Annotated in this window: 106 protein-coding genes and 3 tRNA genes; 62 read left to right on the top strand and 47 right to left on the bottom strand. The window is 70.0% G+C overall.

Translation table 11 applies throughout. The annotated features are described in order from the left end of the window. Positions 1 to 31 precede the first annotated feature (31 nt). The 3 genes from E7T09_RS10395 to E7T09_RS10385 all read right to left on the bottom strand — a co-directional run bounded on the left by E7T09_RS10395 (position 32) and on the right by E7T09_RS10385 (position 1,895). Complete coding sequence (locus tag E7T09_RS10395; protein ID WP_136389117.1) at positions 32 to 433, bottom strand: methylglyoxal synthase; 402 nt, start codon at positions 431 to 433, stop codon at positions 32 to 34. A 27-nt stretch (positions 434 to 460) separates the two neighbouring features. Continuing rightward, positions 461 to 1,330 carry a DUF1206 domain-containing protein gene (locus E7T09_RS10390; RefSeq protein WP_136389116.1) on the bottom strand — a complete coding sequence of 290 codons (870 nt, stop codon included), beginning with the start codon at positions 1,328 to 1,330 and terminating at the stop codon, positions 461 to 463. Between the two features lie 73 nt (positions 1,331 to 1,403). Beyond that, positions 1,404 to 1,895: a YbjN domain-containing protein gene (locus tag E7T09_RS10385; RefSeq protein ID WP_136389115.1), complete on the bottom strand. Its 492-nt coding sequence runs from the start codon at positions 1,893 to 1,895 to the stop codon at positions 1,404 to 1,406. 98 nt (positions 1,896 to 1,993) lie between these two features. Here E7T09_RS10385 and E7T09_RS10380 point away from each other — a divergent pair, with 98 nt between their 5' ends. From E7T09_RS10380 to E7T09_RS10360, 5 genes are all read left to right on the top strand, one after another. Next, entirely contained in the window at positions 1,994 to 3,025 is a 1,032-nt protein-coding gene (locus E7T09_RS10380) for a bifunctional nicotinamide-nucleotide adenylyltransferase/Nudix hydroxylase (RefSeq protein WP_136389114.1), read from the top strand. A gap of 42 nt (positions 3,026 to 3,067) precedes the next feature. After that, positions 3,068 to 3,538: a GIY-YIG nuclease family protein gene (locus E7T09_RS10375; protein ID WP_205746990.1), complete on the top strand. Its 471-nt coding sequence runs from the start codon at positions 3,068 to 3,070 to the stop codon at positions 3,536 to 3,538. A gap of 171 nt (positions 3,539 to 3,709) precedes the next feature. Beyond that, positions 3,710 to 6,349, top strand: coding sequence for a DEAD/DEAH box helicase (locus E7T09_RS10370; RefSeq protein WP_136389113.1), 2,640 nt, complete (start codon positions 3,710 to 3,712; stop codon positions 6,347 to 6,349). A 70-nt stretch (positions 6,350 to 6,419) separates the two neighbouring features. Further along, a tRNA-Gln gene (locus tag E7T09_RS10365) sits at positions 6,420 to 6,493 on the top strand. Positions 6,494 to 6,630: 137 nt separating this feature from the next. Further along, positions 6,631 to 7,218 carry a DUF4384 domain-containing protein gene (locus tag E7T09_RS10360; RefSeq protein WP_136389112.1) on the top strand — a complete coding sequence of 196 codons (588 nt, stop codon included), beginning with the start codon at positions 6,631 to 6,633 and terminating at the stop codon, positions 7,216 to 7,218. Between the two features lie 66 nt (positions 7,219 to 7,284). On the opposite strand, the gene E7T09_RS10355 is transcribed toward E7T09_RS10360, so the two are convergent. Continuing rightward, a complete protein-coding gene (locus tag E7T09_RS10355; RefSeq protein WP_240741743.1) occupies positions 7,285 to 8,181 on the bottom strand; it encodes a DMT family transporter in 897 nt (298 codons plus the stop codon). A gap of 86 nt (positions 8,182 to 8,267) precedes the next feature. Between E7T09_RS10355 and priA the strand changes: the two genes are divergently transcribed. Next, positions 8,268 to 10,784 carry a primosomal protein N' gene (priA, locus tag E7T09_RS10350; protein ID WP_240741742.1) on the top strand — a complete coding sequence of 839 codons (2,517 nt, stop codon included), beginning with the start codon at positions 8,268 to 8,270 and terminating at the stop codon, positions 10,782 to 10,784. Positions 10,785 to 11,059: 275 nt separating this feature from the next. Here the strand turns inward: priA and E7T09_RS10345 are convergent, their stop codons facing one another. After that, positions 11,060 to 12,820, bottom strand: coding sequence for an ABC transporter ATP-binding protein (locus tag E7T09_RS10345; protein WP_240741741.1), 1,761 nt, complete (start codon positions 12,818 to 12,820; stop codon positions 11,060 to 11,062). Positions 12,821 to 12,881: 61 nt separating this feature from the next. On the opposite strand from E7T09_RS10345, the gene E7T09_RS10340 reads away from it, so the two are divergent. Beyond that, the gene (locus E7T09_RS10340; RefSeq protein ID WP_136389111.1) at positions 12,882 to 13,853 is read left to right on the top strand and encodes a GTP-binding protein; all 972 of its coding nucleotides are present in this window, start codon (positions 12,882 to 12,884) and stop codon (positions 13,851 to 13,853) included. 81 nt (positions 13,854 to 13,934) lie between these two features. Then, on the top strand, positions 13,935 to 14,513 hold the full coding sequence (locus tag E7T09_RS10335) for a DUF2231 domain-containing protein (protein ID WP_136389110.1): 579 nt from the start codon (positions 13,935 to 13,937) through the stop codon (positions 14,511 to 14,513). Positions 14,514 to 14,524: 11 nt separating this feature from the next. Here the strand turns inward: E7T09_RS10335 and csaB are convergent, their stop codons facing one another. The 4 genes from csaB to E7T09_RS10315 all read right to left on the bottom strand — a co-directional run bounded on the left by csaB (position 14,525) and on the right by E7T09_RS10315 (position 19,142). Continuing rightward, a complete protein-coding gene (gene csaB, locus E7T09_RS10330; RefSeq protein ID WP_136389109.1) occupies positions 14,525 to 15,496 on the bottom strand; it encodes a polysaccharide pyruvyl transferase CsaB in 972 nt (323 codons plus the stop codon). Further along, positions 15,493 to 17,361, bottom strand: a complete 1,869-nt coding sequence (locus E7T09_RS10325; RefSeq protein WP_370293851.1) for a DUF5693 family protein — start codon at positions 17,359 to 17,361, stop codon at positions 15,493 to 15,495. Before E7T09_RS10325 ends, csaB begins: the two co-directional genes overlap by 4 nt. Positions 17,362 to 17,466: 105 nt before the next feature. Continuing rightward, positions 17,467 to 18,093 (bottom strand): uridine kinase, encoded by a 627-nt coding sequence (gene udk, locus E7T09_RS10320; RefSeq protein ID WP_136389468.1) that lies wholly within the window; start codon positions 18,091 to 18,093, stop codon positions 17,467 to 17,469. A 17-nt stretch (positions 18,094 to 18,110) separates the two neighbouring features. Next, the gene (locus tag E7T09_RS10315) at positions 18,111 to 19,142 is read right to left on the bottom strand and encodes a Glu/Leu/Phe/Val dehydrogenase dimerization domain-containing protein (protein ID WP_136389467.1); all 1,032 of its coding nucleotides are present in this window, start codon (positions 19,140 to 19,142) and stop codon (positions 18,111 to 18,113) included. Positions 19,143 to 19,377: 235 nt separating this feature from the next. Between E7T09_RS10315 and E7T09_RS22520 the strand changes: the two genes are divergently transcribed. Then, positions 19,378 to 20,925 carry an E3 binding domain-containing protein gene (locus tag E7T09_RS22520; protein ID WP_136389108.1) on the top strand — a complete coding sequence of 516 codons (1,548 nt, stop codon included), beginning with the start codon at positions 19,378 to 19,380 and terminating at the stop codon, positions 20,923 to 20,925. Positions 20,926 to 20,989: 64 nt separating this feature from the next. On the opposite strand, the gene E7T09_RS10305 is transcribed toward E7T09_RS22520, so the two are convergent. Then, positions 20,990 to 22,051: an Lrp/AsnC family transcriptional regulator gene (locus E7T09_RS10305; RefSeq protein WP_136389107.1), complete on the bottom strand. Its 1,062-nt coding sequence runs from the start codon at positions 22,049 to 22,051 to the stop codon at positions 20,990 to 20,992. 100 nt (positions 22,052 to 22,151) lie between these two features. On the opposite strand from E7T09_RS10305, the gene E7T09_RS10300 reads away from it, so the two are divergent. The 6 genes from E7T09_RS10300 to nth all read left to right on the top strand — a co-directional run bounded on the left by E7T09_RS10300 (position 22,152) and on the right by nth (position 25,764). Further along, on the top strand, positions 22,152 to 22,445 hold the full coding sequence (locus E7T09_RS10300) for an Lrp/AsnC ligand binding domain-containing protein (RefSeq protein ID WP_168734800.1): 294 nt from the start codon (positions 22,152 to 22,154) through the stop codon (positions 22,443 to 22,445). Between the two features lie 470 nt (positions 22,446 to 22,915). Next, entirely contained in the window at positions 22,916 to 23,359 is a 444-nt protein-coding gene (locus E7T09_RS10295) for a hypothetical protein (RefSeq protein ID WP_136389106.1), read from the top strand. An 81-nt stretch (positions 23,360 to 23,440) separates the two neighbouring features. Beyond that, positions 23,441 to 24,154: a guanylate kinase gene (gmk, locus tag E7T09_RS10290; protein ID WP_370293849.1), complete on the top strand. Its 714-nt coding sequence runs from the start codon at positions 23,441 to 23,443 to the stop codon at positions 24,152 to 24,154. A gap of 9 nt (positions 24,155 to 24,163) precedes the next feature. After that, positions 24,164 to 24,694 (top strand): macro domain-containing protein, encoded by a 531-nt coding sequence (locus tag E7T09_RS10285; RefSeq protein ID WP_136389105.1) that lies wholly within the window; start codon positions 24,164 to 24,166, stop codon positions 24,692 to 24,694. A gap of 158 nt (positions 24,695 to 24,852) precedes the next feature. Beyond that, complete coding sequence (locus E7T09_RS10280) at positions 24,853 to 25,035, top strand: hypothetical protein (RefSeq protein ID WP_136389104.1); 183 nt, start codon at positions 24,853 to 24,855, stop codon at positions 25,033 to 25,035. Positions 25,036 to 25,104: 69 nt separating this feature from the next. Continuing rightward, entirely contained in the window at positions 25,105 to 25,764 is a 660-nt protein-coding gene (gene nth / locus E7T09_RS10275; RefSeq protein WP_136389464.1) for an endonuclease III, read from the top strand. 54 nt (positions 25,765 to 25,818) lie between these two features. On the opposite strand, the gene E7T09_RS10270 is transcribed toward nth, so the two are convergent. Genes E7T09_RS10270 through def form a run of 3 tightly spaced genes read right to left on the bottom strand, consistent with a single transcriptional unit; the run spans position 25,819 to position 28,053 of the window. After that, positions 25,819 to 26,433 (bottom strand): hypothetical protein, encoded by a 615-nt coding sequence (locus E7T09_RS10270; protein ID WP_136389103.1) that lies wholly within the window; start codon positions 26,431 to 26,433, stop codon positions 25,819 to 25,821. 16 nt (positions 26,434 to 26,449) lie between these two features. After that, positions 26,450 to 27,397, bottom strand: a complete 948-nt coding sequence (fmt, locus tag E7T09_RS10265; protein ID WP_136389102.1) for a methionyl-tRNA formyltransferase — start codon at positions 27,395 to 27,397, stop codon at positions 26,450 to 26,452. After that, entirely contained in the window at positions 27,394 to 28,053 is a 660-nt protein-coding gene (def, locus tag E7T09_RS10260) for a peptide deformylase (protein ID WP_136389101.1), read from the bottom strand. The genes fmt and def overlap by 4 nt, the downstream gene beginning before the upstream one ends. 109 nt (positions 28,054 to 28,162) lie before the next feature. Here def and E7T09_RS10255 point away from each other — a divergent pair, with 109 nt between their 5' ends. Further along, entirely contained in the window at positions 28,163 to 29,332 is a 1,170-nt protein-coding gene (locus tag E7T09_RS10255; protein ID WP_136389100.1) for a tetratricopeptide repeat protein, read from the top strand. 327 nt (positions 29,333 to 29,659) lie between these two features. Here the strand turns inward: E7T09_RS10255 and E7T09_RS10250 are convergent, their stop codons facing one another. After that, positions 29,660 to 31,366, bottom strand: a complete 1,707-nt coding sequence (locus E7T09_RS10250; RefSeq protein ID WP_136389099.1) for an NPCBM/NEW2 domain-containing protein — start codon at positions 31,364 to 31,366, stop codon at positions 29,660 to 29,662. Between the two features lie 270 nt (positions 31,367 to 31,636). Between E7T09_RS10250 and surE the strand changes: the two genes are divergently transcribed. After that, complete coding sequence (gene surE / locus E7T09_RS10245) at positions 31,637 to 32,416, top strand: 5'/3'-nucleotidase SurE (protein WP_136389098.1); 780 nt, start codon at positions 31,637 to 31,639, stop codon at positions 32,414 to 32,416. A gap of 52 nt (positions 32,417 to 32,468) precedes the next feature. Here the strand turns inward: surE and E7T09_RS10240 are convergent, their stop codons facing one another. Together E7T09_RS10240 and E7T09_RS10235 are read right to left on the bottom strand one after the other, a co-directional pair. After that, positions 32,469 to 32,702: an antibiotic biosynthesis monooxygenase gene (locus tag E7T09_RS10240; RefSeq protein ID WP_136389097.1), complete on the bottom strand. Its 234-nt coding sequence runs from the start codon at positions 32,700 to 32,702 to the stop codon at positions 32,469 to 32,471. A gap of 24 nt (positions 32,703 to 32,726) precedes the next feature. After that, positions 32,727 to 33,575, bottom strand: a complete 849-nt coding sequence (locus tag E7T09_RS10235; protein WP_240741739.1) for a M23 family metallopeptidase — start codon at positions 33,573 to 33,575, stop codon at positions 32,727 to 32,729. A gap of 74 nt (positions 33,576 to 33,649) precedes the next feature. Here E7T09_RS10235 and truA point away from each other — a divergent pair, with 74 nt between their 5' ends. Further along, a complete protein-coding gene (gene truA, locus E7T09_RS10230; RefSeq protein ID WP_136389096.1) occupies positions 33,650 to 34,501 on the top strand; it encodes a tRNA pseudouridine(38-40) synthase TruA in 852 nt (283 codons plus the stop codon). Here the strand turns inward: truA and E7T09_RS10225 are convergent. After that, positions 34,476 to 35,618, bottom strand: coding sequence for an acyl-CoA dehydrogenase family protein (locus E7T09_RS10225; protein WP_136389095.1), 1,143 nt, complete (start codon positions 35,616 to 35,618; stop codon positions 34,476 to 34,478). The two genes, truA and E7T09_RS10225, sit on opposite strands and share 26 nt — an antisense overlap. A 123-nt stretch (positions 35,619 to 35,741) precedes the next feature. On the opposite strand from E7T09_RS10225, the gene E7T09_RS10220 reads away from it, so the two are divergent. The 8 genes from E7T09_RS10220 (at position 35,742) to E7T09_RS10185 (ending at position 40,200) form a co-directional block, all read left to right on the top strand. Further along, the gene (locus tag E7T09_RS10220) at positions 35,742 to 36,575 is read left to right on the top strand and encodes a BTAD domain-containing putative transcriptional regulator (RefSeq protein WP_136389094.1); all 834 of its coding nucleotides are present in this window, start codon (positions 35,742 to 35,744) and stop codon (positions 36,573 to 36,575) included. Positions 36,576 to 36,665: 90 nt separating this feature from the next. Beyond that, positions 36,666 to 37,085 (top strand): CBS domain-containing protein, encoded by a 420-nt coding sequence (locus E7T09_RS10215; RefSeq protein ID WP_168734799.1) that lies wholly within the window; start codon positions 36,666 to 36,668, stop codon positions 37,083 to 37,085. Beyond that, complete coding sequence (locus E7T09_RS10210; protein ID WP_136389092.1) at positions 37,082 to 37,216, top strand: cytochrome c oxidase subunit 2A; 135 nt, start codon at positions 37,082 to 37,084, stop codon at positions 37,214 to 37,216. The genes E7T09_RS10215 and E7T09_RS10210 overlap by 4 nt, the downstream gene beginning before the upstream one ends. Before the next feature lie 2 nt (positions 37,217 to 37,218). Continuing rightward, on the top strand, positions 37,219 to 37,752 hold the full coding sequence (locus E7T09_RS10205; protein ID WP_136389091.1) for a cytochrome c oxidase subunit II: 534 nt from the start codon (positions 37,219 to 37,221) through the stop codon (positions 37,750 to 37,752). Between the two features lie 3 nt (positions 37,753 to 37,755). Further along, the gene (locus tag E7T09_RS10200; protein ID WP_136389090.1) at positions 37,756 to 39,492 is read left to right on the top strand and encodes a b(o/a)3-type cytochrome-c oxidase subunit 1; all 1,737 of its coding nucleotides are present in this window, start codon (positions 37,756 to 37,758) and stop codon (positions 39,490 to 39,492) included. Positions 39,493 to 39,494: 2 nt separating this feature from the next. After that, a complete protein-coding gene (locus tag E7T09_RS10195; RefSeq protein ID WP_136389462.1) occupies positions 39,495 to 39,920 on the top strand; it encodes a cytochrome c in 426 nt (141 codons plus the stop codon). A 70-nt stretch (positions 39,921 to 39,990) separates the two neighbouring features. After that, positions 39,991 to 40,067, top strand: a tRNA-His gene (locus tag E7T09_RS10190). A 47-nt stretch (positions 40,068 to 40,114) separates the two neighbouring features. Next, positions 40,115 to 40,200, top strand: a tRNA-Leu gene (locus E7T09_RS10185). Positions 40,201 to 40,245: 45 nt separating this feature from the next. Here E7T09_RS10185 and E7T09_RS21885 read toward each other — a convergent pair. The 4 genes from E7T09_RS21885 to E7T09_RS10165 all read right to left on the bottom strand — a co-directional run bounded on the left by E7T09_RS21885 (position 40,246) and on the right by E7T09_RS10165 (position 44,271). Then, complete coding sequence (locus E7T09_RS21885; protein WP_240741738.1) at positions 40,246 to 41,904, bottom strand: polymer-forming cytoskeletal protein; 1,659 nt, start codon at positions 41,902 to 41,904, stop codon at positions 40,246 to 40,248. A gap of 135 nt (positions 41,905 to 42,039) precedes the next feature. Next, positions 42,040 to 42,549, bottom strand: a complete 510-nt coding sequence (gene moaC / locus E7T09_RS10175) for a cyclic pyranopterin monophosphate synthase MoaC (RefSeq protein WP_136389089.1) — start codon at positions 42,547 to 42,549, stop codon at positions 42,040 to 42,042. Further along, positions 42,546 to 43,151 carry a DUF177 domain-containing protein gene (locus E7T09_RS10170; protein WP_136389088.1) on the bottom strand — a complete coding sequence of 202 codons (606 nt, stop codon included), beginning with the start codon at positions 43,149 to 43,151 and terminating at the stop codon, positions 42,546 to 42,548. Before E7T09_RS10170 ends, moaC begins: the two co-directional genes overlap by 4 nt. 61 nt (positions 43,152 to 43,212) lie before the next feature. Further along, positions 43,213 to 44,271 carry a glucose-1-phosphate thymidylyltransferase gene (locus E7T09_RS10165; RefSeq protein WP_136389087.1) on the bottom strand — a complete coding sequence of 353 codons (1,059 nt, stop codon included), beginning with the start codon at positions 44,269 to 44,271 and terminating at the stop codon, positions 43,213 to 43,215. 132 nt (positions 44,272 to 44,403) lie between these two features. Here E7T09_RS10165 and E7T09_RS10160 point away from each other — a divergent pair, with 132 nt between their 5' ends. Next, positions 44,404 to 44,730: a hypothetical protein gene (locus E7T09_RS10160; protein WP_136389086.1), complete on the top strand. Its 327-nt coding sequence runs from the start codon at positions 44,404 to 44,406 to the stop codon at positions 44,728 to 44,730. Positions 44,731 to 45,112: 382 nt separating this feature from the next. Next, positions 45,113 to 45,442, top strand: coding sequence for a four-helix bundle copper-binding protein (locus E7T09_RS10155; protein ID WP_136389085.1), 330 nt, complete (start codon positions 45,113 to 45,115; stop codon positions 45,440 to 45,442). Between the two features lies 1 nt (position 45,443). Here E7T09_RS10155 and E7T09_RS10150 read toward each other — a convergent pair whose 3' ends face one another. The 6 genes from E7T09_RS10150 to E7T09_RS10120 all read right to left on the bottom strand — a co-directional run bounded on the left by E7T09_RS10150 (position 45,444) and on the right by E7T09_RS10120 (position 51,422). Next, positions 45,444 to 46,103, bottom strand: coding sequence for a response regulator transcription factor (locus tag E7T09_RS10150; protein ID WP_240741737.1), 660 nt, complete (start codon positions 46,101 to 46,103; stop codon positions 45,444 to 45,446). Next, positions 46,100 to 47,326: a sensor histidine kinase gene (locus E7T09_RS10145; protein ID WP_136389084.1), complete on the bottom strand. Its 1,227-nt coding sequence runs from the start codon at positions 47,324 to 47,326 to the stop codon at positions 46,100 to 46,102. Before E7T09_RS10145 ends, E7T09_RS10150 begins: the two co-directional genes overlap by 4 nt. Before the next feature lie 167 nt (positions 47,327 to 47,493). Beyond that, positions 47,494 to 48,576 carry a DUF3103 family protein gene (locus E7T09_RS10140; RefSeq protein WP_168734798.1) on the bottom strand — a complete coding sequence of 361 codons (1,083 nt, stop codon included), beginning with the start codon at positions 48,574 to 48,576 and terminating at the stop codon, positions 47,494 to 47,496. Positions 48,577 to 48,636: 60 nt separating this feature from the next. Continuing rightward, a complete protein-coding gene (locus tag E7T09_RS10130) occupies positions 48,637 to 49,353 on the bottom strand; it encodes a phospholipase A2 (protein WP_136389082.1) in 717 nt (238 codons plus the stop codon). A 309-nt stretch (positions 49,354 to 49,662) separates the two neighbouring features. Then, complete coding sequence (locus E7T09_RS10125; protein WP_136389081.1) at positions 49,663 to 50,346, bottom strand: hypothetical protein; 684 nt, start codon at positions 50,344 to 50,346, stop codon at positions 49,663 to 49,665. Beyond that, a complete protein-coding gene (locus E7T09_RS10120) occupies positions 50,343 to 51,422 on the bottom strand; it encodes a hypothetical protein (protein WP_168734797.1) in 1,080 nt (359 codons plus the stop codon). Before E7T09_RS10120 ends, E7T09_RS10125 begins: the two co-directional genes overlap by 4 nt. A gap of 43 nt (positions 51,423 to 51,465) precedes the next feature. On the opposite strand from E7T09_RS10120, the gene E7T09_RS10115 reads away from it, so the two are divergent. The 8 genes from E7T09_RS10115 to E7T09_RS10080 all read left to right on the top strand — a co-directional run bounded on the left by E7T09_RS10115 (position 51,466) and on the right by E7T09_RS10080 (position 59,681). Continuing rightward, on the top strand, positions 51,466 to 52,494 hold the full coding sequence (locus E7T09_RS10115) for an SRPBCC family protein (RefSeq protein WP_136389080.1): 1,029 nt from the start codon (positions 51,466 to 51,468) through the stop codon (positions 52,492 to 52,494). 102 nt (positions 52,495 to 52,596) lie between these two features. Next, the gene (locus tag E7T09_RS10110; protein WP_136389079.1) at positions 52,597 to 53,802 is read left to right on the top strand and encodes a CinA family nicotinamide mononucleotide deamidase-related protein; all 1,206 of its coding nucleotides are present in this window, start codon (positions 52,597 to 52,599) and stop codon (positions 53,800 to 53,802) included. 98 nt (positions 53,803 to 53,900) lie between these two features. Next, positions 53,901 to 54,695: an RNA 2',3'-cyclic phosphodiesterase gene (gene thpR, locus E7T09_RS10105; RefSeq protein ID WP_240741736.1), complete on the top strand. Its 795-nt coding sequence runs from the start codon at positions 53,901 to 53,903 to the stop codon at positions 54,693 to 54,695. Beyond that, positions 54,692 to 55,765, top strand: coding sequence for a recombinase RecA (gene recA / locus E7T09_RS10100; RefSeq protein WP_136389077.1), 1,074 nt, complete (start codon positions 54,692 to 54,694; stop codon positions 55,763 to 55,765). The genes thpR and recA overlap by 4 nt, the downstream gene beginning before the upstream one ends. 321 nt (positions 55,766 to 56,086) lie before the next feature. Beyond that, positions 56,087 to 56,608 (top strand): Tfp pilus assembly protein FimT/FimU, encoded by a 522-nt coding sequence (locus tag E7T09_RS10095; RefSeq protein WP_370293836.1) that lies wholly within the window; start codon positions 56,087 to 56,089, stop codon positions 56,606 to 56,608. Continuing rightward, a complete protein-coding gene (locus E7T09_RS10090) occupies positions 56,605 to 57,078 on the top strand; it encodes a prepilin-type N-terminal cleavage/methylation domain-containing protein (protein ID WP_136389075.1) in 474 nt (157 codons plus the stop codon). The genes E7T09_RS10095 and E7T09_RS10090 overlap by 4 nt, the downstream gene beginning before the upstream one ends. Before the next feature lie 37 nt (positions 57,079 to 57,115). Further along, positions 57,116 to 57,940 (top strand): type II secretion system protein J, encoded by an 825-nt coding sequence (locus E7T09_RS10085; protein WP_136389074.1) that lies wholly within the window; start codon positions 57,116 to 57,118, stop codon positions 57,938 to 57,940. A 7-nt stretch (positions 57,941 to 57,947) separates the two neighbouring features. Then, the gene (locus tag E7T09_RS10080; protein WP_136389073.1) at positions 57,948 to 59,681 is read left to right on the top strand and encodes a DUF4900 domain-containing protein; all 1,734 of its coding nucleotides are present in this window, start codon (positions 57,948 to 57,950) and stop codon (positions 59,679 to 59,681) included. Between the two features lie 193 nt (positions 59,682 to 59,874). Here the strand turns inward: E7T09_RS10080 and E7T09_RS10075 are convergent, their stop codons facing one another. Next, positions 59,875 to 60,453 carry a biotin transporter BioY gene (locus E7T09_RS10075; RefSeq protein ID WP_136389072.1) on the bottom strand — a complete coding sequence of 193 codons (579 nt, stop codon included), beginning with the start codon at positions 60,451 to 60,453 and terminating at the stop codon, positions 59,875 to 59,877. 47 nt (positions 60,454 to 60,500) lie between these two features. After that, entirely contained in the window at positions 60,501 to 61,433 is a 933-nt protein-coding gene (locus tag E7T09_RS10070; protein WP_136389071.1) for a biotin--[acetyl-CoA-carboxylase] ligase, read from the bottom strand. 121 nt (positions 61,434 to 61,554) lie between these two features. Here E7T09_RS10070 and E7T09_RS10065 point away from each other — a divergent pair, with 121 nt between their 5' ends. Together E7T09_RS10065 and E7T09_RS10060 are read left to right on the top strand one after the other, a co-directional pair. After that, complete coding sequence (locus tag E7T09_RS10065; protein ID WP_136389070.1) at positions 61,555 to 61,956, top strand: Fur family transcriptional regulator; 402 nt, start codon at positions 61,555 to 61,557, stop codon at positions 61,954 to 61,956. A gap of 87 nt (positions 61,957 to 62,043) precedes the next feature. Further along, positions 62,044 to 64,785, top strand: a complete 2,742-nt coding sequence (locus tag E7T09_RS10060; protein ID WP_136389069.1) for a hypothetical protein — start codon at positions 62,044 to 62,046, stop codon at positions 64,783 to 64,785. Here the strand turns inward: E7T09_RS10060 and prmC are convergent. From prmC to E7T09_RS10030, 6 genes are all read right to left on the bottom strand, one after another. After that, entirely contained in the window at positions 64,782 to 65,618 is an 837-nt protein-coding gene (gene prmC / locus E7T09_RS10055; RefSeq protein WP_136389068.1) for a peptide chain release factor N(5)-glutamine methyltransferase, read from the bottom strand. The two genes, E7T09_RS10060 and prmC, sit on opposite strands and share 4 nt — an antisense overlap. Further along, entirely contained in the window at positions 65,619 to 66,206 is a 588-nt protein-coding gene (locus E7T09_RS10050; protein WP_136389067.1) for a protein jag, read from the bottom strand. Between the two features lie 159 nt (positions 66,207 to 66,365). After that, positions 66,366 to 66,854 carry a low molecular weight phosphotyrosine protein phosphatase gene (locus E7T09_RS10045; protein ID WP_240741735.1) on the bottom strand — a complete coding sequence of 163 codons (489 nt, stop codon included), beginning with the start codon at positions 66,852 to 66,854 and terminating at the stop codon, positions 66,366 to 66,368. Beyond that, on the bottom strand, positions 66,851 to 67,708 hold the full coding sequence (locus E7T09_RS10040) for a metallophosphoesterase family protein (RefSeq protein ID WP_168734794.1): 858 nt from the start codon (positions 67,706 to 67,708) through the stop codon (positions 66,851 to 66,853). Before E7T09_RS10040 ends, E7T09_RS10045 begins: the two co-directional genes overlap by 4 nt. Beyond that, positions 67,705 to 68,901 (bottom strand): DUF418 domain-containing protein, encoded by a 1,197-nt coding sequence (locus E7T09_RS10035; protein WP_136389065.1) that lies wholly within the window; start codon positions 68,899 to 68,901, stop codon positions 67,705 to 67,707. Before E7T09_RS10035 ends, E7T09_RS10040 begins: the two co-directional genes overlap by 4 nt. Before the next feature lie 9 nt (positions 68,902 to 68,910). Continuing rightward, positions 68,911 to 70,449: an MFS transporter gene (locus E7T09_RS10030; RefSeq protein WP_136389064.1), complete on the bottom strand. Its 1,539-nt coding sequence runs from the start codon at positions 70,447 to 70,449 to the stop codon at positions 68,911 to 68,913. Positions 70,450 to 70,609: 160 nt separating this feature from the next. Here E7T09_RS10030 and E7T09_RS10025 point away from each other — a divergent pair, with 160 nt between their 5' ends. Continuing rightward, on the top strand, positions 70,610 to 70,936 hold the full coding sequence (locus E7T09_RS10025; RefSeq protein WP_136389063.1) for a PadR family transcriptional regulator: 327 nt from the start codon (positions 70,610 to 70,612) through the stop codon (positions 70,934 to 70,936). A gap of 35 nt (positions 70,937 to 70,971) precedes the next feature. Continuing rightward, positions 70,972 to 72,120: a permease prefix domain 1-containing protein gene (locus E7T09_RS10020; protein WP_136389062.1), complete on the top strand. Its 1,149-nt coding sequence runs from the start codon at positions 70,972 to 70,974 to the stop codon at positions 72,118 to 72,120. A gap of 3 nt (positions 72,121 to 72,123) precedes the next feature. Here the strand turns inward: E7T09_RS10020 and E7T09_RS10015 are convergent, their stop codons facing one another. The 7 genes from E7T09_RS10015 to E7T09_RS09985 form a co-directional block, all read right to left on the bottom strand. Beyond that, positions 72,124 to 73,266: a cytochrome P450 gene (locus E7T09_RS10015; protein ID WP_136389457.1), complete on the bottom strand. Its 1,143-nt coding sequence runs from the start codon at positions 73,264 to 73,266 to the stop codon at positions 72,124 to 72,126. Continuing rightward, positions 73,263 to 74,684, bottom strand: a complete 1,422-nt coding sequence (locus E7T09_RS10010) for an NAD(P)/FAD-dependent oxidoreductase (RefSeq protein ID WP_240741734.1) — start codon at positions 74,682 to 74,684, stop codon at positions 73,263 to 73,265. Before E7T09_RS10010 ends, E7T09_RS10015 begins: the two co-directional genes overlap by 4 nt. Positions 74,685 to 74,750: 66 nt before the next feature. Then, entirely contained in the window at positions 74,751 to 75,479 is a 729-nt protein-coding gene (locus E7T09_RS10005) for a hypothetical protein (protein WP_136389060.1), read from the bottom strand. Positions 75,480 to 75,501: 22 nt separating this feature from the next. Further along, positions 75,502 to 76,590 (bottom strand): glycosyltransferase family 2 protein, encoded by a 1,089-nt coding sequence (locus E7T09_RS10000; RefSeq protein ID WP_136389059.1) that lies wholly within the window; start codon positions 76,588 to 76,590, stop codon positions 75,502 to 75,504. A 193-nt stretch (positions 76,591 to 76,783) separates the two neighbouring features. Continuing rightward, positions 76,784 to 77,458, bottom strand: coding sequence for a 1-acyl-sn-glycerol-3-phosphate acyltransferase (locus E7T09_RS09995; RefSeq protein ID WP_240741733.1), 675 nt, complete (start codon positions 77,456 to 77,458; stop codon positions 76,784 to 76,786). After that, positions 77,448 to 78,467 carry a carotenoid biosynthesis protein gene (locus tag E7T09_RS09990; RefSeq protein WP_136389058.1) on the bottom strand — a complete coding sequence of 340 codons (1,020 nt, stop codon included), beginning with the start codon at positions 78,465 to 78,467 and terminating at the stop codon, positions 77,448 to 77,450. Before E7T09_RS09990 ends, E7T09_RS09995 begins: the two co-directional genes overlap by 11 nt. A gap of 3 nt (positions 78,468 to 78,470) precedes the next feature. Then, on the bottom strand, positions 78,471 to 80,006 hold the full coding sequence (locus E7T09_RS09985) for an NAD(P)/FAD-dependent oxidoreductase (protein ID WP_136389057.1): 1,536 nt from the start codon (positions 80,004 to 80,006) through the stop codon (positions 78,471 to 78,473). Positions 80,007 to 80,124: 118 nt separating this feature from the next. Here E7T09_RS09985 and E7T09_RS09980 point away from each other — a divergent pair, with 118 nt between their 5' ends. Further along, positions 80,125 to 80,574, top strand: coding sequence for a GNAT family N-acetyltransferase (locus E7T09_RS09980; RefSeq protein ID WP_136389056.1), 450 nt, complete (start codon positions 80,125 to 80,127; stop codon positions 80,572 to 80,574). 43 nt (positions 80,575 to 80,617) lie between these two features. After that, positions 80,618 to 80,860: a hypothetical protein gene (locus E7T09_RS09975; RefSeq protein ID WP_136389055.1), complete on the top strand. Its 243-nt coding sequence runs from the start codon at positions 80,618 to 80,620 to the stop codon at positions 80,858 to 80,860. 154 nt (positions 80,861 to 81,014) lie between these two features. Here the strand turns inward: E7T09_RS09975 and E7T09_RS09970 are convergent, their stop codons facing one another. Together E7T09_RS09970 and E7T09_RS09965 are read right to left on the bottom strand one after the other, a co-directional pair. Continuing rightward, positions 81,015 to 81,602, bottom strand: a complete 588-nt coding sequence (locus E7T09_RS09970) for a GNAT family N-acetyltransferase (RefSeq protein WP_136389054.1) — start codon at positions 81,600 to 81,602, stop codon at positions 81,015 to 81,017. Beyond that, on the bottom strand, positions 81,599 to 82,021 hold the full coding sequence (locus E7T09_RS09965) for a ketosteroid isomerase-related protein (protein WP_136389053.1): 423 nt from the start codon (positions 82,019 to 82,021) through the stop codon (positions 81,599 to 81,601). Before E7T09_RS09965 ends, E7T09_RS09970 begins: the two co-directional genes overlap by 4 nt. A gap of 228 nt (positions 82,022 to 82,249) precedes the next feature. Between E7T09_RS09965 and E7T09_RS09960 the strand changes: the two genes are divergently transcribed. The 9 genes from E7T09_RS09960 (at position 82,250) to E7T09_RS09920 (ending at position 102,935) form a co-directional block, all read left to right on the top strand. Further along, entirely contained in the window at positions 82,250 to 83,581 is a 1,332-nt protein-coding gene (locus tag E7T09_RS09960; RefSeq protein ID WP_240741732.1) for a hypothetical protein, read from the top strand. 66 nt (positions 83,582 to 83,647) lie between these two features. Next, on the top strand, positions 83,648 to 84,694 hold the full coding sequence (locus E7T09_RS09955) for an A/G-specific adenine glycosylase (RefSeq protein WP_136389052.1): 1,047 nt from the start codon (positions 83,648 to 83,650) through the stop codon (positions 84,692 to 84,694). 102 nt (positions 84,695 to 84,796) lie between these two features. Continuing rightward, positions 84,797 to 85,627 carry an isoprenyl transferase gene (locus E7T09_RS09950; protein WP_136389051.1) on the top strand — a complete coding sequence of 277 codons (831 nt, stop codon included), beginning with the start codon at positions 84,797 to 84,799 and terminating at the stop codon, positions 85,625 to 85,627. A 360-nt stretch (positions 85,628 to 85,987) separates the two neighbouring features. Then, on the top strand, positions 85,988 to 86,479 hold the full coding sequence (locus tag E7T09_RS09945) for a hypothetical protein (protein WP_136389050.1): 492 nt from the start codon (positions 85,988 to 85,990) through the stop codon (positions 86,477 to 86,479). Between the two features lie 79 nt (positions 86,480 to 86,558). Then, on the top strand, positions 86,559 to 88,877 hold the full coding sequence (locus tag E7T09_RS22440) for a hypothetical protein (RefSeq protein ID WP_136389049.1): 2,319 nt from the start codon (positions 86,559 to 86,561) through the stop codon (positions 88,875 to 88,877). Between the two features lie 152 nt (positions 88,878 to 89,029). Beyond that, positions 89,030 to 91,810 (top strand): DUF11 domain-containing protein, encoded by a 2,781-nt coding sequence (locus tag E7T09_RS09935; RefSeq protein WP_240741731.1) that lies wholly within the window; start codon positions 89,030 to 89,032, stop codon positions 91,808 to 91,810. Positions 91,811 to 91,817: 7 nt separating this feature from the next. Continuing rightward, the gene (locus E7T09_RS09930; RefSeq protein ID WP_136389048.1) at positions 91,818 to 96,710 is read left to right on the top strand and encodes a DUF11 domain-containing protein; all 4,893 of its coding nucleotides are present in this window, start codon (positions 91,818 to 91,820) and stop codon (positions 96,708 to 96,710) included. 142 nt (positions 96,711 to 96,852) lie between these two features. Then, positions 96,853 to 101,943, top strand: a complete 5,091-nt coding sequence (locus E7T09_RS09925; RefSeq protein ID WP_136389047.1) for an S-layer family protein — start codon at positions 96,853 to 96,855, stop codon at positions 101,941 to 101,943. A 104-nt stretch (positions 101,944 to 102,047) separates the two neighbouring features. Next, positions 102,048 to 102,935: a DMT family transporter gene (locus E7T09_RS09920; protein ID WP_136389453.1), complete on the top strand. Its 888-nt coding sequence runs from the start codon at positions 102,048 to 102,050 to the stop codon at positions 102,933 to 102,935. Between the two features lie 23 nt (positions 102,936 to 102,958). On the opposite strand, the gene E7T09_RS09915 is transcribed toward E7T09_RS09920, so the two are convergent. Beyond that, positions 102,959 to 103,444 carry a hypothetical protein gene (locus E7T09_RS09915; RefSeq protein ID WP_240741730.1) on the bottom strand — a complete coding sequence of 162 codons (486 nt, stop codon included), beginning with the start codon at positions 103,442 to 103,444 and terminating at the stop codon, positions 102,959 to 102,961. An 81-nt stretch (positions 103,445 to 103,525) separates the two neighbouring features. Between E7T09_RS09915 and E7T09_RS09910 the strand changes: the two genes are divergently transcribed. The 7 genes from E7T09_RS09910 to E7T09_RS09880 all read left to right on the top strand — a co-directional run bounded on the left by E7T09_RS09910 (position 103,526) and on the right by E7T09_RS09880 (position 108,594). Further along, the gene (locus E7T09_RS09910; RefSeq protein WP_136389046.1) at positions 103,526 to 104,170 is read left to right on the top strand and encodes a response regulator transcription factor; all 645 of its coding nucleotides are present in this window, start codon (positions 103,526 to 103,528) and stop codon (positions 104,168 to 104,170) included. 37 nt (positions 104,171 to 104,207) lie between these two features. Continuing rightward, complete coding sequence (locus E7T09_RS09905) at positions 104,208 to 104,411, top strand: hypothetical protein (RefSeq protein WP_240741729.1); 204 nt, start codon at positions 104,208 to 104,210, stop codon at positions 104,409 to 104,411. Between the two features lie 4 nt (positions 104,412 to 104,415). Continuing rightward, entirely contained in the window at positions 104,416 to 105,249 is an 834-nt protein-coding gene (locus E7T09_RS09900) for a serine hydrolase (protein ID WP_136389044.1), read from the top strand. 185 nt (positions 105,250 to 105,434) lie between these two features. After that, positions 105,435 to 106,298 carry a cytochrome c gene (locus E7T09_RS09895; RefSeq protein WP_240741728.1) on the top strand — a complete coding sequence of 288 codons (864 nt, stop codon included), beginning with the start codon at positions 105,435 to 105,437 and terminating at the stop codon, positions 106,296 to 106,298. Positions 106,299 to 106,337: 39 nt separating this feature from the next. Further along, positions 106,338 to 107,003 (top strand): Rieske 2Fe-2S domain-containing protein, encoded by a 666-nt coding sequence (locus tag E7T09_RS09890; RefSeq protein ID WP_136389043.1) that lies wholly within the window; start codon positions 106,338 to 106,340, stop codon positions 107,001 to 107,003. After that, positions 107,000 to 108,331 carry a cytochrome bc complex cytochrome b subunit gene (locus tag E7T09_RS09885; RefSeq protein ID WP_136389042.1) on the top strand — a complete coding sequence of 444 codons (1,332 nt, stop codon included), beginning with the start codon at positions 107,000 to 107,002 and terminating at the stop codon, positions 108,329 to 108,331. The genes E7T09_RS09890 and E7T09_RS09885 overlap by 4 nt, the downstream gene beginning before the upstream one ends. 68 nt (positions 108,332 to 108,399) lie before the next feature. Beyond that, positions 108,400 to 108,594, top strand: coding sequence for a hypothetical protein (locus E7T09_RS09880; protein ID WP_136389041.1), 195 nt, complete (start codon positions 108,400 to 108,402; stop codon positions 108,592 to 108,594). A 76-nt stretch (positions 108,595 to 108,670) separates the two neighbouring features. Here E7T09_RS09880 and E7T09_RS09875 read toward each other — a convergent pair whose 3' ends face one another. Then, complete coding sequence (locus tag E7T09_RS09875) at positions 108,671 to 108,937, bottom strand: DdrH (protein WP_136389040.1); 267 nt, start codon at positions 108,935 to 108,937, stop codon at positions 108,671 to 108,673. Between the two features lie 136 nt (positions 108,938 to 109,073). Between E7T09_RS09875 and E7T09_RS09870 the strand changes: the two genes are divergently transcribed. The 4 genes from E7T09_RS09870 (at position 109,074) to E7T09_RS09860 (ending at position 111,513) form a co-directional block, all read left to right on the top strand. Continuing rightward, a complete protein-coding gene (locus E7T09_RS09870; protein WP_136389039.1) occupies positions 109,074 to 109,496 on the top strand; it encodes an iron-sulfur cluster assembly accessory protein in 423 nt (140 codons plus the stop codon). Positions 109,497 to 109,754: 258 nt separating this feature from the next. Further along, positions 109,755 to 109,895 carry a hypothetical protein gene (locus E7T09_RS21880; protein WP_168734793.1) on the top strand — a complete coding sequence of 47 codons (141 nt, stop codon included), beginning with the start codon at positions 109,755 to 109,757 and terminating at the stop codon, positions 109,893 to 109,895. Positions 109,896 to 110,294: 399 nt separating this feature from the next. After that, positions 110,295 to 110,792, top strand: a complete 498-nt coding sequence (gene ruvC / locus E7T09_RS09865) for a crossover junction endodeoxyribonuclease RuvC (protein ID WP_136389038.1) — start codon at positions 110,295 to 110,297, stop codon at positions 110,790 to 110,792. A 4-nt stretch (positions 110,793 to 110,796) separates the two neighbouring features. Then, positions 110,797 to 111,513, top strand: a complete 717-nt coding sequence (locus E7T09_RS09860; protein WP_136389037.1) for a PrsW family intramembrane metalloprotease — start codon at positions 110,797 to 110,799, stop codon at positions 111,511 to 111,513. A gap of 179 nt (positions 111,514 to 111,692) precedes the next feature. Here the strand turns inward: E7T09_RS09860 and moaD are convergent, their stop codons facing one another. Further along, entirely contained in the window at positions 111,693 to 112,373 is a 681-nt protein-coding gene (gene moaD / locus E7T09_RS09855) for a molybdopterin converting factor subunit 1 (protein WP_136389036.1), read from the bottom strand. Positions 112,374 to 112,459 lie beyond the last annotated feature (86 nt).

The raw sequence follows: 112,459 nt of genomic DNA, 5'->3' as shown, positions 1-112,459 counted from the left end.
CGGTTCGATCCAAGTGTACCCCCACCGGGGGTCAGTTCACCCCCTGCTGGCGTAGCCACAACATCAGCGCCTCGGCGCTCGCGGGATTGGTCGCCAGGGGGATGTCGTGCACGTCGCACAGCCGAACCAGGGCGCTCACGTCGGGCTCGTGCGGCTGCGCGGTCAGCGGATCGCGGAAGAAGAACACGGCCAGCACGCGCTCCTCGGCCAGCCGGGCGCCGATCTGCTGGTCGCCGCCCATCGGGCCGGACAGCACCCGCTCGACCTCCAGGCCGGTCTGCTTGGCCAGAATGCCGCCGGTGGTGCCGGTGGCGACCAGATGGAACTGCCGCAGCACGTCGCGGTGCCCGAGGGCGAACATGGCGAGTTCCAGTTTTTTCTTGTCGTGCGCGATCAGCGCCACCTGCCGCTTGCTGTCAGACCCGGACGTCATGCCCGCATTGTTCCACGCGGGTCGAGTTCAGCCCTCCACGCGGATGCGGCGGTACACGGCCTGAACGATGCACCACGCGCCGTAGCACAGCGTGCCCACCGCCACGGCCGCCAGCAGGACGTTGCCCTGCGGCTGACTGTGGAGCCACGTCAGCGCGCCGGACACGCCCACGACCTGCCCGGCCGAATCCTGCCATGCGGCGACCAGCAGGAACCCGCCGATGATCGCGCTCAGCACCCCACGCGACGCGATGCCCAGCTGCCCCACGCGCTTCAGCGTTCCCTGGTACCGCGCGCCGATGTCCCGGAAGGCCATGCGCTTCATGAACTTCGCGCCGTACGCCGTGTACAGCTGACTGCCCGCCAGGGCGAACAGTGCCACTGCCCCCAGCCCCAGCAGAACCTGCCCGCCCGGAACGTGCAGAACGGTATTCGCCGCGCTGGCCGTGCCGTTCTGCGTGTGGCTGGCTGTGCCGTGGGAGGCGACCCGCGCGGCGAAGATGGCCAGCGCGATGTTCGCGCCGCCGCTCAGCAGGTACCCGGTGCGCTTGACCATGGCGCCCGGTTTCGTGCCCTGGTGCTCCGGGTCAAGAAACGCTCGCAGCACCTGCCACAGCGCGTACCCGATGAGGCCCAGTACCAGCAGCCACATCAGTACCTGACCGCCGGGCAGATCCTCCAGGCGCAGCAGGCTGCCCTTGGTGTCGGTCGTCTGGCCGCCCCGCCCGAGGGCCACACTCAGGGCCAGAAACCCCAGCATGCCGTACACCACGCCCTTGCTGGCGTACCCGAACCGCGCCAGCGCCTCCAGGCCCGGCGCGGCGTGGTGGGTGGCGGTGCGGGCGGCCTCCTGCACCTGGCCCTGAACCTGCTTCCCGACCTGCTTGATATCGGTCATTTGCCCCAGTGTGCGGCGCGTGGAGTCGCGCCAGATGACGGCGCCTTTGCGGTCTCTTGAGGCGTCCCCAGGATCAGGGGAGTTTCGCTCCGTAGTCGCGCACGTCACTCAGGTAATCGGTCATCCAGGCCTTCAGGGCGGCGGCCGTGTACCCGCCGCGCAGGGGCATGGTGGAATCCAGGTAGTAGCCGCCCTCGTAGGTGTAGGCCTGCGTGTAGTAGTTCGCGTTCCAGTCGTTCACGACGCCCGTATCCAGATCGCCCTGGTCGGAGTAGTCCCAGCTGCTGCTGGCCGTGACGCGCGCGCAGGTGCCGGCCTTGCAGCCGCTGAGCCAGACGTCCATCTGGTCGTCCCCCAGGCGGATGGTCATGCTGGGATCCTTGTCCGGATCGGCGGGGTTCATGGTGACCGTGTACCCGGCGGCGCGCAGGATGGCGGCCACGGCGGCAGGGGTCGCCGCCTGTACCTGTCCACTGCCGGTCGCAGGCGCGCCCGCACCACCGGCCAGGGCGGCGCCAGTGAGAAACAGGGCGGTGGTGAGGGCCGACAGGGCAGACAGGCGCATGTCACCACCTTAATCATTTCCGGGCACCCGCGTGAGGCATCTGCGCGCCAGAGCGATTCTCATGTAACTCAGGCTGCGGGCACCAGAAAATGAGAGACATGACGGCCCCTCTCCCCGGCTCCCGCCGCCGCCGCACCTTCGGCGTTTACATCGGCCGCTTCGAGCCGCCCCACACCGCCCACCTGGAGGTCATGCTCGAGGCGCTGAGAAGCGTGCAGAAACTCATCATCGTGATCGGCTCGGCCCGCGCCGCCCGCACCCCCAAGAACCCGTTCACCGCCGAGGAACGCCAGGACATCATCGCCGCCATGCTCCAGGAAGCCGGAATTGCCCGCCCCCGCATCCTGTTCGTCCACGTACGCGATTACTTCTACAACGAGACCCTGTGGCTCAGCGAAGTCCAGCGCGGCGTGCAGGCCCACACGCGCGGCAGCAGCGACGTCGCCCTGATCGGCCACATCAAGGACGAGAGCAGCTACTATCTGCGCTCCTTCCCCGCCTGGGAATTCATTCCCACCCACGTCGTCAGCGACCTGTCGGCCACCACCGTCCGCCGGGCGTACTTCGAGGATCGTCTGGGCGACGTCGCCGACATGGTTCCACCCGCCGTGAACGCCTTCCTGAACACCTTTCACCGCGCCGCCGAGTACGCCGACCTGCGCGCCGAATACGACTACCTGCGCGAGTACCGCGAGTCCTGGAAGGACGCGCCCTTCCCCCCGGTGTTTCTCACCGCCGACGGCGTCGTCACGCGCAGCGGCCACGTCCTGCTGGTCCGCCGCGACGGCCTGCCCGGCCGCAACCGCCTCGCCATGCCCGGCGGCTTCGTCGGTCAACAGGAAACGCTGCTGGAATGCGCCATGCGCAAGGTGCGCGGCGAGAGTGGCCTGAACACCGCCATTCCCCTGGACACCCAACTGCGCAGCCAGAAGGTCTTCGACTACCCGGACCGCAGCCTGCGCGGCCGCACCGTCACGCACGCCTTCCACTTCGACCTCGGCATCGGGCAGCTCCCGGTGCTCAGCGAACCCCACGCCCTGTGGATGCCGCTGGGCGACGCCATGGAACGCCCTGAGCTGTTCTTCGAGGACCATCACGCGATCATCGAACACTTCCTGATGCGGGGATGAGGCAGTGCAGAGCGTGTCAGTGCGTCACACTGTCGTCATTCGATGACTCAGGACACCTCGTACTACGTGTACGCCCTGAAGGATCCGCGCACGTCGCCTGCGGTGCCCATTTATATTGGCAAGGGCACGGGTGTCCGCTCGCATGACCACGATGCCCGACCCGACGGCACGCTTAAGGGCCAGCGCATCCGGGAGATTCAGGAGGCTGGTCATCAGGTCTTGATCGCACGGCTGGTTGAGGGACTCACTGAGGCTCAGGCGTTACGGATCGAGGCGGAATTGATCGCCGCGTTCGGCACCGTGGCGAGTGGCGGCCTGCTCATGAACACGGTCATGCCTGCTGGGCTGGGCGCTAAAGCCCGCCTGCAACTGGTCGTACCGTCCGGTGTGAAGGAGAAAGCGCAGGTTGGCCTGGGTCTGGTGAAAGACGCTGTGCTGGAGCTCGCGCAGGCGAACCCGGCGGGCATCACCAACTCCGAGACGGCCAGCCTGCTCGGGCTGCGCAGCGACTAAGGGGGCGGCTCCAAGGATTACCTGTCCTACTCCGTGCTGGGGCTCCTGATGCGCGAGGGCAAACTGGTCCGCAAGGCCGGCGGCAAGAAGCACATGGCACAGGTGCGCTGATTCCCTCAACGTGACGCATCTTCCCCGCGTTCCCGTGCCTGCGCGCCTACACTGAAGCCCATGCTGCTGGCCCGCTCCCCCACCGCCCATCTGGAGGGGTTCCTGCGGGACACGCTGGGCGGCGGCGCGGCACGGCTGCATGTCGAGGACGCGGCCCCGGCCCAGACGCTGGGCGTGGGAGAACTGGGCTGGTCGCCGGCGGTGGCACGCGGCTTCGGCTTCGACCGGGTGTACGCCCATCAGGCCGAGGTGTACCGCCTGATGCGGGACGGGCAGCACGTGATCGTGACCACCCCGACCGCGAGCGGCAAGACCGGCGCGTTCTTTCCCGGCGTGTTCGAGCGGCTGGAGACCGACCCGGATGCCACGGCCCTGTTCGTGTACCCGCTGGTGGCCCTCGGGCAGGATCAGCGGGACAAGCTGCTGGCCTTCCGGGAGCGCGGCGGCTTTCCGTGGGGGATCGGGACGTTCCACGGGGCGGCGCAGGTGCCGGAGGTGTTCGCCGATGGCGTGCGGATGGTCACGGCCACGCCCGACAAGCTGCACTGGTCGCTGACGCAGCCCCGCGTGCGCGGGTTCCTGTCGAAGCTGGCGTTCATCGTGCTGGACGAGGCGCACACCTACCGGGGCGGGTTCGGGTCGGAGGTCGCGGGGATGCTGCGGCGGCTGCTGGAGCTTGCGCGGGCACTGGGCGCGACCCCACAGGTGGTGCTGAGCACCGCGACCATCGGCAACCCGGCCGAGTTCGCGCGGGAATTGGCCGGCGTGGACGCCGTGGAGGTCAGCGAGTCCGGTGCGGCGAAACCGGGGAAGCTGTACTACCTCGCGGATCACCGAGGGCAGCCCCGGCGGTTCTGGAACGCCGTCATGGACGCCAGCGCCCGGCATGGCCTGAAGGTGCTGGCCTTCTTCCGGGGGCGCTCGCGGGCGGCGCGGCTGTACTCCACGTACCGGGCGCAGCCGCAGTACGCGGGCTGCGCGCACCTGTACATGGCGGGCACCAGCGACCGCGAGGGCCGTCTCAGCGAGTTCCGCCGCGCGAAAAGTGGGGTGATGTTTGCCACGAACGCCCTGGAGGCCGGCGTGGACATCGGTGACCTGGAGGTCGTGATCATCGACGGGTATCCGGGCTCGCGCATGGCCTTCCGGCAGATGGCGGGCCGCGCTGGGCGGGTCGCGCCGGGACTGGTGCTGTACCTTCCCTCTCTGAACGAGCAGGGCGTGCCGCAGCCCGCCGACGCCTTTTACAGCAACGCCGGAAACTTCCTCGACCTGCTCACCGGTCCCATCGAAAAGGCCGTGGTGGAGGCGCAGAACCCGTACCTGTCGCCCAAACACCAGGCCCGCGCAAACGAGGAATTCCGCTCGGCGGGCCTGCCGGAGCCACACCTTCCGGAAGTGACCGTCCAGAAGTACTGGAACCTGCGCGGCGAGGGCAGCCAGAAGTTCGTGGTGATCGAGGCCGCCGACTGGGAGAAACACGGTGTGAAGGCGCTGGAACTGCCGCTCGAATCGCCCAGCCAGCACTACGCGTACACCGAGAAGCACGAGGGCGCGGTCTTCACGCTGGACGGGCAGGGCTACAAGGTGATCCGCTGGGAGCGGCACCGCGACGGCACCGCGATCCTGGTCGAGCGCTTCGACGCCGCGAACCTGTTCACGCGCGGGCTGTACGCCACGACAGTCACGCCGCGCGGTATGGGCGAGTGGCAGCGGCGCGGCCCGCTGGCCTTCCGGCACGGCGAGGTCGTCATCCGCCGCCGGTACACCGGGTACCAGATGCTGCGGCAGGTGTTCGAGCGCGTGTGCGTGGGCTGCGACCGTGAGCCCGGCGAGACCGAGCGCGTCTGCGCGAAGTGCGGCGGGCGCATCCAGGACCGCATGCAGGATCACAAGCTGTCCGAGCACCTGTACGACGACCCCATCGAGCTGCCGCCCTTCCGCACCAGTGCCCTGGAGATCGGCATCGACGCGCGCAGCACCGAGCGCCCCACGGCGGTGGCGCATACCCTCAAGCACCTGCTCCAGAAGGTCACGCCCGAACGCGTCGCCTGCGACGAGAACGATCTCGCGGGCGCGTTCCGGGACGGCCACGACACCTACTTCTACGTGTACGACGACTGGCTGGGCGGCCTGGGCGTGTCGCGGCGCGCGTACGAGCACCTGGACGACCTGCTGCACCGGGCCCTGCACCTGACCTCCAAGACCTGCTGCAAGGCCCCGGAGGGCTGTTACGCGTGCATTGCGGTCAGCCGCTGTTCCGCACCGTTTCTGCCCAGCGGTGAGCGTCGGCCCACCGACAAGCACGCCACCCGCGCGTTCCTGGAGGCCGTGCTGGGCGTCACCGCCGTGCCAGACGAGGGCAGTTCAGCCGATCTCATTCCGGACACCCTGCCGGACCTGCCGCCCTCGTGGCCGCTCCAGGCGCGGGAACTGCTCGACCTGCACGGCCTGTCGCTGCCGGAAGTCAGCGCCCGCCTGGGCATTCCCAGCCGCGAGATCCAGCGCATGGTCGATACCACCACCCCGCTGCGTCTGAAGCACCCGAAGTTCGGCGAGGGCGTGTTCCTGTCGGGCTTTCACCAGGGCGAACGGCGCGAGGTGCTGGTGTACTTTCCCGGCGTGGGCCAGAAGCGGCTGCTGCTCGTGCATGCCAGCCTCAGCGTGACCGAGGGGCCACCCGCTCCAGCCGGTGCGTGACCCATCAGCAAGTTGACCCTCCTCGCGGGGCACGGCTATACTCCCGATGCGCTGAACGCGGGCGCAGCACAGGGATATGGTGTAATGGCAGCACAACAGATTTTGGATCTGTTTGTCTAGGTTCGAATCCTAGTATCCCTGCCACAGTGGCGGCCTCCTTCACGGGGGCCGTTTTGCTGTGGGCGCGTCAGAAAGCAGTCATGAGGGAAAACGTCGCCGGACTCACGTTCCGTCAGCTCCCATTCACCGGGCGTCAGGTGGCGGGGACTACCGTGAAAGGTATGAAAAAGCCCTTCGTCCTGCTCGCCCTGACCGCCTCCCTGCTGGGCCTGGGGGCCCCCGCCCTCGCCGCGCCCAGGATCAGCGCGCAGAGCATCATCGTGAACCCGGTGCCCACCAGCCTGAGCGTGCAGGTCTGGGTGAACCGCGATCCGTACGGCAACGGCACGCCCAGCTACCGCATCGGCGAGAACATCAGCGTCTCGGCCCGCGTCAGCGAGGACGCCTACGTGTACCTGTTCAACATCAACCCCGACGGCACCACCGATCAGATCCTGCCCAACCGCCTGGGCGGTGGCAACTACGTGCGCGCCGGACAGGTCCGCACCTTCCCCAGCGCCGGGGACAACTTCCAGTTCAACATTGCCGGGCCGTACGGCCTGAACAAGGTGCTGGTCATCGCCAGCCGCCACCAGCTGAACCTCAGCGAACTCAGCTCCTACAGCGGCGGCGGGGCCTTCGCCACCGTGAAACCCCAGGATCCAGGCCGGCTCGCGCAGGCGCTGAGCATCGTGGTCGATCCGGTCAGCCAGCCCGTGCCACAGCAGGACTGGACGAGCGACGCCGTGCAGTACAACGTCGCGTACTGAGCACAGGGCTGTACAGGAGGGCGTCCGGACACTCGACAGTCCGGACGCCGCTACTGTGCCGGACGCTCAGGGGTGTGGGACAGCGGGTACGCGCCGCGCGGGCCACTGGGCCAGTCCGGCCCCGGCGAGGATCAGCACGCCGCCCAGCAGCGCGCCGCTGCCCAGGTGCTCGCGCAGCAGCAGCGTGGCCAGCAGCACCGTGAACAGCGGTTCCAGGGTGCCCAGCAGACTGGCGCGCGTGGCCCCCAGGCGGGCGATGGCGCCGTACAGGGCGGGGACCGCCACGATGGTCGGGATGAGGGCCATGCCCAGGATCACGCCCCAGGAAGGAAGGTCATGGGGAACGTGCAGCGTGCCCCTCACGCCTGCCAGGATGCCGAAGGTCACGCCGGCCACGAGCGCCATGTGCGCCGTCGCCGCGACCGGCGTGACGCCGCCCAGGAAGCGCTCCGAGGCGCTGAGATACAGGGCGTACAGGACTCCGGCCGCCGCGCCGCACAGCAGGCCCACCGCGTCGCGGTCGGCACCCCCGGGCAGGCCGATGACCAGCCCCAGTCCCAGCCCGGCCAGCGCCACCGCGCCCAGCTGCGTCCGGCGGGGGGCCTGTCCCTGCAGCCAGCCCAGCAGCACCACGTAGGCGGGGGCCGAGTACAGCAGCAGGCTCGTGGTGCCGGCCGTCACGCGGTCCAGCGCCAGGAAGTACGCGAGGGTGGCCACCGTGTACAGCGCGCCCACGCCGATCAGGCGGGCACGCACGGCCCACCCGAGCCGTCCGGACAGGGGAAGCAGGATCAGTGCCACCACGGCGAAGCGCCACCCCAGGGCCGCGTGGCTGTCCAGGCCCAGCCCCGCCGCCAGCTTGCCGAAGATGCCCAGCGTGCTGAAGGCCAGGGCCGCCAGCACGCCCAGGCCCACCCCGCTGCGCGTGTCGGACATCGGCGGGTGGATGGCAGGTGAGGTCACGCGCGCCAGTGTAGGGGAGGGCCGCGCCCGTCCGTTCGTGACGTCCGGACATCGCGGATTGGGCCCGCCGCGCTAGCCTGCGGGTTGTGACGCCGCCCGCCGCCCCACTTCCCGGACCGTGGCAGGTGGTGGTGAACCTTCCCGTGCCCGCCTACGATTTCGGCGTGCCTCACGGCTTTACGGGGCCGGTGCCGCTGGGCTGCCGGGTGCTGGTGCCGTGGCGCGGTGAACTGGCCGTGGGCCTGGTGGTGGGCGAGGGAGACCCGCGCGGAGGCCACCGGCTGCGGGAAGCCGTGCACGTCCTGGATGACCCCGCCCGCCCCTGGGTGCCGCCCGCCACGGTGCAGGGCCTCACCGGCTGGGCGTTCGATGCCCGTATTCCCGCCGGACTGATCTGGGGTGACCTGCTCGGCACCGGCTGGGACGCCGCGTACACGCACATGATCCGTGCCGTCGAGGGAGCCGACCTGAGCGCCTTTTCCCGCAAGGCCCCCACCGAACGCTGGACGGACGCCGGAGCCTTCTCGCCCTCCCTGCTGGACGCCATCCGCGCGCAGGGCCTGCTGGAGGAACGCTTCACGCCCCGGCCCCGCCTGAAGACCGTGGTGGAGGCCAGGGCGTTGGAGGACGTGCCCCCGGCCGCCCGCCTGGGCACCGTGATCCGGGCGGTTCCCGAGTCCACCGCCCGCCTGACGCCCAAGCAGACGCAGGCCGTGGCATGGCTCGCGGAGTCCGGCCCCGCCGAGACCCTCAGCGCCTGGGCGAAGGGGGCGGGGGTGAGCAATGCGGTGGTCACGGCGGCCCTCAACGCCGGCGGGGCCGAGTACGTCCGGATCGAGACGCCGTCGCCGACCGCGTGGGAGTGGCTCCGCGAGAACGGCCCGCTGGACTCCTACGCGGCCTGGGCGAACGGGGCGAGCGCCGAGGGGATTCCCCTCTCGCCCACGCAGGCGGGCACGCTGGCGCTGCGCGGCTGGGCGGACACCGTGGACGTGCCCGCGCCGCCCCCTGCCCTGCCCGAAGCGGAGGCGCTGAGCGTCGATCCGGAGCTGTCAGACCGGCTGCCCGAAGGCCCCGTGTGGCGGCTGCATGGAGGCCGCGCCGCCACGCGCGCCGGGATTCTCGCGCCGCGGGTGGCCCGCCTGCTGCGGCGAGGGTGCGGCGTGCTGGTGCTCGCCCCGGACGCCGCCACCCTGCGCCGCGCGTGGGAAGGACTGTCGGGCCTCGCGGCCGCCTGCGGCACGCGCGCCGTGCAGGTCAGCGGACAGCTCGGCGAGGCGCAGCGCGAGCACACCTGGAGCCTGCTGCGGGAGGGCGAGGCCCGGCTCGTGATCGGCAGCGGCCACGCCCTGACCGCCCCACTGACCGACCCGGCCCTGCTGATCGTGCTGGAGGAGGCCAGCGACGCGCACAAGCTCCTCTCGGGCAGCCGCGCCTTCCTGCCCGACGTGGCCGCCCGGATTGCCGCCGCCCATGACGCGTCCCTCGCCTACGTCGGTGCGGCCCCGGCCGCCGAGAGTGTTCCGCACCCCGGCGCGGTGCTGCCGCCCCCGCGCACGCGCCTTCACGTCGTGGATTACGCGAACCCGCCCGAACAACCGGAACTCGGGCCGCTGTCCGGCGTGCAGCACCGGCAGGGTGACCTGGGCTATCCCCTCAGCCACGACCTCGCGCGCGTGCTGCGGCAGGTACGGGAACGTGGGCGGCAGGCCGTGCTGCTTGCGCCCAGGCGCGGGTACAGCGCCCTGCTGCGCTGCCCCACCTGCGAGCACACCCCGCATTGCCGCAACTGCGACGTGCCCCTGCGTTTTCACCAGGAAACCCGTCAGCTCACCTGCCACCAGTGCGGTTACCACGAGGTCATCCCGGACCGCTGCGACAACTGCGGCGACCGCATGTGGAAAGCGCGCGGCCCCGGCACCGAATGGATCGCGCAGGAGGTGCAGAAACTGCTCCCCGGCTTTCCCGTGTTCCGGCTGGACAAAGACAGTCAGGATGACCTGAGTGCCCTGATGGACGGTCAGCCGGGCATCGTCGTCGGCACACAGCTCCTACTCTCGATGGAACCTCCGCCGAACCTCGCCCTGATCGGCGTGACCCTGGCCGACACCTGGCTGAACGTGTCCGACTTCCGCGCCAGCGAGCGCTACCACCGCCTGCTGCGGCAACTGGCCGAGTGGCACCCCACCCGCGCGCCCATGCTGCTCGTGCAGACCTTCCAGGCCGACCATCCCGCCCTGAAGGTCATGGTCGAGGGCCGCGACGCCCTGGCCTACCCCGCCGCCGAGGAACGCGCCCGCAAGGCCCTGGGGTACCCGCCGCATGCCCGCCTCGCGCAGATCGAGGTCACGGCCCGCGAGGCGAACAAAGCCCAGGCGGCCGCGCAGGAACTCGCCGACGCCCTGCACGGCGCCGGGGCCACCGCCCAGGAAGTCCTCGGCCCGGCCCCCAGCCCGGTCGCCCGGCTGCGCGGCGTGTACCCCTACCACCTGTTCCTCCGGGCCCGCCACGATGCCCGCCTGGGGGAACTGCTCCGCGTGCTGGACACCCGGACGTGGAAGGCGCGGGTACGGGTGGACGTGAACCCGCGGGGGGGGCTGTGAACACCCTCCCGAAGGGTGCACAGCCCTGCGTTCACGCCTCCGTGCGCTTCGCGGCCAGCTTCCATTGAGAGGTCGAGGGGCCAGGGAATCGCCTTGCCTCACGTTCAAGGGGAGGTGACACAGAGCGCCGCAGGAGTCTACTAATAGCGGCTAAAGTCCGTATCGGTGTTCCGGATCATATGACCTCTGATACCCGGCCAGGAGCGACTCCCAGTTTTTGAGTGCTGTACGAACTTATGCCGTTATCAATAAACAGCGGCAGACTCCCGCTCTTCTCAGTCCACCGCTTCCCCGACCTCGATCCCGGCTGCCGCGCGTTCCAGCGCTGCGTACGCGCCATCCCCGGCCCGCAGGCGATCCGGTGGCCCGTCGTCCACGATCTGCCCACCGGCCAGGACGATTACGCGGTCGGCGGTGCGGGCCAGGCTGAGGCGGTGCGTGACGATCAATGCCGTGCGGCCCCGCATGAGTTCGCCCAGCGCGGCCACCACCTGGGTCTCGCTCTCGGCGTCGACGGCGCTGGTGGGCTCGTCGAGCAGCAGCACCGTGGGCCGCGCGAGCAGCGTGCGGGCAATCGAGAGCCGCTGGCGTTGCCCGCCGGAGAGTTTCACGCCACGTTCCCCGACCACGGTGTCCAGGCCCTCCGGCAGGGCGTCCACGAAGGCCAGGGCGTGGGCGGCGGTCAGGGCGGCGCGCACCTCGTCGTCGCCAGCCTCCGGGCGGGCGTAGCGGACGTTGCCCCCCACCGTGTCGTGGAACAGGAAGGTGTCCTGCGCCATGCTCACGGCATTCGCGCGCAGGCTGTGCAGAGTCAGGTCACGCACGTCCATGCCGTCGATCCGTACGGTGCCCTCTTGCGGATCGAAGGTGCGGGTCACGAGACCCAGCAGGGTGCTCTTGCCGGCGCCAGACTCGCCCAGCAGGGCCACACGCTGCCCGGCGGGAATGTGCAGCGTGACGCCGCGCAGGATGGGCCGCGCCGGGTCGTAGCCGAAGGTGACGCCGTCGAAGTCGATCTGGCCCCGCGCGGGCTGCGGCAGGGGGTGGGCAGCGGGGCGTTCCTGCACGCCAACGGGCGCGTCCAGCACCTCGAACACGCGCCGCCCGCTCGCCTCGGCGCGTTGCAGCAGGTCCCCGATGTTCACGAGGTCGTCGATGGGGCCGTAGAAGTACCGCCCGTATCCCCGGTACGCGAGCAGGCCGCCCAGCGTGAACTGCCCCGCCAGGATCAGCCACGCGCCGCCGCCCAGCATGATCACGTTCCCGAAGTTCCCCACGAAGCGCGCCAGCGGAAAGGCCCGGTTGCGGATCATGACCGCCTCCACGCCCACGTCGTACAGCGCCCGGCCCAGCGCCTCGATCCGCGCCGTCTCGGCGGCCTCGCGCGCGAACCCCTGCACCACCCGGATGCCGCTCAGGCGATCCGAGATCAGCGCGCTCAGGTCACCCAGGCGGTTCCGGGCCGCGCGGTACGCGGGCTGCACCGTTCGCCCGTAGCGGCGCAGCATGAGCCCCACCGCGATCATCGGCAAGGTGGTCAGCACACCCAGCAGCGGTTGCAGCCAGATGAAGATGCCCACCACGCCCACCAGCCGCAGCGCGTTCGCCAGCACGGCGTCCGTGCCGCGTACCAGCACGTCCTGGAGCGCGTCCACGTCCCCCGTCACGCGGGAGATCAGGTCGCCCGTGCGCTGCGACTCGAAGTACGCTGCCGACTGGCCCTGAAGCGTGCGGTACAGCGCCAGCCGGATGTCGAGCGTGAACGCCTGCCCCGCGCGCTCCAGCAGCACTCCGCGCCACGCCGACAGGAGTTGCTGCACGGCGAACACGCCCACCAGCAGCGCCAGTTGCCACCCGATGAACGCCCAGTCCTTGTGCGCGATGCCGTGATCCACGACCTTGATCCACACCAGCGGCGGGTACAGCTCGGCCACCACGCTGCCCAGCAGCAGCGCCAGCCCCAGCGTCACCGTGCGCCGGTAGGGTGTGAGCAGCCCGTACAGGCGGCGCAGCACGGTGGGCGAAGAAGCGGTCACGCTGCCGAGGGTAGAGCGTCCCTTACGGTGAAGCGTGGGGAACACCCACTATCCTTCCCTCATGACCATGCCCGAGTCCCGCCCCGACGACCGCGTTCCCGTCATCGTCGTGGGCGGCTTCCTGGGGGCGGGCAAGACCACGCTGGTGAACCACCTGATCCGCTCGCTGCCACACCGGCTGGGAATCATCGTGAACGAGTTCGGGCAAGCCGGTGTGGACGGCAGCCTCATCGAGCGCCTTCAGGACGACGTGACGGAACTGACCGCCGGGTGCCTGTGCTGCACGGGCCGGGACGACCTGCTGCGGGCGCTGGTCACGATTGCCATGCGCGACCAGAAGCCGGACGCGGTGGTGGTGGAACTCTCGGGCGTGGCCGACCCGACCCCGGTGCTCACCACCCTGCTGGAACGCTCGGTGCGCGCGGCCTTCCGCGTGACGACCCTGGTGGCCGTGGTCGATGCCCGTCACGTCCTCCAGACGCTGCGGGAACACCCGGAAGCGGCGCGGCAGCTCGCGTACGCGAACGTGGTGGTCTTGAACAAGACCGATCTGGCCGACCCGATCCTGCTAGACCATGCCGAAGACGTGCTGCGTGGCGTGAATCCTCTGGCCGAGATCAAGCGCGTGGAACGGGGGCAGCTCGATGCGGACGCCCTGCTCGCCCGTGACGACTTCGATCCCCGCGTGCTGGACGGTGTGGACGACCGCGCCCAGCACACGCCGGGCCTGAAGTCCTTCACGCTGCGGGCGGCGCGACCGCTCGACCCCTACCTGTGGCAGCGGTTCATGACCGGCTTCCTGCTGTCGCGGCCTTCGGAGGTGCTGCGGGCCAAGGGCTTCCTCGACCTGCACGGCTACCCGCAGCGCATCCTGTTCCAGGCGGTACGCGACCTGTTCACGGCAGATGCCTGGGACGCGGGCGACGGCAGCTCGGAACTCGTGGTGATCGGGCGCGGCCTTGACCGGGCCGAGTTCCAGGCGGGCTGGGACGCCTGCGTGGTGCCCGATCCGGCCGACCTCATCCCGGACTGAGGGTCTAAATGCGCCTCAACCCCCTTCCCATGCCGGGCGGAGGTGGGGCGTCTAGGGTGACTCCAGTACAGGAGGTTCGCCATGGTCAGCCTGCTCCACCGCCCACCGCCGGCCCACATCGTCGAGGACGCCGTCAGCAACCACGACACGGTCGAAAGCGTGGCCGACACCCTCCAGACGCTGCTGAAAGGCGCGGAGGCCATTATTCCGGCAGGTGTCCTCGACCTGCTGCACGGCGAGCCAGTCGGCCACCCGATCCACCCGCTGCTGGTGCACGTGCCACTGGGCGGCTGGGTGATCGCGGCGGCGCTCGACCACCTGCCTGCGAAGGCACCGGGCGGCAACGACCACGCCGCCGATCTCGCCCTGACGCTGGGCACGCTGGGCGCGGTGCCCACCATTGCCACCGGGTGGCTGGACTGGAGCAACACGCGCGGCGAGGCCCGGCGCAGCGGCCTGATCCACGGCGCGCTGAACGAGACGGCCTTCCTGCTGAATGTCGGCTCCCTGCTGGCACGCCGCCGGGGCCAGCGGGGGTTGGGCAAGGCGCTGTCGGGCGCGGCGCTGGGCCTCGCCGTGGCGGGCGGCTTCCTGGGTGGAGAGCTGGTGTACCGGCACGGCCTGGGCGTGGGACGCACGCTCGCGCACCGGCAGGGCTGACACGGCCGGAGCTACCAGCGTAGGGCGCGGGCAAAGCTTTCGGAGGCGCGGAGTTTCATGTCCTCGATGGCGCTCCAGTCGGGCGCGGCGCGGCGCAGGGCTTCCTCTGTAAGCGCCGCCGGGTCGGGCTCGGTGGAATGTGTGGGGGCGCCGGCATCGTCCGCGAAGCCCTGCACCTTAGGGTCGTAGGCCACGGCGCTGAAGGAAACGCCGGCGGCGGCGGCCAGGATGATGGCATGCAGCCGCACGCCGATCACGTGCCCGCTCTGCGCGATGGTGTCCAGCGCAAGCTGGGGGTCGCGGGTGCTGATCACCTCGTCGGCCCTCAGGGCGTGCGCGGCCACGTCGTCGTGATCCGGCATGAAGCTCAGGGCGGTCACCCTGCGCCCACTGGCCTGGAGGCGGCGGGTGACGTCCCGGAGGCGATCGGTGGCGTCGGTCACGTCGCCGCGCGGAGCGATGACCACGCGGTGCGCGTCCTGCGTGAGGCCGGGCGTGGGTTCCAGCAGCAGCGCCGGGTCACCGCCGATCTCGGCCCGGACGTTCAGGGCATTCAGGGTGTCCAGGCTGCCGTGGTCGCGCACGATCACCCGCAGGCCGCGCAGCGCGCCCGCCACCTGCTGCCCGCCGGCAGCGCTGAGGGGCCCGACGCTCTGGTTGAACACCACCACGCGCTTGCCCATCGTGCGCGCGGCGCGGATCACGCCCAGGTAGTACGCCAGGGTGCGGCTGCTGGTCTTGTCCTGCAGCAGGCCACCCCCGCCGGACAGCACCACGCGCGACCGCAGCAGCCCCCACAGCAGCGCCCCCGGTTTCATGCGCGCCGCGCTCTCGCAGCCGTACAGTGCGGCGCTCTCGGCGGGCGTGTTCGATAGCAGCAAGGGCGTGTGCCCCAGTTTCTTCAGTTCCCGCGTGATCGCCAGCGCGATCGCCTCGTCGCCGGTGTTTCCAAAGCCGTAATATCCGCTGACGGCGACCCTCATGCGCGGGCGAGGTCCCGCCGGGGCGCCGCCCAGGCGCGCAGCACGAAGCGCAGCAGGGCGGTCATGGCCACGCCGAGTGCCAGGCCCAGGCCCAGGCCGATGAAGACGCGCGCGGCGCTGATCAGGAACGGCGTGTGGAAGTGGCTGAAGGTGTTCAGGATGCTCGACTGCCCGACCACCCCCGCCAGGATCAGCAGGCCGCTGAAGTAGCCGGGCAGGGTGCCGGTCAGGCCCAGCAGGCCCAGCGGGTGCGCGAATACTTCCTTGAAGCGCGGTCTGATGATCGAATCCTGCACGTCGCGGCGCAGGGAATACTCGAAATCACTCACGCTGCCGCCGGTGGCGTTGCCCCGGCGCTCGTAGACCAGTGCCACCAGCGCCAGCCCCAATGCCATGACGGCCACGTCGCCCAGGCGGATCGGCGCGGCGTAGATGTCGCCCAGCGTCTTGCGGATGTCCTGGCGGGGCAGGAAGCTCAGTGCGACCAGGGTCAGCGGCAGCAGCAGCGTCAGGCCCACGCCCCGGAAGGGTTCCAGGCCCAGCGTGCTCTCGCGGCTCGCGCCCAGCGCCGAGACGAACAGCACGCCCACCAGGCTCAGGCCGGTCGCGAGGAACCAGTCGGTGACCTTGCTGCGCCGCAGGATCAGGCCCAGCGCGGGGAAGGTCACGGCCGCGACCAGCGCCGCGCTCTCGAAGGGGTGCAGGGTGTTCAGGCCGAAGGCGATCAGCACAGTCACGCCGGCCGCGATCATGCCCAGGCGGGCCAGCGGGAAGCTCAGGCCCAGCAGCAGCAGCGCCGCCAGTGGCCCGATCATGCTCAGCGCCTTCAGGACCGGGCTGGGCGTGAAGAACTGCACCGTGGGCGTGCCGATCTTCACGCCGGAGCTCTTCAGCAGGCTCTGGGTGCGCGTCAGCATGTCCACGGTCTCGTTGATGGTCGGGTAGGGCCGCAGGTACATCAGGCGCATGCCGCGCTCGCGGCCCGCCAGGTTGTACTTGCTGGCCACGTCGAGCGGATCGAGCTGGTTCTGCCAGCTGGGCGCGAGCGCGAACAGCCGCGCTCCACCGTGATCGATGACCAGCTCTTCCAGGCCCTTCTGGATGTTGCCCTCGATGATGGCGGGCATGCGCGTTCCGATCGCCTTGTCGACCTGCGCGAGCAGCTCCGGCGTGCGCGCCCCGATCACCTCGTCGCCGGTAAACGCGATGAACGGCACGTCCGGCCAGTCCGTGCCGACCTTCGCCGTGGGCACCGCCTCGTCCTGGTACGGGCGGTAGACCAGCACCAGGCCCTGGGCCTTGAAGGCGTTCACCTTCTGCGTGTCCGGCCCGGCCGGCAGGTAGCGCGGATCGCTGGGCCATTCCACCCAGGTCTTGCCGTCCACCGTGACGTCCCGCGTGGGAATGGTGTAGCGCTGGCGCAGCGCCTCGGCGATCGCGGGCGTGGCGGCGCGCATGTACACGGCGTTGGTCTTCACGCCCTGGTTCGGGAAGTCGGCGGCCAGATCCGAACCGTTTTTCAGGTACACCTCGCCGCGCTGTTCCAGGCTGGCGATGGTGTCCTCGTACAGCGCCACGCCATTCACGCCGAGGGCCCGGTACTTGTCCAGCAGCGCCTGCGGATCCAGCCCGAAGCGCCGGGCCTGCGTGACCAGCGCCGGGTAGTCCATGACCAGCGCGGTCGTCTTCTGGGCCTGCTCGTACGCCACGCGCTGAACCGCCAGGATCAGCGCCGGGATCAGCGACAGGGCGATCACGATCAGCAGCGCGGACGTCCAGGGATGGCGGGTGGCGCGCGGCAGGCCCGCGGGCGTCAGGGCTCCCGGCGGGCGGGCGGACGGGGTGGAATCAGTCACAGGGCACATCCTAAAGGGGGAACGTGGAGCGTGGGCCGGGCGCGGCCACGGGCGGCCAGCCGGTCATGCTACTCGGTGGCCGTGCGGGCCACGTCCGTCCAAAGGTGGGGAGGATCAGACGGTCGCGCGGATCCGGGCGGCCAGCATGTCCAGCGCGGGCTCGTTCATGCCGCCGTGGGGAATGATCACGTCGGCGTAGCGTTTGGTGGGTTCCACGAAACTCAGGTGCATGGGCCGCACGAACTCCAGGTACTGCGCGATCACGCTCTCGGGGGTGCGCCCGCGTTCCTGCGTGTCGCGCTGGAGCCGCCGGATGAAGCGCACGTCGGCGTCGGCATCCACGAACACCCTCAGGTGCATCCGCTCCCGCAGGGCCTCGTCGTACAGTGCGAAGAACCCCTCCAGCACGACCACGCTGCCCGGCAGCACGGTGGTCGTCTGCGGTGATCGCGTATGGTGCGTGAAGTCGTACTCCGGCATGTCGATCGGCACGCCGGCCAGCAGCGCGTCCAGGTGGGCGCGCAGCAGCGTCCAGTCGAAGGCCGCCGGATGGTCGTAGTTCGTCTTCAGGCGCGTCTCGAAGGGAATATCCGACTGGTCGCGGTAGTAGTTGTCCTGGTTCAGCACCGCCACGCCCGCATCGCCTACCGCCTCGATCACGCGCCGGGTCACGGTCGTCTTGCCGCTGCCGGAACCGCCCGCCACGCCGATCACGAAGGGCTGGCCGTGCGCGCCCGTCAGGAGGGGCAGGGTGTCGCTCACACGCGCCCCAGGCTGCCGATCAGGTCGATGCGCCGCTCCGCCATACGCCGCGCCACCAGATGCGGCGGCTTGTCGTACTGCTCGGCCACCTGCGTGATCCGCGTGACCGTCTGGTACACCCGTTCGGCCGCTTGGTTCATGTCCGCGCCCGTGGCCGCCGAGATGAGTCCGGCCGCGTTGATCGCGAAGTCGGGCATGTACACGATTCCCGCTTCCTTCACGGCCGCCTCGCCCCGCCGGGTCAGGGGATGGTGCTCGCCGCCCGCGATCAGGCGGCATTGCAGCCGGGGCACGTCTACCGAGCGGATCGAGTGCCCGTACGCGCAGGGAGCGACAATGTCGCAGGGTACGTCCAGCAGCGCGTCGCAGCCCACCGCCTGCGTGCCGTCCAGATCGTGCGCCAGGGCCTCGGCCTTTTCCAGGCGGGCGTCCGCGACTGTCAGTTTCGCGCCCTCACGGTGCAGATACTGGGCCAGCGTGCGCCCCACCGCTCCCACGCCCAGGATCGCCACGCGCACGCCGCGCAGGCTCTCCGCGCCCAGGGCGTGGCGGGCGGCGGCCTTCATGCCCCGGTACACGCCGTAGCCGGTCACGGCGCTGGTGTCGGTGTTCATCCCCAGCGTGGCCGGCGTTTCCTGCGCCACGAACGAGATGTCGGCGGGCGTCACACCGATGTCCTCGGTGAGCACCACCCGCGACGCCAGGGGCCGCATCTGCCGGCCCAATGCGCGGAACAGCGCCTCACGGGCGTGCGGGTCGTCCACGCCGGCCTCGGGCATCATCAGCACGCAGGCCCCGCCGCCGTAATTCAGGCCCGCCAGAGCGGCCTTCAGGGTCAGGCTCTCCGACAGGGCCAGCGCGCCCCGCACGGCCAGCGCCTCGTCCTGCTCCCGCAGGCGCACGCCCGCGATGGCCGGGCCCAGCACCGTGGAATGCACCGCCAGCGCCGCCCGTAGGCCGCTGGGCGCGTGGTTCAGCAGTGAGAGGGATTCATGCCCCCGTGACTGCATCTCCTCAAGTATCAGCATCATGACTCCTGTCGCCCACGCCGCAGCGGGGGACGCTGTGCCGCAGGCTACCACCGCCCGTCAGCAACGTCACAAAGAAGTGCGTTTCTGAAAGAACGCTGTCAGAGCTGGCCCGTCAGGCTGACCGTGGACACGGCCACATCCGGTGCCTCACCGGTGCTCGGCGCCCACGCCATCCACACCATGAGTACAATGACGTCACACTTGACATTGGGCGCTGAAAAGGGGAGAAGGAATGGAACGGATTGCTCCGCTGGCCAAGATTCTGGCAGAAGCGAACGGGATTGACTGGCAGCAGCTCAGAGGGACTGGCGACGGCGGCATGGTCGTCGAGCAGGACATCCTCAATTACCTGTCGCGCATCATGAGCGGCGAGGAAGAGCCGCCCTCTACGCCGGTCGACGTACCGCCCCCCAACTGGAACGGCGACGTGAACGCCATGCCGGACCTGAGCGGCATCAGCGCCGACCAGATGGCCCGCGCGGGCGTGGAATCCGACATCACCGCCCTGCTGGGACAGGCCGCACCCGCACCCTCGCCGGAGGTGCCCGCCACCGCGCCCGCCGATCTGGACGATGACCTGGAATTCGAGCTAGACGACGCGGAACCCGAGCCTGTCGCGGCGGCCCCCATCCTGCCCCCTGCACCCGCCACGCCCTCGCTGGGTGGCTGGGAATGGAGTGCGGCCAGCACCCCCTCGCCCGCCAGCGTGTCGGCGCCGGCGGTACCTGAACTCGAACTGCCGAACGTGGATCTGCCCGCCGTGACCGACGACAGGCCCGCGGCCAGCGCCCCGGCCTTCCAGTTCGGTCAGCCCGCCGAGGCGATCCCGGCCCAGCCGGAACCCGCGCCCGTCATCCCGGCTCCTGCCGCCGAGGTGGCCACGGCGGTCGGCCTGGGCAGTCTGCTCTCCAGGCTCTACCAGTCGCCCGCCCCGGCTTCCAGCGAGCCGGCCCCGGTCGAGGCCACGCCCCAGCCGGCCCTGGACACCCCGGCCTTCCAGGCACCCATGGACACCGATGCCGGCGACGTGAACTCCGGCCCGGTGCTCGACACGGGAACGTCCTGGCCCGCGCCCAGCGCCGTGGAGGCCCACGCCCCCGAAGCGAGTGCGCCGGAAGCCTCAGAAGCGGAGGTGCCCGAAGCCACCAGCCCCGCCGTCGCCGCGCCCGAGCCTGCGCCTGTGGTGGCCGAGGAACCCGCGCCGGTGGCCGAACCCGAAGTTCAGGCAGCCGCGCCTGCTCCTCAGGAGGAGCCTGCGGCCCCGGCTCCGGCCCCCGCTCCTGAGCAGCCCGAAGCCGTGACGGCCCCCGCCGCTCCCGCCCCGGACGCCGTGTGGTTCGGCACATACCTGCGCCGGGACACGGACTTCGGGGCGCTGAGCGCCCTGCACGGCCAGCTGGTTGCGGCCCTGGGCCGAGAGGTGCCGCTGGCCCTGCTGGTCGCCCGCGCCGCGCAGCGTCACGCCGCCGACCTTGGCGTGGCCAGCGTCGCTCTGCAGGGTGCGGGCGGGGCCCGCAGCGTCGCCGGTGACACCCTGCGCGCCGCCGCTGACGCCGTCAATTACGACTACCAGGGCACCCCGGATCTGCTGGTCGTGGACGCTGGCGCGCATGGTTTGGACGACCTGCACTACCCGCACACCGCCACCCTGTCGGTCGGCCGCATGCAGGATGGCCGCGCCGCCCTGAGCCTCAACGGCACCATGGACGCCGCGCAGGGCGCCGCATTCCTGGCGGCTGTGGCCCAGACGCTGGGACAGCCCGTGCTGCTGCTGCTGTAGCCCGGAGAGTCGATGCGAGCGGGGCACCCGATCCGGGTGCCCCGCTCGTCTTCACCAGTTGCTCTCAGGCCTCGGTGCCGAGGTGCTCCTTGGCCCAGCCATAGAATTCCGGTTTGTAGAACTCCAGCCGGATCTTCTTGTACTCCTTGGTGGAGTACAGGATGGCGTGGTCGGTGCCGGGCGCGACTTCCTCCTCGATGGCCTTGATCTTCCCGAAGGCCTCGTCCTTGCTGCGTCCGTGCACCATGGTGAAGATCGTGTACGGCCACTCCGGGTAGGTGGGCCGCAGGTAGCAGTGCGAGACCGCCTTGAATTCCGCCATCTTCCGCCCGACCGCCGCCACATCGTCCTGCGGCACGGCCCACACGCCCATGGCGTTGAAGGTGAACCCTGCTTTCTGGTGCCGGAATACAGCCGACACGCGCCGGAGCGCGCCAGCCGCCTTCATCTTCTCGGCGTGGGCAGCAACCTCGTCGATGCTCAGGCCCAGCGCGGCGCAGGCGTCCGCGTAGGGTTCCTCGGTGATCGGCAGGTCCTTCTGGAATTCCACCACGAAGGCTCGGTCAAGGTCCGTCACGGCGTACCCGATGTTGCGCTGCTCGCTGGTGTACTGCGGCGTGGCCTTGGCGTTCCAGTCCTCCTGGCCGGTCATGTCGAATTCCACCCCGATCTTGAACAGGTGCAGGGTCGGCATCAGGCGCGTGAGTGTCGCGCCGCTCAGCTCATGGAGCTTCTGCACGTGCGCTTCCAGGTCGCTTTCGGGCGGCACGGCGATCGTGTACCACAGGTTGAAGTCATGGTTGCGGCGGTAGTTGTGGCTCACGCCGGGGTGGCCGTTCACGATTTCCGCACCGGCATCCAGTTCGTCCTTGTTGTACACGGCCGCCACCAGTGAACTCTGGTAGCCCAGCGTGCGCGTGTCGAAGATGGCGCTCACCTGCCGCAGCACGCCCTCGGCCTTGACCTCACGCAGGATCTCCAGGGCCTGGGCCTCCGTCAGCCCCACATCGAGCGCGATGACCTGGTAAGGGCGCTGCACGATGGGAATATCACGCTGGATGCGGTTCAGGAGCTGTTCGCGCGGCGTGGGCGGCACGGCGGGCGTCGGCGGAACGGTGGCGGTCATGGCCGCACCATACGCCCTGAACGCACGGCAGAACGTCCCCGAACGAACGGTCAGGATGGCCGCGATCTGCGCGCCCGGCCCACGGCGCACAATGGCCGGTATGGTGACCGCAATTGTGATGGTTCAGGCCGAGCGCCACAGCATCCAGGAGACCGCCGAGGCTCTCGCGGGGCTGAGCAGCGTGCGCGAGGTGTACTCCGTGACGGGCGAGTGGGACATCGTCGCCATCCTGAAGCTCAGCCGCTACGAGGATCTCGACGATGTCGTCACGGGGGGACTGCGCAAGGTGCCGGGCATCGCGCGCACCCAGACCATGCTCGCCTTCCGCACGTATAGTGAGAACCTGCTCGACCAGGGCTTCGGTGTGGGCCTCGACGAGGGCCAGAACAGCTGAGGTTTCCCCAACCCTTTTTGAGGAACGTGATGCGGGTTGATGTAACAGACCTCCCGGTAGTGCGAATCGTTCTTTGATTTGCCCGGTTGGCGAACATCGGCGGATCCGCCGACTGCACCCATTCAATGGGCTACGCCGCCCGAGATGTATCCGTGAATCCACTCGAAACGGCGGAGTTAGAGGAAGCTCTGTCTTCGTGCCATGTCCTGACGGCCGATCAGCAGGGGAGAGTGTCATGGGCCTGCCAGAAGTCAAGGGTGGCGTGGCGGTTCAGATGACATCGTCCGTCGATAGATAGACGGCCCACATGCAGATGCGAAGGCCCGACGCAAAGGTCAGGTGGCAGGCGTGTCCAGTAGTTGGAATAATTCCCAGTGGCTCTAAGGCACTGCTCATTTCAGGTAGGCGGAGGCCCTCTCTTTACAGCGGGACTGGTTTGTGCTCATACTCATTCTCGGAGGATTGACAACATGGCTTACCGGAAATTGAGTGAACAGGTTCATAAATTGAGCAACGCACAACGCAGTGATTCCTTCGTGAAGGCCTTCCGTGACGCGGTGCGCGACGGTCAGTTCGAGGCGGCGTACATGCCCGAGCGCTTCACGCTGCCCAAGCAGTTCAGCCGTCGGGGTGCGGAGGGCACGTACCAGCGCGACGCGAAGGAAATGCTGTTCGACGCGACGCCGGCGTTCGAGACGTGGTTCGAGCAGACGAACCGCGACCTGGCCTCGGCGCGCAAGGGCGGCACCATCAAGCCGACGCTGGAAGCGGTGGAGGCGGGACTGGTGGACTTCAAGGTGATGGCGGCGGAGACCCGGAAGAAGATGCAGGCCAGCTACACCAAGGGCCAGGCCCTCGGGAAGAGCCGCGCCAAAGGCAGCACCAAGAAAGCGGTCACGTCCAAGCGCAAGTAAAGTTCGGCTTCAGGCGGAATGGTGCTCCTCGGGCCATTCCGCCTGTTCTCATTTGTGCCCCCGGCGGGTATTGTCCCTTGCATGATGCCCGACTCGCCCGCCACTCCGCTCCACCATTCCGCCCGCCGGGGCCTGTTGATCGTCATGACGGGCGCGTCCGGAGTGGGTAAGGGAACGCTGCGGGAACAGTGGCTGGCCGGTCAGGACGTGTTCTTCTCGACCTCTTGGACAACCCGTGAGGCTCGGCCTGGCGAGCGCGACGGCATCGACTACGTGTTCGTGACGCCGGAGGCGTTCGAGGCGAAGGTCATGGCGGACGGGTTCTTGGAGCACGCGTCGTTTGTGGGCAACCGGTACGGTACGCCCATCGAGCCGATCGAGGCGGCGCTCAGCCGGGGGCAGGACGTGGTGCTGGAGATTGAGGTCGAGGGGGCCATGCAGGTCAAGGCCCGCATGGGCGACGAAGCGATCCTGGTGTTCATCATGCCGCCCAGCCTGACGGAACTGCGTCGCCGCCTGGAGGGCCGCGCGACCGAGACGCCGGAACGCATCGAGAAACGCCTCGCGCGGGCCCGTGAGGAGATCCGCGAGGCGCACGAGTTCCGCTTCGTGGTCACGAACGACGACCTGAACCGGGCGGTGGAGGGCCTGCATGCCATCCAGACCGCCGAGCGCGCCCGGCAGATCCCGGAGAACGAGTGGACGCCTGAAGACCGTGCCGCCCGCCTGAGGGCCGACATGCTGCGTTCGTACGCCCTGAGCGACGCGGACCTGCGACGCGTCATCGAGTCGTAGGTTCGGAGCATGCCGCTGATCCTGGTGCAGGGCGACATTGCCGCGCAGACCACCGACGTGATCGTGACGGCCGCCAACAAGGAACTCGCGGGCGGCGGCGGCGTGGACGGCGTGATCCACCGCGCGGCCGGCCCAGAACTGCTGCGTGCCATCCGCGCGATCGGCGGCACGCCCACGGGCACGGCCGTGATGACGCCCGCCTTTGGGCTGGAGCGCCAGGGCGTGAAGGCCGTCCTTCACGCGGTCGGCCCCATCTGGCGTGGTGGGCATGCGGGTGAGGCCGACCTGCTGGCCGGAGCGTACCGTCACAGCCTCGAACTCGCCGTGCAGGCTGGATATCACTCCGTTGCCTTCCCGGCCATCAGCACGGGCGTCTACGGGTATCCGCTGGATCAGGCAGCGGCCGTGACCCTGAGGACGATCCGCACTGTCCTGATCGACCATCCAGATCTGGAGATCCGCGTGGTGCTGTATGACTCCGTAAGCCTGAACGTGTTCAGACGCGCGCTGGCACGCCTGGACTCGGAGTCGCATGCATGAATTGACAGGACGTGCATACCGCGCTATCCTTCTTCCATCACCGCCTGAGAAGGGCGGATTTTTTATGGCAACACCTGATCCACCTTCGCCCGGGCTGCGTTAAGGTGCCCTGAGGCGCCCAGCATCCTTCCCCCTCCACCCACGCGCAAGCTGTGGACATGAGCGACGAGCAGAAGACCGGCTATGACCCTGCCAATACGTCCCCCGCCGAGGGGCAGAGCCACCCCATTCCCGAGGCGGATCGCGGCAAGGATCCAGACATCGACCCCGCCGCGAAACCGGAACCCGCGGAGGGTGGCCGGGACGAGGTCGAGGACACAGATACCCCCGCCGGTCAGTGAGGCGTGACCACTGAACCCCTCCTCAACGTGGCCCGCCCGGAACCGGAGCGGGCCGAACTGCTCGTCTGGATGAAGACAATCCTGCGCGGCGAGTACGGCGAGCGGGCTCTGGATCCACGCCGCGAGCCCATGCACGAGCTGATCAGCACAATTCTGTCGCAGCGCACCACGCACGCCGACGAGGAAGCCGCGTACCACGAACTGCGCGGGCTGGGCGACTGGGACGCCATCATCGCCGCGCCCACCGCGCAGGTCGCCCACGCCATCCGCCGCAGCAACTACCCGGACAGCAAGGCCCCGCGGATCCAGCAGACGCTCATGGCCATCCGGGATTCCCCCAGCGGTTACGACCTGGACTTCCTGCGCGACCTGCCTGTAAAGGACGCCGTGAAGTGGCTGACGGATCTGCCCGGCGTGGGCATCAAGACCGCGAGCCTGGTGCTGCTGTTCAACTACCACCGGCCCGTGTTCCCGGTAGACACGCACGTTCACCGCGTCACGACCCGCGTGGGCGCCATCCCGAAGATGGGCGAGCAGGCCGCGCACAGGGCCCTCCTGAAGGTGTTGCCCTCCGACCCGCCGTTCCTATACGAACTGCACGTGAACCTGCTGCGACACGGCCAGAGGGTCTGTTCGTGGACGTCCCCGAAATGCAGCGTGTGCGTGTTGCGGGAGCGTTGCGACGCCTACGCACTGTTCGATGGCAAGGTGCCCAGCTGGAAGGAATGAGGCGACGGGCCAGAACCGTCTGACCAGTGCGGGGCTATTCCACGAGGTTCAGGTTCAACCCCGTTCGCGTTCGCGCAGCACGAGCTGGATCAGGCCGAGCAGCACGAGTTCCTCGTCGGCTTCCCGGCGCGGCTGGAGTTCCTCGATGGTGAAGCGGCGCGAGAGGAAGGATCGTTTCTTGTGCACCCGGTACGCCGCCGCTCCGGCGGTGTCCGTGACGGTATACGTGGGATTCACGAGGTAATTGAAGGCCGCGCCGATCAGATCGCCCACGAGCGGGATGACGTCGAGCAGCCCCTCGACGACGCCCAGCCATGGTTGATCGTCGCGCAGCGTGAAACGCGGGGCGCCGCCAGGGCCGACCAGATCGTAGGTGGCGGCCCACAGGGTTCGCAGGCCCTGGGCCTGGAGCGAACCGACCTCGGAGCCGTCCGCGCGGGTGATGAAGCGGCGCGCCTTGAAGTCGAGCGCACCGGCCAGGAAGCCCTGGGCTTTCATGGTGTGCGTCTGGCGCTGGCGGCCCTCGTCGGCGTAGACACGCACCTCGTCGCGGACGCTGAATTTCTTCTCCTTCACCACCGCGATGAGCTGGCCTCCGGCATCGTGAACCCGGAGTTCGGTGAACAGACTGAATTTGAATTCCAGCGTCAGCGGGTAGGTGAGGGTCACGCAGGTGGGTACGCCCTCAGGGCGTGGGAGGTTCCCACACGTCCAGGCGCGTGCCGGGGGTCACCCCGGCGGCCTGGGCCCAGACGAGCGCGGGCTGGGCCTTGCGGGCTTCGGGCTGGACGGTCTGGATGAGCACGGCGGCGTCCTGCGTGGCGACGGTCAGACCGGTGTCGTCTATGCGCAGCACCTCGCCGGGCGTGCCAGAACCGTCCACCACTCCCAGCCCCGTGAGCTTCAGGCGCGCGCCGTGCAGGAAGGCGGTCGTCTGCGGCCACGCGGCAACGCCCCGCGAGCGATCCACGATCTGGCGGGCGGTGTCGGTCCAGCGGACGAAGCCGTCCTCCTTGACGAGCATGGGCGCGTGCGTGGCCTGCGCGCCGTCCTGCGGGGTGGGCGTCAGGGTGTCCAGGTGCGTCAGGGCGTCCACGATCAGCCGCGCGGCCTGCACGCCCAGGGCATTCGCGAGTTCCACACTCGTCCATGAGGGATCGATGGGCAGGGCCTCTTGCAGCAATATGGGGCCGGTGTCCATGCCCGGATCAGTCTGCATGATGGTCGTGCCCGTAACGGTCTCGCCGTTGATCAGCGCCCACTGAATCGGCGCGGCGCCCCGGTAGGCGGGCAGCAGGCTGGTGTGTGTGTTCAGGAACCCGTGGCGGGGCACGGCCAGCAGCGACGCCGGGAGGATCTTCCCGTACGCGCAGGTCACGGCCACGTCGGCCCCGGAGTCGCGCAGGGTCGCTCCGAAGGCGGCGTTCCCGCGCAGTTTCTGCGGCTGGGCCAGCGGCAGGCCCAGGGTGTGCGCATGGGCCGCCACGGGTGGGGGCGTGAGCTTCAGGCCGCGCCCGACCGGCTTGTCCGGCTGCGCCACGACCAGCACCACCTTGAACGCTGCCCGGATGGCGTCCAGCACCGGCACCGCGAAGGCCGGGGAGCCGAAGAAGGCGACGCGCGGATCGCTCAAAGGTTCTCCTCGACGCTGTGCGCCTGCTCACGCCGTACCAGTTCGTTCAGCAGGGCCTTGGACTTCTGCTGGATGGCCAGCAGCTCCTTGCGGTACTCCTCGGTCACCTCGGCCGGCAGGCGATCCAGGAACAGCACGCCGTCCAGATGGTCGGTCTCGTGCTGGAAGACCCGCGCGAGGTAATCGTCGGCCTCCAGCACCTTCTGGGCACCGTCCAGATCCGTATAGCTGACCTGCACGGCGCGCGCCCGGGCCACGCCCTCCTCGTAGATGCCGGGAATGCTCAGGCAGCCCTCCTGGTAGGACTTGTCCTTTTTCTTGTCAGTTACCTTGAGCACCGGGTTGATCATCACGAACTCCCGCAGCACCCGCGAGCGCAGCGGCTTGTCCTGGCCCTCGTGCTCCTCCTCGTCGTCCTCGTACTCGACCGCCACGAACATCCGCACGGGCAGCCCGATCTGCGGCGCGGCCAGTCCCACGCCGCGCGCCTCGAACATGGTTTCCAGCATGGCGTTGGCCACCTGCCGGACGGTCTGCGGGCCGACGCCCGGTACGGTCAGCGTGTCGGTCACGCGCAGCGGTTTGGCTTTGCGGCGCAGTACCGGGTCACCGTACAGGCGCAGCGGGTACACGCGGGGGGAAGCAGGGTCACTCACAATGCCCTCTGTTTTACCAGACGCCGCCCGCAACGCCCATGATCCTTCGCTCCATTCTCACGTCCGCCGCACTCCCCACCCTTAGGGTCAATGAACCAGGAGGTTTACCATGCCCACACTTCGTCTCACCCTGAGCCTGACCGCCGCCCTGCTGGCCGTGCCGACCGCCGCCGCGCAGGACACGACCACCCCGCCGGGCTCGCAGGTCGCGCCCGCCCCCGCGCCCATTGCCGACGGGGCCACGGCCGCGTCGCAGGCCCGCACGCTGGCCGACCAGGCGCGGAGCACGTACCCCAAGGGCAGCGCGAACATCGACCAGACCCTCTGGAAGCAGGCCGCCGCCGCCGCCGAGGCCGCCGTGGCCGACGAGCCCAAGAACACGGATTACCTGCGCCTGCGCGCCCAGATCTACACGGAAGTCGGATTCTGGAAGCAGGCGGAACGCAGCTGGAATGCCCTGTTCGTCGTGCAGGCCCCCACGCCCGGCGGTGACGACCTGAAGGCCGCCGCGACTGTGCAGTACAACCTCGGGTACGCCGCGTACACCCTGAACCTGCCCGCCCAGGCCGCCGCCGCCTTCAAGACCTGCCTGGAGTACGACGCGCAGAACCTGCCCTGCCTCACCTGGGCCGCCCGGACGGCGCTGGAAGGCGGGAACTACACCGACGCCGTCAGCCTGTATGACCGGGCGTTGGCCCTCACCCCGACCGACAAGACCCTCACGTACTTCCGGGGTCTGGCACAGGGAGCCGGGCGCTACGGCCCGGCCGCCGTCCGAGCCTTCAGCCGCGCCTACGGTGACCGCGACACGGGCCGCAAACCCCAGGCCCTGGCGGGCTTCCAGGAGGCCGCGCAGAGCGCCCCGAACTTCACCGAGGCATGGCGTGAGGCCGGGCGGCTGGCCCTGGAACTGAACGATGCGCCTGCCGCCCTGGCCGCCTTCCAGGGAGCCGCCGCCCTGCCGGGCGCGAACGCCGCCGACAAGTACAACCTGGCCCTGGCCCAGGAGGCCGCGCAGTACGGTCTTGGCCCCGTGCAGGCCTTCCGTGCGGCCTACGCGAAGTACACGGCGGGCGACAAGGCGGGGGCCGGTGCGGGCTTCCAGGACGCCGCCACACAGAACGTGAACTATGCCAAGGCCTGGGCGTGGCTGGGCCGCGTCCGGTACGAGGCGAAGGACTACCCTGGCGCCATCGAGGCCTACGGCAAGGCGGTGGCGCTCGATCCCAACGACAAGACCAGTGCGTACTACCTGCACCTGGCGCAGGTCGGCAAGTAAACCCAGGGGCCAGGGCTGGGGGTGCTCCGTCAGCCCACGTCCGTCCAGATTCATTGCCAGCTCCCGTCCACGTGGCGGGAGTTATCCACATCCCCGCCCACTTGGGGGGTGTGGATAACTTCAGGGGCCTGTGGATAACCCTGTGGACGGGGGGCGGCTTGCGCTAGAGGTGGTCGTTTAAATCGCGTCCTGGAGCAAGAAAATGGCCTACCGCATTCTCGGGCTGTAGTCGTGAGGTGTGCCAGGACTTATCCACAGGAGTTTGTGGATAAGTCGAACAGGCTGGCCGGGGACTTCCCTACCGGCCAGCCTGCGGCGCGATCACCGTTACTGCGCGCCGACGACCACGTTGTTCGAGCCGAGCTGCCCTTCCCAGTCCGTGACGGCCCGTTCGATGATGTCCGGCTGGCTGCGCGTGATGCGCTCGTTCGTCGGGGCCACCAGCGTATTGCCCGACTGCTGCGCCAGCGGCTTGCCCTGCCCATTCGAGGCCACGTACAGATCGTGTCGCTGATCCGGATCACTCGCGGTGGGCTGCCCGAACCCCACCGTGTTCCTCGTGACCGAGTTGTTCCCCAGGTTCACACCCATCTGGCTGCAATTTCTGGCCCAGCGGACATAGATTCCGTTGTCGGCCCCGCCCGCGTGCTTGCCGCCCGCCAGCAGGCCCGTGCCCAGCACGAGGTTGTCGTGAATGGCGACATTCTCGCCGTTGGCAATGGCAATCCCGTGGTTGCTGGTCTCCAGCACCGTGTTGTTCCCGATGTCCACGTAGCGTGACACGCACCCGTCCGTGATGATGCCCCCGCCGCTGTACCCCTCCAGATCCGGCGGGTACGCGTAGGCTCCCCGGATCAGGTTGTGCTGAATGCGGATCGGGTGTCCCGGCGTGCCCGAGGACACGTAGATGCTGATGTTGTCCTCCACACGGCTGTACCCCGGCTCGTTCTCCACGCGGTTCCACGCGATCTCCGCGTCCGGCACGGCACGCACGTCGTTGAGCTGCACGAACTGCGCCCGGAAGAATTTCTCCTGCATGTCCGACGGCCCCGGCGTGAGCCAGCCACCCTCGCCGTCGCTGCGCCGTCCATCGATGTTCAAGGCCCGGTTCCGCACGATCTGCAGGTGCGCCAGCGGATTGTCCTGGCCGCCCTGTACGTAGATGCCGCCCGTCTGCTTCATGAAATTGTTCTGCACGGTCACGTTCGCTGGCCCCTGCAGGTGCAGGAACCTCCCCGGCTCCCGCATCCGCACGTCCGGGTTCAGGCCGTAGCCCCGGCAGTTCTGTACGGTCACGTTCGCCTGTGTGGTGAACGACCCCTGCATGCGGGTGCTGATCAGGTGCCCACGTCCCGCCAGCACGCAGTTCTGGATCACGACCGGCTGCGTGGTGCTGATCTTGATGGCCGGGACGTCCGGATCGTCACTGCGGTAATTCCCGCTGATGGTGATGGGGCCGCTGCCGTAGGGCATGACCTCGATCGGCGCCTTGTAGACCACGCAGCCGTCCAGTTTCGCGTCAGCCCAGTCCGCATGGTGCTCCGGGCCGGAGCCACCCTCGACGACCAGATTCAGGGTCTCGCCGCCCTCCACGTTCACATTCACGGCCCTGGCCGCGCCGGCCTTCAGGGGGCCGGAATCGAACACGGGCCGGTTATCGACCAGCACCTTGAAGGTGGCGCTGCCGGATGCCCCGGACTCGTCATCCACGCCCACGCGGGCCGTGAAGGTGCGGCACTGGGCTCCCAGGTCGTAGGTCAGGGTGGACGGCGCACTGACGCCCAGGCCGCGCGCCGACGTGACGCCAGCGACCTTCAGCGCCGCTCCCCCGGCACTGCGATCCTTGCTGAACGACGCCTTGCCGGTGGGCATGACGGCGCTCAACACGGTCGTGCCTGCCGTCATGGTCTGCGAGGTCAGGAAGCCGTCGGCGCTGCGTGAACGGTTACCGCCCAGCGTGCAGGCTGTGAGGAGCAGCAGGCCGCAGGCCGCCAGCAGGCTCGGCTTCAGAAAAGGCAGGAGGGGTGGATTCATGGAGTGACCTCGGAGAGGATGGGCACGTGCCCGGAACGGTGCAGGGGAACAGGCGCGGGTGTGGCCTGGATCGTGCTGCGCACAGGGTAAGTTCCCGCGACGGATTGCGCTGGAGAACCGTACTTTATGGCCCGCAGATCAAGGAACCATGAGCCGGGCTGGTCAGGCCGCGCCCTCCCGTGTGCGGCGGGTGAGGGCAGCTGACCGCGCCACCACCGTTGCTCCTCCGCCTGGAGCATCCCCTGACGCGTGGGCGCTACCCTGACCCGCATGACTCCCACCCGCAAGAGCATCCTCGTCGCGAACGACGACGGCATCTTCAGCCCCGGTATCAAGGCCCTGGGCCTCGCCATGGCCTCCCTGCCCGGCGTGGACGTGACCATCGTCGCCCCGGACGTCGAACAGTCCGCCGTCGGGCACGGCATCACCATCCGCCGCCCACTGCGCTTCAAGCACACCGCCAGCGCCGGCTTCGGCGAGATTCCCGCCTACCGCGTGGACGGCACGCCTGCCGACTGTGTCGTCCTCGGCGTGCACCTGCTCGGGAAACCCGACCTGATCGTCAGCGGCATCAACCTCGGCCCGAACCTGGGTGACGACCTCACGCACTCCGGCACGGTCGCCGCCGCCATCGAGGGCCTCGCCATGGGCGTACCGTCCATTGCCTTCAGCCAGCAGGGCAGCGCCGACGGCGAGTACGACTTCGCGCCCAGCGCCGCCTACGCCGCCCGCCTGGCCGTCCAGGTCATGGAACGCGGCCTGCCGTCCCGCACGTTGCTGAACGTCAATTTTCCCCGCGTGGCCCCCGGCGGTGTGCGCGTCACCCGCGTGGGCGAGCACCGCTGGGAGGACACCATCGTCACCCGCCACGATCCCGAAGGCCGCGAGTACCACTGGGTGGCCGGCACCAGCACCGCACCAGACCGCGACGACCCGGACACCGATTACGGCGCCGTGCAGGCCGGGATGATCAGCATTACCCCGGTGCGCCTCGACCTGACCGCTCGCAACCTGATGGCCGAGGTGCAGGCGTACGTACCGGAGGTGTAATCAGGGCGGACGGATCGGCACACTCCCGACGCTGGTGCGCCTGATGTGCTCCTCAGCGTTCGTCTACCGTCTCGAACACCCAGCCCCTGACGTCCTCGGGCACCGGCATCTGCGGTACGCGGCCGTCCCAACGGCTCATGACCAGGTACAGGCCCGGCTGTTCCTCCGACCACAGCAGCTCGGCGCTCACGAAGCCCGGTAGGGTGGGAAGGCCATTCAGGAATCGGCGCAGGGTCGACAGGGCGTCGTTTCCCTTGCCCTCGGCGTAATGCACGTGAGAAGCCATGGCGTGCAGGCTAGAGCACCGGCCTCAGTACAGGCTGAGGGGATCGTGCGGAGTCCAGCGCAGGTACGTGCCGAAATGCAGGTGCGGGCCGGTGCTGCGCCCGGTGTTGCCGACCCGGCCGACCGGCTGGCCCTGCACGACCAGTTCTCCAGCTTTCACCAGATTCATGCTCAGGTGCGCGTAGCGCGTGATCCAGCCGTCCGGGTGTTCCAGCACGACCGTCCAGCCCCAGCCCCGCTCGAAGTCCGGGCCGGATTCCAGCACCCGCCCAGACCTCGCCGCGTGGACCAGGGTACCCTCCGGCGCGACGATGTCCACGCCGTAATGCGTTTCCTCCTGGCCTTCCAGCGTGCGCGCGCCGAAGCCGCTGCTGATGGCGTGATACCCGGTGAGGGGCCACCTCCAGGTACCCCGCCCTGGGACTGGATTGCCGGTGCTGGCCGTGCGGACGGTCACGTGCGAGGCCGCCGCTGGGGCGGCGCGGCCCCCGCCTGTGTGCGCCGTCCGGGCCGGAATGGTCAGCACGGCCCCCACCCACACCGGCTTGCCGCCCCGGTACTGCGGGTTAGCGTCGGCCAGCTGGGTCAGGGTAAGGCCGTACTTGCGGGCGATCACCGTCAGGTTCTGCCCGTCCGTGACGGTGTGCGTGGTGGCGGGCAGCTTCCGGTCGGGAATGGTCAGGGTCCAGCCGGCCTGCACGGCCGTGGTGGTCTTCAGGCGTGCATTGGCCGAGCGGAGGGCCGCCACGCTGACGCCCGACCGCGCGGCGATCTCGCTGAGGGTATCGCCGGGCTGTACGCGGTACGAGGAATCGGCTCCCGCCCCCGCCCACAGCAGCGCCACGGCCAGTCCAGCCCAGAAACGACGTCTCACAGCGAAAATGATACCCGGTCAGCTGCGAAGTCCGTGAGAAACCTGCGCTGCACGGCCCGCGCTACCCTGAAGGGATGAGCGCCGAGCCCCGTGAATTCCGCCCGCCCGACGGATACCGTCGTCTGCGCCTGGAAGTCGCGTGGGACGGCGCACCCTACGCCGGGTGGCAGTCCCAGCCGAACCTGCCGAGCGTGCAGGACACCCTGCACGCGGCCGCGGCCCGCCTGACGCCGGGGGCCTTTCGCCCGGTCGCCGCCGGCCGCACGGACGCGGGCGTGCACGCCGAGGCCATGCCCGTGCACGTGGACGTGCCCCAGGATTTCCGGGTGCCCACCGAGAAACTCGCCCGCGCGCTGAACGCCTGGCTGCCGTCTACCATCGCCGTGCTGCACGCGCAGGACGCCCCGCCCGGCTTCCATGCGCGCTACTCTTGCACGCAGCGCCAGTACGTGTACCGCCTGCTGGCCGCCCCGCAACGCCACCCGCTGTGGCATGGGCGGGCGCTGCACGTGCCCGGGCCGCTCGACGCCCAGGCCATGAACGCCACCGCAGCCCACCTGATCGGTACGCACGACTTCGCCGCCTTCGCCACGCAGGAGGAACGGCAGACGGTGCGGGAACTCCGCAGCCTGCACGTCACTCCTGGCCCGCTGGTCTGGGAGGTGCACGTCCAGGGCGAGAGTTTCCTGCGGCACATGGTGCGCGGTCTGGTCGGCACGCTGCTGCTCGCCGGACAGGGCAGACTCGACCCGGACGGCGCCGTGGGCATCCTCCACAGCCGCAGCCGGGCCCGGGCGGGCGCGAACGTGCCCGCGCATGGTCTGTATTTCTCGGGGGCAGCGTACGCGGGATCTGGAGAGAGTACGGCCGGAGCGGGCACGCCGCTCGAGCCGGACGCGCCTACCGCAGCAGGTCGCCCGCGATGATGATCTTCTGGATCTCGCTGGTGCCCTCGTAGATCCGCAGCAGCCGCTGGTCGCGGTAGTAGCGCTCGACCGGAGAGTCCTTCATGTAGCCCATGCCGCCCGCGACCTGCACGGCCTTGTCGGCCACCTGCGAGAGCATCTCGGTCGCGTGGTACTTGGCGACGCTGGCCATGCGCCGCACGTCCTGGCCGTGGTCGACCATCCACGCGACCTTCTGCCACAGCACCCGGCTGGTCTGGATGGCGATCTCCATCTCGGCCAGCATGAACTGCACGGCCTGGAACCCGGCGATGGGCTGCCCGAACTGCTCGCGGGTCTTGGCGTGCGCCACCGACAGGTCGAGCAGCCGCTGCATGGCCCCGGTACTGCGCGCCGCGATGCCGACCCGGCCGTTCGTGAGGATGCCCAGCGCCTCGCGGTAGCCCAGGTGCTCGGGCCCGAGCAGGTTCGCGGCGGGAATCTCGGCGTCAGCGAAGATCACCTCGGCGCTCAGGGCGCCCTTCTGGCCCATCTTCTCGTCGATCTTGCCGATGCTGACGCCGGGCGTGCTCTGCGGCTCAACCAGGAAGGCGCTCATGCCCTTCGTCCCCTTGCTGGCGTCGGTGATGGCAATGACGGTGAGCAGTCCGGCAATCGGCGCGTTGCTGATGTAGTGCTTGGTGCCGTTCATCACGTACACGTCGCCCCGGCGCTCGGCCTTCGTGCGGATGTTCGCGGCGTCGCTGCCGCTGCTCGGCTCGGTGATGGCGAAGCCCGCGATGCACTCGCCGGTGGCCATGCGGGGCAGGAAGCGGGCCTTCTGTTCGTCGGTGCCCAGCTTCACCAGCCCGCTCGTGCCGATGCTGGCGTGCGCCGAAATCACGCCGCCGAAACCCATGTGGCCCATGCCCATGGCCTCGTAGGCGGCGCAGCGACCCAGCATGCCCAGGCCTACGCCGCCGTACTCCTCGGGAATGCTCAGGCCGAACAGGCCTAGCCCGGCGGCCTCCTGCAGCAGTTCCGGGGGAACGCGGTTGGTGTCCTCGATCTCGTGGGCGCGGGGCTCGACGCGGCCCAGCATGAAGTCGCGGATGGTCGCCTGCACGTCGCGCAGCTCTTCCGGCAGAGTGAAATCCATGTACGTGCAGACTACGCCCCACCCGCCTGCCGAGTCGGCGCGTTCCGCGCCTGTGGACACCGGGTGGGGCCGGGGGACAGCGGTCGGCCCGCCGGAGGCGCACACTGTGTGCAGGAGGTCACCATGACGGCCACCACAAGAACCGCTGTACACACCCCACCGCCGGCCCTGCTGCTGCGTTCCCTGGGCCAGCCGGACGTGATCGTGGATGGCCGGAGTGTGACCTGGCCCGCCCACAGCGCCGAGGAGCTGCTGTGGTTCCTGCACGCCAATCCGCAGGGCGTCCACCGGCATGAACTGCTGGACGCCCTGTGGGGCCTGGAGGACTCGCCGGCCAGCGCGAACCGCTTCCGGGTGGCGCTGCACCGCCTGCGCTCCGTGCTGGGCCGCCCGGACGCCGTGATCGAGGACCGGGGCCGTTACCTCCTGCACCCGGACGTGGTGGCGGCCAGCGACACGGCCGCCCTGCACCATGCGCTCGTGGCGTCGCGGGTCTCCGGGAACGTGCAGGAACGCGAGGCCCTGCTGCGGCAGGCCGTGGCCAGCGCGCAGGGCGAGTACCTGCCGCACCTGACCGGCGAGTGGGTCGAGGCCGCCCGCAGCGCCCACCGGGCCGCGATCGTCGAGGCGAACCTGACGTTGTCGCTGCTGCACTGCGAGGCCCGCGAGTGCCCGCTGGCCGCCCAGGCCCTGCTGCGCGCCGCCGCCGCCGACCCGCTGATCGGTGAGGATCAGCACCAGCGCCTGATGGCCTGCCTGGCGACCACGCGCGGGAAGTACGCGGCCATCGAGCACTACCGCCGATACCGCGCCTTCCTGGCCGCCGAGGTCGGGGATACGCCCATGCCGGACACTGTGGCCTTCGCCGAGCGCCTCAAGGCCGGTGAGCAGCCCTGCGCGAGCACGGCCTTCGTACCCGAGGGCCAGCCGGGCACGCCTCCGCCCGCCGCGTCCTGACCTGAAGTCATGCCGGCCCGGTACCGCCGCGTACCGGGCCGTAATGCTGCCGTAATGGGTGCCGACGACCCTCCGAATCAGGAGGACACCATGCTCGTACACGAACTCATGACCAGCCCGCCCGTCACGGCCCCGCCCTCGCTGCCCCTGCCGGACGCCGCGCACCTGATGCGCTCGCGGGGCATTCGCCGCCTGCCGGTCGTGGACGGCACCACCCTGGTGGGCATCGTCACGGACCGCGACCTGCGCGAGGCGCTGCCCAGCCGGGTCAGCACGCTCTCGCCGTGGGAGGCGACCACGCGGCTCGCGGCGGTCAGTGTGGCCGACGTCATGCGCCGCTCGGTGCTGACCACCACCCCGGACGCCGAGGCCCGCGACGCCGCCTCCACCATGCTCAGCCACCGCGTGGGGGCGCTGCCGGTCATCGACGAGGCCGGGCAGGTGATCGGCATCATCAGCGTGACGGATGTGCTGCGCGAGTACGCCCGCCCGCCCGAGGTGAGCGCGTGACACCACCCACAGGTTCGCACGAGGAGCGTGGCCGTCCCCCCCTGGGCACGCTGGCCGTGGTCGGAGTGCTGCTGCTGACCATCAGCACCCTGTGGCTGCTGGTGCTGGGCATCCTGGAAGGCCGGGCGTAGGCGTGCCCGCGCCTCCTTCTTCCGGCCTCGACCACCGCACGCTGGAGAAATACGAGTCGATCTGGGCGGGCCTGTCCCTGGTGCTGGTCGTGCTGCTGTTCGTGGGCGTGCTCGCCAGCATGATCAGCGGCACCTTCCCGCTGCTGCGCGGCGGCGGGCACGGCGCGGCGCCCGCCAGCGGCCGGATCGATCCCACGAAGCTCGGGGTCACCGCCTTCGCGCATCCTGGCCTCGTGCGGACGGACAGCGGCCTGGAACTGTACATCGTCGCGCGGGCCTTCACGTTCACGCCCGCCGTGGTGCGCGTTCCGGCCGGGACGCCCATCACCCTCCACGTCACCTCGGCGGACGTCGTACACGGTTTCCAGGTCACGGGCACCACCCTCAACGACGAGATCCTGCCCGGCCACGTCTCGAGCTTCACGGTGACCTTTCGCCAGAGCGGCGAGCAGCACGTGATCTGCAACGAGTATTGCGGGGCCGGCCACCAGGACATGATCACGCGCTTCATCGTGGAAGCGCCGAAGAAGGAGTAAGCCTTGACCGCCATCAGTTCCATCACGCCGCCCACCGTGCAAGGCGGGCTGGACGCCGCCACGCTGAGCGGCCTCAAGAAAGTCACGCAGTATTACGTCGTCACGGCCTTCCTGGCGCTGTTCATCGGTGTGATGATCGGGCCGCTCCAGGCGCTGAACTACGCCGGCATCGACGCGTACCCGGCCATCGCCAGGATTCCGCTGCTGCGCAACATCATCAGCTCGTATTACCAGGGGCTCACGCTGCACGGCGTGCTGAATGCGCTGGTGTTCACACAGTTCTTCACGTCCGGCTGGCTGCTGTACCTGCCCCTGCGCGACCTGAACGTGCGCCCCAACCTGAAATTCGCGTGGTTCACGTACGGCATGATGCTCGCCGGTCTGCTCATCGCCGCCGTGCCGCTCCTGATGAACAACGCGACCGTGCTCTACACCTTCTACCCGCCCATGGAGGGCAGCCCCGTCTTCTACATCGGCGCGGCCATCATGGTCGCCGCGAGCCTGCTGGTCGCCGGACAGGTGACCGTGGCGTGGCTCGGCTGGAAACGCGCGAACCCCGGCCGGGTCACGCCGGTCGTCGCTTACATGAGCGTTGCCACGTGGCTGATGTGGTGTATCGCCGCGCTGGGCCTGGTCGCCGAAGTGCTTGTCATGCTGATTCCGTGGTCGCTGGGCCTGACTTCCGGCGTCGATCCCCTGCTGTCGCGCACGCTGTTCTGGTGGACGGGCCATCCCATCGTGTACTTCTGGCTGCTGCCCGCGTACGTCTCGTGGTACGCCTTCCTGCCCCGGCAGACGGGCGGGCGCCTGGCCTCCGAGGGCCTTGCGCGGCTGGCCTTCGCGCTGTTCTTGGTGTTCAGCGTGCCCGTCGGTCTGCACCACCAGTACGCGGATCCGAACATCTCGAACACTTGGAAGACCATCCACATGTTCCTGACGTTCCTGGTGGCGGTGCCCAGCCTGCTGACCGCCTTCAGCGCCGCCGCCGCGCTCGAGGACGCCGCCCGCGCCCGTGGCGGCCGGGGGCTGTTCGCGTGGATCGGCCGCCTGAACTGGCGGGACGCGTCCATGACCGGGCAGGTGCTGGCGATGGTCAGCTTCATCTTCGGTGGGGCGGGCGGCATCGTGAACGCCAGTTCTGCCTTCTCGCCCGTCGTGCACAACACCGCGTGGATTCCCGGTCACTTCCACATCACGGTCGGCACGGCCACCACCCTGAGCTTCATGGCGATCACCTTCTGGCTCGTGCCGCACCTGACCGGCAAGCGCCTCCAGTCGCCGCGTCTGGCACTGCCCAGCGTGTGGCTGTGGTTCACCGGCATGATGCTGTTCGCCGTCGGCATGCACTGGCAGGGCCTGGCGGGCGTGCCGCGCCGCGCGCACATCAGCGCCAGCGCGCAGCAGGCCGTGTACGACGCCATGAACCTCGCCGTGCCCAAGGCCCTGACCGGGATCAGCGGCATGGTGCTGCTCGTCGCGGCGCTGCTGTACTTCTGGATTCTGTTCCGCACCCTGCTCTCGCCGCGCGTGGACGATCCGGAAGCCACCGTCATTCCCACCAGCGACGCCATCAGTCCTGCAGGCACCGACCTCGCGGCGGCCAGCACGCTGGTGCGTCGCACCGAGCCGCTCCTGGCGATCGCGGGCGCCGCGCTGCTGCTCACGCTGCTGGTGTACCTGCCGGTGATCGGCCCCATGATCGCGGACTACCAGGCCGTGCCCGGCCGGAGGCTGTGGTGAGCATGGACAGCCACAGTCCGGACCGGGGCTTCAGCGTCCGCGAGATCGGTGGCGGCCTCGCGTTCCTGGTGCTGGGGGTGGTGCTGGGGATCGGGGCCTACGGAGCCGGAGGGCGCCTCGCCGGGGCGGGCAGTGGCGCGGCCGTCAGCGCGGCGCCCGCCACCGCCACCCCGGACGGCCAGGCCCTCTTCGCCAGCACCTGTGCCGGCTGCCACGGCGCGCAGGCCCAGGGCGGCATTGGCCCGACCCTGCACGCGGCGGCCCGCTGGACGGACACGCAGTTCGCCCGAGCTGTCCTGAGCGGCCAGACTCCCACCCGCGAACTGAACGCGGTCATGCCACGGTTCGGGAGCGTCGGCCTGGACGGGGCTCCCGCCACCGATGCGCAGATCGCGGCCATCCATACCTTCCTCAGCACCCTGAAATGATCAGGGCCGGGACGCAGTCATTGACACCCTGCCCGCTCGCCACTACGATGTGTGGGCCTGAGAAGGCATGGTGGCTTTAGCTCAGCCGGTTAGAGCGCCGCTCTGTGGAAGCGGAGGCCGGGGGTTCAAATCCCCTAAGCCACCCCAACACCCGGCTCCAGGCATCCGCTTGGGGCCGGACTTCTTAGCAGCGTGCGGGGATGGCGGAACTGGTAGACGCACCAGACTTAGGATCTGGTTCCCGTAGGGAGTGAGGGTTCAAGTCCCTTTCCTCGCACCACACCACCTGCGGGCGGCTCCAGCTGAAAGGCGGAGCCGCTCTTTCTTACGCGGCCCGCACGCCCCGCGTGAGCAGCAGCGTGCCCGCGCCCCACGCGCCGCCGACCAGCGCGACGCTCAGGGCCAGGGGCGGTTCGCCCAGCGTGGCGGCCACGGCGCTCAGGCCCAGCAGCGCGCCCACGGCGTCCGGCACCGGAAGGTGCAGGCGGCGGGCCAGGGTACGTCCGGCGTCGTAGGCGCTGACGCTCAGGCCCAGGGCGACCAGCACGCCGGTCAGCGCACAGGCGATCAGGGCGGGCCCGAGCAGCCCGGTGATGGCCAGCAGGAACGCGGGCACCAGCAGCGCCGCCAGCACCAGCACACCCAAGGCCAGGGTGCGGACCGGCGCGTGCCGCTGCCGGCGGGCGAGCATGGGAGCGAGGCCCGCGACGAACAGCATCAGCAGCGCTCCGCCGGTCAGGGTGATGAATACCTGCGGCCACGCGGCGCTGCCCAGCCAGCCGAGCACAGGGCGGAACGCCGCGGCGGTGGCCATGCCAATGCCGTCGGGTAGCGTGGTCTGAAGGGCGGCGGGGTCACCGGGCACGCGCCCCAGCAGGGCGCTGACATGACCGGCGACCTGCGCGCCAGGCTCGCGGCGCACGTCGCCGAGCAGCGTGACGACCTCGCCGTCCACGCGGGCGCTCGGCGTGAGGTTGATGTTGCCGCCCACGGCGATCACGTTGCCGCTGACCGGCCCCCGCACGGTCACGCTGCGCCCGAAATGCACCTCGCCACGGGCGACGACGTCCGCCACGGCGGGCAGGGTCAGCAGGGCGCTCAGCGTGAAGGCCCCGGCCCCGGCCCACTGCATGGCCGGACGGGGCCGCCACGTGACGAGGGCGGACGTGAGCAGCAGCAGCAGCAGGCCCAGGCCGGCCAGGGGAGAGACCTGCGCGACCAGGGTGCGCAGCACCAGGGCGCCCGCCGCAAGGTTCGGCCACGCGGTCGTGACGGCCAGCAGGGTCAGGCCGACCATCAGCGCGACGACCAGGGCCAGAGGCGCGGGGTTGTGCCGGGGCACCAACGGGGTGTGCCAGCCGCTGGCGGTGGGCGTCAGCGTTGCCGGGGCGCCTGCCGGAGCAGCTGGGGACGGCCGGGTCGGGATGGTCTCCTGGTGCAGTCGAGAGACGACGTCGGCCGCCACGGAGCGCGGGGGCCGTGCGGGGGGAACCGTGAGGCGGGTGGCCCACGCCACGTCGGACACGACCGCCGCCGCGACGCTGACGTGCAGGCGAGGCGTAGGCAGGTCTTCGAGGAGGTGGCGTCCCTGCATCTCGGCCAGCACCGCCGGCGCGACGGAGCGGGGGAGGGGAGGCGTGGGCAACCGCGCCGCGAGCGCCACGGACGACGCGACCTCGGCCGCCACGCTGCGGGACGGAGCGGGAGCGCGGAGCGTGGCCGCCAGGGCAATGTCGGCCGCCACCACGCGGGCCAGCGGAGCGGTCACGGTGGGAGGCGGCAAGGAGCGCAGCAGGGCCGTGGCGTGCGCCAGGGAGCGGCGCTGGCCGTCCAGGCCGGGCTGATCCGGCAGACTGGCCAGGATGGCGCGTTCCTCGGCGCTCAGGTCACCCTCCGCCTCGCGGTGCAGCAGGTCGAGATACAACGGGGTCTGGCGGGCATCGTCGCCCGCCACGCCCAGGTTGTCCCGCTGCTCCATGCCCATACGTGTTTCCTTTACGTCAGGGGAAGGTCCGAAGTTCCCGGCATCTGTCTAGTCGGCCCCGGCTGGCTGGCCGCTTGCCTTCCAGTGTGCCGCGCAGATCTGACGGAGTCCTTTCGCCGGAACCACGTGGCCCGTCTACGTGGCCGTGACCTCGGTGGCGTGGTAATCGCCGCTCTTGCCCCCGGTCTTGCTCAGCAGACGCACCCCTGTGATCTCGATGGCCTTGCTGGCGGCCTTGAGCATGTCATACACGTTCAGCGCCGCCACGGTCGCGGCCGTCAGCGCTTCCATCTCCACACCGGTCGGGGCGGTCGTGCGTACCGTGGCCTGTACCCGCACTCCCGCCTCCTCCAGCGAGACCTGCACGTCCGCGCCCGTGACGGGAATCGGGTGGCACAGCAGGATCAGGTCCGCCGTGCGCTTGCTGCCTGCCAGACCGCCCAGCCGCGCCACGACCAGCGGATCGCCTTTCAGATTGGTGCCGGCCAGCAGGGCCGAGCGCGCTTCTGTCGGCAGGCGCACCCAGGCCTCGGCGGTCGCGGTGCGGGTGGTGGCCACCTTGTCTGTCACGTCCACCATGCGCGGCAGGCCATCCCGGAAGTGTGTCAGCTCCGGCGCCAGATCGGGCGGGCCGGCCTCGCTCATCCGTCCTCTGGCAGCTTCAGGTCGGCCAGGGCCGCGAAGGGATTCTGCTTGGCGTGCGTGGTGCCCTCCGGGATGCCCAGGTCGTCGTCGATCTCCTCGACCGGTACCTGCGCCATGTGCTCGCACGGGCCCTCGTTCAGGTCGTGGCCGCACACTTGGCACAGGCCCTTGCAGGCCGGATCGTGGAGCACGCTCAGCGGCGCGTTCAGCAGCGTCGTCTCGGCCAGGTACGCGCTGAGATCCACGTTCGGGTCGCCGAACACCAGCACCTCCTCCCCGGATTCCGCTTCCTCCAGGTACGGCGCGTCCGCCGACGGCTCGTAGCGCATCAGGGTACCGAGCGTGATCTCCAGCGGCACCTCGACCGGCCGCAGGCAGCGGGCACAGTCCATGGTCAGGGTCGGCTCGAAGGTGCCCTGCAGGTACATCTCGTGGCCGCCGAGGGAATTGACATCCACCTCATAGGCGGCCGGCTCGGCGAAGGACAGGGTCTGCACCTGCCCACCCTGTTCGTACTGGAGGTGATCCAGGGTGCCCTCGGCGTGCGCGTCCTCGGAGGCGCGCAGCAGGGAACCCAGATGAATGCGGGGCGAATCGGTCATCCACGCATGATAGGACGCGCCCGGCCCCCTGACCGTGCCGGGCGCGGATTGGGACGGTGGGTTACACCAGTTCGACGACGCTCGCGTCGGAAATCGTCAGTTTGTGCGTGCGTGGCATGATGCGGTTGCCGCTGACCCGCGCGCGCACCCCGATCAGGCAGTCCTGCAGTCGCCGGTGCACGTTCTCGATGATGGCGCCCTCGTCCAGCACCGAGTGCTCCACCTCGGCCGCGCGGATCACGCTGCCCTTCCCGATGCTGGTAAAGGGCCCGATGTACGCATCCTCGATGAGCACGCCCTCGGCCAAAAGCACCGGCCCCACGATCTTGCTGCGGATCACGCGCGCCGTGGGCGGCACGACCACTCGTCCGGTCAGCACCGAATCCTCGACCGTTCCCCGGATGTCCGTCTCGATCCGCTCCAGCAGCAGGCGGTTGGCGTCCAGCAGATCGTCGGGCCGCCCAGTGTCCTTCCACCAGCCCTTCACCGCCTGCCCCACCACGGTCTGGCCCCGCTCGATCAGGCCCTGGATGCCGTCGGTGATCTCGTACTCGCCGCGCGCCGAAGGCGGCATGCCGTCCAGCACCTTGAAGATCTCCGGCGTGAAGCAGTACAGCCCCGCCACCGCCAGGTTGCTGGGCGGATTCTTGGGCTTCTCGACCAGCCGCACGATACGTTCACCGTCCATCTGGGCCACGCCGAAGGATGTGGGATCCTCGACCTCAACCAGCGCGATCAGCGCGGCCGGACGCTCGGCCTGGAAGTGCTCCACGAAGGGCAGCGCCCCGAACTCGAAGAGGTTGTCGCCTAGATACACGCAGAAGTCCGAGTCGCCCACCCACTCGCGCGCCGTGAGCACCGCGTGCCCCAGGCCCAGCTGTTCGTGCTGGTTGATCAGCGTGATCTCCACGCCCGTCACGTTGCGCAGCGCGTGCTGGATTTCCTCACGCGTGATGTCCGAGACGACCACGCCGATGTCCGTGATGCCCGCCTGTTGCAGGGTGCGGATCGCGTGGCGGATGATCGGCTGACCGGCCACACGGAGCACCGGCTTGGGGCGCGTGTAGGTGAGTGGCCGCAGGCGCGTCCCCAGACCAGCGGCAGGAATAATGGCTTTCACCCCGCGAGTCTATGCGACCCGCTCTGACAATGCGCTTAACCTCCTCATGCAGCCTCCCCGTGGGTGCAGGAAGTCTCAACGTCCACCCCGCCCCCCTCACCGGCTTCACCTGCTGCGCTGCTGAGATGAGGCATGAGCGACCGAACTCCGTCGATCACGCTGCGCGGCGCGTGGAAGGGCCGGCCCGGTGAACCGGAACGCACCTTTCACGGCACTGTCACCGACTCTGCCCACCCTCAGGTGGCCGCCGGCCACGCCTGCCGCGTGACCTTCGAGCACAGCGGTCAGCGGGTCACGGGAGCGGGTGACCACGGCACCTACGTGCTGCACCTCACGGGCCGCCAGGATGAGACGGTGAGGCTCGTCCTGACCCGTTTCACCAGTCAGGCGTCCGCCAGCACCCACCTGCATGATGAGGCGCTCGATGACGACTGGTACGCCGTGCCCGCCCGACCCTGACACCGTCCTGTCCCGCCAGTTACTCCTGCGGGGAAGGTGAGTGCGGTTGTACGCGTTTCAGCGCGCCGACCAGCCTCCTTCATGGTGCTGTTGATATCAGTCTCACCGCCGTCCGGCCCGGCACCACCATGAACCCAGCCGACGATCTGCGAGTGCGGGTGGAGTCATCACGGACGAACGCCCGATATCGCGCTCGAGGGGCCCTTGCCCTGTTCTCGGGCATCTGGGCTGTCCAGTAGAGACGGCGCGTCACCGCTCCCCGGCGCTGAGGTGGGTTCAGGAACTACAGGACAGCAGCACTGGGGAGCAGATCGCCCCCGGAGTGAAGTCCCTCTGAACGCCGCTCTCAAGTGCGGCCCGTTCGGGCGTGACACGCTCAGGCATGAACGAACAGCTGATCCGCGCGTGCATCGACGCCTGCCTGCAGTGCTTGGACGCCTGCGAGGCCTGCGCCATCGCCTGCCTGAACGAGCCCGACATCGACATGATGCGGGGCTGTATCCGCCTTGACCGGGACTGTGCAGATCTGTGCGCCACGACCGCCCGCCTGCTGATGCGCGGCAGCGACTTACATGCCCAGGCGTGCGCGCTGTGTGCCGAGGCCTGTGCGGCCTGTGCCGCCGAGTGCGGCCAGCACCACCATGATCACTGCCAGGCGTGCGCCGCCGCCTGCCGTGAATGCGAGGCGGCCTGCCGCAGGCTCGCCGCCTGAGCTAGAGCAACTGGATCTCCAGGGCGCGCAGCACCGCCCGCGTCCGGTCGCGCACGCCCATCTTCGACAGGATGTTCGATACGTACCCCTTGATGGTGCCCTCGGTGGTGGTGATCAGCCCGGCAATCTCGCGGTTCGAGTAGCCGCCTGCCATCAAGCGCAGCACCTCCTGTTCGCGTTCGGTCAGGGTCACGTGATCCTCTGCCCGCACCGGTGCGGCGCCGTCCAGGCCGCGCACCCGTTCCGTCGAGACTGGCTGGAGCCAGCGGCCGCCGCTCGCCACGGTGCGGATCGCCTGGAGCAGCACCTCCAGCGACACGTCCTTGAGCAGGTAGCCGCGTGCGCCCGCCTCCACGCCCTGGATGAGCAGGTCGTCATCGTCGAAGGTCGTGAGGATCAGCGTGGGCGGCAGCGCGCCCTGCGCGGCCAGCGCCCGCAGCACGCCCAGGCCGTCCAGGTGGGGCATGCGGTAGTCGAGCAGCAGCACGTCCGGCCGCACGGCGGGCACCAGCGTCAGGGCCTGCACGCCGTCCTCGGCCTCTGCGATGACCTGCATGTCGCTCGACAGGCCCAGCATAGAACGCAGGCCCTGGCGCACCAGCGTCTGATCCTCCGCGATACACACCCGGATCGGGCCCGCCGCTGCGTGGGCGGCCGTCACGCCAGGCCCCCCGCCGGAAGTGTGGCGCACAGGGTCACGCCCTGGCCGGGGGGCGTCTGCACGTCCAGCGTGCCGCCCAGGCCCTCCAGCCGCTCGCGCATGCCGCTCAGGCCGCAGCCGAAGCGCACGCTGGCCACGCCGGGGCCGTCGTCATGGGCGCGCAGCCGCACGAGGGCCCCGCTGCGCTGCACGTCCAGCCACACCTGCGAGGCGCGGGCGTGCCGGGCGGCGTTCGTCACGATCTCCTGGGCGCAGCGCAGCAGCACGCGCGCCGTGACCGGACAGTCCAGCCGGAAGTCCGGCGGCAGGGTCACGTGCACGTCCAGATCCGTGCCCTGCGCCAGGGCGCGCAGTTCCAGGGGGAAATCGCAGCGGGCCGTGTCCCGCATGCCCCGCACCGCCGTCCGGACGTCGCCCAGCAGCTGCTGCGCGACGCCCTGCGCGGTCTGCACGTGCGTGCGGGCCGGACTGGCGGGCAGCAGGTGCGCGGCCACCTGCAGGTGCATGCCCAGCCCGGTCAGGTGGTGGCCCAGCAGGTCGTGCAGTTCCCGCGAGATCTGGAGCCGCTCGGCCTGCCGGCTGGCCTCGTTCAGCAGCGCCCGCGTGGCCCGCAGTTCCTCGACCACGGTGGCCAGCGCCCGCCGCGCCCGGATCTCCCGCATGGCCGTGCGAACCGTGGTGATGGCCAGCGCCTGAAAGCAGACATACCCGGTCGAGAAGGCCCAGGCGTCCAAGTTATGCCAGTGCGTGAGCAGCACCCACAGCAGCACGCCGCTCTGGACGGCGACCCACAGCAGCGCCTGCCGGAAGGGCAGCAGGAGGCCCACCTGCGCCGCCACCAGGATCAGCAGGCCGGCCTGCACGCTGCTGCCGTTCAGAAAGGCGTTCGCCGTCAGGGCCAGCACCGACTGTCCGGCCAGCAGGCCCAGCAGGGCCCGCCACGGCCAGCGGTTCATCAGGTGCAGGGTAAGCAGCATCCCGGCCAGGAAGATCACGTTCAGGACTCCCCACCACTGCACCTGACTGAGGGGCAGGTGATCCCGCACCGGCTCGACCAGCAGGGAATGGACGGACAGGGCCGCCCAGGTGATCAGGTTGGTGACCCGCACAGTGCGCAGCATCTCGGCGGTGGCTCCGGAACCGGGCTCGTGCGGCCCGGCCAGCAGGGCAGGCGAAGGCGAAGAAATGACCGGGGGCAGCGCGGGCGCGGGCAGGACAGTCATGGTCGGTTCCTCGGGGAGGCGAGCGTGCGGAGCGGCACCCGGATGAAGCTGACACTGGCAGGACGCGAGGGGAGAGGGGGTGCCCGCAGTGTAATGCAGCGTCCATCACCTTCAGGGCCCCGCCCTGGCCTGGCATGACGCCAGTCAGGACGAGGCCGGGAGGGCTCTTACTTGCAGCCGCTGCGCCACCAGCGGACATCGCCGGTGTCGAGCGCGAAGGACTTCAGGCGGTCCACGAAGGCCAGGGTGGCGTGGCCCATCTGGTCGTCGCCGTCCGCGACCGTGTACGCCACGCTGCCGTTCACGCCCTTCACGTCCGCGCCGAAGGTCAGGGTGATGCTGCTGCCGCCGTCCCGCTCGTACCACAGGTACATCATCCAGCTGCCCAGGCTGGTGGTCGACCAGCGGATCAGATCGCGGTTGGGGTAGTACCACTTGTTCTCGTCGTTCACGTCCGGCAACGATCCCTGGTACAGGCCGTCGTGAGAGTTCGAGCCGAGCTGCACGTAGATTTCCGGGTCGCCACGGATCCACGGTTCGTGGTCGTCACGCACGTACACCGAGGTCAGGTGTTCCCAGCTGTCACAGGCCTGCGCGCTCAGGGTCGGCGGCACACTGCTGGCCGAGGCGTCGATGGGCTTCATGACGTTCCCCTGCGCGTCCAGGCGCTCGTTCACGCCCACCACCACGACCGGCTCGGTCGGGAGCGTGTGGGCATCCAGCACGTGCCGGCCGCCCTGAGCGTCGTACGCGGTGACCGGCGCGAACTCGTCCCCGCCCTGCGGCGCGAAGGCCACCAGCGGCACCTGCGCTTTTATGTTCCACGCGGGACCGCGCACGGCCACCTGCAGATCCTTCACGCTGCCGGTGAGGGTGCTCAGCGAACTGAGGGTCACGCCCGGCCCGCTGGCGAGCAGGGACTCGACCGTGCCGCTGCTCAGCGGGGTGCGGGCCAGGGTGGCGTACAGGGTCTCGCGGTCGCCGTCGAAGCGGGTGGCCGTCTGCTGGTCGATCGTGGCCCGCAGCTCGGGACTGGTCATATGGCGCGCGAGTTCCTGAGCGAACTGGTCGAGCGCCCGGTTGACCTGGGCATCGGCGGCGCTGATCACCGGCGAGCTGGGGGTGGTGGCGACCGGTGTGGTGGCCGTGCTCGTGCCGGGCGCGGTGGCCTGCGGGGACTGTCCGCAGGCGCTCAGGGCGAGGGTCAGGGCCAGCAGGGCGGCGGGGGCAGTGCGGGAAGGGAAGTTCATGGGGCCTCCAGGGATGACGTGCACAGCGGGGGGTGCGGGAGGAAGGGGGAGCGCCGGGAATCAGCCGTTGCGGATCCAGGCGGGCCAGCCGCCAATGTCGACGGCCTTGTAGTACGCCTGCGCGGCGACGTAACAGGCGGGGCGCGTGAAGATGGATTTGGCGCCGCAGATGGCCCGCATGTTGCTCAGGAACGCGGAATCGGTGCGGGCCTTGTTGTACGGCCAGTACAGTTTCCCAGTCAGTTTCGGCAGGTTCCCGTAGCCGAAGTCGTGCACGTCGCACGCGGGGCGGAAGGTGTCGCGGTAGCCCAGGCCCAGGCCGCTGGGCGCGCTGCAGCCATCCGAGCCCCAGTTCAGGCCCGAGTACCTGGGATGGGCCTTCTGATAGCGGTAGTTGCTGACCGATCCCCACGCGACCGACTGGGCGTAGCCGGCCTTGCCGGTGGCCTGCGCGCTCAGGGGCATCTGCCCGCTGGTCTGGGCAGCCAGCGCGGCGGCGTCCAGTGGAGCGGCGGCCTGACCGTACGCTTCCTGCAAGGCGGACAGCATCAGGGGATCGCTCGCGTGGTCTTTCAGGATGGCCTGGCTGTCGGCGTCCTGGAGTTCCGGGCGGGTGGCGTACGCGGCGATCTGCGCGGCGACGCTGCCCGTGCCGGGCGTGGCGGCGACTGGACTGGACTGCGCCGGAGTGGCGGCGGTGGGCGCACTGAGCTGCTGGCCGCAGGACGCGAGGGCGATGGTGCCGAGGAGCAGCAGGCCGAGTCGGGGTGCCTTCATGGTGGAGCCTCCGGGGTCTCCTTCCCTGGGGAAGGGCGTGGGCGGGATCACCGGCCGCCCGGCGGGGGCGGCGCGTCCTGGGCGCGGTCTGGCTTGTTGTGCCTGATCGAAGCGTAGCGGCCCCCCAGCCCAGTGCCCACTGCCGGAAGACAGTCCGGAAGATAAAGGTGCCTTCAGGTGTGTTTCATGTTTGCGTCTGCCCGGCTAACGGACAGATCGGAGGACGTGGCGGCATAGACAGCCCGGTCCACGGCTCCCCCCGCGGTGCTCTGGCCCTGCGTCTGACGCCCAGCTCGTGCTGTGGTGGCGCTACTTCGCCGTGAGGAAGGCCAGCACCCACAGGGCATCGCGCGGCACGGGCAGGGTGCAGGCGTGGGCGCCCCGGCAGCCGGGAAAGGTGTTCTTCACGTCCGCCGAGCCGCGCACCGAGCTGCCCGTTGTGCTCAGCTGTCCATGCGCCTTGCTGAACATGGTCAGCGCGTTCAGGGCCTGCGGCGCGGTTACGGTCAGGGCGACGGTGGGCACGCCGGACTCGGGGGCCCCCCAGCGGGCGGTCAGCGGCCCGGTGTAGGCCGACGGAAGCGAGATTGCGGGCAACTGGGCCAACGCCAGCCGCCAGCCTCGGCTGCCAATGCCCCCGGACACGGTGGCTCTGCGGGTGGCAGCGTTCCAGCTCACGGTCTGTCCGGCCAGCGCTGCCAGGGCCCCCAGCGGCACGAGGAGCACGTTGCCCGGCAGGCGGTGGGCGGCCACGGTCTGCCCGGCCACGTTTACTCCGTCGCCCTGCACCGTACAGGTCAGGCCCAGCAGGTCACAGCCCTCGGTCACCGGCACCAGCAGGCGGCCGCCCAGCACGCGGGGCAGCGCGGTCTGCGCCTTCACCCAAGCCAGCGGGCCGAAATGGACGAACACCTCGCCCGGCTGCGCCTGCGCGCCCGCCCGGCCCGGCAGTCCGAGCAGAGCCAGCCACACCAGGCCGCGCGTGAACCTCATCGCAGGTACACGCTGGCGGTCTCGTTGCCGGCGTCTCGGTACTCGACGTGCCATTTTGGGTGGCCGTCCGCCTGCTGGCCCACGGGTGTGGCCGGATCGGGAAAGGTGCAGTAGCCGCCGGTCTGCGCGGCCTGCCAGGGGACGGCCGTGTCGGCGCTGCGGCCGAGGGTGCTGCCCTGCCAGTTCACGCCCTGCAGGAAACTTCCGGTCTGGAGATGCTGCTGCCCCGCCGTCTGCCCGAGGGTCGTCATGCGCTTGAGGATATTCGCGCCGCCGCCCGCGTCCCAGCCGAAGCGGGCATCGATGGGCGCGCGCAGCGTCAGGGTGCTGCGGGTGCGGTCGCGGTTGGTCTCGCCGGTCACGCTCAGGCTCAGCACCGTGAGGTCCGCGTCCTGCGTGACCCAGAAGGTCAGTTCGGCGTCCTGCCCGGCCCGCAGCCGCCACGGATCGCCGCCCGCCTGCCGCTCGTCCGAGACCGTGACCGCGCTCGGGCCGCCCGGCTGCTGCACCAGAAAGAACGGGGCCCAGTCGTCCTGGCTGCCGTTCATGTAGCGCCCGTGCTGCAGGCCAGCATCGACCGCGCCCCCGCTGGCCCCCCAGCCACCCACGTACACGAAGGCCGTGTCGCCGTGGCCCGCCCCCTTCTCCTCGTGCAGGTCGCCCTGCTGGTCGCTGGGCAGGTAGACGCGGCTCGACTGGAACGCGAAACCGGGCTTGCTGTACACGCGGCGGTAGGGGCCGCTGTTCTCGTCGCGGCAGGGCACGTCCACGCCAGAGCCTCCCACGTCCGAACCCGCTGCCGGGCCTGCGACGCCGCGCAGCAGGCCGCCGACCAGGCCACCCAGCCCACCACGGCCCGTGGCGTCCAGCGGCTGGCCGGTGACCGGATGGAAGTGGTGGACGCGCAACGCTGCCCGCAACGCCTCGGAGGTGGCCGTGACGCCCGCCGGGGTCAGGATCCCCACGTGCTGCGCTTGCTGGGCGCTCAGGTCGCGCGTCAGGCGGCGCAGCAGCTCCGGAGCGGGGCCGAAGGCAGTCGGCAGGAGCGAGCGGAGTGGCGGTGTCCAGAGGGTCACCCGTGCAGGGTAGCGGGCCAGGCCGGCCCTGTACGCTGGAGCCATGCATCCACTGGCGAGGGGCGCGGTCGGCGGCGCCGTGGCGGGCGCGGCCTACGGGCTGACCGTGTACGTGTGGCTGCACCGCCTGAATGGCGACGTGGGCGTCATGGTCGCCTCGTACCTGTTCCTGGTGCCCTTCGCGCTGGGAATGCTGTCGGCGTGGCTGGCGCTGGAGGGAACGCCCGTGCGCCCCGCTGCCACGCCGCCCGACGCCTTCGGTGACCGGTCGCCGCGCGCCGTCTCGCCCGTTGCCCGCGTGCTGGGGGTGAGCGCCCTGACGGTCAGCGTGTTTCTGGTGGTCGCCCTAGTCACGGGCTTTGAGGGCGTGCTGTGCGCGGTGATCGCGGCCCCCGTGATGTACCCGATGGCGCTGCTGGGCGCAGGACTGATGTGGGTGCTGCGGCGCTGGCGCGGCCGGTCGGTGGCGCTGCTGGTCTCGGCCACACTGCCCGCCGTGCTGGGGCCGCTCGAACAGACCCGCCCAGTGGCCGACGTGTACCGCACGGTCACGAACGACGTGCTGATCGCGGCGCCGCCCGCCGCCGTGTGGGCGCAGATCCGCTCCGTGCCGCGCATCGGGGATTCGGAGATCCGGGCCGGGTTCTTCCACTGGGTCGGCCTGCCCCGCCCGCGTGAGGCCGTGCTGGTCGGGCAGGGCGTGGGGGCCGCGCGCACGGCGACCTTCGACGGCGGCCTGAGCTTTCTGGAGACCGTCACGGACTGGCGGGTGAACCGCGTCCTCTCGTTCCGCATCCAGGCGCAGCAGTCCGGAACCCTCGATCCGCACATCCGGGTCGGGGGGCGCTTCTTCGACGTTCTGAGCGGCACCTACACGCTGGAGGCCGTGCGGCCCGGCTTCACCCTGCTGCACCTCAGCAGCACGCAGCGTGTGAGCACGCCCTTCAACGGCTACACGGCCTTCTTCACGCGGGTGATCATGCACGACCTGCAACGCACCATTCTGGAGGTCATCCGTGACCGGGCAGAGCGGGCATCCGCGCGGCCTGATGGACCGGGCCGTGTGGACTGAAGCGGGCGTCCAGAGCGGGGGCCGTACACTTCAGGCCAGGGAACAGGCGTCCTCGGGGCTGGACGCCCGTTCCGTTATCGCCTATACTCCACCGAGGTTGTTATGCTTATAGCAGAAATTATCAGCGTGGGCACGGAGCTGCTGTTCGGCGAAATCGTCGACAGCAACGCCGCGTTCCTGGCGCGCGAACTCGGGAGTCGGGGCGTCACCCTCCACCGCAAGACGGTGCTCGGCGACAACCTGGAGCGCCTGACCGCCGCCATCCACACTGCGCTGGGCCGCGCCGACCTGCTCATCCTGGGCGGCGGCCTCGGCCCCACCGATGACGACCTCACCCGCGAGGCCATCGCCGCCGCGTTGAATGAGACGCCGCAGGAAGATCCGGAACTGCTCGCGTGGCTTGAAGGGCTCTACACGGCGCGCGGTCGCACCATGCCGCAGATCAACCGCAAGCAGGCGTGGCTGATTCCCTCGGCCCAGGCGCTGCCCAACCCGGTCGGCACCGCGCCCGGCTGGTTCGTCACGACCGGCGGCAAGATGATCGTCGCCCTGCCCGGCCCCCCGCGGGAGATGCAGCGCATGTGGCGCGATCAGGTGCTGCCCCGACTGCCGCTGCCCAGCCGCGCGCTGCTGCACACCACCATCCACACGCAGGGCATCGGCGAGAGCAACGTCGCGGAACTGCTGGGCGACCTGACGAAGGCCGCGAACCCCAGCGTCGCCACCTACGCCCGCAAGACCGGCGTGGACGTGCGCGTGGCCGCCAGCGCCGACACCGACGCACAGGCCCGCGAACTGCTGGCCCCCGTGCTGGGCACCGTGCGCGCCCAGCTCGGGAACTGGACGTGGGGTGAGGACACCCAGACCCTCGCCGGAGCCGTCAGCGCCGCGCTCGCGGGCCGCAGCCTAGGCGTCATCGAGGCCGGCAGTGCCGGTGCCCTGAGCACCCTGCTGGCCGACGAGGCGGGATTCCTCGACGCCGCCGTCACGCAGGATCACCGCCGCCTGATCACCCTGGGGCTCACCCCGGTCACGCTCCACGACGCCGGACTGGTCAGTGAACAGGCAGCCCGCGAGCTCGCCGCCGGAGCGTGCGAACACCTGGGCGCCGACATCGGCCTGGCGGTCGCCGTCCAGGCCAGCGGCGAGGGAGCCGGGCAGGCACACGCCGCGCTGCACACGCCGGAACTCCAGCGCAGCATCAGCCTCAACTGGCCTGGCGACCCGGCCCAGATCCGTGAACGTGCCGCCGTGGCCGCGCTGGCCCTCGCGTACCGCGTCCTGCGCCCCGGCGGGTGGGACGCATGAAGGTCAAGGTGAAGAGAGCGGAGGGCCTCCGGCCAAAGGCCGGGGGGTCGAAAGCCACCCCGCCGAAAGGGGAGAGGCGCCACGCCGACCCTATGCCCTTGGACGCCGAGGCACTGGCTGTGCTGGCCCAGCTCGCGGTGGTGGAGCCCACGCGCCCAGCCCGGCCGGCCACAGGCGAAGCGGATCGTCCGGCACGCCCCCAGCGGGCGCCGCAGCTCCCCCGTGGGGCACGGCGTACCGGGCCGGTCGACGATGGCCACACCCCGGCCACACAGCGGCTGTTCTACGCCCTGAAGGTGCCGCGCGAGATCGCCGGGCCGCTCGCGCAGGCCCAGCAGAAGCTGAAGGGGAACTGGCGGTCCGTACGGCCAGACCAGATGCACGTCACGCTGGCGTACCTGCCGGCCGTTCCGCTGGAACGCGTGGCCGACCTGAAGGCCCTCGGGCAGAGGCTCGCGCCCCAGTTCCAGGCACTGGACGTGCGGCTGCGAGGCACCGGGTACTTCCCGAACGAGGGCAGTCCCCGCGTGTGGTTCGTGAAGGTCGAGGCGGAGGGTCTGGACGCCTTGGCCGCGGCCCTGCGCGCCGGCATCCAGGCCCTCGGGCTGGAGATCGAGGAGCTGCCCTTCAAGGGGCACATCACGCTGGCCCGCCGCAAGGGACCGGCGCCGCGCGTGCCGCCCCTGACCTTCGACGCGTCCTGGCATGCGGGCAGCCTGACCCTCCAGCGCAGCCTGCTCCAGAAGACCGGCCCGATCTACGAGCAGGCCGGTGCCTACCGCCTGCGTGAGGGTCCCGGCCCCACCGCCCCACCGCCCCCCGCGCCCGGCGTTTCAGAACCCGGATCGCCCGAACCCACCCCAACATCCCACCCCACCCAGGAGACGCCATGAGCAAGGACAACCCCAAGGAGATCACCGCCGCCCCCAACGACAGCAAGGAACGCGCCAAGGCCATCGAGACGGCCATGAGCCAGATCGAGAAGGCCTTCGGCAAGGGAAGCATCATGAAGCTCGGCGCCGAGAGCAAACTCGACGTTCAGGTCGTCTCGACCGGCAGCTTGAGCCTGGATCTGGCCCTCGGAGTGGGCGGCATTCCGCGCGGCCGCGTGACCGAGATCTACGGCCCGGAATCCGGCGGCAAGACCACCCTGGCCCTCGCCATCGTCGCGCAGGCCCAGAAGGCCGGCGGCACCTGCGCCTTCATCGACGCCGAACACGCGCTGGATCCTGTGTACGCCCGCGCGCTGGGCGTGAACACCGATGAGCTGCTCGTGTCGCAGCCCGACAACGGTGAGCAGGCGCTGGAGATCATGGAACTGCTCGTCCGCTCCGGGGCCATCGACGTGGTTGTGGTCGACTCGGTGGCCGCCCTGACGCCCCGCGCCGAGATCGAGGGCGAGATGGGCGACTCGCTGCCCGGCCTTCAGGCCCGCCTGATGTCGCAGGCGCTGCGCAAACTCACGGCGATCCTGTCCAAGACCGGCACCGCCGCCATCTTCATCAACCAGGTGCGCGAGAAGATCGGCGTGATGTACGGCAACCCCGAGACCACCACCGGCGGCCGCGCCCTCAAGTTCTACGCCAGCGTCCGCCTAGACGTCCGCAAGATCGGCCAGCCCATCAAGGTCGGCAACGATGCCGTGGCGAACACCGTCAAGGTCAAGACCGTCAAGAACAAGGTGGCCGCGCCCTTCAAGGAAGTCGAGCTGGCACTGGTGTACGGCAAGGGCTTCGACCAGATGACCGATCTGGTGACGCTGGCGACCGACATGGACATCATCAAGAAGGCCGGCAGCTTCTACTCTTACGGCGACGAACGCATCGGCCAGGGCAAGGAAAAGGCCATCGCGTACATTGCCGAGCGTCCCGAAATGGCCGATGAGATCCGCGAGCGCGTGACCACAGCTATCCGCACCGGCAAGGCCCCTGAACTGCCCACCGTCCCCGCCGTCGCTGAATAATCCCGGCCCTCCTTTCTCAGTGCCCCGTGGCCCCACTGCCACGGGGCCTTCATCTTTGTGGTGGTCAGAAGTTGACAGCACCTGACCGGCCATTCAATCCCGTTCAGGACGAGCCTCAGGGTCGAGCTCACCCCCCGAATGGGCCCCGCCTCCCTGGGGGGAGGGTCGGATGAAATCGCGGCGAGAAACCGCAAGTCTGCTGTCCTGAACGATAAAAAAAACAGCTTCCTGGCGGCCTGATGGAAGGGCCGCCAGGAAGCTTCATGTAAGGCTCCAGAAAGTCCATCCCCCTACCCTCGGATTAAGACCACGCGCACCTGCGTGCCCGCCCCCTTCCCTTTCTCCGGAGACCCTGTGACCCACCACCCACCACACCCTCACTCCGCCACAGCCGGCTTCACGCTCGTGGAGATGCTGATCACGCTGGCCGTGCTGGGCATCATCATGGGCATCGCTGCGCCGACCATGTTGAACTGGAAGAACACACGGGATGCCGACAACTTCCTCGCCAGTCTCGCTGGCGACCTCAACGCTTCGCGCACGCGCGCCATGGCGACAGGCCAGGAACGCCGGATCCGCCTACTGGACGCCCGAACCTATGTCGTCGAGAACCAGGCGATCGGGTCATCCACCTGGACGACTGTCCGCACGGGCACGGCCAGCAGTGACGTGATCGACCTGACCAATACCCTGGGCCGTACCTACGACTTCAAATCCGTTGGGTTCGCGACCATCACCACGGCGGCCGGTGTGGTGGCCAGCAGCAACGACATCAAGGCGCTGAAAGGCAGTGGGCAGAAAACCCTCAGCGTCACGGCGCTGGGACTTGTGAGGCGTCAATGAAAGGCGGGACGTTCAGAGGCGCGCAGGACGGCATGTCCATCATCGAGGTGCTGGTGGCCATCACGGTCTCCGTGATCGTCCTCTCGGCCGTGAGTTCCACGCTGCTCGCCACCATTAAGACCGACGGGCAGTCCAGGGCGCGCACCAGCATCAACACCGTGGTAGAAAGTTGGTTCGACCGTTACCGCGCCAACCAGGAGCCTTTCGGGCCGATCGGCAGCGTTTGCACGGGGAGTTCCTCGGCTTTTACCTGCACCTATGCCGCCGGCTCGACCTACGCGTCGGACGGGGTCTACACGCACAGCGTCAGCGCGACCAATATGAGCGCACGTTTCGGAACTTACCGAAACGTGATCACCGGTACCCTGCTGAACCAGGGAACCAACCGGCAATTGTGGCAGGTGTCCGTACAGGTCACGGACGCCACCAAAAACCTGACGCTGGGGGCGACGACGTATGTCCTGCGCTGAATCTGTCCGTCGATCCCCATCTCCTGCCACGGCAGGCATGACGATGATTGAGGTCCTGACCGCGGCGGTCGTGGCCCTAGTCATCTTTACGATCCTGATGAATCTGCTCTCCGGTACCGGCACCGTCCAGGCGCGCAACCAGTTGCAGATCTCGGTGGATGACAGCATCCGCTCGTCACTGGAGCTCATGGCGTCGGATCTGCGGCAATCGGTGGGCCCGCGGATCATCGTGAGCGGCTCGCCCGGCCTGCCCAGCGGTCTGGCCAGTTACGCATCTGGCAGCACTGCCTTGTCCGTGGTGCAGATCCCGTCAGCGACCCTGCTGTCCGTGATGCCGCCCGGCGGATACCCCACGACCACCACCTTCAGCAATGTGACCAGCACGGCGCTGAACGCCTCAGTGAGCGCCTGCAGCGCCCAATATACCAGCGGTGACTACGCCATGCTCACCACCGAGACATCCAGTTCCTGGGTGCAGGTGGACGCCAGTAACTACTGCACGGGTGGTTCCACCACCTCCACCCTAAAGCACACGGCGAGCAGCCTGTCGTATACCTATACGCCGGCAGCGGTTCTGGGCGAGGTGACTGTCATGCGGTACGCCGTGCAGACCGTGAACGGGTTGAGCGCGTTGACCCGCCAGCAAGTCGGTGGCCCCGTGCAGACCGTCGCCTACGACATCACGGGTCTGACCGTCGAGTATTCCGCTGATGGCTACACGTTCAGCAGCACGCCCGTTCAGCCCAAGGCGATCCGCCTGACCCTGACCGGCTCACGCAGCGCAGGCAGCAAGAACTCCTCCCTGACCCTCTCGACCACCGTGTACATGCGTGACGTGCAGTACACCGCGCCGGGCAACTGAGGCCACCATGAAACACGAGCGCACCCACGGATACATTCTGGTGACTGCCCTGGCCTTCATGGTCGTGCTGATCATCATGACCACCATCATCATGACCGGGAGCGTCACTGGCGTTCAGCAGGCGGGGGGCGAGGCCGGCCTGGTGCGCGCCCGGGCCGCCGCAGAGGCGGGTCAGGCTCAGGCCGGGTACACCCTGAGCCAGACCCTGGTTCCCGGCATCAACTCCATCATCGCGACGTACGCTGGGTCGTTCGCGGCGGCGGGCAGCAATCCGTCCACCACCCCAGTAATCCCCACCGCCCAGTACTCCTCAGTCCTGAGTAGCATGAACAGCCTTCCTAGCAGTACCAACAGCGGCACCGTCGGGGGTGTGACCTTCTCCAGCAGGGTCACCTTCTCGAACTTCCGGGCCGATCAGGCGAGTTTTAATGCCAACAACCAGCGCTACCTGGTGGACTACGTCGTGGCCAGCACCGGTCAGCAGGGCAACTACCTCCGCAACGTGAATGCACAGGGGTATGTGGCCATGACCCTGGGCAAGACGCCACTCAACCAGTTTCTGGTTATGGCTAACGATGGTGGATCCCTGCAGGGCAACTTCTTCGGTACCGGCATGAACTACGACGGCCCGGTGCACATCAACAAGAACTGGTCGTTCGCGGGCACGCCGATCTTCTCTATGGGGGCCACGACGGCGGCGAGCAGCGTGCAGATGTACAACTGCAACACGGGTACCTGGCAGAGTGTGACCACCCAGTCGAACAACTGCACCACGCCCAATTGGGGCGGCGCCGGTCTGGCCTACAGCAGGCCGACCGTGCCGCTCCCAGGCAATGCCTTCTCCCAGGCCCGCGCCGCGCTTGGCTTGAATGCCACCAACACCACGTCACCCAGCACATCAGAGCGGTGCACGGCACTCGGCCTGTCCTCATGCAGTTCCGTACCCACCGGCGTGTACACCCCTGCGAACGGCGGGATCTACATCGAGGGCAATGCTGCCGTCACGCTCTCCGTCGCCAGCCCGAGCAACAACCAGGTGTACACAATCGTGCAGGGCACCACGACCACCGTCCTCACCACCAACGCGATCACTGGCGTGACGACCGTCACGAAAAACGGGGGGGCCGCCACCACCTTGACCACGCCACTCAACGGCCAGTTGTACGTGGAAGGCACCATCACCAGTCTCAGCGGCCCTGCCCGTACTGGGTCGCTGCCCACCACGCTGCCCACCAACAACGCCGTGCCCAGCCAGATTCCCCCCGCGGTTGCCTCCACCACCAAGCTGAATATTGCGGCGGCCACCGACATCGTCGTACAGGGGGACGTGACGTACCAGGACAACCCATCGACCAACGCCAGTGCGAAGAACGTCCTGGCCATCCTCGCTGGCACCGGGAACGTCCGCATCGGCACGCTGGCCCCCAACGATGTGTACCTGCACGGCGCGGTCGTGGCCGGTGCAAGTGGCAAGGGGCTGTCCGCAGACAGTTACAACATCAATCCGGCCCGCGGCGCCATTCACACCCTCGGCAGTTTGGCCGAGGACACGGATCCTCCGCGAGGTCTGGCCAACATCGCCAGCAACGGCGCGATCACCATGGTCAACGGCTTCGGGGACGCTTTCCACTTCGACCCACGCTTTGTGAACGGTTCGGCCATTCCCCCGTTCTTCCCAACCACGACGACCTTCTCGGCCAATACTGCCCTTCCCGTCCAGCGCTCGTGGAACGAGCAGTAACGGCGCCAGCCGGTTTGCCCTGAGCCAATCGGCGTAAGCGTTCCTCCCACTTTCGGCGGATGCCGCCGCCCGCCCTCCCTGGCACACTGGGGTCAGCAAGGAGTGGGGCAACCACATGGGAGCATCGACAACCCACTTCAAGCACGAACCCCCACCCGAGTGAAGGTGGGGGTTTTCCTGTGCGGGCCGGGGATCAGCGTTTTTGTGCGAGGCTCCACGCACCCGGCAGCAGCAGGGCCGCCAGCGCCAATTTGAGCGTGTCGCCCAGCAGGAAGGGAGTGAGGCCCGCCGTGTACAGAGCGTGGCCGTGCAGGCCGGTGGTGGCACTCAGCCAGGGCAGACCGACGGCGTAGATGATGATGTTGCCGAGCAGCATGGCCAGGGCGGTGCCCCCGATGCGCCGGTCGAGGGCGAAGCGCTGCACCAGAATGCCGACCAGGGCGGCGGCGAGCAGGAAGCCGATCAGGTAGCCGCCGGTGGGGCCGGTGAACTTGGCGATCCCAGCCGCGCCGCCTGCGAAGACGGGCAGGCCGACGGCGCCGGCCAGCAGGTACGTGCCGAGCGAGGCGGCGCCGCGCTGCCAGCCCAGGGCTGCGCCGACCAGCAGCACGCCCAGCGTCTGCAGGGTCACCGGCACGGGTTTGAGGGGAATCTCGATCTGGGACAGCAGCGCGATGACGAGGGCCCCGCCGGCGATCAGGGCGAGGTCGCGGGTGAGGCTGCGGGTCGGCACGAGGGCCTGGGCGAGGGTGGGGTGCGTGGCTTGCGTCATGGGTGCTCCTTGTGAACGGTGTAGAGGGAAAGGTCGGGGTGGGCGGGTCAGGGGGAGGGGCCGCCCGCGAGCGTGCCGATCAGGTCGACGTCCCCGGCGCTGATGGTGCGCGGGCCGCCGGTCGTATCGACGATCAGGCTGCCGTGGCCGTCCAGGCGGGCGGCCATGCCCTCCACGATGCCCTGAGGCGTGTGCACGCGCACAGGGCGGCCCAGGGTGACACTCGCGGCCGTCCAGGCGGCGAGCACGTCCGGGCCGGAGGCAGTCAGCCAGTGCTCCAGGGCGTCCAGCACCGTGCCCAGCAGGGCCGCGCGGGTCAGTCCCTGGTGGTACTCGCCCAGGTGGGCCGCGCCGGGGGGCGCGTGCGTGACATTCACGCCGATCCCGATGATCACGCGCCGGGCTTCCTCGCCGCGGATGTCGGCCTCGACGAGCATCCCGGCAAGTTTGCGTCCGTCTGGGGCGAGCAGGTCGTTCGGCCACTTCAGGCCGCCCACACCGCACGCGGCCTGCACCGCGACTCCGGCGGCCAGCGGCAGGAGGCTCAGGTCAGCCAGCGTGAGGGACACGCCGGAGTCGGGGCGCAGCAGCACGCTGAAGACCAGGGTGCCGCCCGTGGTGTCCCAGCTGCGGCCACGCCGTCCACGGCCGGCGGTCTGCCGTTCGGCCACCATGACCGCGCCATGCGGGGCGGCCTCAGTGGGATCGTCGGCCCAGGCGCGCAGGGCGTCCTGGGTACTGCCGACTGTGCCCACGTACCTCAGCGCGCGGCCCAATGAGCCGGTCACGGGCACCAGTGCGGGCGCGGGCGTGCCGGGACTCAGGGCGTACCCGGCGCGGGTGATGTGCACGGGCACGCCATCCTGCTGAAGCTGCCGGGCCAGGGTGTTCACCGTCACGCGGTTCACGCCCAGCCGGGCCCCAAGCACGTCGCCGGACTGGGGCGCGTCGGTCAGCAGGGGCAGCAGGCGGGTGGGCATCCGTTCAGAGTTCTACGCGACTGACTGAACGAAGGCAAGGCGCCGTCCGGGCTGCAGCAGACGCGGAGCAACCGTGGGACGTGTCAGGGCCGGGTCAGGACGTCTTTGCTAGACTGCGTGCATGGCGATGGTGCGGCAGACCAGGCAGCGGGCGGCAGTGATCGAGGTGCTTCAGGCCTCGCGCGAGCACCCCGACGCTTCCGCCATCCACGCGGCCGTCCGTGAACGCCTACCCAGTGTGAGCCTGGGCACCGTGTACCGCACGCTGGACGCCCTGGTGCGTGACGGCGTGGTCGTGACCCTGGAACGCGCCGGGCAGGCCACCCGCTACGACTGGCGCGAGGGCACCGCGCACCACCACGCCGTGTGCCGCACCTGCGGCCAGATCTTCGATGTCGATGCCGCCGCCCTGCCGGGTGTGCCCAGCGCCAACCTCCCCGGCGGCTTCCGCGTGACCGATATCCACCTGGAATTCATGGGCGTCTGTGGCGACTGCCAGGCTTCGACGAACCAGACGCCCTGATCCTCAGACTCCCCGGCGCTGAGCCCACCTTTTTGACGGCGTTCAGATCGGCCCCCGTCCGTCCGCGCGGGGGCTTACGCTGCCGCTATGGAACTGCTGGTCGTGGTGGCGCTCATGCTGGCCGGGATCGCGCTGAGCCGCACCTCGGCCGCCGAACGCCGCCTTCGGGACGTGACCCGGCGGCTGGTGGCGCTGGAAGCGGGGGTGAAGCTGTCGGGCGAACCTGACGCCGCGCCTTCGGGCGTGCCGGTGGACGGAGTTCTTCCCAGCCCAGTGATCCCCACCCGGCCGCCGATCTGGCCGGAAGATGTGATGCCAGCCCTTCCTCCCCCTCTCCCCGCGCTCCGGACGTCGCGCGGGCCGTCGCTGTGGGCGCCGGAGTTCAGCCGCGCCCGGATCAGCGTGGCGGGCGGCCTGCTCGTGCTGGGTGGCCTCGCCTTCACCCTGCGGGCCCTGGGCGCCCCGGCGTGGACGCTGCTGCTGGCCGTGTTCGCCTTCGGCGCCCTGCTGTACTTCAATGCGCGGCGCGTGCCGTGGCCGGTGTCGGGGGCCCTGCGTGGTCTCGGGTATGGCGTGGCGGCGCTGGGCGTGGGCAGCCTGTCGCAGCGGCTGCCGGAGGCCTGGGGGCCGGCAGCGGTGCTGGGCGGTCTGCTGCTCCTGAGCGCAGCGCTGCTGTGGGACGCCTCGCGGCGCCGCGAACCCCTGCTGGGCGCCCTGGCCGTGTCGGGCGCGGCCCTCAGCACCTGGATGCTCACCGACGATCTGGGGCGCGCCTCGATTCCCGCCGTGGGCCTGACACTCCTGCTCGCGGGGGCCGCCGTGTGGTGGGGCCGCGCGCCGGGCGTCACCGAACGGGCACCCACCTGGCCGGAGGTGGAGCGGGAACGTCAGGCTGCCCAGCGCGCGGCCCTGCCCCTCACGCTGGCGGTGGCCGGCACGGTGCCGCTCGGCTGGCTGGTCGCCTCCATCCATCATGTGCCGCTGCGCCGCTGGTTCGATCCGATGCAGGGGCTGGCGGCGGCCCTGCAGGTCGACACCGGTGTCCCGGCCCTGTGGCCCTGGCTGCTGTTCAGCGTCCTGGCGCTGTCGGTGCCGCTGGCCCTCCTTGCACGTCCGGCGCAGGGCGATCCGGAACAGGCCGACCCCGGCCCGGAGGCGACCGCTGAACCGGCGGCCCTCGGGGCCGCCTGGGCCACGCTGATCCCGCAGGCGCTGGTCGCGCTGGCCGTGGGTGCTGTACTGTCCACGGCCGCGAACCGGGGAGCCGAGGTGGCCTGTGCGCTGGGGATCCTGCTGGCAGTGTCCGTGGCCGCCCGCTTGGCGTGGCGGCCTCCAGGAAACAGGGATTCGGGGGCGCTGGAGGGCGCGGTTCGGGGCGGCCTGACTGCCGGGGCGGCCGGGATCGCGGGGAGTCTGGCCGTCAGCGTGCTGGGCCCACGCACCGAGGCGCTGGCCCTCTCGGGGATCGCGGCGGCGTTGCTGCTGGTCGGCCTGTACGGCCGCAGCCGCTTCTGGCTGCGGGTGGGAGCGCTCGGTCTGGCGGGTGCAGCGGCCCTGGGCACGGCGCGGGCGCTGGATGCCAGCCTCTGGACTGGCCAGCCCTGGACTGGCCTGCCCTGGGCTGGTTGGCCCCCAGTCCGGTCGGACGTCGGCGCAGCCCTGCTGGGCGCCGCTCCCGCCGTCCTCGCCGTTCTGGCGGCCCTGCGGCTGGGCCCGGTGGACGGGATGAAGGCGGGCCTCTCCCGCAGCAGGTGGACGGCCCCGCTGCTGGCGGGCCTGGGCAGCGCGGGAATTGGAGGCTCGCTGCTGGCGGGCGGCTCGGTGCTGGTGTGGCTGTGGTGCGCCATAGCCGCACTGGGGTTGGTGTGGCTGACCCGAACTCGATCCACTCTGGCACCGCTCCCGGGCCTCGTTGGGGTTCTGGCGGGAGCGCCCGGACTGGGGGTCGGCGCCCTGGAACTCCTGCGGACACACACCGGCTTGGAGGCGCTGCTGGGCGTCAGTGCCGCGCTGCTTGCGGGCGGCGCGCTCTACGGGGCGTCCCGCGTGCTGGAGATCCCGGCGGCTGGAACGCTGGCTTCCCTCAGCCAGCTCGCCTCGCTGGCCTTCGTGGTGGGAGGACTGAGCCGCACGGCCAGCATTTTCTGGCCCGCCATGGGCACTCCCGGCGCGCTGGCCCTGACGGCGCTGCTCAGTGTGCCGCTCCGCTGGCGCTGGTCGTGGAGCCGCCGCCTGGACACCTTGCTGGGCCTGGGCGTGCTGGCGCTGCTGGGTGTGGTCGGCAGTGGGCCGGATACGCCGCAGGCGGTTCCTGTCGTGGGTGCCCTGCTGCTGCTGTGCACCTGGGCGCTGACCCGCACGGCCACCGGGCTTGCCTGGCTGAACCGCGTGGGGCGCGACCTGTGTCCGGAGGCTGCGCCCCAGAGCGCCACCGGGCGCACGTACTGGGGCGCGGGCCTGCTGGCGCTGACGCTGCTGACCATCGGCGACCGTCTGGGCGGCGCCGGAGCGACCCTGCGCCCCTGGCTGGTGCTGTCCAGCCTGAGCGCGCTGCTGGTGGGCCTGCACGCGTGCCTCCAGGCCCACCGCGCAGGTGGTGGCGCTGCCCGCCGCTGGTGGAACGCCGGCCTGACCGTGATCGTCCTGGCGGGCATCAAGAGTGCCGGGCTCGACGTGTGGCGCTGGCCCAACCCGCCCGCCGCGCTGGGCATTGCGGTGCTCGTGACGGGCCTGAGCCTGCTGACCGTGGCGATCCTCGCGCCCCGCCCCGGCGAGCCTGCCCTCCCACCCGACGAGGTGCCGCCCGGTGGAGACCTGACGGATCCCTAACCGGGCCGCGCTTCAATGAAGCGCTCGCGAGCGGCCAGATCCGCGTGAACCGTGGCGACCCAGCCCTGGGCCCTGAGCTCTTCCGCGAAGTGTCCGGCGTTGCGTGGATCGAGTTCCAGCAGGAGCAGCCCACCGGTGCCCAGGACGTCGGCCACCTGTGCGGTCAGCCGCCGGGCCACGTCCAGGCCGTCCGGGCCGGCGTACAGGGCCAGTTCCGGATCATGCCGGATCTCCGGCTGGGCGTCCTGCCGATCCCTGTCCGGCAGGTAGGGTGGATTGGAGACGACCACATCGAACGGGCCGGACAGACCGGTCAGCAGGTCGGCGTGCCGGAAGGTCACCTCCAGGCCATTCAGGGCGGCATTCTCCCGGGCGAGGCCAAGGGCCTCCGGGCTGATGTCCGTGGCCGTGACCCGCGCGTCCGGGCGGGCCGCCTTCACGCCCAGGGCGAGGGCGCCCGTGCCGGTGCCGACATCCAGCACACGCGGGGCCGCTCGTCCCCGGAGGGCCACCACGGTCAGGTGCAGCAGCCACTCGGTTTCCGGACGGGGCACCAGGGCGCGGGCGTCCACGCGCAGGGTCACGCCGCCCCACTCGACCGTGCCCAGCAGGTACTGGAGCGGTTCACGGGCCGCGCGCCGGGCCAGCAGGCTATGCAGGGCCAGCTCCTGATCTGCCGTCACGGGCGCGTCCCCATCCGTGACCAGGGCCGTGGGAGTCAAGTGAAGGGCGTGCAGCAGCAGCGCGCGGGCGTCCACCTCCGGTGAGGGAACGCCCGCGCGTCTCAGCTCCTCCGTCGCCGAGCGCAACCGGGCGCGGCGGGTGGAAGCCACTCAGCTGTGCCGGGGCCGGATGATCAGCCGGCGGCTGGCGCCCTCGCCGACCGACTCGCTCATCACGTCCGGGTGCTCCTTCAGGGCGATGTGGATCACGCGGCGCTCGGCCGCCGGCATGGGCTGCATCTCGTGCGATTCCCCGCTCTTGGCGACCTGCACGGCCAGCCGCTCCGCGAGTTTCGTCAGCGTGTCGGCCTGCCGGCGCCGGAAGCCGCCCACGTCCACCCGCACGCGCAGCTCGCCGCGTCCGTCCTGCTTGGCCAGCACCGTGTATGCCAGCACCTCGATGGCTCCCAGCGTGCGCCCGTCCCGGCCGGCCAGCCGGGCGGCGCTCTCGCCGGTGATGTCGGCCTCCAGCGCGTCGCCGCTGTCCTGCACGGTCACGCTCAGCGAGGGATCGATCCGGGCCACCAGGCCGCGCAGGAAGCGTTCCAGCACCACGACGGGCGCCTCGTGCGCGGCCTCCAGCGAGGGGGCCGCGCTGCCGGGGATCGCTTCCGGGGCGGGCGGGGGCAGCTCGCTCTCGTCGGCGTCGCTGATCCCCAGCCCCGCGAGGTAGTCGTCGAGGTTCGTCCGGTTGTCCATGCTCCGCAGTCTACAGTGCGGCTCTCACCACCTTCCCACGGAGCCGCCGGCCCTCGACCGACGTCCGGTGAGGTGGATGCCGGGCCGGGCGGCGCACCGGCAGCACGGATCGCCTTGCCGCCCTGAATGGATCTCCGCTGCCGTCCTGGCAATGCGTGATCACTCCGCGCCGTCCGGACGCAGTGCCATCTGGGCCGCGAAGCTGCGGGCGCTGCGTTCCAGCATGGCGTAGACCTCTTCGAAGCCGTCCGGGCCACCGTAGTACGGATCCGGCACGTCCGCGTCCGGGGCCTGCGGGTCGAAGTCGCGCATCAGCAGGATTTGCGCGCGGGCCCCCGGCGGAGCCAAGCGGCGGGCCTCGGCAACGTTCTGTGCGTCCATGCCGAGAATCACGTCCTGGGTAGAGAAATCGCTGGCGGTGAGCTGCCGCGCCCTTCCTGCCAGCGTGAGCCCGTGTCGGCGCGCGACCTCACGGCTGCGCGGATCGGCCGGGTGGCCCACATGCCAGTCGCCCGTGCCCGCCGAGTCCACCAGCGCGGGCACCCCGGCCGCCTCCAGTTCCCGCGCCAGCAGCACCTCCGCGAGCGGACTGCGGCAGATGTTGCCCAGGCACAGGGCCAGCACCCGCAGCGGTGGGCGGGCCGTCACGGGCGCGGCCCGATCTCGGCCAACAGCGCGGCGGGTACGAAGGGATCGCTGGCCCACTCGCGGTGCACGTCCTCCCAGGTCAGGTGGGGTTGCGAGCCGTTCCAGACGCGCTGCGCCGCCCGCAGGAAGCCGGGTTCCAGCACCGGCTGGTGCGCCTGCATGGCGTCCAGCAGTCCGGCCGCCACGGATCGCAGTTCCGGTGGGAAGATCGAGCGCCAGTAGGGCCGCGCGCCCGCGAGGAAGCCGGCCTCCCCGTCGGGTGTCACGTCCAGCGCGCGGCCAGGGGCGGTGATGTCCAGGTGGACGACCTGTGGTGGTCGCCCCGGCGCGAGGAGCGCCCGCGCGACGCTCCGCACCGTCTGCACCGTGAAACTGTTCCCGGCCGCGAGCGCACCCGGATTGATCAGCCACACGCCCTGGTGCAGCGTGACCAGCGGAATGTGCGTGTGGCCGAACACGACCACGTCCGCCCCGGCCGATCTGGCGTGTGCGGCCAGCCGGTCGAGTTTCGGCTTCCACGAGTCGTCCTTGCGGAACTCCAGCTCGTCCGCGCGGTGGGCGTGGTGCGAGTGCCACAGCAGCACCCGGTGCCCGCCCGCGTGGATCAGGGCGCGCTCGGGCAGTTCCCGCTGCGCTTCTGGCGTGTCGTCGTTGCCGTGCACGGCGATCACGGGGCCGAGTGCGCCCAGTTCGTCCAGCACGCGCAGTTCGCCCACATCCCCGGCATGCAGGATCAGCTGCACGTCTGCGAACAGTTCCGGCAGGGTGGCCGGGAGCGCGGGCAGCCGCAGCGGCAGGTGCGTGTCCGAGATCAGGCCGAGGGTCACCGCTCCAACTGGACGCGCGTCTGTCATTTCGGATCCTCCCGAATTGGGCGGGTGCTGATCCGCCCGTACACCACGGCGCGCACCAGCCATTCCATCGGGCCGGTGCCGGTGCGGCGCAGCCACCACGCACTGACCGGCAATTGCAGCAGCCCGAAGGCCAGCGCCAGAGCCAGGGCGCCCAGCGCGCCCCAGCGGCCCCACTGCGCCCCGGCGTACGGATAGAACACGGAGGTCATGACCACGCTCTGCGTGAGGTAATTGCTCATGGCCAGCCGCCCGGACGCTGCGAAGTGCCGCCACGCGCCCAGCCGGCCCGCCGCAGCCAGCAGGCCCAGCACGCCCACGTACCCCAGCGCGGAGGCCAGCCCGCCGCCCATCCGCACGGGAATGGCGAGCAGGCCCGCCGCGTATTCCGGACGGGTGTTCAGGTACGCCAGCAGGGCGCCCAGCGGCAGTCCCACGCTCAGCCCGCCTACCGCCAGCCGGCGCAGCAGCGGCCGGTGCTCCTGCGGATGCAGCAGCAGACCCGTGCGCTGCGCCGCCGCCCCCAGGCAGAACAGGGCCAGCAGCCACGGGCCGTTGTACACGGCGCTGCCGATCAGCAGCGGGCCGAATTCCGTGGCACGTAGCGACACGTTCCCCGCGTAGCTGGGCAGCAGCTCGGGCAGACCGCTGAACCGCCCGGCCGCTTCCCCCAGCACGTCCAGTCCGGCCAGGAGGGTCAGGCCCAGCCACCAGCTGCCCAGCACGGCGGCGAGTCCCACCAGGGCGGGGGCCTCCAGGCGGGCCGTGAGCAGCACCAGCACGCCCAGCAGCGCGTACAGGCTGATGATGTCTCCGTGCCACACCAGCACGTAATGCGCCGCGCCCACCGCCAGCAGCACCGCGTGCCGCCTCAGGAAGGTCCAGGGGCCCTGCCGCGCGATCAGGCCCGCCGCCCCCCACCCGAACAGCATGGCGAAGATCGAGATGAACCGCCCGTTGGCGAGCGTGTCCGTGATGACCTGCGCCACCCGGTCCGGCCCGGTCTGCGTCCACTCGCGGAACCCTGCGAAGTCCTGCATGTTCACGATCAGGATGCCCGCCAGCGCCACGCCCCGCAGCACGTCCGGCAGCGGTGAGCGCCGCTGTACCGGCCCACGCGCCGCCAGAGGCCCGGCCTCGGGTGGCGGCGCGGCAGGCCCCGGCTCCAGCTCCTGCGGGGGGGGCAGCACGGTCATGCGTTCAGGCTAGCGCTCTCCTCCGTGTTCTGAGGGATTCGGGCTCCCAGGGGATTCCGGACGGCGCAGGATCAGCCCACCGGCCACGCCACCGAGCACGCCCAGCAGCCCGGCGGCCAGCGCGACCGTGCGGAAGGCGTCCGCGAAGGCCGCATGTAGCGCGTCACTTGCTACCCGTGGAGCGCCCGGCGGGAGCTGGATGTCCGTCAGGCGGGGGGCCTGCGCCAGCACTCCGGCCCGCCACGGCACGTCGCCCACGGCCGCGCGCAGCCGTGAATCCAGCGCTCCCCGGTAGCTGCCGACCAGCAGCAGGCCCAGCGCCGCCACGGCCAGCAGCCCGGCGGCCCTCGCCACGGCGTTGTTCACGCCGCTCGCCAGGCCGCTCTGCTCGCGGCCCAGGCTGCCCATGACCGCGCTCGACAGGGGCGCAACCGTCAGGGCCATGCCCAGGCCCAGCACCACCGCGCCGGGAAACACCGACGTCCAGTACCCGCCCCGCAGCACGCCCAGCAGCGCGAAGCCTACGCCGGCCAGCGCCGGCCCGGCGGCCAGGAACACGCGCGGCCCGTGGCGGTCGGCCAGCCCGCCGAACCAGCCGGACAGGCCCGCCAGCAGCAGCGACAATGGCAGCAGCGCCGCCCCCGCCGCCGTGGCGCTCAGGCCCCGCGAGCCGATCAGGTACAGCGGCAGGTACAGCCCGACCGCGCCCAGCGCGCCGTACAGCAGGAAGGTCAGCAGGTTGGTGCCCACGAAGACCCGGTTGCGCCACAGCGTGGGCGGCAGCATCGGGGCGGGGGCGCGGGCCTCCCACCAGGCAAAGAAAGCCAGGGCCAGCGCCGCCACGCCCAGCAGCGCCAGCGCCATCCCGTCCCAGCCGGCCTCGCCCGCCCGCGTGAAGGCCAGCGCCAGGCCGCCCAGCCCAGCGGTGACGGCGCCGGCGCCGGCCCAGTCCGGCCGCGCTCCGGGCGCGCGCGTTTCCGGCACGCGCCCCAGCAGGGCCAGCACGCCCACCGCCAGCGGCAGGTTGATGAAGAACACCCAGCGCCACGAGCCCAGGTCAACCAGCGCGCCGCCCGCCACCGGGCCCAGCAGCGTCATCACGGAACTGGCCGCGCTCCACAGGCCCACGCCCCGGCCCCGGCGCGAGTCGTCGAACACCGCGCCGATCATGGCCAGACTGCCCGGCACCAGCAGCGCCGCTCCCACGCCCTGCACGACCCGCGCGGCGATGAGCACCGTCAGGGTCGGGGCCAGCCCGCAGGCCAGGGACGCCAGCGCGAACACGCCCACGCCCCAGCTGTACACCCGCCGTCGCCCGAAGGCGTCCCCCAGCGCGCCGCCCACCAGGGTCAGGGCCGCGAGCATCAGCGCGTAGGCGTTCACCACCCACTGCACGCCTCCCGCCGTGGCGTGCAGGTCGCGCTGCACGGCGCTGAGGGCCACGTTCACGACCGTGCCGTCCAGGAAAGCCATGCTGGAACCCAGCACGGTCACCGTCAGGGTCCAGCGTTCCTCGGCGGTCAGTCGTGTCTGGGCAGGAGGGGCCATGCCCCAGCGTACGCGGGCTGGGCTGAATGACGGCGCGGAGAGCGGAGCTGAATGGCCGGCATCGCCGGGGCTGGAGGTGATCCGGATCACACACGATCCTTACTATCGGAGTACGATATCGGTAAGCAATAATCAAACTCTGTTCTGCCCAGGAGGCCCCATGGATCCGAACCTGCTCAAAGGTCACCTCGATCTGATCCTGCTCGCCATCATCGACGGTGATCCCAAGTACGGCCTGGAGATCAGCAAGGAAGCGCAGCTCCGCACCGACGGGTACTTCGACCTCAAGGTCGGCAGCCTGTACCCCGCCCTCCACCGCCTGGAACTGGCCGGCTGGCTGACCGGCGAGTTCCAGCCCGCCCCGCGCGGCGGCGCGCCCGTCAAGTACTACCAGCTCACCGACAGCGGCGTGCGCGCCCTGCACGACAAACGTGGGCAGTTCGAGGCCTTCTCCCGCCAGATCGGCCGACTGACCACCAGTACCTGAACCCGCTCTCCCGCCGCTCACCCCAGGAGGACACCATGAGCGAGGACGACCCCCTGCAGACCTACCTGACCCGCGCCACCCGTGGCCTGCACCGCCGCACCCGACAGGAGGTGGGCCGTGAACTGCGCGGCCACATCGAGGCCCGCGTGCAGGACTTCCTGCTCGCCGGGTACAGCGACGCCGAGGCGCTGCGCCGCACCCTGGCGGAACTCGGTGAACCCGCGCACGTCCAGGGCGGCATGCAGCGCGTGTACGTGTGGCCCCAGGCCATGCGCGGCAGCCTGCTGGGGGCCCTCGCCTGCGGCGCCGTGTACGCCATGCTGCACCTTTCCAGCGTGCTGGCGCAGGTCGAGGGCTACCACCCGACCTTCACGCCCCTGCCCGGCCCGTACACCTACGTGGACACCGGCAGCCTATGGAACGAACTGAAGAAGGCGGGCGTGGAGGTGCAGGGCTCCGGCACCGCGCCGCTGCTCCACCTGCCGGGCCTGAACACGCCGGTGCGGGTGAACCTCGTCGAGTCCGGCAGCGGAGACTTCGTCAACCGAACCCTGATCGTCGACTACGCCAGCGGGCACACCTTCCTGGATCTGAATGCGGTGGTGGCCGCCGTCACGGCCGCCGGACTCGACGTGCGGGTGGACGGCTGGCAGAATCCCACGCTGCACCTGGGGCCCGTGATCCTCACGCTTGGGACGCCGGATCACCCGCTCGACGCCTACAACCTGTACGATCCGGCGCTGGCCCCGCTGGCCCGCACCCTGGGATTGAACGGCCGCCGCTCCTCCCGCGTGGACGATATGAGCGTGTTCAGCCACCACGACCTGAAGGTCAGTGCGCCCAGTGGGACGCCCTACGCGCTGGTCAGCGTCCGGCGCCTGCCGCGCAGTCTGGCGCGCGGGGACACGCTGGTGCTCGCCTACGACCTCGCGCAGGCCGACGCGACCGGCACCGTGCACTTCCGCATGGCGTACGACCTGGCCCACCTGCACCTGACCGCCGACCCCGCCGACCTGCGAACCGACGCCGACTGGCTGCGCGCCGCCACGGACGAAGCGGTCATCACCTACGCCACCGGCGACCACCCTGCACAGGCCCTGCTGCTGCGCCTGAACGGTCAGCTCAGCGGGCAGGCCTACAGCGTGGTTGCCCAGTCCGGCCAGAGCGTGGGCGACCAGTACTGATCCTCAGGTCCGGCGTACGACCAGCGGCCCGCGTGGCCCCAGCGTGATTCCCGGCTGCGGCGTGTCGTCGCCCCGCACGGCCCGCAGGAGTGGCAGTGTGCCCAGCACGTCGTGAATGAGCATCTGCGCCAGGTGCATGCCCAGGCACAGCCGCTCGCCCCCGCCGAACGGCAGGTACGCCCACGCGGGGGGGCGCTCCGTCCAGCGCTGCGGCTGGAACGCCTCGGGCGCGTCCCACAGTTCCGGGTCGCGGCCACTCAGGTACGGCGAGTACAGCGCGAGCGCGCCACGCGGAAGCCGGACGCTGTTCCACTCGACGTCCCGCGACAGGCGGCGGCTTCCCATCCAGCCCGGGGGGAACAGGCGCAGGACTTCCTTCAGGACGGCCGGATGGTGCTCGGGGGCGTGCCACTGCGGGTGCCGGGCCAGAAACCAGATCGCGTAGGCCAGCGCGTGCGTGGTCGTATCGTGGGCCGCAGCCAGCGACACCCGCGTTTCCTCCAGTCCGCCCGGCAGGGGGGCCAGCACGGCCAGCAGGTCGTCCCCACCCTCCGTGAGCCGCCGGTGTCCCAGCCGCCGCACCTCCGCCTCCACCCGCAGGAACAGCAGCGGCCGGGGCAGTGCGGGCACCGGGAACGGGCGGCGCAGCGGTGCCAGGAACGCGTGCAGCAGCCCTGGATCGAACTCCCCGCTGAAGTACGCCGCGTTCAGCAGCCGCAGCACCGCCCCATCGGCCCACGCCAGCGCGTCGAATTCGCCCTCGGGCACTGGTGGCAGGGCTGAGCGCGTGCGGCCCTGCAAGGCTGCAAGGTGGCTTCGCCCGAACCCTGAATTCATGAGCTGCCGCCGGGGCGCATGGCCGGGCGCGTCCGTCAGGATCACGCCGCCCGACAGGTACGGCACCACCCGCGAGAAACTCCCCGCGCTCACGAAGGCCCGCAGATCCGTCAGCAGCCGCCGGTTCCACGCCGGAGAAAAACCGACCACCGCTGGCAGCCCCAGCCGCAGGCGGAAAATGTCCTGCCCCGCCGCGCGCGCGATCCGTGCGCCCGCCTCGATCAAGGGCAGCGGTCTCAGCGCCCAGTCCTGAAGGTGCCCGTTGCCCGGGCGGGTCGGCGGCTGGGGCAGGGCGTCCAGTCCCCTCAGAACGGCCACACCTCATTCCCATCGGGCACGTCCAGGCCGTCCAGATCGTCGAAGGGCACGCCCAGCAGCGTGCCGGCACCGTTCCAGCCACTCAGCAGGCTCAGGGGCACGCCGCCGCCCGGATGCACGGTGCCGCCCACCTGCACCAGATTACGGGCCTGCGGGAACGTCCAGCCGGGGCGCAGACTGCCGCCCAGCCCGTGCGGAGCGCGGCCGTACAGCGCGCCGCCCCGGGCGGTGCGGGCGTAGGCCGCCGGGGACAGGGCCAGCCAGTCCATCACGTCCAGTTCGAAGCGCTCCCGGAGGTGGCGCAGCAGGAACGCGCCGTACACCTCGGGCTCGTCGGTCACGTCGGGCATCGCCGGGGCGTTCACCAGCAGAAAGGCGCGTTCGCCGTCCAGGTGCAGGTACAGCGTCGGGTCGCGCGGCAGATGTCCGGCGCGGATGTCGCGCCACTCGCGGGCGTAGTCGGCCGGCCAGAAGATGTGGTGGGCACGCCCGTGATCGCCGTTCAGGTGCAGCTGCAACGCGAAGCCGCTGACGCCCCTGGGGGTCGGTTTCTCCTTCAGGCCCAGCCACTCCACCGTCAGGGCGCGGTCGGCGGCGCTCACCCAGGCGTCGGCGGCAAATGCCCCCCGGTTCGTGTGCGCGCCCAGCACGCGGCTGCCGTGCGTGCTGAGGGATTGCACCTGCGTGTTGAACTCGAAGCGCACGCCCTGTACCACGGCCTCCTCGTACAGCCGGCGGGCCAGCTCCAGCAGGCCGCCCTGGAGGTGCCACACCCCGTAGCCGAGTTCCACCCACGCGATGTTGTGCAGTACGGCGGGCGCGCGGTACGGGTCGGCGCCCAGGTAGGTGGCGAAGCGCAGCCAGAAGGGGGTGAGGAAGCGCCCGGAACGCACATACCGGCGCAGCGGCACCAGGGGCGCCGCCTCACGGCCGTGCCGCAGTGCGTACTGGGCGAGGTGTAGGCGCGAAGGCGGCGGAGCGAACAGGAACGTCCGGGCGGCCCCCTGGTACATACGCCGTGAGGCGTTCAGGAGCTGCGCGTACCGCACGCCCTCGGCCTTCGAGAGCTGACTCAGGGTGGGTTCCAGGCTGCCGGCCACGTGCAGCGCTTCGGGCGCGAACTCCCGGCCCTGTGGCGCGTGGTACGTGGTGGTGGGCCGCGCGGCCTCCAGCGCCGGCGGGTTCCAGCCCAGGCGGTCATGCAGCGCGCGGAACACCTGCGGCATGGTCACGACGGTCGGGCCGCTGGAGAAGTCCGGGGCGCCCAGCGCGGCCTTCCCGCCGGGGCCGTCCAGGGAGTCGAGCACCGTGACCCGCACGCCCGCACGGGCCAGCCGCAGGGCCGCCGCGAGGCCCGCGAAGCCCGCGCCGACCACGGCCACGTGATTCACGGTGCGCCGGCTCGCCATCCGCCGAGGATAGGTCATGCGCCGGGATGGGCCTTCAGGCGTGAAGCCGACCTGAAGGGGCCACCGTCAGTTCGGAACGCTCACCGAGTACACCTGCAGAGGCCACGTCTTGAGCACCGCGCCGCCTCGCAGGACGCGCAGGTGCCCGCCCAGAGGGGCGGTGGTGTCCGGAACGCCGACCTCCAGCTCGTAGGTGTAGGCCGCGTGCGTCCAGACATAGCGGTCGCGGCCAGCCGGGGTGTGCGTGTGCACGCCGCCGGTGAGGTACACGCCGGGCGTGCCGTCGCGGTTGCGGCTGGCATACGTGACGTGCCCGCCGGCCTCCCAGACGATCACGGTGTGCTTCGCGGTGGCGGCCAGCACGGCGGCCTGCGGCACGTACCGGCAGGTGAAGTGACCGCTGGAGACGTTGAACTCGTTCACGTGGGTCATGCGGTACGCGGGGTCGTTCACGTTCTCGATGTTGCTGCTGTGCACGAAATATCCCGGATCGGGCGGCGCAGGTTGCCCGGGAAGGCTCAGCGGCGTGTAGACCTGCCCGGCGCCGGGATCGTCCACGCCCATGCGGTACGCGCGGTTGAGCTGCTGAGCGCCCAGCCAGGTCGCCAGCGTGACCGGCCCCGGCGCGTGGGCGGGCGCGGTCACGGCCAGGACGTGGGCGGGCGTGTCGCACCAGAACCTCACCTGCTGCCAGCCTGCGATGTTCGCGACCGAATAGTCGTGGTAGCCCACCGCGCCCGCCCCGCTGAAGCACAGCAGGCCGGCCAGGATCGACGCCTTGAGGGGTGCGTTCATGGCCTGATGCTACTCCCGGTCCTCAGCGCGCCTTCTGCGGGTAGGTGCGGCCTTTCCAGCTCACGGTGCGGCGCAGCGCGCGGGCGTACACGGGCAGGGCCAGCAGCGGCGTCAGCGGCCCGAGCAGGCCCTCCAGCAGATCGGCAGGCCGCGTCCGGCCGCTGATGACGTTCGCCGCCACCCGCTCCAGCAACCCGGCCACGCGCAGCACCCGCCAGCCGGGCACCCGCACCAGCCACGGCAGGGTGTAGACCGCCAGGTGCGCCACAGCGCTGAGCAGCAGCAGCGGCCGGGAGCCCAGGTGCAGCGGCAGGACGTTCTTGGCGTAGCCCGCCACCGACTGCGGGTATGAGGCGTACATCCGCACCCCGATCAGCGGCCCGCCCAGTGCCACCGCCAGCCGCCTGCCGCGCGCCTTGAGGTGCCGGGCGAATTCCGTGTCGTCCAGCACGACCTGCCGTACCGCTGCGAACCCGCCCGCCTCCTCCAGTGCGCGGCGGCGCAGGGCCATGACCTGCCCGTTCGCCATGCTCGCGGCCGGCTGCGGCAGGCCGATCAAGGGGTACGGGAAGTACGACAGCACCGCGTTGTCGACCAGCGGCGTGAGGAGCCGCTCGCCCACGGTCACCGGGCGCTGCCGGGGCTGCACGCTCAGCAGGTCGGCGCCCGTATGTTCAAGCCCGTGCAGCACGGCGTCCAGCGCGCCCGGTTGCCAGATCACGTCTGCGTCCACGAACACCAGCACGTCTCCCGACGCGGCCCGCCAGAGCTGCTGGCAGGCCCACGGCTTCCCGTACCAGCCGTCCGGCCGTGGCTCCCCCCGGATCACCTGCGCGCCCAGGCAGCCAGCCACGATACCCGTGCCGTCGGTCGACTCGTCGTCCAGCACGATCACTTCGTCGGCGCCCTGGGCGAGCAGGCCCGGCAGCGTGTGCGGCAGGGCACGCGCCTCGTTGCGGGCCGGCACGAGCAGGGACACGCGCGGGCGCAGGGAGGGCCGTGAGGGATGCAGGCGGGGGAAGGTCACGGCGTTCACCAGCAGCACCACCGCCTTGCTGGCCAGCCATCCCAGAGCCAGGGCGCGGTACAGCCGGGCAGGGAGGGACGTCATGCCCCCTTCATAGGGCCGATAGGGAACGAACACCGTCTGCTACCAAACCGATTCCAGGGCAGGCGGAGCTCTGCACGGAAGGCCAACGCCTCTTGCCGGTGCGGGCGTTGTCTCATGGCCACTCTCCTGCGGATTCGAAGCGCTGCGTCGTGGCTGTCCCCGTCGCTCTCACCTCGGCGCCGTTCGGCCTGATTCAGCTCCGTGAGCGATCACCCGTGAGCAGCGTGAGCAGCTGCGAGGGCCAGTCCACCCGATCTGAGGTGCTCGCCCGACCCCGGCTGATCCGCAGGTAGCCCGCCAGCGGCTGTTCCGGGTCGCTGCCTTGCAGCTCGGCGTCCAGGGCCGCGAGTTCGTGCCTCATCCCTGCTCCCAGTCCATCGGCCGTGACCGGTGGCCCGAGGCGCACGTACGCTTCCGGCCACTGCCCCCCGCGCATGACCACCCGCAGGCCCACCGGGATCAGCGCCGCGTGCGCCTGCCGTGCGATCCACGCTGCGCCCGGCTGCACGGCCCTCAACGTGGCGGCAGGCTGTACGGCCCCTTCGGGGAAGACGATCACCCAGGCCCCCTCCTGCGCGGCCCGCACGGCCGCCCGCATTTCGCGCGCATCCAGGGCGCCCAGGCGGCGCAGGAACGGAAACCGCGACAGCTGCCGCCCGGTCATCAGCACCCGGAAGTCCGCTCCCACCCACCAGCCCAGCTCGCGCAGCACGTACCCGTCCCACCACGAGTGATGGTTCGGCGCGAGCACCGCGCCGCCCGTGGGCAGTGGGCCGCGCAGCCACACGCCGCCCAGCCCGCTTCGGACGCTCTGGCGGATGCTGGCGCGCAGCAGCGCCGTGGCCCAGGGGTGGCGCTCAGGCGTCACGGCGCGTCACCCGCCACGCCAGCCCCAGGCCCGCCAGCATGGCCACGAGCGTCACCGCCGCCTCGGCATACCGCCCGACCAGCACCAGGCCGCCCGGCAGGAAGAACACCTCGATGGAATACACGACCCCGAAGCCCACACGGCTGACGGACGGGCGCGGCAGCAGGCTCAGCGACGGCCCGCCACCCATGGGGAAGGCCCGCGCGAACCATGGCAGGGCCCACGCCCATTCCAGTGAGTTCAGGCCGAACAGCCTCGGAGAGAGGCCGGTGAACATCCACGACAGCAGCGCCCCCACGCCCCACCAGCCCACGAAGTTCTCCAGCGGTGCGCCCGCCCACAGGCCCAGCAGGTCGTGCCACGTCCAGTAGCCCTGCGCGGTCATCAGGGGTTCCAGTCCCACGTCCCACAGCATCATCAGCACGCCGGCCAGCCACGGTCGCCCGCCGGACAGGCTGGTGGCCGTCAGGGTCAGCGCGAACCAGCCCAGCGGCACGACCAGCGGCACGCCCAGCAGCGTGGGGGCCGGCGCGCCCGCGTACGAATAGTCTCCGAAGGGAATGCCGGTGCGGCTCCCTGCGACCTCCACGCCCAGCCCCACACCGAAGGCCACGAGGGCCATGATCGCGGCCTTCGCGGCGTTCTCGCGCTCCCACACGAACAGCAGCGCCGCCACGAACAGCGCGCCCGTGCTCAGCAGGCCCAGCAGCGGGAACAGCTGGGGCCACAGCGGCACCGGAATCTTCAGCGCCGCGTACAGCGCCACGAACCACAGCCACGTCGGAGTCTGGGCGGCCAGCGCCCGGCCTCTCTGCGCGAGCGTTCCCCAGAAGCCGTGCCCCAGCGTGTCCCCGGCCAGCGCCAGCGCGCCCGCGAGCGGCAACCCCAGCGCGATCAATGCCCAGCCCAGCGCGTGCGCGGCGATAACCAGCAGCGCGCCCAGGAAGGCCACGCCCAGCGCCAGCAGGGCCAGCCCGGCACGCCGCAGGGTGGGGGAGAGGGCGGGCATGCCTCAGCGCCACCGCCGGCGCGTCAGATCCTTCACGAGCACATGCGCGGCGTTGCGGCCACTCGCGCCCATGATGCCGCCGCCGGGATGCGTGCTCGCCCCGGTCAGGTACAGGCCCTTCACGCCCGGCCAGCGGTATCCACTGGCTTTCATCCACGGGCGGAAGGAGAACATCTGGTCGAAGCTCATCTCCAGGTGCATGACGTTGCCCCGGTGCAGCCCGAGGTTCGTTTCGAGCCACTGGGGCGTCTGCACCAGTTCGCCCACGATGGTGTCGCGGGTGCCGGGCGCGTAGTGCTCGAAGGCGTTCAGGATGTTCTCGCGGGCCTCAGCGGTTCGTGTGTCCCACGAGCCGCTGGACAGTTCGTAGGGGTAGTACTGCGCCCACAGCCACAGCGCCTCCCCGCCCGGCGGGGCCAGCGAGTCGTCCACGGCAGAAAAACTCATGGCGATCAGGGGCGGGTCGCTGGTCGGTTCGCCCGCCAGGTACTGCCCGTAGCCCGTCATGAGCTGCTGCTCGCTTCTGATCAGCAGGCCCAGGCCCACGCGGCTGTCGGGCTCGGTGTGGTTCCGGTACCTGACCTTCTCGCTCAGCGCGAGGCGCAGCACCATGCCGAAGCCGTTGCCCACCCGCACCTGCCGCGCGGCGGCCGGAACGTACTCCTCCGGCAGCGCGCCGGCCGTGGTCAGGATGTGCGCGCCGGACACGACCGCGCGGGCCGTGTACGTATCGCCGTTCTCCAGCCGGACGCCCTGCGCCTTTCCGTCCCTGACCAGGATGTCCTTCACGGGGGCGTTCACGAACACCTGCCCGCCGTCGGCCTCCACGGCGCGTTTCAGGGCCTGCGTCAGGCCGCCGCTGCCGCCCTTGGGCCGGGCGACCCCGCCCTCGTGGTACAGCGGATGCCACAGCAGAAAAGGCGCACTCAGCGGATCGGTCGGCGGTGGGCCGCTCTGCGCGGCCATCCACACCAGCGGGGCACGCACCCGCTCGTCCGTGAAGTACTCCCGTGCCACGTCCCCGTAGGGACGCAGAATCCGGGGCAACTGCTCCATCCAGTCCTTGCCCCGGCCGCTGCTGACCACCATCTTGCCCATGTCGAGCGGCCCGGGCGCGGCGTTGAACAGGTCGGCCACGGCCCGCGCGAACGGCGTCCAGTCGTCCAGGAAGCGCGTGTACGCCTCACCCTGGCCGGGAAACAGGGCCTCCAGTTCCCGCGCCGTCCGGGCCGCATCCCGGTGGATGAACCACGGCGTTTCCCCATCCGACGCGTGAAACATCGGATCGACCTCCAGGTAGTGCAGGCCGTGGCGGGTCAGTTCCAGCTCGCGCACCACCGGAGTCATGCGGATCAGGATGTGCGCGCTGCCGCCGTAATCGAAGCGGTAGCCGGGCACGAGTTCCTCGGTGCTCACGGCGCCGCCCACGATGTGCCGGCGCTCGAACACGCCGACCTTCAGGCCCGCCTTCGCGGCGTAGGCGGCCGTGACCAGAGCGTTGTGGCCCGCGCCCATCACGATCACGTCAAAATCCGGCATCGGGTCAGTGTGTCACGAACCCCAGGAATCAGATGGTCTGGAAGCCCCCGAACTGCTGGTCTTGAAACCTGAGCCAGAACGCCGATGCGCCCGGCGGCCCGCCGGGAGAGGATGAAGCATGACGACCTTCACCATCCGCCGCCTTGGCCCCGGCGATGAGGCCGCGCTGGCGTGGGTTGCCCGTGACGAGACGGACTTCACGGGCGAGGAGCCCACCCCGCCCCTGAATGCTGGGAACGCCCACGCGTATCTTGCCGATCCGCAGGTCTGGCACTGGCATGCCGAGGACGCGCAGGGGCGGCCGGTGGGGTTCCTGATGGCCTACGTACACCGCAACCGGCATGGGGAGGGCCGCCACGTGATGTTCGAGGAGATCGGCGTGCGTGAAGCGTGGCGGCGGCGTGGCGTGGGGCGCGCGCTGGTCGGGGCGCTCCACGCGCAGATGCGCGCCGAGGCCATCTCGCTGGTGTGGGTGCTGGCCGACAATGACGTGGCGCAGACCTTCTACGAGGACGCCGGCTACGAGGTCACCGAGCTTCAGGGCGTGATGCTGGAACGGGAGGTCTGAGGCCGTGAGGTTCGCGTAAGACTCCGGGGGGTACGCTCCCCCCATGTTCGGTCGCCGCGTTCCGCCCCACATCGTGTTCGCCTTCAGTGCGATCCTGGCTGTGCTGTGCGCGGTCGGGGCCGTCCTTGCCGTGCTGGCGCACGGCTGGGTGTGGGTGGCCGTGGCCGGCGTGATGGCCGTGTGGTTCGCGGTGGACGCCGTGCGCTCGTACGGCTGGGCACAGAACAAGAAGGCGCTCGACGCCGAGAAGGCCGCGCGCAAAGCGCAGAACCACCCGCAGCGCTGAGCCACGACATGGAGGGCGGCCAGGACATTCTCGTCCAGGGCCGCCCTCCGTATCGTGTGCGCTCCGGATTCCGTCTGCTTTGCGCTGGTACGCGCCGGTCAGCAGGTCGCATCTGCCTGAAAGGCAGCGGCTTCATGCGCTCGTGCGGCCGGGTTCAGCCGTGCCGGATCCAGTAGCGCATGGGTTTGGGCGTCTCGTGGTCGTCGCCGACATCCGGCCAGCTCAGGGTGGTCGTCAGGTCCGGCCGCTCGACATACCTGCGTGCGGCCCAGAAGGCGTTCAGGCTGCGGTACGGACTCGGGCGTGCCGGGTGATCCTCCGGGCGCTGCACGGCGCAGAAGGCGGTGGTGGGCAGGCCCAGCGTTCGGGCATGTTCCTCACGCCGGTCGAAGAAAGTGTGGCCCAGCCCCCGGCCCCGGTACTCGGCCCGCAGCACGCTCTCGCCCAGGTACAGGATGCGGGCGGGATCGAACTCCGGGGCGTGCAGCGGGGCCCGCAGGGCCGGGATCTCGTTCACGAGCGGCAGGGCGGTGCTCGCGCCCACGACTTCACCGCCGTCGCGCGCGAGGACGATCAGGGCGTCCGGCGTGTCCAGCAGCGGCCTCAGGTACGTTTCCTCGTACTCGGCGCTGCCAGCGTACAGGTACGGGAACGCGCGGAACACCTCGATCCTCAGCCGGGCCAGGGCCGGGATGAACGGCGCGAGGTCAGGGCCGCTGACGGTCGTGACGCTCAGGTTCAAGTGTCGGCCTGCCCCACTGCCACCTGCCGCGTCCACGCGGCGAGGTTGTAGTAGTTCGTGACCCGCGCGATCTTCCCGCCGCGGACGTCGAAGAAGGCCCCGACCGGCAGCGCGTACGTCTGCCCGTGCGCGTCCGGCAGGCCGTCGTCGGTGCGCAGGTACGTGCCGTGGATCGTGAACTCGGCGGCGGCGCGCGTCCCGTCCCCGCTGGCCATCACGACCAGATCCTCGGCCTGCTCGCGGTAGTGGGTGTCCATGTGCGCCAGGAAAGCGCGGAACGCCTCCATTCCGTGCTGGGTCTCGCCCTCGTTGATGTCGTGGCGGACGTCCTCGGTCAGCAGCGCCAGCATCCCGGCGGCGTCCTGGGTGTTGAAGGCGGCGTAGTACGCGCGCACGAGGCTGACGGTGGCGTCGGTCATGCCCGGCAGGATAGCGGCCAGCAGGGATCGGCCGCGCAACGTGACCTCAGTTCCCGTTCATGATCGGTGGCATGATGGAGGGCGAGTTCCTGACAGTCTGGGGGGAAGGGTGCGTACCGCGGGCTTCCCGCCTTGACACGCCCGGCATTCTGCTACTTTAGGGACTAATTACATGCCCCAACGCCGCTGGAGGGCATTCCGGCGCGCTGACAATGGAGGAACGCCCGCGTGAAATCAAAGCGCTACATGATCACCCGCCCCTGCCTGCAGGAAGGCAGCCTCAGCCTCCTGAAATACCTGGAATCCACATTTCCCACCAGCGGCCCCGCCGTGTTCGTGGACGACAGGGGTGATGAACACGCGGTGCAGATCGACCGCGAGCGCATGGAAGTCCGCGGCCTGGGAGCGCTGTACCACGCCCAGAACCTGAACGTGAACGACGTCCTCATGATCACCAGCCTGTCGCCGTCGCGGTATCAGGTCGAGGCGATCGTCAAGCCGCACGCCCCGCCACTCCCGCAGCGCCGCGAGAACGGCACGCCCACCGAGACCCGGCGGGTCGTGGTGTCGTCCACGCCCCACGTCCGCGAGATCCGCATGCAGGAAGTGCGCGTCCCGCCCGTCACGCCGGTGCGTCCGGGCGAGGCCACCGAGGCGGGCGATGCCCGTCCGGAAACCGGGCGCGCCGAGACTGCGCCCAGCCCGGTCACCCGCGCCGAACCCGTCCGTCCGGAGGCCAGCGCTGGCCGCGCCGGCCCGGAACCCGAGCGCAAGGCCGCCCCGCAGGCCTCCCGCCGGGTGGACGTGCGCTTCCCCGAGACCGCGCCGCTCCCCACGCCCAACGGGCCGCAGCCCACGGCGGGTCGCGCGGCCCGCACGTCCACCACCCTGCCGACCGGTGTGGACGACCAGCTGAGCGAACTGGCCCGCCTGACCGGCTACCACACGGACGACCTGGGCAGCGGCGTCATGCGCCTCAAGGCGGATCTGGGCGCCCACGCATACTCGGTGATGATTGCCAGCACGCCCGCCGCCGTGCAGACCCCCGCGTGGCAGGCAGTGGCCGATTACCGCCTGCAACTGTGCGGCGAGTCTGAGCGGCCCGACGGCCCGCCCCGCCTGACACGCGAGGCGCTCTCGGCCCTGATCGAGCACGCCCGCCTGGCCCCGCTGTCCCCCGTGGATCTGCGCGGCTACTGGAAGGCAGGCAGCATGGACATGGAATCCGCCGCGAGCATCTCGGAGCTGGTGAGCGCGTACATCGCGCAGCGTGGCACCTTCAGCTCGGTGCTGCTGGCGCTGGCCCAGCAGCCGGCCAACTCGGTCACGACCGTGCAGCGGCTCGCGGAGCGCCTGGGCAGCGGCGTGAACTTCGCGGAGCTGGGCAGCATCCTCGAGACCCTGTCCCGCGCGCCCTTCCAGGCCCTGCAACCGCTGCCCGGCGGCCAGTACCTGCTGCGCGTCGGGGTGGGCGACCTGCTCACGGATCTGGCCGATTATGCCGATGGCGTGCGCCGCCGGGTGCGGGTGCCGGCCCGTCGCGACCAGGTGGTCGTCTGATCGACCGGCACTGAAAGCGCGTTCCTGAGCACCTTCCAAGCGTCACCGCGTCCCTAGACTGGCGCGGTGATCGTCCTTCCGCCCTCCGAGGTTCCGACCCTGCGTGCCGCGCTGCTCACGTGGTTCGACGCGCGCGGCCGGGAGCTGCCGTGGCGTCAGGGCGTGGAGGGCCGGCGGGATCCCTACCGCGTGTGGATCGCGGAGATCCTGCTCCAGCAGACGCAGGTCGTGCGTGGACGGGTGTACTACGACCGTTTCCTGACGGCGTTCCCGGACGTGCACGCGCTGGCGGCTGCGCCCGAGGCGGCCGTCCTGAAGGCCTGGGAGGGCTGCGGGTATTACGCCCGGGCCCGCAACCTGCGCCGCGCCGCGCAGCTCGTGGCCGCACAGGGCTTTCCGGAGACCTACGTGGGCTGGCTGGCCCTGCCGGGCGTAGGGCCGTACACGGCGGCGGCCATCGCCAGCCTGGCGTACGGCGGGGCTCGCGCCGTGAACGACGGGAATGTCCGGCGGGTGCTGGCGCGCCTGTATGGCGAGGCGGTTCCCACGGAGCCCTGGGTGCAGGCCCGCGCGGACGCGCTGCTCGACCCGGTGCGGCCCGGCGCGTGGAACGAGGCGGTCATGGATCTGGGCGCCACCGTCTGCACGCCCAGATCACCCCGGTGCGGGGCGTGCCCGCTGGCGCTGTGGTGCGCCGCGCGGGCCAGCGGGCAGCCGGACGCCTTTCCCGCTCCGAAAGTGCGCGCGGCCGTGCAGGACGTGCAGGCGGTCGCCGTGCTGATCGGCGATGAGAAGGACGCCGTGCTGGAGGAGCGCGCCGGCACACTCCTCGGCGGCCTGATGGGCCTGCCGACGGACGCCCTGGCCGACGGAGGGGACGCCGTGGCCGTCCTAACGCGCCTGTGCGCGCGGCTGCAGGCCCGGCCGGGGCCGCTGCTGGGGCAGGTGACCCACACCATGACGCACCGCCGCGTGACCCTGTACGTCTACCGGGCCCACTCGGCCGCCGAGCGCACCTCCGTCGCCCAGGCCGCCCTGTCCCGCCTGGATCAGAAAGCGCTCGCCCTGGGCCGCGCCCGGCAGGACTCGCTGTTCGCGGAGGAGGTCGAGTGAACCTGACCCCTGACCTCCGTTCCACTGAAGAATGGAACGCGCTCCCTTATGAGTCCAAAGGGGGATGCGCGCCGGGCCAGAGGGGGTAGACTGACCCCGCTTATGACCAGGAACCCCGTGAAAGCAGCGGTTCGGACGCTGCAGAAGACGCGGACGGCGGCGCGCGGTGCCCTGCTGTGGGGCTACGAGCAGAGGCTGGCGCGCGAGGTGGCCGCGCACGGCAAGCTGCCCCGGCACCTGGGCCTGATCCTCGACGGCAACCGGCGGTACGCGCGCGCGGCGGGCATCCAGCGGGAACTCGGGCACTCCTTCGGGGCCGACAAGGCGCACGAGGTGCTCCAGTGGTGCCTGGAACTGGGCATCCCGGCCGCGACCATCTGGGTGCTGTCCACCGACAACGCCAGCCGCGATCCCGAGGAGATCACGCACATCCTCAGCCTGCTGGAAAAGGAGGCGCGCAACCTCGCCACGGATCCGCGCATCCATGCGAACGGGGTGCGCGTGCGGGCCATCGGGCAGCACGACCAGTTTCCGCCCACCGTCCTGGCCGCCCTGCGCGAGCTGGAGGAGAAGACCGCGCACTACCAGGGCATGCGGCTGAACATCGCGGTCGGGTACGGCGGGCGCGAGGAGATCGTGGACGCCGTGAAGGCGCACCTGCTGAGCGAGGTGCAGGCGGGCGCGTCGCTTGGCGAGGTCGCGCGGGCCCTGCAGCCGGAGCACATCAGCGCGCACCTGTACATGGCCGACACGCCGGACCCGGATTTCATCATCCGCACCAGCGGCGAGATCCGGCTCTCGGGCTTCATGCTGTGGCAGAGCGTGTACTCCGAGTACTACTTCTGCGACGTGTACTGGCCGGGCTTCCGCCGCGTGGATTTCCTGCGCGCCCTGCGGGACTTCCAGGGCCGCGACCGCCGCTTCGGCAAGTAGGCCAGTCCGTCGGCGCCGATCCTTCCCATTGGGTGGATGGATCGGCACTCTGATGAGTCCAGCCTTAAGCGGCCTTCATAAATGGCGGTCAAGCGCAGGGGCGCCCATCCCCCACCGGGGGCATCGGACGCCCCTGCTGCGGCGTGGCCTGCTCCACCAAATCCTGAATATCCCGACAATGTAAAGGATTTCATGATCGCCCACGGATGAGGGAACGGAGCCGGGTGCTGGCCAGCCGCCCGGACTTGCACCGGGTGTAAGCCGGTCGTAAGACGCGGATTTCTAGGCTCCTGGCGTGCACCCAGCCCGCCTCGCCCGTCTTCACGCGCGCCGCCCCGCTCTCCGGAGGTTCGATTCCCGATGAAACGCCGCATCCTTGCCCTTGCCCTGCTCTCCAGCGGCGCCCTTGCCCAGGGGACCGAGCCCCTGACCCTGAACCTCGTGATGTCACTGGTCAGGAGCGTCACCCTGAACGGCAAGGTCACCGAGCAGACCGTCGCGAATCCCCGCAGCGTGTTCCCCGGCGACGTGATCAGTCAGGTCATCACGGTGAAGAACAACACCGGCCGCGCGATCCAGAACGTGCCGGTGAAACTGCCGGTGCCCACCACCACCACGTACCTCACGGCCGAGCAGGGGCTGAACGTCGCCCGCACGGAGTACTCCATCGACGGCGGCAAGACCTTCGCGGCCGCCCCCCTGATGAAGACCGTGACCGTGACCGAGAACGGCAAGAGCGTCACCAGGCAGGTCGAGGTCAAACCCAGCGAGTACACCGCCGTGCGCTGGGTGCTGAGTGAACTGCCCGCCGGCCAGAGCATCAAGCTCGGCTACCGCGTGCAGGTCAAGTAACCAGCAGTCCGGCGCCAGACGAGCACTCCCACCGCGTTTCCGCCCCCACATGGGGCTGCACCTCCAGGAGGAACACCAAGTGAAAGCCACCCCCACCATTCTGGCCCTCATGACCGCGCTGGCCGTCGGTAGCGCCAGCGCCGCCACGACCAACACCACGGCCGGGCAGATCATCACCAACCAGGCGACCGCGACCTTCACGGATCCGACCTCCTCCACCGGCGCGGCGGCCACGCCCATCGTGTCGAACAAGGTCGAGACGGTCGTGCTGCCTAAGCCCAGCTTCGACATCCAGTACGCCGACGGCAGCGCCGACAACACCACCGCGACCACGCCCGCCGCCAGCTACGACAAGACCGGTGTGCTGCCCGGCGCGACCGTCACGACCGCCTACGTCGTCGTGAACACCGGCAACGTGAACGGCTACGTCGTGAATCTCGCCTCCGACAGCACCGGCGGCAACGCCCCGCAGCAGGTGAAGTACTACCTGGACGCCAACAACGACGGCGTGCCGGACTCCGGCACCCCCGTCACCTCGGTCACGCTCAGCGCCGACAACCCCGGGACGCCCGCCGACGAGGGCGTGGTCCGGATCCTGCAGGTCATCACCGTGGCCACTTCGGCCGCCACCGGCGCGCAGTACTCGGCCAGCCCGGCCGGCAGCGCCCCCGCCGGCAGCGTGTCCGTGACCGATTCGTCCGGCACCACCACCACCTACCCCTACGCGGCCCTGACCGAGGCGCAGGCCAACTCCGGTTCCAGCAACGGCGACCTGCAGTACACGCGCGTCACCGTGTTCACCCCCACCGTCACCGCCGGGCCCTACGACGCCGATCCCGCCACGGCCGGCCAGCAGGCTCCCACCAGCACCGTCGTGGTGCCGCCCTCGGCCAGCACCACCATCGACCCGAACAACCCCACCTCGGCCCCCGGAACGCCCAGCAGCCCCAGCGATCCCACGCAGCCCGGCTACACCGATCCGGCCGTGCCCGCCAGCACCGGCTCCACCGCCATCACCGTGGTCGGCAACGTGCAGACCGCGTACCCGCCCGCCGACACCAACGCGGCGCCGGACGTCGTGAACTTCAAGAACAGCGTGACCACGCCCAGCGGCGCACCCGCCGACACCGTGAACCTGTTCCCGCTCGACCCCAGCAAGAACGTCGGCGATGCCGGCTACGGCGCGCCCTACGGCACCAACAACGGCGACGGCTCCTTCACTCTGCCCGACGGCACCATCATGAAATTCCTGAACGCCGACGGCACCGCCGCCACCCTGGTCACCTCGCCCGTTGACGGCAAGGCCTACCCCGTCGTGACGGTCGCGGCGGGCGGCGGCACGGTCGGGTACATCACGCAGGTCACTTACCCCGACTCGAACAGCCTGGCGAACCCCACGCCGATCACGGTCGTGGTGGGCGTGGATTCCGGCAACGACTACAACCTGGTCGCCGATGCCAGCACCACCGACAGGATCCTGCCGCCCGCCCTGCAGTTCGGGGACAGCGACGGCACCCAGACGCCGCCCACCGCGAACGCCAGCGCGACCCCCACCGAGACCGTCACCCCCGGCACCGCCGCGAGCAGCGGCGCTCCCACCGCCGGGGTCACCACCGACTCCTCGGCCGTGTTCCCCATGGACGTCGCCAACCCCGGCGAGTACGCCGACACCTACACCCTGTCCGGCAGCGTGACGGTGCCGCTGTCCGACGGCACCAGCGCCACGGTCAGCGTCAAATACGTGACCGCCGCCGGCACCGCCCTGCCCAAGAACAGCGCCGGGCAGTACATCACCCCGGTCGTGGACGCCAACACCGAGTACAAGGTGTACGCGGTCGTCGATCTTCCCGCCAACGCCAAGCTCACGCTGCCCGGCTCGCCGCTGCTGGTGGCGCAGACCGCGACCAGCAACTACAGCAACATCACCCTGACCGACACCAACGACCGTATCCTGGTCGGCGCGATCGGCGGCATCACCGTGAACAAGTACCAGGCCGTGGGCGCCGCGCCCACGCAGAACGCCGCCGGCCAGACCACCAAGAGCGCCCTGCCCGGCGACACCATCTACTACGCGATCGTGGCCAGCAACTCGTACAACTCGGCCATCAAGAACTTCGTGCTGAGCGACGCGGCGGGCGGCAACACGAACGTGTACTCCTTCTCGACCTTCAAGGCGGCCAGCGTCACCCTGACCGGCTTCCCCGCCAGCGCCAAGGTCATGTACCGCCTGAACGGCACCGGCAGCTTCAGCATCAGCGTGCCCGCCGCCGGCAGCGTGACCAGCGGTGTGGAAGTCGCCATCGATACCGACGGGGACGGCCTGCTGGAACCCACCACGGACGACCTTTTCCCGTCCGGCGGCACCATCACCCTGAACATCCAGGCCCAGGTCAAGTAAGCCTCTTCCCGGCGCGCCCCGCACCAGTCGGGGCGCGCCGACCTCACCACTTCTTCCTGTTCGGCTTTTGCTTCTCCCACAACAACAGATTCTGTTTGTTTCTGCGCGTTTTCCCTCACCTCGCCCGGTTCCACCGTTCCAAGGAGTTCCCCGTGAGCCTGTTCCGCCTCCCCCTGCTGCGCACCGTCCTGGCCACCTTGGCGTTCCCGGCCCTGGCGGGCGCGCTGGGCACCCCGGCGGGCACCAGCATCAGCAACCAGGCCACCACGACCTTCACCGCGCCGCAGACCGAGCAGCCCATGCAGGTGAGCAGCAATGCGGTGGTCACGACCGTGCAGGCCGTGTGCGCCGTGAGCGTGTCTCCGGACGGGACGGTCGCGCAGCCGTCGCGGCTGGTGTCTGTGCGGGCCGGCGAGACCGCCCTCTTCCCGTACACGGTGGTGAACGCCGGGAACGCGGCGCAGACCTTCGCGCTGCGGGCCACGCTGGAGACTGGCAGCGTTGCCGCGCCCACCCTGCGCGCCGTGCTCGACCGCAACGGCAACGGGCAGGTCGATGCGGGTGAACCGGACGTCACAGCCGTCACCCTGGATGCGGACGCCAGCGCCGCCGTGCTGCTGGTCGCGGCGTCGGGCACCGTGCCGGGCGATGCCTGGGTGAACCTCAGCGCCGGGTGCCCTGGCGGACAGGCCGACGCGGACAACGTGGCGCAGCTGCACGTCGGGCCGCCCCCGGCGTTGAGCGTGAGCAAGACCTTCACGCCCGCCGTCCTGAGCCCCGGCCGCGAGACGGCTGTGGCGCTGCGCGCCGTGAACGGGGGCGCGGGCGACAGCCGGCCCCTGACCCTGAGTGACGACCTGAGCGCGCAGGCGGCGGCGGGCCTGATCTTCGTTCCGGGGAGCGCCAGCGCCAGCGGCGGCACGCTGGAATACAGCGCGGACGGCCAGACCTGGACAGCGGGTGAGCCCGGCCGGGTGCTGGGCGTGCGCGTGCGCGTGGACAGCCTCGCGGCGGGGGCCACGCTGCGGCTCGACTTCCGCATGCAGGCCCAGGACGCCGCCGAGAACCATGTGATTCCCAACACCGCCACCCTGGATGGCAAAGACGCCTCGCTGAGCGCCACCGCCAGTGCGGACGTGCACTACCTGCCGGGCGTGGCGCTCGGCCCGGTCGGGAACGCGGCCGCCCCGGAACTCGGCCCGGCGGACCAGCAGACGCGGCCGCTCGCGGCGGTCGGGCAGACCGTGTGCTTCGACCACACGCTGCTGAACACCGGCGACGTGCGCGACGCCTACACCCTGGGTGTGGCCGCCCCGAACGCAACCGCCATGCTGCTCACGGAGACCGGCGCACCCCTGGCGCAGCCGCTGTGGCTCGATCCCGGCCAGAGCGCGGCCGTGCGCGTGTGCTACGTCCTCACGCAGGCGGGCCCGCTGGAGGCCGTGGTCACCGCGACCGGCGCGCGCGGCCCGCAGAACGCCACCCGTGACGTCGTCGTGCGGGTCGAGGGCCAGTTGCCGGAGCTCGTGAAGTCGGCCGTGGCGACCACCACGGCCACTGATGGCACCCCCGTCACCATTCCCGAGGGCGGCACGGTCACGCTGGACGACACCATCACCTACACCCTCTCGGTGCACAACCCGTACGCGCAGACCCTGAACCAGGTGCTCATCCGTGACGCGGTGCCCGCCCACCTGGATGTCACCGACGCGGGCGGCGGCACCCTGAGCGGCATAGGCGGCCAGCAGGACATCACCTGGACGCTCCCCACGCTGGCCCCCGGCGAGACGCGCGCCGTGACCTTCGGCACCCGCGTGAGCGCGCGCGCCATCGACGGCGAGTCGCTGCTGAACACCTTCAGCTTCGCCAGCCAGGAACTGCCCGGCCCGCTGACCAGCAACGAGGTGCACACCGCCGTGTGGTCGGCGAAACTGGTGATCGGCAAGACCGTCAGCGCGAAGGAAGCCACCTACGGCGACCTGCTCACGTACACCCTGCAGATCACCAACGCCTCGACCACCACCGACATCCACGACGCCGTGATCACCGACGCGCCGGTGGCCGGGCTGGAGTACGTGCAGGGCAGCAGCGCGCTGGACAGTGCCGCACTGGCCGATCCGGATACCAGCGGCGGCACGCTGCGCTGGACCGCCTCGACCCTGAAGGCCGGTCAGACCGTGAGCCTCACCTACCGCATGCGCGTCACGCCCGCCGCCAAGGGCGACCTCGTGAACGTCGTGGAGGTCACGGGCACCGGGGGTGGCGGCACGGCCCGCGCGGTCGCCAGCAACCGGGCCACGGCGGTCACCAAGCTGAACCTGCTGCGCTTCGCGCCCCTCTCGGACATCACCGGCACTGTCTACGTGGACCGCAACCGCAATGGCCGCTACGATGCTTTGCTCGATACCCCGGTGCCCCGCGCCCGCATCCTGCTCGCCGGGGGGCGGCAGGCCATCACCGACGACCTGGGCCGTTATTCCTTCCTGAACGTCGCCAACGGCACTCAGGCCCTGCGCCTCGACCCGAACACCACGCCGTACCCGCCGCTGCACGTGCCGCGCGACGGCGGCCTGAGCGGTACGCAGACCGTGAACGTCGCGGGCCTGACCGGCGTGGACTTCCCGCTCGCCCCGCTGGGCGGCGACATCGCGGCGCTGCGCCGCACGACGCTGCGCATGGGCGACGTGAGCGTCGAGAAGACCGTGTACGCCACGGAGGGCGGCTACGTCGTGACCTTAAGACTCGTCACCCCTGATCCCCTGGTGGACGCGAAACTGCTCGATCCCCTCCCAGAGGGAGCCGCGCTGAAAGACGGTGGAAATACTTACGCCGGTACAGTGCCCGCGGGTGGAACCACCCTGACGTACTCGTTCACCTGGAGCGGTGATCCGCGCGCGGCCACCACCGACCCGACCCTGACCTGGAGCCCCTGACCCCGACATGACTGCCGATCCCGTCCGCCTCGCCACTGCCCTGACCGCCCTGCTGGCGGCCGGGGCCAGTGCCGGTGCCCAGGGCATCAGCGCGCAGGGAGCCGGCTCGACCACGCTGCCCCTGACCAGCGTCGGCAAGCCGCTGATGTGGTCGGTCGGCGACCAGCAACTGCGGCTGGACGTACCGGTGAGTGGGCGCGTGCGGCTGGAACTGTACTCGCCGCGCCTCGATCCGGCCGATTACCGCGCGGACACCTATTACGGCGACGAACGCTACCTGCCCGCCGAGACGGTCACGACGACCTTCACGCTGTACGACGGGCAGGATCACGAGGTGCTCTCGCAGACCTTCACGCCGGGCACGCAGGACTGGGAGACGCTGCTCGATCAGGCCCTCCCGGCCGGGCACTACCGCCTGCAGGCGACCACGCAGGGCCACGCGAAGAACACCTTCGCCGTGCGCCTGGGCGGTGTCAGTGCCGTGCTCAGCGCCGACACGCTCACCGTGAACGTCCACTCGCGCCAGTGGGTGCCCGCCCTGCAGGTCAGCCTGGACGGCCAGCCATACGTGCTGCGCATGTACGACGGCGACGGGCCCGAGGAACTCGAAGCCCGGCTGCGCGGCAGCGACGGCAAACTCTACCCCTTGCCGGTCAGCGCCGACCTGAACGAACTCGACCTGCCGCTGCCCATGCAGGCCGGCGGGTACACGCTCGAACTGCGGCAGCCGGCCGGCGCGCAGCAGTTCAGCAACACGGTCAGTTTCCGCCTGACCCGCGCCGGGCAGCCCACGCCCATCACCGTGGGCCGCGTGGACAGCCGGGGCACGCTGAAGGTCACGGCCCAGCTGGTGCTGCCGGACGGGGTGCAGCCCACCCGCGCGGACGTGCTGGTCGGGCAGGTGCCTACCCATGTGGACGCCTCCATGACGCAGGCGGTGCCCGCCGGCCACTACTCGCTGACGCCCGTGGCCGTGCCCGGCGCGCAGGTGGATCTGGCTCCCGGCGTGGATGTTCCCGAGGGCGGGCAGGGTGACGTGACCGTGCAGGTGCGGCCGCAGGTGCAGCTGAACCTCACGGCCGACAAGGCCCAGGTGTGTCCGGGCGACACGGTGACCGTCACCGCCCGCGCCGCTACCGACTTCCAGGGAGAGCTGCCACTCGACCTGAGGGTCGAGGCGCCCGGCCTGGACGTGCATACCACCCAGTCCGTCCAGGGCACCCTGAAGGCCGGTGCGCCGGGCGAGCTGGTCGTGACCGGTACCGCGAACCAGGCCGGGCCGCTGAAGGTCACGGCCGTCCTGGCCGGCTGGAACCAGACGCGGGAGGTGGCGGTCGAGGTGCGCCCCGACGTGACCAGCCTGCGCCTGCAGCGCACACCCCTGGGCACCGCGACGGTCGGCGACGTGGTGCCCGTCAGCGTGACCGTCACCAACACCGCCAGCACGCCCGTGCCCTTCCTGCTGCACGACCAGCCGGGCGCGGGCCTGGAGGCGCAGGGCGCCACCGACCTGGACGGCACGCTGGCGCCCGGTGAGACCCGCACCCTGAGCTACCCCGCGCGCGTGATGCAGCCGGGCGACCTGAGCGCCGAGGCGTCCCTGGTCAGCGAGGGCTGCGACGCCACCCAGACCGTCCACGCGACCCTGACCGCCCAGCCGGCGCCCCTCATACCACCCCCCGTTCCGGTCGCGCCTGCCCCAGCCCCCGATCCGGTGGAACCCGTGGCCGATCCCATCACGGTGGCTCTGCCCGCTCCCGCGCCCGCGCAGGCCCTGCCCGCCGTCGAGCGCGTGAGCAGCGTCACGCTGCCCTTCGACGCGCCGGGACAGGCCCGTGAGCTGGTGGTCGCGCAGGCCCTCCCCGACGGCGCGACGCTCGTGGCGGGCAGCAGCCGCCTGGACGGGCAGGTCATCGCGGATCCGGTGCGTGGCCCCAGCGGCGTGGCGTACTGGACGCTGCCGCAGCGCAGCGCTGCGAAGGCCACGGTGCGCGGCGCCGTCACCTACGATCTGCAGCACACCGGGGCGCTGGGCGCCCTGCCCGCGCCCGCCCTGCTGGCCCGCTATGCCGGAGACCGCAGCGAGGTGCTGATGGGCCACCTCGACGCGGACGACCTGAAGGCCGCGTCGCCCCAGGCCGCCGCCGAGACCGCCACGGAGAACAGCGGCGCCATCAAGCAGCCGCTGAGTGGCAGCCTGATCCGCGTGCGCGACCGCATCGCCGTAGTCGTCGAGCAGGGCGCGGGCCAGAACGCGGCCCTGACCATCAACGGCGTGGTCGTCGGCAGCGACCGCATCGGCGAGATCACCGAGGACGGCGTGCGCGGCGTGACCCGCGTCACCTACGTCGGCGTGCCCCTCAAACCCGGCCCGAACACCCTGCAACTCGGGACGGACATCGTCACCGTGAACCTCGCCGGGCCGACCGCCCAGTTGCAGGTCATGCCGGAGCAGCTCAGCGCGGACGGCAGCACGCCCCTGCGCGTGCGGTTCAAGGCGCTGGACGCCTACGGGAATTCCAGCGCGCAGACCAGCGTGAGCCTGCGCAGCAACCTCGACATCCTCTCGCCGGATGCGGCGCCCGGCGAGAGCGGCCACCAGCTCAAACTCGTGAACGGCGAGGGCGTGCTGGATCTCCAGCCGCAGGCCGGCCCCACCACCCTGAAACTCGATGTTCTGGAGGGCGGTAAGGTGCAGCCGTACAGCTTCGAGGTGCGCCCGGACGCCAGCCGTGTGGGCGTGGGCATGGCCAGCGTCACCGTGGGCTTCGACGGGCAGTTCAGCGTGGCCGACGACGTGAAATGGCAGGCCCGCGCCTCCTATGAAGGCCCGTTGGGCGTCGGCAAACTCTACGTGGCCGCCGACAAGGACGGCCTGCCCACGGACCGCGACACCCTGCAACGCAACGCCCTGTCCGGGGATCAGAGCGCCGAGAGCGTGCCCCTGCAGGGCCTCGATCCCGTGGCGCTCACCTACGACCACCCGGACTTCCGCGTGGACTACCGACAGAGCAGCGTGCCGGTCGACGTGCTGCCGGTAAATGAGCAGCTCACGGCCCTGACCGCCTCCAGCAAGGGCGACACGCGCGTGTCCGGCTTCGTGGCGATGGTGCCCGAGAACCGGATCACCGATCAGAAGCTCGTCCCGGAAGGCACCCGCCTGCTGAGGTTGCCCACCGGTGGCGTCGAGGATGGCAGCGAGACCCTGACCCTGCTCACCACCGAGCACGGCAGTGGCAAGGAACTGCGCCGCGCGACCCTGCGCCGCAACATCGATTACCTGCTCGACGTCCGCACCGGGATCATCACGCTGGCCCGCGCCCTCGACCCGGTCGACGCCGACCTGAACGACGTGGTGGTGGTCGTCAGTTACCGCCTGCAGAGCGCGCTGACCAACCGCAAACTGGCCGCCGGCGCGCAGGTGAAGTACACCGCCCGGCAGTACTCGGTCGGCGCGGCGGCTGTGCGCCTGGATGACACCGTGACCCTGGGCGCTCGGGCCACCTACGACGACGGCACGCTGCGCGCCGACGGCCTGATCGCGTATTCCGGGGGCCTGCAGGCCAGCCTGGATGCCGGGGCGAAACTCGGGGCGAGCAGCAGCGTGGCCGCCCGTATCCGCTACCAGGACGCCAGTTATCACGGCCTCGCCCCCCTCACGCCGGGTCTGACGGTCGGGGTGGACGCCACCAGCAAGGTCAGCGCGAACCTCACGGCCAGCGCGCAGGCCGAGTACCACGACACGGGCAGCGGCGCGGCCCGCGCCCAGGGGGGCAGCGTCACCGCCCATGCCGACTACCAGCTCGCGCCGTTCAGCGTCGGGGCCGGACTCAAGAGCGCCTTCGGGGATGACCACGGCCTGGCCGCCGTGGTCAGCGCCGGGTACCACCACGCGCCGATCGACGTGGACATCACGCACAGCCAGCCGCTGGGCGGGGCAGGCGGCACCCTCGATCCCACCACCACCGTCACCACCCGCTACGCCCTGACGGACAAGGTCACGCTGGGCCTCACGGATCAGCTGAACTGGCGCACCGGGAACACGGCCTCCCTGACGGTCGATTCCACGCTGGGCGCCACGAATTACGCCGCCGCGTACGACCTGCCGGGCAGCGGCGGACAGGGCAACCGCGCCCGGTTCGGCGTGACCACCACCCTGCCGCTGGGCGAGCGGCTCTCGGCGGGCCTGCGCGGCTCGGCCACCTACGACCTGAACCACCAGCAGGGTGAAGTGGGGGCGGGCGCCGACCTGCACTACAAGGCCGAGGGCGTGGTCGCCACCACTGGCACGGATCTCACCCTCGGCGCCAAGGGCTTCGGGGTGGTGCTGCGCGGCGGCGTGAGCGGCAGCCTGAGCGATCAGCTGACCCTGACGGCCGACGGCCTGGTGGAGTTCGGCGCGGGCAAGAACGGCGCGCGCGCGGCCCTGGGGTACGCCTACCGCAGCGCCACGTTCAACTCGCTGGGCACCGTGCGCTATGTCAGCGGCACCCTGGCGGGCGGCGCGCCGGAATTCAGCAGCACCCTCTCGGCCGAGTACCGGCAGGCGAACTGGGCGGTGCGCGGCGGTCTGGACACACGCACGCTGCTCAGCGATCCCGGCAGTTTCACCGTTCAGGGCAGCGTGGGCGGCACGTACTACGTCACCGATTACTTCGGCGTGGGCGCGTGGGGCCGCGCCATCACCCAGCCGGGCAGTGGGCAGAGCCAGTACGGCCTGGGCCTGGAAGCCAGCGTCCGTGCGCTGCCCGGCACCTGGGTCACGGCGGGCTACAACCCGGTGGGCTTCGACGGCCTGGGCAACACCTACACCCGGCGGGGTGCGTACCTGCGCGTGGACCTCACCCTGGACGACTCGCTGCTGGGCGGCAGTCCGGCCGAAGCGGGCCCCACCCACTGACCGCAGCACTCCGGTTCCCGGTGTCGCCCGTGCGCTCTGCACGGTCTTTTTTTTGCCGCCGTGTAAGCCCGGTGCAAGACGGCGCGGGGCACACTCGGAGCATGCTGTGCCCTGCCCGCCACCCCGCTCTGGAACGCGCCGGATGATCCTGCCCCGCGCCGTGGGGGCCGTCGTCCGGGGCCTGACGCTGGGCCTGCTGGGACTCGCCGGAACGGCGCTGGCGGACACGCCTCTGTCCAGCACACCCGTGTACAAGTTCCAGGGGCGCATCGACTACGTGACGACCGGGGCGACCTTCCGGACGAAGCGCAACTCGGCCACCCCCGCAGACTCCTGCGCGGTGGGCACCACGGCCACGTCGCAGGCGGTGAGCGGCGTGCCGGCCGGGGCGACGATCCGCAAGGCGCTGCTGTACTGGGCGGCGTCCTCCACGCGGACGGGAGACACCGACACGGTGCCGGGCACCATCGTGAACGACACGACCGTCACCTTCGACACCCAGGCCGTCACGGCCATGACGAGCTACACCGACAGCGTGCCAGTGCCGTCAGCCGCGGCCCCCACGTACTACAACAGCTTCTTCAGCAACGTCGCCGACGTCACGGCGTATATCGCCGGGCTGAGCAGCCCGAACAAGACCTACAGCATGACGGGCCTGACCATCCAGGCAGCCGATGTCGGTACCGCCAGCGCCACGAAACCCGCCCGCGCATCGCAGCACTGCTCCTACCAGACCGTGCTGGGCGGCTGGGGCCTGTACATCATCTACGACGATCCCACGACCACGTACAAGAACATGGTCATCTACGAGGGCTTCGACCGCAGCCAGAACTCGACGACCACCCGCACCATGACGGGCCTGCGCGTCCCGACAACCTTTGCGGCCAAGACCTCAATCCTGGCGTGGGAAGGCGACGAGACCCTGAACGTGAACACCAGCACCAACGTCGCCGAGGCCCTGAGCTTCGGCGCGGGCCAGACGCCCTCGGCCATCAACAACATCTTCAACGTGGGTGGCACCGGCAGCGGCGCGCGCCAGGGCATCTTCAACTCCACCATCAGCACCGGCCTGAGCAGCGGTGCCACCGCCACCGCGACCGGCCGTGACGACGCCTACGGCGTGGATTTCGATACCTTCGACGTGACCGCCAAGACGAGCAGCGGCGCGACCACCGCCACCATCAACATCGTCGGCAGCCAGGACCTGTTCTACCTGAGCAGCGTGCCGATCCTGGTGACCAGCGGCGTGGCCGACCTGTCGCTCACCAAGACCGTCAGCACCGCCACGCCCGTGATCGGCAGCGCCGTCACGTACCGCCTGACCCTCAGCAACGCTGGCCCTGACCCCGTATCGAGCGCGGTGGTTCCGCCGGAGAACGTCGTGGTCAGCGACCTGCTGCCGGCCGGGCTGACCTACGTGTCTTCCAGTGCCAACGCGGGCAGCTACGACGCCGCGACCGGGCAGTGGTCGGTTCCTGAACCGGTGGCGAACTCCTCGTCCACGCTGGACATCACCGCGACCGTCACCGGCACCGGCACGATCACCAACGTCACCGAGATCGCGTCCAGCCCGCAGCCGGACAGCGATTCCACGCCCGGCAACAGCGTGACCACCGAGGACGATTACGCCAGCGTGCCCCTCACGGTCGTGCGGCCCCTCACGGTCAGCAAGGCCTTCTCGCCAGCGACGGTCACGGCGGGCAGTCTCAGCGCCCTGAACATCACGGTCACGAACCCCAGTCCCTTGGCGACCAGCGCCTTGACCGTCACCGACGACCTCTCTGGCACCATGGGCCTGTCCAGGCCACTCCCGCTGCGCCTCACTGCCAATTCCTGCGGCGGCACTGTCAGCACGGGCGCCGGGACGGCCCTCCTGCTGGGCGGCGTGGCCAGCGAGAGCAGCGACGGCCTCCTGAAACTCGTCGGCGGCACAGTCGCGGCGGGGAGTTCCTGCGTCCTGACCTTGCAGGTCACCGTGCCCGACGCGGCCGTCACGACCCGCACGAACACCATTCCCGCCGCGAACGTCACGGCGAGCATCAGCGGCCAGGCCGTCACGGCCGCCGCCGATGCCAGCGCCACCCTGACTGTCACGGCCAGCAGCGCGGGGTCAGCCCTCACCTGCGACGCCCGCTTCTACCAGTTGCGGCAGGATCCGACCACGCTGCTCTCTAGCCTGTACGCGCTCGACCGCCGGAACCTCGCGGCGGGCGGCACGGCCCTGTGGGCCGGGGGCTTCGGGCCCGGCCTGAACGCTCTGGCTTTCAACAAGGCCGACGGTTACTTCTACGCCGTGAACATCACGCCCTTCACGAGCGGGACTCCGTTCCGGCTGTACCGCCTGGGCACCTCCGGCGCGGTCGAGGTCAGCTCTGCCACGCTGGGTCTGCCTGCCGGATCGAGCATCGCGGCCGCCACCATCGACGCGAGCGGCACGATGTACCTCAAGAAGCTGGCCAGCGACACCACGATCTACAGGTACGCCATCGGCTCTGGCGCGGCCAGCACGCTGACCGTGGGCGGTGGCAGCGGGATTACCCTGACGGATCTCGCCATGAACCCGGTGGACGGCTTTCTGTACGGCGTGTCCACTCCGGGCGGCGTGTACCGGATCAACGCCTCGACGGGCGCCACCACCCTGATCGGCACTCCGGCCGCCGCCGGAGACGGCTCGAACCAGTTCGGCAGCGCCTTCTTCGACGTGGCCGGGACGCTCTACGTGGTCCAGAACGGCGGCACCTACGGCGCCGTGAACCTGAGTACCGGGGCGTTCACGACCCTGGCGACCGGCAGCGCCGCCACCCAGGCGGACGGAGCGTCCTGCGTATACCCGGACAACCGCCTGGACGTGGTCAAGAGTGCGGGCGGCGTGACGGCGAACAGCGCCACCTCCTTCGACATTCCGTACACCGTGACCGTGAAGAACACGGGCACCGTCAGCGACCCGAACGTGCAGCTCACGGAGAACCTCGCCCAGACCTTCAGCGCGGGCAGTCCCACCCTCAGCCTCGTGGCTGGCCCCACCGTCACGGCGGGCTCGGCCACACTGAACGGCAGCTTCACTGGCACCGGCGACACGCGGCTGCTCTCGGGCACCACGGCGCTGGCCGCCGGCGCCGGCGTGACCGTGACCTTCACCGTGCGGGCTGTGTACCCGAACGCGGCGAGCGTTCCCGCCAGCACAACGACCCTGAACAACAGCGTGGTGGCCACCAGCACCAGCACGGCCCCCAATGACGGCTATGCGCTCAGCGGCGGAACGCTCCTGCCGCCCGTAGACCTGCTCGCCACCGATACGTCCACGAACGGCACGACCCCGCCCGCCAGCGCCAACGCGGATACGGCCGCGCCCACGCCCGTGACCCTACCGACCGTGGCCGACCTGACACTCACCAAAACGGACGGTGTGACCAGTGTGAACGCAGGTGGCACGACCACCTACACCATCACCCTGACGAATGCCGGCCCCGGCAGTGCGAACGGCACGGTGCTCACAGATCCGGCCGTTACGGGCCTCAGCAAGACCGGCGTGAGCTGCGCCGCCACTGGTGGAGCCGCCTGTCCGGCCCTCACGCCCGCCGGTCTGGAGAGCGGCGTGACCATCGCCTCCCTGCCGTCCGGCGGCTCCATCACCCTGACGGTGACCGCCGGCGTCACGGCCACCACGGGCTCGGTCAGCAACAGCGTCACGGCCACCCTGCCCGCCGGGACGGTCGATGTCACCCCGACCGGCACCGTGACCGACACCGACACGGTCACGCCCGTGACCGACGTGGCCATCAGCAAGGCGGTCAGCCGCGCCACCGCCGGTTCCGGCCAGAGCCTCACCTACACCGTGAAGGTCTGGAACAACGGCCCGAACGTCGCGGCCGGGGCCACCATCACGGACACGGTGCCCGCCCTCCTGACTGGCGTGACCTGGACGTGCGCGGCCACCGGCACCGCCACCTGTGGTGCGGCGAGCGGCAGCGGGAACGCCATCACGCTGAGCGCGGGCCTGCCCGTCGATTCCGGCCCGGCGACCACCGCCGACACTCACTACGTGACCCTCACGGTGACCGGCATGCTGGCGGCCACGGCGACCGGCACGGTCGGTAACACGGCCTCGGTCGCCCACGCCAGCGACACGACCAGCGGCAACAACAGCGCGACCGCCAGCACCGCCATCGTGGATGCCGTGAACGACAGCGCCGTCATCTTCGCCTACGGCGCGGGCGGCAGCGTGACCGTGCTCGGCAACGACACGGTGGGCGGCGCGGCGGCCACCACCGCGAACGCGGCCGTCACGATCAGCGCGAACGGTGGCCTGACGGGCCTGAGCGTGAACGCGGGCGGGCAGCTGGTGGTGCCGAACACCGCCACGGCCGGGACGTACACCGTCACGTACAGGCTGTGCGACACGGCCACTGGAACGGCCTGCGACACCGCCACGGTGGCGATCACGGTCGGCGCGGCGCAGGCCGACCTGAAGGTCACCAAGACCGGCCCCGCCTACGCCCAGCCCGCGCAGGACATCACCTACACCCTGACCGTGACGAACGCCGGCCCGGACGCGGCGACCACGGTCACGCTGACCGATACCCTGCCCGCCGGCCTGACCTACAAGAGCAGCAGCCCGGCGGCCGGCGTGAGCGGCCAGAACCTCAGCTGGACGGCCGCCTCGCTGGCGAACGGCGCCACCTGGACGGTCACGGTCACGGCCACCACGCCGGACACCGCGACGCTGGAGAGCACCGCCGCCATGCGGGCCCTGACCAACCAGGCGAGTGTGGGCAGCGCCACCGCCGACCCGGTGGCCTCGAACAACGCGGCCAGTGCCGGCACCGCCCTGGTGTACGGGAAGCTGAGCAAGAAAGTCCGCAATGTCACGGCGGGTGGGGCCTTCGGCACGTCCGGCCAGGGGCTGCCCGGCGAGGTGCTGGAGTACTGCATCGACTACGGCAACTACGGCGGGGTGGCGCTGCCGAACTTCGCCATCACCGATCAGGTGCCGGGCACCACCGCCGCCCTGACCACCGCCTACGACGCAGATGAGCCCAGCAGCGCCATTGGCTTCGGCGTAAAACTCCTGCGCGGCGCGGTCACGTCCTACCTGACGAGCGCGACCGATGCCGACAGCGGAGCGCTGAGCAGCGCGGGCGGCACGTACTCGCGGGGCACCATGGGCGCCGCCCTGGGCACCCTGGGCGTGGGCGAGAGTGGCAGCGCCTGCTTCCAGGTCACAATCCGCTGAGCCGTGCCCTGACCCGGCGGCTCGGTCCGGCCCTCTACAATCCCTGCGTGACCGCGCCGACTTCTTCCCCGACCGCCACCGGCGACCACCTGCGCGGCGTCCTGATGCTGATCCTGGTGACGGCCATCTGGGGCAGCACCTTCGCCGTCGTCAAGACGCTCGGCGAGACGATGAGCGCGCCGGGCCTGGTCGCGTGGCGCTTCGTGATCGCCACGCTGGCCCTCGCGCCGGTCGTGTGGAGCCGGGCGGCCCGGTCACGGCCCGCGTCGGCTGTGGCCGCAGCGTCAGGCCCGCCGCTGTGGCGGGACGGTCTGCTGCTGGGGGCGTGGCTGATCGCCAGTTACGGCACGCAGACCATCGCCCTGCAGACGACCACCGCGAACCGCGCCGCGTTCTTCACCGCCCTGAACGTCGTGATGGTGCCGGTGTGGCTCACCATCGCGCAGCGTCGCCGCCTGCCCCTGACGCTGTGGCTGGCGCTGCCCCTGGCCGTGCTGGGCCTCGCGCTGCTCTCCTGGGAGGGGGGCGCGCTGGTGATCGGCGACCTGTGGGCGGTGGCCTGCGCCATCACCTACGCGGGCTTCATCGTGGTGCTGGAACGCATGGCGCACCGGCACGCGGCGCTGCCCTTCACCATGGCGCAGCTCGTCGCGGTGAGCGCCCTGGGCATCGTGTGGCTGCTGCTCAGCGGAGCGCCGATCCTGCCGCCTGCGGGGAGCTGGGGGCCGCTGCTGTACCTGGGCGTGGCCGCCACCGCCGTCACCACCCTGCTCCAGACGGTCGGACAGCGGCGGGTCAGCGCGGCCGAGGCGAGCCTGATCTACGCGCTGGAACCCGTGACCGCCATGGTCTTCAGCTTCCTGCTGCTCGGAGAGCGTGTGGGGGCCAGAGGCGCGCTGGGCGGCGCGTTGGTGGTCGTCGCGACGCTGCTCAGCCAGCGCGGCGTCGAGGGCCGACCGCACGTGGAGACGCCCGCTCCACAGGCCGAGTAGGCGGGACGTGCGGACGCCGTGGCCTACAGGCCGCGCGCCTGATCCGGGATCAGCAGGGTCTTGAGGGTGGCGCCGGAGCCCCACACGCCCCGCAGGGCGTTCTGCACGGCGGAGTTCCGCACGGCGTCGTAGATGGCGGGCGGCAGGCTGGGCGACGGATAGGTGCCCTGCGGGCCGCGGGTGGTGACCTGCACGTCCAGCGGGAAGCTCAGGACGGCCGTGGCAATCAGCAGGCCGCCCAGCAGGAAGCCGCCCAGCGCGCCCGGGGCCATGTGCCAGGCCTGCGCCAGCGGCGCCGGGATCAGGCGGCCCAGGGCGATGGCCAGGCCCGCACTCAGCATTAGCGCGATCAGGGCAGCGGCCATAGGACTGCCGGAGAGCGAGTTGGCGAGGAAGCACAGCGCGACACCCCCCAGACCCCACGCGAGGCCGGACAGGCCGCGTCGGGCGCCCAGGGCCGTGAGGATCGCCCAGAACGTGATGAGCAGGGCGTCGAACCAGGTGATCACGCTGCCCAGTGTAAGCCCGCTCCCTTACAGTTTCCTGCCGGGTGGGCCTTTTGACCGCCGGGCCGCGCGTACACTGGGGGAATGATCCGCGTGCTGCTCGTCGATGACCATGCCCTCTTCCGCCAGGGCCTGCGCAGCCTGCTGGAGTCCGAGGGAATGCGGGTGATCGGTGAGGCTGCCAACGGCCGCGAGGCCCTGCGCTACGCCGCCGACACCCACCCGGACGTGATCCTGATGGACATCCAGATGCCGGAACTCGACGGTGTGAAGGCCACCCAGAGCATCCTGGAGATCGACCCACAGGCGAAGGTCATCATGATCACCATGTACCGCCAGGACCGCTACGTGTTCGAGGCCGTCAAGGCCGGAGCGCGCGGGTACATCCTGAAGGACGCCGACGCGACCACGCTGCTCGATGCGATCAAGCGCGTGGCGTCGGGCGAGGCGCTGCTCGACGCCGACATGGCCCAGAACGTCCTGGACGACTTCCGCGACAAGCGCGAGGAGCTGCCCAGCGAGAAGCACGCGGATCTGAACGAGCGCGAGACCATGATCCTCAAGCTGCTCGCGCAGGGCTTCTCGAACCAGGACATCGCGTTGCGCCTCGACATCAGCGAGAAGACCGTGCGCAACCGCCTCTCGGAGATCTTCACCAAGCTGCAGCTCAACAACCGCACGCAGGCGGCGCTGTATGCCATCCGCGAGGGCATCGCCAACCTTGAGTAGACCGGGTGTGAATCGGAAGGCACGCGGAACCGTCCCCGTGACCTTCCGGGCCGGCTGTCACCGGGAGTGGGTGGTCGTGACGGCCGAACCCGATCTGGCGTATACCGAGCAGGCCTTCCCGGAGTGCCCGACCTGCCCGCACCGGGTCGAGCCCGACGGCGCTGCGCCCTTCTGCACGCTGCGGCCGGTGGGCACGGCCCATCCTTTCGCCGTGCTGGCCGGCCTGGATCTGCCCGACTGAGCTCGTGAACGGAGTCGAGGCGTCCTTTCTGGCCGACCTGCGGGGGCGTGGGTTCACGGGCAGCGTCGGGCTGAGCGTCACGACGCTCGACGGCACGGTGCGGGTCGCCCTGAACGCAGACCAGGTGTTCCCGGCGGCCAGCACCATCAAGGTGCCGCTGCTGCTGCTGGCGCTGGAGCGGGCCCAAGCTGGGCAACTCGACCTGACCGCGCGGGTGGTCATGGACGCCAGCGACCGTGTGACCGGAGCGGGCGTCCTGCACGACCTGTCGGGAGGTCTGGCGCTGACCTGGCAGGACGTGCTGACCCTGATGATCATCGTGAGCGACAACACCGCCACGAACCTCGTGATCGGGCAACTGGAGGTGAACGCCGTGAACGCCTGGCTGGACGCCCACGGCTGCGGCGCCACCCGGCTGGTCGGCAAGCTGCAGCTGCCGCCGGAGCAGCGCAACGAGGCGCAGCAGCGGGGGGAGCGCAACCGCACCACGGCCCGCGAGCAGACGGAGCTGTTGGGCCGGCTGGTCAGGGGCGAGCTGCTGGACGCCGCGCACACGGCCCTGGCCCTGGACATCCTGTCTCGCCAGCAGCACCGCGACGTGATCGGGCGGCGCGTCCCTGTGCTGGACGATGGCCGCCCACGCTACCGGCTGTGCAGCAAGAGCGGTGAACTGGAGGGCGTCCACCACGACGTCGGGGTGCTGTACACGCCTGCGCCGCTGGTCGTGGCCCTGCTGTCCGAGGGCGGCACGGACCTGCGCGAGCACCCGGAGAACCGGGATGTGAGGTTGCTGGCCGACGCACTGTGGCCCCTGCTGGCGGCGCTGGGCGCGACCTGAACACGGCGCGGATGGGGGACATTTAACCGCACGGTCAGGCGCAGAATGCAGGGTGTCAGGATGCCCGGAAGTCCGTGTCAAGCGCTGCTGGAGCCGCCTGGAGTGCGTGCTATGCTGACCCGCATTAGTCCACTGTGAGCGGGATTTCGGACGCAAGTCCAGTCCAGGCGTGAGGGAGAGGGAACGTGGAAAGAAACGACGCTGTCATGCCGTGGGTCGCCATCGTGAGCGCGGCCATTATGTGGATCCTGCTGCTGTTCCTGTTCAACAAGGAGACCGCGCCCAAACCGGTGGTCGTCGACCCCACGGTCGTGGCGAACATCAGCAAGGAGTGGCCGACCGTGGGCAAGGCGACCTTCGCGTCGGCCGGCTGCGTCGGCTGTCACGGCGCGCAGGGGCAGGGTGTGGTCGGGCCGCGCCTGGCGGGCGACGCGAAGATCCTCAAGGATCCCGCCTACGTTTACACCATCGTGACGAACGGCAAGGGCGGCATGCCGGCCTTCGGCGGCAAGCTCAAGGACAACGAGATCTACGCCGTCGCGAACTACGTCCTGCACTCGTGGGGCAACAGCATTCCCGAGCCCCTGACGCCCGCCACCGTCGCTGCCGGCCAGAGCAAGATCGATCCGGCCGTGCTGAAAAACCGCAGCCGCTTCGTGCCCGAGGATCTGAAGCTCCCCGAGATCTTCCTGGCGACCTTCACCATGGTGCTGCTCACCTACGGCATCATCGGCCTGTACTCGGTGTGGGCCGAGGGCCTGGAACTGCACCCCGGCATTCACAAGGTGCGTTCGACGCCGCTCGCGGTGCTGGGCATGGTGGTCACGCTGGCCCTGACGGTGCTGTTCAGCGTGCTGTTCGAACGCCAGATGGTCACCGATTACGCCGGCTGGGCCGCCAAAGAACCGGTCATGCCGAACGTGACCGCCGAGGGCTTCTACGCCGCCATGATCGTGCTCACGCTGGCCGCCGCGATCGCGCTGTACAAGAAGTTCTTCATGGACGGCGAGGTGCTGGTCGAGGACGCCAGCGGCGAATTCCCCTGGTAAGGCCCCGGTCTGCCCCCACCCTTCAGAGAGGTTTGAACCATGACCCGCTACAAGAAACAGGATCCTGAACTCACCCGCCGGAAATTCATCAACGCGGCCATGGGCGGCGCGGCAGCCATCGGCACCCTCAGCCTCATCAGCACGCTGGGCGGCGCCAAGCCCGTCTTCCGTCTCACGCCGGCCCTGGCGCCGCCCATGGAAGGCGACGTCCTGGTACACGCCGATCCCAGCCGTTACGGCGAGCCGGTGAAGGTGTCGGATCTGGGGCTGCAACTCGTGCGCGCGTGGCCGCAGGGCAAGGACAAGAACGGCAGCCCCGTGATCCGCGACCAGGATCCCACCAGCGTCCTGGCGATCTTCAAGTACCCCGCCGGGCAGATCCAGGCCCCCACCAACATGGAAGGCACCATCGACGGCCAGATCGTCGCGTACGGCGACCGCTGCCAGCATGCCGGGTGCAATGTGGGCAACAACGACCAGAAGCCGGGCCTGATGAACTGCCCCTGCCACTCCGGTCAGTACGATCCCAAACTGGGGGGCAAGGTCATCGGCGGCCCGCCGCCCGCGCCGCTGGCCCAGCTGCCCATCAAGCTGGATGGGGACAAGATCGTCGCCACAGGCTTCTTCCTGAGTAAGCCCTACGGCTTCAACACGGAAGACGACTGGACGAAATACACCGCGCAGGTGAAGGAGCTACTGTCATGAACCAGTGGTTGGACGAGCGTCTGCACATCTCCCGCCTGAACGACAAGTTCCTGCGCAAAGCCTTCCCCGTGCATCACTCCTTCTTCCTAGGAGAGATCACGCTGTTCAGCTTGATCGTCCTGATCATCACCGGCATCCTGCTGGCGCTGTCGTACGAGCCGAGCAACTCACTGGTGGTGAATTCCTTCGATCCGGGTACGGCCGACAAGGTGAATTACATTCCGGCGGCGTATCACTCCGCTCTGAAGATCAACGCGATGCCCTTCGGCGACATGCTGCGCCGCGTCCACCACTGGATGGCCAACATCATGGTCGCGGCCGCCGTGATTCACATGATGCGCATCTACTTCACGGGCGCGTTCAAGAAGCCCCGCGAGATCAACTGGTGGATTGGCATGCTGCTGCTGATCTTCGCCGCGTTGACCGCCGTGACCGGCTACATCCTGCCGTACGACAACTACGCGTACCAGACGGTCGGCGTGGTGTACGCCATCACCAAGTCCGTGCCCTGGGTGGGCGACTGGGCATCGCAGGCGGCCTTCGCCGGGCAGTTCCCTGGTGCCGGGATCATTCCGCGGATCTACGGCTACCACATCATGCTGCTGCCGGGCATCCTGCTGGCCCTGACTGGCGCGCACCTGCTGATCATGATCAAGCAGAAGCACACGCAGCCGCAGTACGCCAAGCGCCTCGCGTACAAGAAGATCGTGGGCGTGCCGCTGCTGACCCAGCAGACGCCGATCATGCTGCTACTGGCGCTGCTGTTCACGGGTATCGTGCTGCTCTTCGCGGCCTTCATTCCGGTTCACCCGGTCGAGGTCTTCGGCGCGCCCAGTTCCACCCCGATCCCGAACATCAAGCCCGACTGGTACCTGCTGTGGGTGTTCGGCGCGCTGGCGATCATTCCCAGCTTCGACTTCCAGATCCTGGGCGGCACCATCGGCGCCGAGTTCGTGGGGGCCATGGTCTTCCCGGGCATCGTGATCGGCCTGATGTTCGCTGTGCCGATGCTGGACATCAGCAAGGAGAACAACTACTACGCCGAGAACCCCACGGATCATCCGGTGCGGCTGGCGGCAGGCACGGCCTTCATGGCGTTCATGCTGACGCTCTCACTGGCCGGGTACAAGCCGGATCTGATTCAGGGCGGCGTCCTGACCACCGCAAACGCGAACGCCGTGCTCTGGATCTTGGTGTTCGTGGTGCCGGCCCTCACCTACTTCGCCACCGTCGGTATCGTCCGGTTGATCCGCGCCCTGCGTGAAGCCGACGAACGCGACGCGGCCGCGCATTCGGCCCAGCTCAGCCACTCGGCGGCCGACGACTGAACGCCCCGTCCTGACTGCATGGCCCTGTCGTTAGAACAGGGCCATCGTCATTCGGGGTAGCCTGTGCCATGGATGATCTGGCCCTGGTGCTTGCCCAAACGGCCCGCGACCTTGGTCTAGATGGTCACGGCGTTGCAGACGCGCCAGACGAGCGGGTGCGGCGGTTCGCCCTAACCGTGCTCGAAGAGTTGCAGGCACGCGGGCTCCTCGACGGCCCTGCCGAGCTGGACTGGTGGGCGCAGCCGCGCAGTTCACTGTCCTGAGGCGGAAGGTCGCGCCAGGGCACGACGAAAACCGCCCCGGAATGGGGCGGCAGGGGATAGGCAGGGGAGGGTGGGTTCAGGCCTGGACGCCCCGGCTGGGCCGGAACGCGCTGGCCTGCTCCTCGTTCTGGCGGGCGCCGGCGGCGTAGCCGACCTGGGCACCAAACTGCCACGCGAGTTTCAGCATGAACTGGATAGCATCCTCGTCCCCGCTGCGGATCAGGGAGCGCAGGTGTTCGGGGAGGCCGTCGGGGAGAGGCATCTGGCCGAGCTGCTCGCCGTACTCCGCGCGGAGCTTCTCGAACCACTCGGCGTACGGGTTGTTCGTCGCGGGATTCGTCATGGTGTCATCTTAACATGACCACACTCAAGGAATGTAAGCCCAGGTTTGGGATTCTCTCAAGGCAGCGGCGGCGGCAGGCCTCCCAAAGCACCAGGGGCGCACAATTCCGTTTCCCGAATAGGAGTACGCTTCACACATGACGGCGACCTCCTTCCCCGAAACGAACACCGGCACTCCTGCTCCGGAGATCAGCATCAGCGAATTCGGCGCCCAGAAGGCCCTGGGCATCCTCCAGAACAGCGGCAAGGAAAACGCTGGCGTGCGCGTGTTCATCAAGAGCGGCGGCTGCAGTGGGTACCAGTACGGCATGGCCATTGACGACCGCGAACTGGAAGGGGACACCATCGTGTACGACCGCGGCGTGAAACTGCTGGTCGATCACATGAGCCTGCCCCTGCTGCGCGGCGGCGAAGTGGACTTCGTGGAGAACATGATGGGTGGCGGCTTCACCGTGCACAATCCAAATGCCACGTCCTCCTGCGGCTGTGGCCACTCCTTCCGCACAGACTCCTCGCAGGCGCCGGACGGCGAGGGCTCGGGCGGCTGCGCCAGCCACTGACCCTTCCCGCAATGTGTATGGGCCCTTCGGGGCCCTTTTTTATGCCCGCTCAGGGTGAGGAAACGGAAATTCTGCGATTCTATTGGCAAACTGTCCCTCGAGGCGAGCTGAGGCGCCTTTACGCTCTCGCTCATTACACGCAGATAGCGCCACGATCATCCAGCAACAGCCTTGTGATCGGCCTTTCACAGGAGCTGTTGACGATGTTCGACCTGTGCAACCCAAAACTTAGCCATCGCCAGCGAGATCAATACCTTCATGACTGCCGGCCACACCTGCCTCGACGACGAGGGAGATGTCCATCGGGAGATCGCGACCCGCACCCTCGCGAACGGCGACAAGATCATCGAGGCCGCTAAGGGCGGTGTGATCCTCGATGCCGTAGTACACCATCCGTAAGGACGCCAGGTGGAGCGCCGGTACACATGTCATCTCGGCCGACGTAGATTCCTGGCTGAACCCGAGAGCGACGACCGTGTGCCGGTGCCCTGCCGTGATCCGTAGAACGGCGCGAAGATCGCTTTGAACGGCGCCGACAACTTCACCGTTACCTTCAACCCCGTACTCTACGCGGCCACGCAGGATCGGAAAGGCTGCAAGGTCGTGCTGGAGCATCCGTTCGTGGCCTTCTGACCGGGGCTGGCGATCCTGGTCACCGTGCTGGCCTTCAATTTCCTGGGTGCCGGCCTGCGCGAGGTGTTGACCCGAAAAGTCGTCTATAACGGCCCTTTTCCCCGATTCCCCGCCCGTGCGGGGGTTTTTGCTGTGCTCCACGCAACCGACCTGTATGCTGGCGGCATGATCGTGCTTGGCATCGACCCTGGACTCGCGAACCTCGGCCTCGGCCTGGTCGAGGGCGACATCCGCCGGGCCCGGCACCTGTACCACGTCTGTCTGACCACCGAGAGCGCGTGGGTCATGCCCCGTCGCCTGCAGTACATCCACGAGGAAGTCAGCCGCCTGCTTGCCGAGTACCGTCCAGACGCCGTCGCCATTGAGGATCAGATCCTGCGCAAGCAGGCCGACGTGGCCTTCAAGGTCGGGCAGGCCTTCGGGGTGGTGCAGCTCGCGTGTGCACAGGCCGGCGTGCCCATCCACGCCTACGGTCCCATGCAGGTCAAGAAGTCGCTGGTCGGCACGGGCCGCGCCGAGAAGGAGCAGGTGATCTACATGGTCAAGGCTTCGCTGGGTGTGCGGGAACTCTTCAACAACCACGCTGCCGACGCCCTGGCCCTGGCCCTCACGCACCTCGCGCACGCACCCCTGCAGGCCCGCGCCGCGCAGCTGGTGACCTGACGCGGTGCTGCTGCCACTGCTCGTCTCGTTCACGCTGACCTTCGCGTGGCTGTGGTTTTTCGTGCGGCGCGACCGGCATCCCGAGCCCGCGTGGCTGCTGGCCCGCACCTTCGGCTGGGGCATGTTCGCGTGGCTGGTCGCCGCCGCCCTGGAAGCCAGCCTGGGCCGCCTCCTGAACTCCACCCTGCCGCTCGCGCTGCTGCTGGTCGCGCTGCTCACGGCGCTGGTCGAGGAAGGCAGCAAGTTCCTGGCGGCCAGCACCGCCATTTCCGAGGCGTCCTTCGATGAACCCATGGACGGACTGGTCTACGCCGTGACGGCCGCACTGGGGTTCGCCCTCATGGAGAATCTGACCTACTCGCTGGGGTTCGGCGCGCGTGCGGCGACCTGGCATGCGGTGGTGACCACACTCGCACACGCGCTGTTCAGTGCTCCACAGGGGTACGCGCTGGGCGGGCTGCACTGGCAGCGGGGGCGGTCGTGGGTGGTGCAGGGCGTGGTACTGAGCGTCACCCTGCACTTCGTGTTCAACAGCATCCTGGGCAGCGCGGCGGGCTGGCCGCTGCTGCTCGCCCTGGGACTGGTGGTCGCCCTGATGATCGTGCTGGCCGGACGGTACTACCTGACCTTCGAGGCCTTCGCCCGGCAGATCGGTGACCCACGCCAGGGCAGCCACCCGCCACCGCCCGAGCAGCAGAACCCTGTCGACCGGCCCGGTTGAGGCGTTTTAAGGAGGTCTGCGACTCAGAAAACGTCATGGTGACCGCACCATTTGGCATTTCGAATTCTGGCCCAGATGCGATGCCACCGGTCATCTCCTGGTGCGGTGGGGATCATTCGAGCGGTTGAGCAGACTGCCCTGTCGCTGAGATCGGACACACCGGTTCCTGGATTCTGAACCTAGAGGGTCGGGTGACCGGTATGCCCATCCACCCAGTGCTCGCCGTCCTCATCGGCCTCGTGTTTCCACACCGGGACATGCACCTTGAGGTACTCGATGATCTGATCGCAGGCTTCCAGGGCCGCGCGCCGGTGGGGGCTGGCCACGCCGATCAGGATGCTGGCCTCACCAGGGGCCAGTCTCCCCACCCGATGTTGCAGATAGATCCGCAATTCCCCATGACGGTCGCGGGCCGCCTGCGCCGCGCCCTGCATGACCTTCTCGGCCATCGGGCCGTAGCCCTCGTATTCGATGGATTCCACGATCCGGCCCTTGTTCGGACTGCGGACGGTGCCGACAAAGTACGCCTGGGCTCCGTATTCAGGTCTCACCAGATAGGCGTCGGCGGTCGCCAGTCGCAGGGGCTCGGCGGTCACCTCGCAATGCGTGCCCGCGTCTGCGTCGCTGCCTCCCGCCACTGGCGGCAGGAAGGCCACCTCGTCGCCCGGCCGTACCAGCTGTTCCGGCGTGGCATACGTCTCGTTGACCGCGACCATGCAGCCCTTCAGGCTTACCGGATGCTTCTGCTCGACCGCTGCCGCCACGGTGCGGACATCCGCGCCCTCTGGTACATCCAGCTCGAGCTGCTCTACACCCATTTCCCGCTTCAGGCGGGCAAAAAACACGACCTTCACGCGCATATGTCGGAGCGTAGCATGGGTACGGCTGGAAGGGGGTTGACAGGAGGTAAGGTCGCGAGTATTGTTTCTGAGCCTCTTCGGAGGCG

This window comes from Deinococcus sp. KSM4-11 (assembly GCF_004801415.1).
GTDB lineage: Bacteria > Deinococcota > Deinococci > Deinococcales > Deinococcaceae > Deinococcus.
The sequence above is the reverse complement of the archived record's forward strand: the minus strand, read 5'-3'. Positions and strand labels throughout refer to the sequence as shown.

Excerpts from the sequence above, each read along its gene's own strand:
- E7T09_RS10395 (WP_136389117.1), bottom strand. The coding sequence starts at position 433 with ATGACGTCCGGGTCTGACAGCAAGCGGCAGGTGGCGCTGATCGCGCAC.
- E7T09_RS10390 (WP_136389116.1), bottom strand. The coding sequence starts at position 1,330 with ATGACCGATATCAAGCAGGTCGGGAAGCAGGTTCAGGGCCAGGTGCAG.
- E7T09_RS10385 (WP_136389115.1), bottom strand. The coding sequence starts at position 1,895 with ATGCGCCTGTCTGCCCTGTCGGCCCTCACCACCGCCCTGTTTCTCACT.
- E7T09_RS10380 (WP_136389114.1), top strand. The coding sequence starts at position 1,994 with ATGACGGCCCCTCTCCCCGGCTCCCGCCGCCGCCGCACCTTCGGCGTT.
- E7T09_RS10375 (WP_205746990.1), top strand. The coding sequence starts at position 3,068 with ATGACTCAGGACACCTCGTACTACGTGTACGCCCTGAAGGATCCGCGC.
- E7T09_RS10370 (WP_136389113.1), top strand. The coding sequence starts at position 3,710 with ATGCTGCTGGCCCGCTCCCCCACCGCCCATCTGGAGGGGTTCCTGCGG.
- E7T09_RS10360 (WP_136389112.1), top strand. The coding sequence starts at position 6,631 with ATGAAAAAGCCCTTCGTCCTGCTCGCCCTGACCGCCTCCCTGCTGGGC.
- E7T09_RS10340 (WP_136389111.1), top strand. The coding sequence starts at position 12,882 with ATGACCATGCCCGAGTCCCGCCCCGACGACCGCGTTCCCGTCATCGTC.
- E7T09_RS10335 (WP_136389110.1), top strand. The coding sequence starts at position 13,935 with ATGGTCAGCCTGCTCCACCGCCCACCGCCGGCCCACATCGTCGAGGAC.
- csaB (WP_136389109.1), bottom strand. The coding sequence starts at position 15,496 with ATGAGGGTCGCCGTCAGCGGATATTACGGCTTTGGAAACACCGGCGAC.
- E7T09_RS10325 (WP_370293851.1), bottom strand. The coding sequence starts at position 17,361 with ATGTGCCCTGTGACTGATTCCACCCCGTCCGCCCGCCCGCCGGGAGCC.
- E7T09_RS10315 (WP_136389467.1), bottom strand. The coding sequence starts at position 19,142 with ATGCTGATACTTGAGGAGATGCAGTCACGGGGGCATGAATCCCTCTCA.
- E7T09_RS22520 (WP_136389108.1), top strand. The coding sequence starts at position 19,378 with ATGGAACGGATTGCTCCGCTGGCCAAGATTCTGGCAGAAGCGAACGGG.
- E7T09_RS10305 (WP_136389107.1), bottom strand. The coding sequence starts at position 22,051 with ATGACCGCCACCGTTCCGCCGACGCCCGCCGTGCCGCCCACGCCGCGC.
- E7T09_RS10300 (WP_168734800.1), top strand. The coding sequence starts at position 22,152 with ATGGTGACCGCAATTGTGATGGTTCAGGCCGAGCGCCACAGCATCCAG.
- E7T09_RS10295 (WP_136389106.1), top strand. The coding sequence starts at position 22,916 with ATGGCTTACCGGAAATTGAGTGAACAGGTTCATAAATTGAGCAACGCA.
- gmk (WP_370293849.1), top strand. The coding sequence starts at position 23,441 with ATGATGCCCGACTCGCCCGCCACTCCGCTCCACCATTCCGCCCGCCGG.
- E7T09_RS10285 (WP_136389105.1), top strand. The coding sequence starts at position 24,164 with ATGCCGCTGATCCTGGTGCAGGGCGACATTGCCGCGCAGACCACCGAC.
- E7T09_RS10280 (WP_136389104.1), top strand. The coding sequence starts at position 24,853 with ATGAGCGACGAGCAGAAGACCGGCTATGACCCTGCCAATACGTCCCCC.
- nth (WP_136389464.1), top strand. The coding sequence starts at position 25,105 with ATGAAGACAATCCTGCGCGGCGAGTACGGCGAGCGGGCTCTGGATCCA.
- E7T09_RS10255 (WP_136389100.1), top strand. The coding sequence starts at position 28,163 with ATGCCCACACTTCGTCTCACCCTGAGCCTGACCGCCGCCCTGCTGGCC.
- E7T09_RS10250 (WP_136389099.1), bottom strand. The coding sequence starts at position 31,366 with ATGAATCCACCCCTCCTGCCTTTTCTGAAGCCGAGCCTGCTGGCGGCC.
- surE (WP_136389098.1), top strand. The coding sequence starts at position 31,637 with ATGACTCCCACCCGCAAGAGCATCCTCGTCGCGAACGACGACGGCATC.
- E7T09_RS10240 (WP_136389097.1), bottom strand. The coding sequence starts at position 32,702 with ATGGCTTCTCACGTGCATTACGCCGAGGGCAAGGGAAACGACGCCCTG.
- truA (WP_136389096.1), top strand. The coding sequence starts at position 33,650 with ATGAGCGCCGAGCCCCGTGAATTCCGCCCGCCCGACGGATACCGTCGT.
- E7T09_RS10225 (WP_136389095.1), bottom strand. The coding sequence starts at position 35,618 with ATGGATTTCACTCTGCCGGAAGAGCTGCGCGACGTGCAGGCGACCATC.
- E7T09_RS10220 (WP_136389094.1), top strand. The coding sequence starts at position 35,742 with ATGACGGCCACCACAAGAACCGCTGTACACACCCCACCGCCGGCCCTG.
- E7T09_RS10215 (WP_168734799.1), top strand. The coding sequence starts at position 36,666 with ATGCTCGTACACGAACTCATGACCAGCCCGCCCGTCACGGCCCCGCCC.
- E7T09_RS10195 (WP_136389462.1), top strand. The coding sequence starts at position 39,495 with ATGGACAGCCACAGTCCGGACCGGGGCTTCAGCGTCCGCGAGATCGGT.
- E7T09_RS21885 (WP_240741738.1), bottom strand. The coding sequence starts at position 41,904 with ATGGGCATGGAGCAGCGGGACAACCTGGGCGTGGCGGGCGACGATGCC.
- moaC (WP_136389089.1), bottom strand. The coding sequence starts at position 42,549 with ATGAGCGAGGCCGGCCCGCCCGATCTGGCGCCGGAGCTGACACACTTC.
- E7T09_RS10170 (WP_136389088.1), bottom strand. The coding sequence starts at position 43,151 with ATGACCGATTCGCCCCGCATTCATCTGGGTTCCCTGCTGCGCGCCTCC.
- E7T09_RS10160 (WP_136389086.1), top strand. The coding sequence starts at position 44,404 with ATGAGCGACCGAACTCCGTCGATCACGCTGCGCGGCGCGTGGAAGGGC.
- E7T09_RS10155 (WP_136389085.1), top strand. The coding sequence starts at position 45,113 with ATGAACGAACAGCTGATCCGCGCGTGCATCGACGCCTGCCTGCAGTGC.
- E7T09_RS10145 (WP_136389084.1), bottom strand. The coding sequence starts at position 47,326 with ATGACTGTCCTGCCCGCGCCCGCGCTGCCCCCGGTCATTTCTTCGCCT.
- E7T09_RS10140 (WP_168734798.1), bottom strand. The coding sequence starts at position 48,576 with ATGAACTTCCCTTCCCGCACTGCCCCCGCCGCCCTGCTGGCCCTGACC.
- E7T09_RS10130 (WP_136389082.1), bottom strand. The coding sequence starts at position 49,353 with ATGAAGGCACCCCGACTCGGCCTGCTGCTCCTCGGCACCATCGCCCTC.
- E7T09_RS10125 (WP_136389081.1), bottom strand. The coding sequence starts at position 50,346 with ATGAGGTTCACGCGCGGCCTGGTGTGGCTGGCTCTGCTCGGACTGCCG.
- E7T09_RS10115 (WP_136389080.1), top strand. The coding sequence starts at position 51,466 with ATGCATCCACTGGCGAGGGGCGCGGTCGGCGGCGCCGTGGCGGGCGCG.
- E7T09_RS10110 (WP_136389079.1), top strand. The coding sequence starts at position 52,597 with ATGCTTATAGCAGAAATTATCAGCGTGGGCACGGAGCTGCTGTTCGGC.
- recA (WP_136389077.1), top strand. The coding sequence starts at position 54,692 with ATGAGCAAGGACAACCCCAAGGAGATCACCGCCGCCCCCAACGACAGC.
- E7T09_RS10090 (WP_136389075.1), top strand. The coding sequence starts at position 56,605 with ATGAAAGGCGGGACGTTCAGAGGCGCGCAGGACGGCATGTCCATCATC.
- E7T09_RS10085 (WP_136389074.1), top strand. The coding sequence starts at position 57,116 with ATGACGATGATTGAGGTCCTGACCGCGGCGGTCGTGGCCCTAGTCATC.
- E7T09_RS10080 (WP_136389073.1), top strand. The coding sequence starts at position 57,948 with ATGAAACACGAGCGCACCCACGGATACATTCTGGTGACTGCCCTGGCC.
- E7T09_RS10075 (WP_136389072.1), bottom strand. The coding sequence starts at position 60,453 with ATGACGCAAGCCACGCACCCCACCCTCGCCCAGGCCCTCGTGCCGACC.
- E7T09_RS10070 (WP_136389071.1), bottom strand. The coding sequence starts at position 61,433 with ATGCCCACCCGCCTGCTGCCCCTGCTGACCGACGCGCCCCAGTCCGGC.
- E7T09_RS10065 (WP_136389070.1), top strand. The coding sequence starts at position 61,555 with ATGGCGATGGTGCGGCAGACCAGGCAGCGGGCGGCAGTGATCGAGGTG.
- E7T09_RS10060 (WP_136389069.1), top strand. The coding sequence starts at position 62,044 with ATGGAACTGCTGGTCGTGGTGGCGCTCATGCTGGCCGGGATCGCGCTG.
- E7T09_RS10050 (WP_136389067.1), bottom strand. The coding sequence starts at position 66,206 with ATGGACAACCGGACGAACCTCGACGACTACCTCGCGGGGCTGGGGATC.
- E7T09_RS10040 (WP_168734794.1), bottom strand. The coding sequence starts at position 67,708 with ATGACAGACGCGCGTCCAGTTGGAGCGGTGACCCTCGGCCTGATCTCG.
- E7T09_RS10035 (WP_136389065.1), bottom strand. The coding sequence starts at position 68,901 with ATGACCGTGCTGCCCCCCCCGCAGGAGCTGGAGCCGGGGCCTGCCGCG.
- E7T09_RS10030 (WP_136389064.1), bottom strand. The coding sequence starts at position 70,449 with ATGGCCCCTCCTGCCCAGACACGACTGACCGCCGAGGAACGCTGGACC.
- E7T09_RS10025 (WP_136389063.1), top strand. The coding sequence starts at position 70,610 with ATGGATCCGAACCTGCTCAAAGGTCACCTCGATCTGATCCTGCTCGCC.
- E7T09_RS10020 (WP_136389062.1), top strand. The coding sequence starts at position 70,972 with ATGAGCGAGGACGACCCCCTGCAGACCTACCTGACCCGCGCCACCCGT.
- E7T09_RS10010 (WP_240741734.1), bottom strand. The coding sequence starts at position 74,684 with ATGGCGAGCCGGCGCACCGTGAATCACGTGGCCGTGGTCGGCGCGGGC.
- E7T09_RS10005 (WP_136389060.1), bottom strand. The coding sequence starts at position 75,479 with ATGAACGCACCCCTCAAGGCGTCGATCCTGGCCGGCCTGCTGTGCTTC.
- E7T09_RS10000 (WP_136389059.1), bottom strand. The coding sequence starts at position 76,590 with ATGACGTCCCTCCCTGCCCGGCTGTACCGCGCCCTGGCTCTGGGATGG.
- E7T09_RS09990 (WP_136389058.1), bottom strand. The coding sequence starts at position 78,467 with ATGCCCGCCCTCTCCCCCACCCTGCGGCGTGCCGGGCTGGCCCTGCTG.
- E7T09_RS09985 (WP_136389057.1), bottom strand. The coding sequence starts at position 80,006 with ATGCCGGATTTTGACGTGATCGTGATGGGCGCGGGCCACAACGCTCTG.
- E7T09_RS09980 (WP_136389056.1), top strand. The coding sequence starts at position 80,125 with ATGACGACCTTCACCATCCGCCGCCTTGGCCCCGGCGATGAGGCCGCG.
- E7T09_RS09975 (WP_136389055.1), top strand. The coding sequence starts at position 80,618 with ATGTTCGGTCGCCGCGTTCCGCCCCACATCGTGTTCGCCTTCAGTGCG.
- E7T09_RS09965 (WP_136389053.1), bottom strand. The coding sequence starts at position 82,021 with ATGACCGACGCCACCGTCAGCCTCGTGCGCGCGTACTACGCCGCCTTC.
- E7T09_RS09950 (WP_136389051.1), top strand. The coding sequence starts at position 84,797 with ATGACCAGGAACCCCGTGAAAGCAGCGGTTCGGACGCTGCAGAAGACG.
- E7T09_RS09945 (WP_136389050.1), top strand. The coding sequence starts at position 85,988 with ATGAAACGCCGCATCCTTGCCCTTGCCCTGCTCTCCAGCGGCGCCCTT.
- E7T09_RS09930 (WP_136389048.1), top strand. The coding sequence starts at position 91,818 with ATGACTGCCGATCCCGTCCGCCTCGCCACTGCCCTGACCGCCCTGCTG.
- E7T09_RS09925 (WP_136389047.1), top strand. The coding sequence starts at position 96,853 with ATGATCCTGCCCCGCGCCGTGGGGGCCGTCGTCCGGGGCCTGACGCTG.
- E7T09_RS09920 (WP_136389453.1), top strand. The coding sequence starts at position 102,048 with ATGCTGATCCTGGTGACGGCCATCTGGGGCAGCACCTTCGCCGTCGTC.
- E7T09_RS09910 (WP_136389046.1), top strand. The coding sequence starts at position 103,526 with ATGATCCGCGTGCTGCTCGTCGATGACCATGCCCTCTTCCGCCAGGGC.
- E7T09_RS09890 (WP_136389043.1), top strand. The coding sequence starts at position 106,338 with ATGACCCGCTACAAGAAACAGGATCCTGAACTCACCCGCCGGAAATTC.
- E7T09_RS09885 (WP_136389042.1), top strand. The coding sequence starts at position 107,000 with ATGAACCAGTGGTTGGACGAGCGTCTGCACATCTCCCGCCTGAACGAC.
- E7T09_RS09880 (WP_136389041.1), top strand. The coding sequence starts at position 108,400 with ATGGATGATCTGGCCCTGGTGCTTGCCCAAACGGCCCGCGACCTTGGT.
- E7T09_RS09875 (WP_136389040.1), bottom strand. The coding sequence starts at position 108,937 with ATGACGAATCCCGCGACGAACAACCCGTACGCCGAGTGGTTCGAGAAG.
- E7T09_RS09870 (WP_136389039.1), top strand. The coding sequence starts at position 109,074 with ATGACGGCGACCTCCTTCCCCGAAACGAACACCGGCACTCCTGCTCCG.
- E7T09_RS21880 (WP_168734793.1), top strand. The coding sequence starts at position 109,755 with ATGACTGCCGGCCACACCTGCCTCGACGACGAGGGAGATGTCCATCGG.
- ruvC (WP_136389038.1), top strand. The coding sequence starts at position 110,295 with ATGATCGTGCTTGGCATCGACCCTGGACTCGCGAACCTCGGCCTCGGC.
- moaD (WP_136389036.1), bottom strand. The coding sequence starts at position 112,373 with ATGCGCGTGAAGGTCGTGTTTTTTGCCCGCCTGAAGCGGGAAATGGGT.